We start from the raw sequence: 115,343 nt of genomic DNA, 5'->3' as shown, positions 1-115,343 counted from the left end.
AGGAGCTGCTGAAAGTTGATCGCTACAGCCACGTGATGCACCTGGTCTCCAAGGTGGTCGGCACCTTGCGCGCCGATCTTGACGCCCTGCACGCCTATCAGGCCTGCATGAACATGGGCACCCTCACCGGCGCACCCAAGATCCGCGCCAGCGAGCTGATTCGCATGGTGGAAGGCAAGCGCCGCGGCAGCTACGGCGGCGCGGTCGGCTACATCAACGGCGCCGGCGAGATGGATACCTGCATCGTGATCCGCTCCGCCTTTGTCAAAGAGGGCGTGGCCCATGTGCAGGCCGGTGCCGGGGTGGTCTATGACTCCAAGCCCCAGGCCGAAGCGGACGAAACCCGCGCCAAGGCGGCCGCCGTGCTGGCCGCCATCGCCGCCAGCCATGGCACCTCCCTGCAAGCCCTTAGCGCCCAGCAGGAGCAACATAAGGACGTGAGCCATGACTAATATCTTCCTGCTCGACAACTTCGACTCGTTTACCTACAACCTCGTCGACCAGTTCCGCTCCCTCGGCTATCCGGTGCGGATCTACCGCAACAGCCTGCCGGCCAGCCGCATCATAAGCGAGATCGCCGCCTGTGAAGGTGACGCCGTGCTGGTGCTCTCGCCGGGGCCGGGCGCCCCCCACGAGGCGGGTTGCCTGATTGATCTCATCAAGCTGGCCCGTGGTCAGGTGCCCATCCTCGGCATCTGCCTTGGTCATCAGGCTCTGTGCGAAGCCTACGGTGGCACCGTCGGCGCGGCAGGCGAGATCGTCCACGGCAAGCGCTCCCTGATTGAGCACAACGGCCACGGCGCCTTCGCGGGGCTGCAAAGCCCGCTGCCGGTGGCCCGCTACCACTCGCTGGTCGCCACCTATGTGCCGGAAGAGCTGACGGTGATTGCCCACTATCAGGGCATGCCCATGGCCATCGAGCAGCAAGATGAGCGGGTGCTGGGCTTCCAGTTCCACCCGGAATCCATCATGACCTCGGAAGGGGCCCGTCTGCTGACCCAAGCGCTCGCCCACATCACCCGTCCAGTTAGCAGTGTGCGGTAAGGAGACCAACATGCATCATCATCTCAACACCCTCTACCAGGGTCAGTCTCTGAGCCGTGAAAGTACCCGCGACGCCTTCGGCCAGGTGGTACGTGGCGAAGTGGATCCCATCGTGCTCGCCAGTCTCTTGACCGCCCTCAAGATCAAGGGGGAGACCCCGGAGGAGATCGCCGGCGCCGCCGAGGCCCTGCTGGCCGAGGCCCGCGACTTCCCGCGTCCGGACTATGAGTTTTGCGACATCGTCGGCACCGGTGGCGATGGCCTCAACACCATCAACGTCTCCACCACCTCGGCGCTGGTCGCCGCCGCCTGCGGCCTGAAAGTGGCCAAGCACGGCAACCGCTCGGTCTCGAGCAAATCGGGTTCGAGCGATCTGCTGGACAAGATGGGCATCAAGCTCGACATGAGTCCGGCGCAGGCGCGCCGCTGCCTGGACGAACTCGGCATCTGCTTCCTGTTCGCCCCCCAGTATCACGCCGGCGTGCGCCACGCCATGCCGGTGCGCCAAGCCCTCAAGACCCGCACCCTGTTCAACGTGCTGGGGCCGCTCATCAACCCGGCTCGCCCCACCTATCAGCTGATGGGGGTCTATGCCCCCGAGCTGGTGCGCCCCATCGCCGAAACCCTGCTGGCACTGGGGCTGAAAACCGGTATGGTGGTTCACGGCGCAGGCCTTGACGAGATTGCCATCCACGGCCCGACCCAGGTGGCCCAGATCCGTGACGGTGAGATCCGCGAGTTTCTGTTAACCCCGGCTGACTTTGGCCTCGAGACCTATCCGGTCAGCGCCATTCAAGGGGGGGAGCCTGAAGAGAACCGTGCTATCACCGCCGCCATTCTGGAAGGGCGTGGCACCCCGGCCCACAACGCCGCCATTGCCGCCAACGTGGCACCGCTGCTGCTGATGGCAGGCAAGGCGAAGGATCTCAAGAGCGCGGCGGCCGAGGTGCTGGCGGTGCTGGCGAGCGGCAAGACGGCAGAGCTCGCCGCTCGCCTCGCCACTTTAAGCCATCAGGAAGCGGGCCATCAGGAGGCATGATGTCAGCCACCATGTCGCACAGCAGTCATTCAGAACGCCCGCAGGGCAATAGCCAGCTTCGCAAGGATAACGAGATGTCAGACCTTATTGCCCCCCATGCTTTTCTGAACATGGCCTCCATCAGCCAGACCATTCTCGGCAAAATCGTGGCGGCCAAGCAGGAGTGGGTTGCCGCCCGCAAGCTGGCCCAGCCGCTGGCGAGCTTCCAGAGCGCGCTGACCCCAAGCGATCGGGATTTCGTTGGCGCGCTCAAGGCGGGCTCCACCCGCTTCATTCTGGAGTGCAAGAAGGCCTCCCCCTCCAAAGGCTTGATCCGCAATGATTTCAGCCCGGAGGCCATCGCCGGCATCTATGGCAAATACGCCACCGCCATCTCGGTGCTAACCGACGAGAAGTTCTTTCAGGGGGATTTCGCCTTTTTGCCGCGGGTGCGCAGCCGCGTCAGCCAGCCGGTGCTCTGCAAGGATTTCATGATTGACCCCTATCAGGTCTATCTGGCCCGCCACTATCAGGCGGACGCCATCCTCTTGATGCTCTCGGTGCTCACCGACGAGGGCTATCGCGCCCTGTTCGCGGTCGCCAAGGAGTTGGGTCTGGGCGTGCTCACCGAGGTGAGCAACGAAGAAGAGCTGACCCGCGCCATCGAGCTGGGCGCGCCGGTGATTGGCATCAACAACCGAGATCTGCGGGATTTGAGCGTGGATCTCGCCCGCACCAAACAGCTGGCCAAAAATATTCCGAGCGATCGGGTGGTGATCAGCGAGTCCGGCATCAACCATCGCGCTCAGGTGGCGGATCTGCGCCACCATGCCAAGGGCTTCCTGGTGGGCTCATCCCTGATGGCCGAGCCGGATCTGGAGGCGGCGGTACGCAAGCTGGTACTGGGCCAGAACAAGGTGTGCGGCCTGACCCGCGCCGACGATGCCGCCGCCGCCCATCAGGCGGGCGCGGTATTCGGGGGTCTTATCTTTGTGGCCAAAAGCCCGCGCTATGTGGACATTCCCGCCGCCCGCGCCGTGATGGCGGGTGCGCCGCTCGCCTATGTGGGAGTATTTCGCAATGCCCAACCCGCCACCATCGCCAAGACGGTGGAGACGCTGGGGCTCGCCGCGGTGCAACTACACGGGGATGAAGACGCCGCCTATATCGAGGGACTGCGCGCGCTGCTGCCGGCTGGCTGCCAGATCTGGAAAGCCGTAGGCGTCTCTCTCGGCAAAGAAAGCGGCGAGCCGCTGCCCGCCCTCGACTATCCTGCGGATCGCCTGCTGCTGGATACCAAAGTAGGCAGCCAGAGCGGCGGCACCGGTCAGGCGTTCGACTGGGCCCTGCTGGCCCATCTCGATAAAGCCAAGCTGATGCTGGCGGGGGGGCTCAACCCCGACAACGCCCTGCAGGCGGCCCAGGTCGGTTGCCTCGGCCTTGATTTCAACTCCGGGGTGGAGAGTGCCCCGGGTCAGAAGGATGCGCACAAGATAGCGGCCGCTTTTTCCGCCCTGCGCAACCTGTAACGCAACCATTTTCGATGTTTCGATTTAGCTAATACAAGGAAGAAGCCATGACCCTGCTCAACCCGTTTTTTGGTGAATTTGGCGGCATGTATGTGCCCCAGATCCTCATCCCCGCCCTGCTCCAGCTGGAGAAGGCCTTCGTCGATGCCAAGGATGATCCGGCCTTTATCGCCGAGTTTCAGACCCTGCTGACCGAGTATGCCGGTCGCCCGACCCCCCTCACCCTGACTCGCAATCTGACCAAGGGCACCAAGACCCGCCTCTATCTGAAGCGTGAAGATCTGCTGCACGGCGGCGCCCACAAGACCAACCAGGTGCTGGGTCAGGCGCTGCTGGCCAAGCGGATGGGCAAGAACGAGATCATCGCCGAGACAGGTGCCGGGCAGCACGGTGTGGCCACTGCGCTGGCCTGCGCCCTGCTTGGCCTCAAGTGCCGGGTCTATATGGGCGCCAAGGATTGCGAGCGCCAGAAGCCCAACGTCTTTCGCATGAAGTTGATGGGCGCCACCGTCATTCCGGTGCACTCCGGCTCCAGCACTCTTAAAGATGCTTGCAACGAGGCGCTGCGGGACTGGGCTGCCAACTACGAGTCGGCCCACTACCTGCTCGGCACCGCCGCCGGCCCGCACCCCTTCCCCACTATCGTGCGGGAATTCCAGAAGATGATCGGTGAAGAGGCCAAGGCCCAGTGCTTCGAGAAGGAAGAGCGGCTGCCCGATGCGGTGATCGCCTGCGTCGGCGGCGGTTCCAACGCCATCGGCATGTTTGCCGACTTTATCGATGAGCCGTCGGTGCGCCTCATCGGCGTCGAGCCGGGTGGTCACGGTATCGAGAGCGGCGAACACGGTGCGCCGCTCGGTCACGGCAGCAAGGGGGTCTTCTTTGGCATGCACTCCTACCTGATGCAGGACACTCAGGGCCAAATTCAGGAGTCCTACTCCGTCTCGGCGGGGCTGGACTTCCCCTCCGTCGGCCCACAGCACGCCCACCTGGCCGCCATCGGCCGCGCCGAGTACCCCTCGGTGACCGACAAGGAGGCGCTGGACGCCTTCCAGGAGCTGGCCAAATCCGAAGGCATCATACCGGCGCTGGAGTCCTCCCACGCGTTGGCCCACGCCCTCAAGATGGCCCGCAGTGAACCGGAAAAAGAGCAGGTGCTCATCGTCAACCTCTCCGGCCGTGGCGACAAAGATATCTTCACCGTTGCCGACATTTTCGAGAAAGAAGGAACCTTGTCATGAACCGTTACGCACAACTCTTCTCCCGTCTGGATGAAGCCAATCAGGGCGCCTTTGTGCCGTTCGTGATGCTGGGTGACCCCACCCCCGAATTGTCGCTGGCCATCGTCGATGCGCTGGTCGCAGGGGGCGCCGATGCCCTCGAGCTCGGCATTCCCTTCTCCGATCCGGTGGCGGACGGCCCCACCATTCAGGGTGCCGCCCTGCGGGCCTTTGCCAGCCACACCACCCCGGACGACTGCTTCGAGCTGCTCGGCCGCATCCGCGCCAAGTACCCGCAGTTGCCTATTGGCCTGCTGGTCTACGCCAATCTGGTTTATGTGCGCAAAATTGACGGCTTCTATGAGAAGTGCCAGCAGGCCGGCGTGGACTCGGTGCTGGTGGCCGACGTGCCGGTACAGATGTGCGCCCCCTACAAGGCGGCTGCCGACAAGTTCGGTATCGACAGCATCTTTATCGCCCCACCCAATGGAGATGCCGAAACCCTGAAACAGGTGGCGGTGCTCGGCAATGGCTACACCTATCTGGTGAGCCGCGCTGGCGTCACCGGTGCCGAGACCAAGGCCGGCATGCCGGTGGAGGGGCTGATCAATACCCTGCGCGAGTTCAACGCTCCCCCCGCCCTGCTCGGCTTTGGCATCAGCGAACCGGCTCAGGTGCGTGAGGCCATCACCGCTGGCGCCGCAGGTGCCATCTCCGGCTCCGCCGTGGTGAAGATCATCGAGACCCACCACCAGAACCCGGAACATATGCTCACTCGTCTGAAAGAGTTTGTGGAAGGGATGAAGGCCGCGACCAATCGATAAGGGGCGGCATTGGTCACATGCCATTGACCGTGTCTGAGGAAAGGGAGCCTGATAGGCTCCCTTTCTATTTCCTGCTTGTTGCCGCTCCCAGCGTCTTTGTCCCCTCTCCCCTTGGGAGAGGGTCAGGGTGAGGGAACCCATAATCCTCCGACGTTATCGAATCGTAGGTTCGAATGTAGGTTCGAATAGCGAAGCGTATTCGGACATTCGCGATCCGGGCGGAGTTAATCCGAACGCCCGAGCCAGCGGTGAGGCGTTTGATGCGGCTTCGCCCCATGGGACGCGAGGGCGCAGCCCTCGACAGGGTTTCGCCCGCCCTTCGGGCTGGGGCGAGTGACTTTTCTTTGCGTGGCCAAAGAAAAGTCACCAAAAGAAAGGCCACCCCCGCTTATTTGCCCGACTGATGTCGGGTTCCTTCGGCTCACCCTCTTGTCCAACGGCACGCGCCGATGGGCCGTCCATGGCCCAGCGCCGCTCGCTCGGCGTCCTGCCTCGCGGCCTGGACAAGAGGACTCGCCTCAGCGAATAAGAGGGGGATCAAAACCGTGCCCGCCTGAGGCTACCGTGCAACAGTGAACAAGCCCCCCTCTCCCCTTGGGAGAGGGCTGGGGTGAGGAGAATTGTGCATCCCCAGCCAAGCTGGTTGTTCATACAGCGCACGCCTTAATGACTAATTTATTGATCCAACACAGATTCCCACCAAAACACGCTTCTCAACTCTCTCCCCTCGCCATTAAGATAGCCAAACGACAATCTCTCTCGGGAGCACACCATGGCTGCGATTGTTGCTATCTCGCAGGTTAACAGCAGCAAACTGGGGGCTGTCACTCAGGGGCGGTAGCGTGCTTTTTGCAGGTTGGTGCAGAGCGAAGCAAAGCCCAACAGGCGAGAATCATTGCGCCAACCAGAGCGGGATAAATATGGATGTGGCAGATCCGTAAAACAGATTGATCGATATATTTCGCGGTAAACGTTGGGCTTCACTTCGTTCAGCACCAACCTACGATTTTTAGCCCAACATACGAGATGAGTGGAGCGTTAAGTGCAAATGAAGAATGGAGTAGGAATCAAAAAATGGAATTCATAGAATTAATAAAGGAACCAACTTTTTGGATTATCTCTTCTATTGGTTCAGTATTTCTATCTGTAGCTGCGAACTTAGTTACCCCATATATAGGGAAGATAGTTGGAAAAATATTTGCGACTAGAAAAACCAAAATTGAAAAGAAAAAGCAATCATTTATAAATGAAGTAAGGTACGTTTCTTCTGATCAAAACAAGATTCTTAACTATAAAGTAGATGCAGCGTATTGGCTTTTGAGAGCAGTACTATTGCTTGCTATGGGTACAATTGTGTTTTCTGTGGCAGCTTATTTCCCAATTTTTGAAATTATCCCCCTCATTGTCGCAGCTATATTTATTGCCAGATCTACTCAATGGCTTGATGTCGCTAAAAATAAATACAATATAGCCAAACTAGCTATGGATAGAGTTGAGGAAAAGAGAAGAATAGAATATGAGTGGAATAAAGAAGATTATGTAGACATTGTTAACGATCCAATGCAAGGAGAACTTTCTAAATGGGACTTAACCAATATTAACTAATCACCTAACAAGCCAACTAACTACACACCTACCGCTCCGGAAATGGCAAAGCTACGCCGGTCATGGAGACGCTAGGCTTCACCCGCATGAACGAGCAACATATACCCCAAAGTATCGCCTAACTTTATATAATGCAGATTCCACGGATGATCAAAAAAATCACCAGCATAGAACTTTTCTTCGAGAGCGACGATGGTAAGTACTAGCTAGATTAATCTAGCTCGTGACATTGACTTGCTTTATCCTGATTACCGAGCAATTAACTAAATAACTGCTGCATTAATAGTGCTAAAAAAGCACCACACTAATAATGGCTTATTCTTGCAAGCCTCGCCATGGGCACAAATAACGATTGAACTAAATTCATCCAGTATAATATATGCTATTAATATGTTCTACGAACATTAATAGGTATCAATACATGGAGCCTAACAAATTATTTAAATCACTCGCTACGCTCACAGTGGGACCGACTAAATCCCCCCCCCCCCCCTTAACCAAACGTTAAAATTATATGATCCATCCACTATTACCAATGCCAGAGCGAACTAAAGAATCTGATGCGGTTTATGCTGTACTGGGACGAGCTTTGGCATACGCGACTGAATTCGAAAATAACTGTCGAACTTTGGCTCATCTATTTGATATCGAAAAGTCGGATAGTGAGTTCTCTTATGAGATTTATAAATTAGTCAACTCAGGCACTTTGCATGCAAAAATAAAGCTCCTTGTTGACGAGCATGGATTACCCGATTGGGTGGAAGAAAAGATTCATGAAGCAAGAAAAGCTAGAAACTTTATTGCACATGAAGCGGCGGAAGATCATAAGAGAATGATGTCGACACAACAATTAATGAAAAATTTCGAAACGACTATCATGCTTATGACAGGGGAAATAGCTCATGGAAATCAGATTGTGCTTGATGTAACGAGAATGCTAAAGGAAGGAAAGCGTGGTCATGGGTCAGATGTCGTTGCATATTCATTTGCTGTGGCGTCGTGGATTAGCCGTAACAACTTTTAACAAAGCACTGCAGTTGGACAAAATTCCCGCTGCGCTCCAACTTTGCTGTAGCGCGCAGCGTGAGGTGGAAGGAGAAAAATTGGTTAGTTCAGCGGTACGAAAAAACAAGGACGCTTATCTTCCTGTGCAAACCGTTACATAGCCAGAGCCCAAGAGATGGGTTTCCAAACTTTGATTTACTGTAAAATTCATGCAAGTTTTCCAGCGCAAATTTTTGGTAGTTATAAGCGTGGTTATAAACTAGGTGGAGCTTTTAATTATGCAGCATCATAAATTTCTTATTGCAAAAGAGCATCTTCAGTGTGCGATTGATCTTTTTTTATCAGAAAGATATAGCTCCGCTTTAACACTTGCAGGAGCATCTGAAGAAATTTTCGCTGGATTTATTAGAACGCATACGCAGAAAGATCCCGCTTTGAAACAAGTTACTCGCTTGATTAGGCGTAAAATTTTTCCTGACGATAACGAAAAAGATGTCATTAACTTCCTCAATAAAACAAAAAACGCTGTTAAACATCCTGATGTTAAAGGCATATTTCAGCCAATAGTTAACTGTAATATTAAAGAAGAGGCTTCAGTGCTGATAATGAGGGCTTTATGTAATTACTGTTCATTTACGGAGTGTTATTCTGATGATTTCAGAAATATTAAGAAATATCTTCAGATTATTGATAGCGATCCTCATATGCATATGAAAGTAAATGCTTTATAAAAACGGTTCAAAAGGAACTGTCAACGCTTGGCATTTTTGGTTTAGTTTGGCCTTTGCGTTGTCAGCCACTTAACAGGGCGTTAACTGGCAAAAGTAAATGCCAAAAGCATTCGAGCAAACAAAAATTTTGGACACCCATCTTTCTGAGCAAGACGTTGCATAGCCAGAACACAAGAGATTGGTGCCCACGTTTTTATTTTTTTCTCAGCCACGATATATCCAACAACCCTTTCCAACCCAGCCACTACCGCCCCCTTCCCCACACCCGCCATCCCATCAACACCAGCATCAATACAATTCCTGGCAGCCAGACCCAGTAGAGCTCGGAGAGGATCACAGCTTCCCCTCGGGCGGTGAAATAGGCCTCCAGCTTGAAGGGGGCAACCCGGATCACCTGCCAGGGGGCGAAGAAACGCTCGTCACGCCACGGCCAGAGCCAGCCAACCCCCTTGCCGCCAGTGGTGAGGGAATCGAGCAGGCTGTGAGAGAGCAGAGAGACCAGCAGAAACGACCAGACGGTGGTGGCGCTGGCCCTTAACTGGCGGTGAAACAGCATAGCCAGCGTGGGCAGGGCAAAGGCGAACAGCAATGAGTGGGTAAAGCCACGGTGGCCAAAGACATGGCCGTAAGCGACCCCCAACTTGAAAGCGAGCACATCGGCATCGGGCAGCATGGTGATGGCCACCCCCGCCAGCAGCAGGCGTGGCGGGATAATCCTGCTGCCAAATCCAATTCCAAGGCAGAGAGGGACGGCGGCGTGAGTGACGATGGTGGGCATAGGGTGAAGCTCCAACTGAAGACGTGAGCCTACCCTACCCCCGCTCGGTGAAGTGAAGGTGAAGTGCAATGCTGCTCTGCACACAACATCCTCCCGGCCCCTCTATCATCCCCCAGACCCTCCCTAACCACCTTTTCTGTTCTAAAAGGTGAACACTTCTACACTTTTTTATCGAAAACAACGCTGAGACTATAAAAAGTGCACCATCGTACACTTTTTGTTGCTGTTTGCTCTTACCATGAGCTAAGGTGTAACAACCTACACTTTTTCCGTGATCATGATGACAGATACACCGTTGCCAACCGGCACGAAAGAACTGGATCCCGCCTCGCTGGGACTGGCGATACGGGAGAGACGCAAAGCAGCCAAGATGACCCAAGAGGTGACGGCCTCACTGTGCGGCATCTCCAAGAAAACCCTGATCAAGATTGAAAAAGGGGGGGATGTCTACCTCTCGACCCTGCTGCAGGTGATGAAGGCGCTGGGACTGAGGTTGCAACTGGTGCAAGAAGCGGGATCACAGGTAATGAGCAGCTACAGCCAACCAGAGGTCGGTAATGATGAATGGTTCTGAGCACCATCGGCTGGAACTTCGGCTGGGTAATCAGCTGATCGGCCATCTCGAATATGACTCCAACCGGGATTCGTTTCAGCTCGGCTATCTGCCAGAGTGGCAAGCGCGCGGATTCCCACTCTCACCGCCACTGGCGTTGGATGGCTCGGCCAGCAGCGCTCAGATCCGGGCGTATCTCGGCAACTTACTGCCAGAAAATCGCGGGCTGGATCATCTGATTGAGGTGCTCTCCGTTTCGCGCAGCAATCTCTTTGCCCTGATCCACGGTATCGGCCGCGATGTATCCGGGGCTGTCACCTTCACCCTACCCGCAGAGCCCGACATTCCCACCCGGTTTCGCCCCATCACACCAGAGGAGTTGATGCTGCGCCTCGATCAACCCGAGATTTGGCCGCTGGAAGTCTGGGATGGCCGCCCCCGACTCTCGGTTGCGGGTGTGCAGGCCAAACTCAACCTGCTGCGACTCGAGGGGAGGCTAGGATTTGGCGAAGGTGAACTCTGTTCAACCCACCTCCTCAAGTTCGAGCATCACCCTCATCTGGTGATCAATGAATTTGTAACCATGCAGCTGGCCGCACAGCTTAGCATGCCGGTGGCGCGGGTCGAACTGCATACTGTGGGTCAGGGTGAGAAGTCCCACAGAAGCTTGCTGGTGGAACGGTTCGACCGTCGTCTTGATGAGGATGGCATGAGGGTCCGCCGTCGCCACATGATCGATGCCTGTCAGGGGCTGGGGTTCCCCGTCGCCCGAAAATATGAACGCAACTTCGGTGATGGTCGGGACGTGGCCCATATTCGGGAAGGGGTGAGCCTGCCACGGCTGTTCAGCCTTAGCGCTCTCTGCGTCAATCCAGCGCAGGCCAGACTGGACATGCTGCAATGGCTGCTCTTCAACCTCTGCGTCAACAATCACGATGCCCACGGCAAGAACTACAGCTTCTTCGTATCAAAAGCAGGGCTGACGCCCACCCCTTGGTACGATCTGGTCAATGTGGGGCTTTACCCCGAGTTCAACCAGCATCTGGCCATGGCCATAGGCGACGAATTTGCTCCCGAGGCGATCAACGCATGGCAGTTGCTGGAAATGGCCGAGGCATGTGACCTGCCCGAACGCCTGCTGCAACAGACCTTGCAGAAGATAGCCAGCGACATCCTCCACCATTTGGATGCCGCTATAGCCATGGTCGAGACAGACCATCCCGCCGAGCTGGATTATCTGGCACGCTATAAAGATGACGTTGAGCGCCGTTGCCACCATTTTCAGGAGCAGGCGGGGCTGTTGCCCGAACTGCAGCTATAGCCAAACCTTGCCCACCCCCATGGGACGTAACCCAGCCTTGAGCCCATGGCGGGCATTGCCTACAATGACCCACTTTTTATCACACTCAGGTAAATAAAATGAGCGACAACAAACCGGCCCTGCCCGACCGCCTGGCGGCCAACCCGCGCAGCCCGCACCACGTGGCGGAGTGCTTCCAGCACGAGATCGGCATTCGCGTGAACGGCAAGGAGCGCACCAATGTCGAGGAGTACTGCATCAGCGAAGGCTGGGTGAAGATCCCCTCCCCCAAGGCCAAGGACCGCTATGGCAACCCCATGCTGATCACCGTCAAGGGCACCGTCGAGGCTTTCTACGCCTAAGCCGCCCTGACCGCGCGCCCCGTCGGGCCCGCCGCCATGCTGTTCAGAACACCGGCCTTGCGCCGGTGTTCTGCTTTGGGCCTTTCATCTTTACGTCGATGGCGGGCAAAGAGTGTCGCAGCGGGCACCGCCCCCTCTTGCATCGAGGTTGCGTCTCGGCAATTCTTGCCGCCCCTTGAACTGGCAAGATCTCATCCATGAACAAGCTGTTTGTCCTGCTGGCGCTGTTGACCCTGAGCACAGCGGTCCGCGCCGATATCCTTATCAATCCCAAGATCGTGGTGAACGGCCAGAGCCAGGGTGGCGGGCGTATCCACATCTGTACCCTGACCCCCTTCAACAGCGTCTATGCCGATGCGGGGCGCAGCGAGTGGCTGGCGCGCCAGAAGGTAAGCCGCCGCTGCCAGCAGGGCCAAGGCAACAACAGCCTGTTTTGCGAGGCGGCCAAGGCGAGCTGCATCACCACCACTCTCGATGAGAGCGACGACGCCAGCACCCTGCTGGTGTTTGACGGTGCCCACCAGAGCGGCGAGTCCCTGCGCATCGACCGGGATATTGCGGATCTCGGCCGCTACGGCTTTGCCAATCGCATCTCCTCCTTCACCGTTCCGGCTGGCTGGGTGGTACGTTTCTTCGAGGAGACCGATTTTCGCGGTGGCTACTACACCCGCAAGGGCGGCGAGCAGGAGGCGACCGACTTCAACAATCGCATCCGCTCGGTGCGGATCCTGAGCCGCTAGCGCCCTGCCCCATCACTCCTTCGCCATAAAAAAACCTCTGCCCAGGCAGAGGTTTTTGCTTTTTGATGCTTACTGCCAGTTGGGGTCGGCCTCCACCTGCTTCATCAGGGCGGCCTGCATCCCCTTGTCCGGCTGGCCGAGCCAGGTGTAGCGGGCGAATTTGGACGGGGTTTCGCGGGCGGCGTCGCTATCTGGCAGGTCGATCAGCACGCCCCATACCCGTTTGGCCTTGGCATCCACCAGCAGCTGCATGTAGTGGCTGGCGCAGTCATGAGGTTTGCAGACCGAGCCGCTCTGATACGGTGTACCGGCCACGGCTTCAAGCGGGGAGCTGGTGCCGTTGCCGCTGCGCACCCACTTGGGCAGGTTCTTGATGCCCTGGGTCGCCTTGGCCCAGGTGGCCTTGAAGTCCGCCGACAGCAGCAGATCAGAGGTATAGGTGGCGGCGGCAAACGCCGGCGCGGCGCCGACCAGCAGCAGGGAGAGCGCCAATGCGCGAGAGAGACGGGTCATGGTGTGATTCCTTGTTATATGAATGCCTGAACGGGCGCGGACTGGCCGCGCGTCATCACGCTACCGCCTGCGCCCGCCCCTGTCGAGCCCACGCCGTGCCGAGGCGTCAGTGGCTGGCGCCAGATGAACGACACCCCGCCGCGCCAGTGGCGAGACGAGGTGTGCATGGAGGCAAGGGTCGCTTAGCCGAGGGAAGCGAACAGCCCCGCCAGGGTGGCGCTCATCAGGTTGGCCAGGGTCGCGGCCAGCACCGCCTTGAAGCCGAGGTTCGCCACGTCGTGGCGGCGCTCCGGCGCCATGGTGCCGATGGAGCCGAGCTGCACCGCAATGGAGCCCAGGTTGGCAAAACCGCACAGCGCGAAGGTGATGATGATCTGGGTGTGGGCGCTCAGATCCTGCTTGATGTTGGCAAAGTCCAGGTAGGCGACGAACTCGTTCATGATCACCTTCTGGCCGATCAAGGAGCCTGCCGCCATCATCTCGCTGGCCGGCACGCCGATGAGCCAGGCCACCGGGGCAAACAGGTAACCCAGCAGCTGCTGCAGGGAGAGATCGGCCCAGCCGAACCACTCGCCCACCGTGGTGAGACCGGCGTTGATCATGGTGATGACGCTGACAAAGGCCAGCAGTATGGTGCCGATGGCCACCGCGATCTTCATGCCGCTCATGGCGCCGCCCGCCAGGGCGTCGATGGCGTTGCTGTAGTCGCTCTTGTCGAGGGTGATCTCGGCCTGATCGTTCACCTGCTGCTGCTCAGGCACCAGGAGCTTGGCCATCAAGAGGCCCCCCGGCGCCGCCATGAAAGAGGCCGCAATCAGGTATTTCAGATCCACACCCAGCCCGGCGTAACCGCCCAGCACGGAACCTGCCACCGAGGCCATGCCGCAGGTCATCACCGCAAACAGCTCGGAGCGGGTCATGCCGGCGAGGAAGGGGCGAATAAGCAGCGGCGATTCCCCCTGGGAGAGGAAGATGTTGCCGGTGGCCACCAGGGATTCGGCACGGCTGGTGCCGAGCAGGCGGTGGATGCCGCCCCCCAGCACCCGGATCACCCACTGCATGATGCCGAAGTGATAGAGCACCGCGATCAACGCGCTGATGAAGATCACCAGCGGCAGCACCCGCACGGCGAAGATGAAGCCGTTGCTGGCCAGATCGCCAAACACGAAGCGGATGCCGCTGTCGGCAAAGCCGAGCAGGGCGGAGACGCCGTTGCTCAAGGCACCTAGCATGATTTGACCGGGGGGGAAGTAGAGCACCAGGGCGGCAAAGCCGGTTTGCAGGGCGAGGGCCCCCAGCACCGTCCGCCAGCGGATGGCACGGCGGTTTTCACTGGCCAGCCAGGCGATAAACATCAGGGCCAGCATACCGACCAGACTCAATAACAGCGTCATCTTGCACCTATGAAGAGAGAAGTTTCATACGGCAAGTCTGCAGACAGGCATCGCAGGGAGCGGGCGGGAAAGGTGCCGACCCCGCGACACGCAGACCACAAACCTACAGGTTAGTGGCGGGTCCCATCCTGGGGTCATTCACGTTCCGGGTGACGGCGAGTATCGGGTGACGCCAACCAGAACGCAGGGAGCCGCGCGCCAGGTGGCAGGTCGGGCGGCGATGGTACAGTGATCGCCGTCACAGAAAAAGCGGTAAAACGATTGGCACCGTCAACTTTTTCACAGTCATGGCCCCTTTCGCCGAAAACGCGGCAGGATTGCGCCACAACTGAGCCACTTCACAGGAAAACCACACCTCGCTCCCCCCGAATAGGGCAAACACCACCCCCTTCCCCGGATAACCGAAGCGGTTCACGTTTTTTCACGCCACGACGCGGTACACTGACCAATCACCAAGTTTATGTTTTTATTGAAAAAGCCCCATGGTCCTGGAATGGCCTGGAGCCATCAACCTTCGGTGGAACGCCATCATGATGAAAAGAACCGCGATTGCCCTGACGCTGGCCGGCCTGCTGACATTGCCTGCCGTGCTCCCTTCCGAAGCCTGGGCTACCCCGGTACGCTCCCTGCAAAAGGAGCAGAATTACGACCAGTACATCAGCAAGCGCCAGGTGGTGGATCAGCTGCTGGCGGACGCCTGGCAGATCTTCAAATCACCCGCCCGCATCTCCACCGCCGGCTTCACCGCCAAGATGCCCAGCAACATGGAGCAGGTCACCGAGCTGCTGCTGCAGGCCTACCAGCTCGAGCCCTATCGCACCGACCTGCTCATCTCGGCGGCCAACGCCCAGATCTACAATGGCAACGTGGACAAGGCCATCGGCCTGTTCGAGCAGGCCCTCAGCACGGCGCCCGATGACATCGACCTGCTGAGCTACCTCGCCACCTGGCTGACCTTCAAGCACAACGAGACCGCCGCCAAGGGGTATCAGAGCAAGCTGGCGACCCTCAATCCCGGCCGGGCCGCCGATCTGCAGCGCATCTTCGACACGGTCGAGCGCGTTGTCGCCACCCCGCTCAAGGAGCAGGGTGAGCGCTCACCCAAGCCGGGCAACCGGGCCATCGTCACCCTGGGTTATGCCCTCAATCCCGACGGCTCCATGCACGACATCCTGCTGGGCCGGCTGGAAACCACCCGGGCGCTGGCCAAGGCCAACCCGGCGGCCCTCATCATCCTGACCGGCGGGGTGTCCCAGAACCGCCAGACCGAGGGCAAGCTGATGGCCGACTGGCTGGTGAAAAAGGGGATCGATCGCTCGCGCATCATCGAGGAGAACTACGCCACCAGCACGGTGGAGAACGCCCTCTACAGCGGCTATGCCCTCGCCCGCCATCAGATCGAGTACGCCACCCTGGTGAGCTCCGCCAGCCATGTGCGCCGGGGCCAGACATTGCTTGAGATCGCCTGCTGGCAGAGCGGGCCGGCCGGGATCCGGATAGACAGCGTCAGCTACCCCGACAAGCCACTCTCCGAGCTTGCCAAGGTGAGCGACAGCGAGCTGCTCGGCATCTACCGCGATGCCCTGCGCACCTACGGGCTCTGGAGCTACCGCTCCGCCCCCCTGCTGGAGCGTTGAGTCCGGGCGGGCCGTGCTCACCCGGCCCGTTGCCAGCGCGCGTCTTGCCTCAGCGGCATCCCCTGCCCCATACCAACCCGCCCAACCGGCGGGTTTTATTTTATCTGCCCAACAAGCCGGTTCGATATTCAATAAATGGGCAAGCATTGCCATATCCGTATAGGTTTGCCGATATTTAAAGCCGTTTTTTCGGCACCTATTGCCAACCTTCAAATATCGACTTGCCATATTGAGATATATGAATAAACGGATTGGGTTGCCGTTCTTTTTCTAAGAACCATATCTCATCAGCCATATATTTTCGGTCTTTCCTCAGCGCCCCGATAAATGGGAAAACTGCCGCTTCATTCCCCCGATGGAGCAATATCATGACAGGAAAAGGACATTCCCTCTGGCTGGCGGCGCTCGCCCTGCTCAGCCTGCAAGCCAGGGCCGTGGACGTCACTGTGGCCTACCAGACCTCGGCCGAACCGGCCAAGGTGGCCCAGGCCGACGACACCTTTGCCCGCACCAGCGGCGCCACGGTGAAGTGGCTCAAGTTCGACAGCGGCGCCAGCGTGGTGCGGGCGCTCGCCTCCGGCGACGTGCAGATCGGCAACATAGGCTCCAGCCCGCTGGCGGTGGCCGTCAACCAGCAGGTGCCCATCGAGGTGTTTCTGCTCGCCTCCAAGCTCGGCAACTCGGAAGCGCTGGTGGTCAAGCCCGGGCTCACCTCCCCCGCAGCCCTGGCCGGCAAGCGCATCGCCGTGCCCTTTACCTCCACCACCCACTACAGCCTGCTGGCCGCGCTGCGGCACTGGGGAGTGGATCCGGCCAGCCTGCAGATCGTCAACCTGCAGCCACCGGCCATCATCGCCGCCTGGCAGCGGGGTGACATCGATGGCGCCTATGTCTGGGCGCCGGCCCTCAACGAGCTGACCAAGGGCGGCAAGGTACTGACCGACTCGGCCCAGGTGGGCGAGTGGGGCGCCCCCACCCTGGATGTCTGGGTGGTGCGCAAGGCGTTCGCCAAGGCCCATCCCGAACTGGTGCAGGCCTTCGTCGACAGCACCCTGGCGGCCCAGCGCGACTACCTGGCCAACCCCGACGGCTGGCTCGCCAAGCCGGACAACCTCGCCAAGCTGGCCAGCCTGAGCGGCATACCCGAGGCGGACGTGCCCGCGCTGGTCAGGGGCAACAGCTACCTGAGCGCCAGCCAGCAGGGTGCCGAGCTGGGGGAGCTGGTGAACCAGACCCTGGTGGACACCAGCCGCTTTCTCAAGGAGCAAGGCAAGGTGCAGAGCGCCGGCAGCGATTATCGCGCCTACGTGACCGACCGCTTCGTCAAGGCTCACGCCCGCTGACCCCGCAAAACAAGGAGGCATGCATGCTGCAGCTCACCCACCTTTGCGCCGATTACGCCGGGCGCAGAGTCCTCGACAACATCAACCTGACCCTGGATGCGGGCGAGCTGATGGTGGTGCTCGGCCCCTCCGGCTGCGGCAAGACCACCTTGCTCAACCTCATCGCCGGTTTTCAGCCCGCCCAGCAGGGCACCATCAGCCTGCAGGGGCGGCCGGTGCGCGGCCCCGGCGCCGAGCGGGGGGTGGTCTTTCAGCACGAGGGGCTGCTGCCCTGGCGCAACGTGCTGGACAACGTCGCCTTCGGCCTGCAGCTGGCCGGCGTGCCGCGCCGCGAACGCGAAGCCAGCGCGCTGGCCATGCTGCGCAAGGTGGGGCTGGAGGAGGCCCAGGCCAAACCGGTCTGGCAGCTCTCCGGCGGCCAACGCCAGCGGGTCGGCATAGCCCGGGCGCTGGCCACCCAGCCGCAACTGCTGCTGCTCGACGAACCCTTCGGCGCCCTCGACGCCTTTACCCGCGAGCAGATGCAGACCCTGCTGCTGCGCCTGTGGCACGAGCAGCGCCGGCAGGTACTGCTCATCACCCACGATATCGAGGAGGCAGTGTTCATGGCCACCGAGCTGGTGCTGCTCTCCCCGGCGCCGGGGCGAGTCATGGAGCGGCTCACCCTGGACTTCGGCAGCCGCTTCGCCGCCGGCGAGCCCTGCCGCAGCATCAAGTCGGATCCCGCCTTCATCGCGCAGCGCGAGTACGTGCTGGAGCGGGTCTTTGCCGAGCGGGAGGTGTTTGCATGAGCCTCACCCTCTCCCGTCCGCTCGACCCTGCCCGCCGGATACGCCTGCGCTGGCCGCTGCCGCGCCGGCTTGGGATAAGTCTGCTGACTCTGGGTGCCCTGCTGGTGCTCTGGTGGCTGGTGGCCAGGCTCGAGCTGATAAGCCCGCTGTTTCTGCCGCCACCCGCCCAGGTACTGCAGCAACTGGTCACCCTCGCCGGGCCGCAGGGCTTCATGGACGCCACCCTCTGGCAGCACCTCGCCGCCAGTTTGCAGCGCATCCTCATCGCCCTCGCGGCCGCCACCCTGTGCGGTGTGACGGTGGGTCTCGCCATGGGGCTCAGCCCCACCCTGCGCGGCATGCTTGACCCGCTGATCGAGCTCTACCGGCCGGTGCCGCCCCTTGCCTACCTGCCGCTGATGGTGATCTGGTTTGGCATCGGCGAAACATCGAAAGTGCTGCTCATCTATCTGGCCATCTTCGCGCCGGTCGCCATGGCCACTCTGGCGGGGGTGCAGGGCGCCAGGCAGGTGCGGCTGCGGGCCGCCCGGGCGCTCGGCGCCAACCGCTGGCAGGTGCTCTGGTACGTCATCGTGCCCGGCGCCCTGCCGGACATGCTCACCGGGCTGCGCATAGGGCTCGGGGTCGGCTGGTCCACCCTGGTGGCGGCCGAGCTCATCGCCGCCACCCGCGGCGTGGGCTTCATGGTGCAAGCCGCCGGCGAGTTTCTTGCCACCGACGTGGTGCTGGCGGGCATTCTGGTGATCGCCCTGATCGCCTTCACTCTGGAACTTGGTTTACGTGCGCTGCAGCGTCGCCTGACGCCGTGGCATGGAGAAGGACTATGAGCAATTCCCTGCATATCACCCCCCTTGGCCCCCACATCGGCGCCGAGATCAGCGGCCTCAGCCTGGCCGGGCCGCTCGATGAGGGCCAGTTCGCGCAGTTGCAGCAGGCCCTGCTGACCCATCAGGTGCTGTTCTTTCGGGATCAGCCCATCAACCCCCGCCAGCAGCGGGCGCTGGCCAACCGCTTCGGCGATCTGCACATTCACCCTGTCTATCCCCACGCGCCGGAGGCCGAGGAGATCATCGTGCTCGACACCCACGACGACAACCCGCCGGACAACGACAACTGGCACACCGACGTCACCTTCATCGAGACGCCGCCGGCGCTGGCCATTCTGGCCGCCAAGCAGCTGCCGCCGGTGGGGGGCGATACCCTGTGGGCCAGCGGCATCGCCGCCTTCGAGGGGCTCTCCCCCCGCCTGCAGCAGTTGCTGGCAGGACTGGAGGCCGAACACGACTTCACCAAGTCGTTCCCGGCCCATCGACACAGCGCCAGCCCGGCCGAGTACCAGCGCTGGCAGGAGGCGGTGGCCCGTCACCCGCCGCTGCGCCACCCTGTGGTTCGCACCCACCCCTTGAGTGGCCGCCAGGCGCTGTTCGTCAATGAAGGCTTCACCACCCGCCTGCCCGAGTTGCCGGCGCAAGAGAGCGAGGCACTGCTCGCCTTCCTGTTTCGCCATGTCACCAAGCCCGAGTATCAGGTGCGCTGGCGCTGGCGGGAGCACGACATCGCCATCTGGGACAACCGGGTCACCCAGCATTACGCCAACGCCGACTATCTGCCGGCCCGGCGAGTGATGCACAGGGCCACCGTGCTGGGGGACAAGCCGTTCTGGCGCGCGCCCGCGTAACGCCAACATCTGCCCAGCACCGACCGGTTGCGTCGCCGTTATTGATCCCGCATAAAATAACAGTGCACATTACCGGTCATTATTTTCAAATAGATCAATGAGGCCGCCAAATATCACCAGAAATATGTAAATCGACACACCTTGCAATATTTCCATACAACTTCCGGCTGCCATCCGGTCGGCCCCTCCCCGTACTATTTCTGGGTTCAGGCTAGATGAATGGAAATAGACAATGAAATACACGCTGCTCATGACCCTGCTGGCACCGGCATTGCTGGCAGGCTGCAATCTGGAAAAGAAAGAGGAGCCCTTCCAGGCCCGCCATATTCGCGCCGGCTATGACGCCGGCCAGGTTTGCCAACAGCTGCGCCAGGGCTGGCAGGAGGACGGCATCGCCATTCCCGCCAGTCAGGTCAGTTGCCACTATCTGACGGTGCCGCTCGATTACGACAAGGAGTGGGTCCAGATCAAGGAGAGCAAGTGGGAGAAAAGCTCCACCTCGCGCTCCAGCAGTGGCTTTTTCTCCGGCGACAGCAGCCGTTTCTCCTCCTGGTCGAACCAGCCCAGCCGCACCCAGATCAAGCAGGAGACCCGCACGGTCAAGGGCGACACCCTGGATATCTTCTATCTGCACTATCGCGCCAGCGGCGACTATCGCGGCACCCTGTTCTACAACCCGGGCGGCCCCACTTCGGCCACCCCGGATCTCGGCCTTTTGCTCGACCTGCTGCGCAGCGCCAACCCCGCCATCCTTGAGCACTACGACATCGTCACCCTGGATCCCCGCGGGGCTGGTTACAGCGCCCTCGGCCACGAGCTGCGCAGCTGCCTGCTGACCGACAAGCAGGGGGTGCGGCCAGACATGACCCCGGCGCAGCTCGCCCAGCTCTTTGCCAGCCGGGACAAGGGCGCTCTGCCGGCACTCGAGAGCGGGGCGGATCAGGGCAAGGCCTTCGGCACCACCCTGCGCGAGCGCTGCGACGAGCCGTTGCGGCTGCATGCGCCGCACCTGGGCTCGCGGGCCGTGGTCGAGGACATGGAGCGCCTGCGCCAGCACCTGGGGCGCGAGCGGATCACCCCCATCACCTTCTCCTACGGCACTCGTCTGGCCGCCCTCTATGCCGCCCGCTATCCGAGCCACGTGGCCAATCTGGTGGTCGACTCGCCGATGTCTCCCGCCGAGAGCCGCTACCCGGCCATCTTTCGCCGCGATGCCGAGAATGCCAACCGCATCCTGGCCTGGCGCTTCGGGGATCAGGCGCTGCAGCGCAGCATGGCGGTGACCCGCCAGGTGCGCGACAACGGCCGCTATGTGGACAATCAGGGCAATGTGCTCGACCGCGCCAACTGGGTGGCGGTGCTGGGCGATGCCATCAGCGGCAGCCAGCGCGACGATCAGCTCGCTTTCTGGCTGCGGGACGACGCCGGCCCCCTGCTGGCCCGCCTCGCCGGGCAGGACGATGACAACCCCTATCAGGAACTGCAGGAGATGCCCTTCTTCAGCGCCATCCACTGCACCGACAACAGCGAACCCTATGGTTGGCAGGGGCTGGATCCGGAAGATGCCGCCTTCCAGGGGGCCGGCGCCCTGCTGCTGGCCAAAAGCTTCAACACTTGCGCCGACTGGCCTTATCCGCGCCAGCCCATCACCAGCTACGGCGCCGGCGAGATAAAGCTGCCGGATGATGCCAGGGCCCTGGTGCTCGGCGCCGAGTACGACCCCAATACCCCCTTCGCCGGTGCCCGCCAGATGCAGGCCGCCTTTGGCAGCGCCGCCCGCCTGGTGCAGGTAGAGCAGAGCAATCAGCATGGCCAGCTCAGCAGCTCCCGCTGCGCCCGGGCGGCTCTCAGCACCCTGCTGTTGGGGGATGCCGCGAGCCTGCCCGCCGAGCAGCGCTGCCTGGCCGACTGAGCCCAGCCCTACCAAGCACAGCTGGGCACAATCCAGCTGAATGGAGCCCAATAAAAAGCCCGCCGGATTGGCGGGCTTTTTCATGCTGGTCGGTGTCCTCAGGCGGCGACCAGCGACTCCAGATCGCGCCGGCTCAGGCGCTTGCTGTCCACCTTCACATAGACGGAGCGCTCGGAAGCGGCCAGCAGCACGTCGCTCACCCCCTCGCAGGCGCGGATCTTCTGCTCCAGCGCAGTGTCGGCCTCCACCCCTTCCGGCAGCACGATGCGCAGGCTGCTCACATAGGGGGGCTCGGCCATGGTGAGGCTGACCCCGAGCCAGACGAGGGCCAGCGCGGCGCAGCCGCCAAACACCAGGGCACCGCCGCCCAGGCTGTAGAGCAGGCCACCGAGGCTGCCGCCGATGGCCACCCCGATGAACTGGCTGGTGGAGTAGATCCCCATGGCGGTGCCCTTGTAGCCGGGGGGCGACTCCTTGCTGATGAGGGATGGCAACAGCGCTTCCATCACGTTGAAACCGATGAAGAAGATCTGCAGGCCGGCGAGCAGGCCCCACAGCTGCAGGCCGCTTTGCCAGAGCACCAGCTCGGCGACGAGCATCACCAGCACGCAGATCTGGAACACCCGCTTCATCTTTCTGCGCTTCTCGGCATAGATGATGAACGGCACCACGCTGACGAAGGCGATCAGCATGGTGACCAGATAAGCCTGCCACTGGCTGTCGCGGGGCAAACCGGCGCGCTCCAGCAGCGGCGGCAGCGCCACGAAGCTCGACATCAGCAGGGTGTGCACGCAGAGGATGCCGAAGTTGAGCTTGAGCAGGCGCGGGTTGGTCAACACGGTGCGCATCCCACCCTTCACCATGCCGGACTCGCGATTGAGCAGGTGACCGCTCGGGGTCGGCACCAGCCAGAGGGTGACGGCAATGCCCGCCAGCGCCAGCAGGGCGATCAACCAGAAGAGACCACTGAGCCCCAGCGCATGGGTGATGAGGGGGCCGGTCACCATGGCGATGGCGAAGGTGATGCCAAAGCTCACCCCGATGAAGGCCATCGCCTTGGTGCGGTTCTGCTCGCGGGTGAGATCCGACAAGAGCGCCATCACGGCAGCCGAGATGGCGCCGCTGCCCTGCAGGGCGCGGCCGAGGATCACGCCCCAGATGGAGTGGGTCAGCGCCGCGATCACGCTGCCGAGAGCAAACATCAGCAGACCGCCGACGATGAGGGGCTTGCGGCCCACCTTGTCGGAGAGCAAACCGAACGGGATCTGGAACAGCGCCTGGGTCATGCCGTAGATGCCGATGGCCAGGCCGATGAGCGCCTCGGAGGCGCCCGCGAGAGACATGCCGTAGGTGGTCAGCACCGGCAGCACCATAAACATGCCGAGCATGCGCAACGAGAAGACGGAGCCGAGCGCCCAGGTGGCACGGCGCTCGCCCCTCGTCATGGTGAAATCATTCATGATGGCCTCGATAGGTCAGGAAAAAGGAAGACTCAAGGGGTGGCCGACACTGGGCTTGCCACACCCGACACAAGGGAAAAGTGCCCGACGGGGCGGCCCCATAATAACAGAGCCGGGAAGGTTCCCGGCTCTGGATTTCATGCATTTTAGGGGGGCAAGTCACACTATCAGGGCAGCATGCTCACCAGTACCGCAGGCTCGGCCTCCGGCTGGAAGTCCACCGACATCATCACGCTCAGGCAGGTAATGGTGACGATGGAGAACATGAACAGCTTGCGCGCCCAGAGGGAGTCATCCACCGCCGCCTTGTAGCCAGACAGCGCCATCCCCAGCCACCAGACGCTGACCGCGGTGGCCACCACCAGATACTTGTAGCCGGCGTAACCACCGAGGAACAGCATCAGGGTCGGCACCATGAAGGCCAGGATGTAGAGGGTGATGTGGAGCTTGGCCACCGGGATCCCCTTCACCACCGGCAGTACCGGGATGTTGGCCGCCTGGTAATCCTTGAAGCGGAAGATGGCGATCGCATAGGAGTGCGGCATCTGCCACAGGCTGAAGATCGCCAGCAGGATCAAGGCGCCCGAGTCGAACTGACCGCTCACCGCGCAGTAGCCGATGACTGGCGGCGCGGCGCCGGAGAGGCTGCCGACCAGGGTGCCGTAGACCGAGTGACGCTTCATGTAGAGGCTGTAGACCCCCACATAGACAATGAAGCCCAGCACCGCCAGCAAGGCGGCCAACGGATTGGCCGCAAAGTAGAGCAGTGCAATGCCCGCAATGCCGAGGGCGCTCGCGTACCAGAGCGATACGCCGGGGGCGATCAGACCCTTCACCAGAGCACGGTTCTTGGTGCGCTCCATGATGCAGTCGATGTCCCGGTCGATGTAGTTGTTGAACACGCAACCGGAGGCGACCACCAGTGATACACCAGCCATGGTCAGGATGAAGAGGGGCACATCCAGGCTCCCCTTGGAGGCCAGCAGGAACCCTCCGATAACCGAGATGAGGTTACCGAAGATGATGCCCGGCTTGGTCACTTGCAGGTATTGCTTCATCATCATTGCCAACCTGCTCAGTGAACCATCATGTTGATGTTGAGGTTGTACATGATCCACAGGGAACCCACGACCACGATGGCGATGATGAGCACGGTAAAGATCAGTGCCACCAGATTCCAGCGCTCCTCGGACGAGGTGTTCATGTGCAGGAAGTAGACCAAGTGCACGAAGATCTGCACCACCGCCATGCCGACCACGGTGGCCAGCACGGTGGTGTGGGAGGCAGAACCGTCCATCACCATCCAGAACGGCACTGCGGTCAGGATCAGGGACAGCACGAAGCCAATCAGGTAGCTCTTGGCGCTGCCGTGGCTGGCGCCGTGATTGTCAACGGAATGACTCATTACATGACCCCCATCAGATAGACCACGGTGAAGACGCAGATCCACACCACGTCGAGGAAGTGCCAGAACAGGCTCAGGCACATCAGACGGGTACGGTTGCGATCGGTCAGCCCCTTCTTGGCTACCAGCACCATCATCACGATGATCCAGACAAGACCGCTGGTCACGTGGATACCGTGGGTACCCACCAGGGTGAAGAAGGCGGAGAGGAAGCCACTGCGATCCGGACCGTAGCCCTCGGCAATCAGGTGATGGAACTCGTAGATCTCCATCGCGATAAAGCCGGCACCGAACAGGAAGGTGATGAACAGCCAGGTATTGACCGCCGCCACCTTATTCTTGTTCATGGCCAGCATGCCAAAGCCAAAGGTGATGGAGCTCAGCAGCAGCAGCATGGTTTCGGCAAACACGAACGGCAGTTCGAAGATGTCCTTGCCGCTCGGGCCGCCGGCGGTGCCGTTGACCAGGACCGCATAGGTCGCGAACAGGGTCGCGAACAGGATGCAGTCACTCATCAGGTAGATCCAGAAGCCGAATACCTTGTTGGCGCCGGCATCATGGTGCCCATCCTCATGGGCACCGTGAGTGTGATGTAGAACGTCAGTCGCCATGGAATTAAGCCACCTTGTTGAGATTTTCAAAATGCTGACGCTCGATCCGCTCGATCTCGTCAACCTGCACGTAGTAGTCCACGTCGTCATTGAAGCTGTGGATGATCCAGGTGGCGATCATGCCGACGAAGCCGGCGATGGCCATCCACCAGATGTGCCAGATCATGGCAAAGCCGAACAGGGTGCTGAAGGCGGCGATGATGACGCCGGCTCCGGAGTTTTTCGGCATGTGGATCGGGTCATAGTGCTTGGGCTGCTGATAGGCAGAACCGTCCTGCTTGGCTTCCCAGAACGCATCCAGCCCTTTGATCTTCGGCTCGATGGCGAAGTTGTAGAAGGGGGGCGGCGAGGAAGTGGACCACTCCAGGGTACGGCCACCCCAGGGATCGCCGGTCAGGTCGCGGTTCTTCTCGCGGTCGCGGATGCTGACCACGATCTGGATCACCTGGCACAGTACACCCAGCGCAATCAGACCGGCGCCGCAGGCAGCCACCACCAGCCAGCCGTGGAACTCGGGATCGATGTTCTGGCTGACACGACGGGTCATGCCCATGAAGCCCAGCACGTAGAGCGGCATGAAGGCCACGAAGAAGCCGGTGATCCAGCACCAGAAGGCACGCTTGCCCCAGACGTCATCCAGCTTGAAGCCGAACGCTTTCGGGAACCAGTAGGTGATACCGGCGAAGCAGCCGAACACCACGCCGCCGATGATGACGTTGTGGAAGTGGGCGATCAGGAACAGGCTGTTGTGCAGCACGAAGTTGGCGGCCGGCACGGAGAGCAGTACCCCGGTCATGCCACCCACGGTAAAGGTGATGATGAAGCCGACGGTCCACAGCATGGGTGAGGTGAACTCGATGCGACCGCGGTACATGGTGAACAGCCAGTTGAAGATCTTCACCCCGGTCGGGATGGAGATGATCATGGTGGTGATGCCGAAGAAGGCATTCACGTTGGCGCCGGATCCCATGGTGAAGAAGTGGTGCAGCCAGACGATGAAGGAGAGCACGGTAATGGCGATGGTCGCCCACACCAGCGAGGTGTAACCGAACAGCTTCTTCTTGCAGAAGGTCGCCACCACTTCGGAGAAGATCCCGAACACCGGCAGTACCAGGATGTACACCTCGGGGTGACCCCAGGCCCAGATCAGGTTGATGTACATCATCATGTTGCCACCCATATCATTGGTAAAGAAATGGGTACCCAGGTAGCGGTCTGCGGTTAGCAGGGCGATGGTGACGGTCAGGATCGGGAAGGAGGCGATGATCAGCACGTTGGCGCACAGGGCGGTCCAGGTGAACACCGGCAGGCGCATCATGGTCATGCCAGGGGCGCGCATCTTGATGATGGTGGCGAAGAAGTTCACGCCGGTCAGCAGGGTCCCCAGACCCGAGATCTGCAGACTCCAGATCCAGTAGTCGACCCCGACCCCCGGACTGAACTCCAGCCCCGACAAGGGCGGATAGGCCAGCCAGCCGGTCTGGGCGAATTCACCGACCCCGAGGGAGACGTTGATCAGCACCACGGCCGCGGCAGTGAACCAGAAGCTCAGGTTGTTCAGGAAGGGGAAGGCGACGTCACGGGCACCGATCTGCATCGGCACCACGATGTTCATCAGACCGATCACCAGCGGCATGGCCACGAAGAAGATCATGATGACGCCGTGGGCGGTGAAGATCTGGTCGTAGTGGTGCGGTGGCAGTATGCCCTCGCCCCCGGCCGAGGCCATGACCTGCTGGGTACGCATCATCACAGCATCGGCAAAGCCGCGCAGCAGCATGACCATGCCGAGGATGAGATACATGATACCGAGGCGTTTGTGGTCGACCGAGGTCAGCCACTCTTTCCACAGATATTGCCACTTGCCGAAATAGGTGATGAGACCGGCGATACCCAGCCCACCCAGAATGATGCCGGCGATCGTGACCATGATGATGGGTTCATGGTACGGAATGGCATCGAGTGTTAATTTTCCAAACATCAGTTAGTACCCGCTTTCACAGTCTTGTCGGCCGGCATGTGACCGGCGTGGTCCATCTGCTCGCCCTGGGCCTCATGGTGCATGGCGTCGCCGTGCTCCATGCCTTCATGGCTCATGGAGGCGTCATGCTCCATGCCTTCGTGGCTCATGGAGGCATCATGCGGCATCGCAGCCGATGCTTCGCCGTGTTGCATGGCAGCGTGCTCGCCGTGCTTCATGTCGCCCATGAACTTGTTGATGATGTTGACGAACAGCTTGGGATCGGCGCTGGCGAAGTACTCCACCGGGTGGTTTTCGCTCTTCTTGGCCAGGGTATTGAACTCATCCATGGTGTTGAGCGCCTTGGAAGAGGCTTTCACCTTGGCGACCCAGGCGTCGAAACCGGCCTGATCCTGGGTGGCGATGGCGTTGAACTTCATGCCGGAGAAACCGGCGCCGCTGTAGCCACCCGAGATGCCCTTGTACTGGCCTGCCTCGTTGGCAATCAGGTGCAGCTTGGTCTGCATGCCCGCCATGGCGTAGATCTGGCCGCCCAGCTGGGGAATGAAGAAGGAGTTCATCACGGTGTCGGAGGTCACCCGGAAATTGACCGGGGTGTTGACCGGGAATGCCAGCTCGTTGACCGAGGCGATGCCCAGCTCCGGATAGACAAACAACCATTTCCAGTCAAGGGAGATGACATCGACCTGGATCGGTTTCACCTCGGATTCCAACGGTTTGTAGGGATCCAGAGAGTGGGACGTTTTCCAGGTAATCACCGCCAGGATGGCGATAATGATGACGGGTACGGTCCAGACGACCGCTTCAATCTTGTTGGAGTGGGCCCAGTCAGGCGCATAGGTGGCATTGGTGTTGGACGCTCGGTATTTGTAAGCGAACGCCACTGCCATCACGATCACGGGCACCACCACGATCAGCATCAAGCCGAGTGCGGTCAATATCAGTGACTTCTGCTCCAGACCAACTTGCCCCTTGGGGCTCATCAGCGCCATGTCGCAGCCGCTCAGCAAGCCGGCAGTCGCGAGCAACAGCAAAGCGCCCAAGCCCCTCTTTACATCAAAAGGTCTCATGCAATGTCCTCATCTTCGCAAGGCTAAAGTGGTAAGAAAAACGCAGCATTCTATTTCACCGGGGGGGGATGTGAACAACATGAAAAATTAATCTTTCACTTGTGTGCTGTTTGCGATTTCTGTATGTCGCATGTTAATGGCTTGACGCCGCTGAATTTATCCATGTCGGGCCGTTCTCAATTAATCAGCGGCTGGCTCAATTTCACCCAATCGGCGTTGATTAAATCACCACTTCGTCGTTTAACCTTTTATTTCACAAGGATAAAGGGTGTCATTTGGTGGCCTTGCGGTGAAAATTCAGGCGATAATCAGGCCCTGTTTGTCGACCATGGCCGAATAAAGGTGAGACTCGAAATTAACCATAATTAATCAAATTAAATTTCAATTAATTCCTTGGTGTTGATGTGGCTTTGCCTCACAAACATGCATATTTCATCCATCTCACCGCCATGGCCATCACATGATCCCCCATTTTGTTTAATAAGTTATTATCAAAGCCATGGACTCCATCGGGATATAGCGGTAGGTTGCGCCCCTTCGTTACTCGTCAGTCACGAATTCAACCCTATCCCACTTCTCATTCGACTCTTCATTTACAGGGATTGCCATGAGCATCACACGCAGAGACTTTCTCAACGGCGTCGCCATTGCCATTGCGGCAGGCGTCGCCCCCATCCAGCTGCTGCAGGCCGCCGAAGGCGGCAAGGCGCTGGCCGAGAAGACGCTGGTCTATCCGCCCGCTCTCACCGGCCTGCGCGGCAACCATCCGGGCTCCTTCGAGCCGGCTCACAGCATCGCCCGCGACGGCAAACAGTATGACTTCGCCCACCTCCCGTTGGAGGGCGAGTACGATCTGGTGATCGTCGGCGCCGGCATCAGCGGCCTCTCCGCCGCCTGCTTCTATCAGCAACTGCTCGGGAAGGACAAAAAGATCCTGCTGCTCGACAACCACGACGACTTCGGTGGCCACGCCAAGCGCAACGAGTTCACCACCCCGGATGGCCTGCGGTTGGGCTACGGCGGCAGCGAATCCCTGCAATCGCCGCGCTCCGTCTACAGCCCGGTGGCGCTGGGGCTGCTCAAGGCGCTCGAGGTCAACATCGACGAGCTGGCCAAAGGCTTCCAGCAGACCTTCTACCCGGATCTGGGCCTGAGCCGCGGCGTCTTCTTTGACGAGAAGCACTTCGGGGTCAACAAGATAGTGAGCGGCGACCCGGGCCACAGCGTGGCCGACGACATCCCGCGCGATCGCCTGAACGGCCGGCCGCTGGCCGAGTTCATCGGCGACTTCCCGTTCGACGACACCGACAAGGCCGCCCTGCTGGCGCTGCACGAAGAGAAGACCGACTACCTGCACGGCATGACCCGCGAGCAGAAAGACGCCTGGATGGAGAGCAACAGCTACACCACCTTCCTGCGCGACAAGGTGGGGCTGAGCGAGCGGGCCATCGCCTTCTTCCAGCAGCGCACCGACGACTTCCAGGCGGTCGGCATCGATGCCACCTCCTGCGCCGACGCGCGCCTGTGCGCCCTGCCGGGCTTTGCCGGCATGGATCTCACCCCGCTCGATGCAGAATCCCAGGCCGAGCTGGACGACCCTTACATCTTCCACTTCCCGGATGGCAACGCCGGCCTCACCCGCTTGATGGTGCGCAAGCTCATCCCGCAGGTGGCCCCGGGCCACACCATGCAGGACGTGGTACTGGCCAGGTTCGACTACAGCCAGCTCGACCGCCCCGAGCACAAGGTGCAGCTGCGCCTTGGCAGCACGGCGCTGCAGGCCAGAAACGTGCCGCTCAAGGACGGCAAACAGGGGGTGGACGTCACCTACATCAAGGAGGGCAAGCTGCACCGGGTGCAGGGCAGACAGTGCATCATGGCCGGCTACAACATGATGATCCCCTACCTGGTGCCCGAGATGCCGGCGCCCCAGAAGGAGGCGCTGCGCCAGAACGTCAAGGCGCCGCTGGTCTACACCAAGGTAGTGATCAGAAACTGGCAGCCGTTCGTCAAACTCGGCGTGCACGAGGTCTATGCCCCGGCCGCCCCCTACAGCCGGGTCAAGCTCGACTACCCGGTCGACCTCGGCGGCTACGAGCATCCCAAGAACCCGGATCAGCCCATGTGCCTGCACATGGTCTATGTGCCGACCCTGCCGGGCAGCGGCCTGTCGGCCCGCGAGCAGTCCCGCAAGGGGCGCGCCATGCTCCTCGGCATGCCGTTCGAGCAGCACGAGCAGATGATCCGCGAGCAGCTGCAGGCCATGCTGGGCGAGGCCGGCTTCAACCATGAGCAGGATATCCTCGCCATCACGGTCAACCGCTGGTCCCACGGCTACTCCTACATCGCCAACTCCCTGTTTGACGATGAAGAGCAGTCAGAACGCTTCATTGAGCAGGGCCGCCAGCCGGTGGGCAACATCACCATCGCCAACTCGGACGCGGGCTGGAGCCCCTATGCCCACGCAGCCATCGACGAGGCGTGGCGCGCCGTCAACGAGCTGGTCGCCCTGACCAAGGGAGGTGCCAAATGATCCGTTCCCTGACTGCCAGCGCCGTGCTGCTGGCCCTGCCCACCTTCGCCCTGCAAGCCGCCCCCGCCATGTCGGCGGGTGAATACGTGGCCAAGCTGGGGGACTGCGCCGCCTGCCACACCAGCGAGGCGAGCAAGCCACTCGCCGGCGGCAAGGGTTTCCCCACCCCTGTCGGCACCGTCTACGCCACCAACATCACCCCGGACAAGACCCACGGCATCGGCAACTACAGCCTGCCCGAGTTCATCAAGGTGATGCGCGAAGGGATCACCCGCAGCGGCGACCCACTCTACCCGGCCATGCCCTACACCGCCTACGCCAAGATGAGCGATGAGGATCTCACTGTCCTCTACCACTACCTGATGCAGGATGTGCAGCCGCAGGCCATTGCCAACAAGGCGAGCGACATCCCCTGGCCGCTCAACATGCGCTGGCCCCTCAGGGGCTGGAACTGGCTCTATCACGATGACGGCCGCTTCACCCCGGTCGCCGGCAAGAGTGAAGAGTGGAACCGCGGCGCCTATCTGGTGCAGGGGGCCGGCCACTGCGGCAGCTGCCACACCCCGCGCGGGATCGGCATGCAGGAAAAAGCCCTGACCGAGGCGGATCCCCTCTACCTGAGCGGCGCCACCCTGGATGGCTGGTATGCCCCCGACATTCGCGGCAGCCGCTACGACAAGCAAGCCCTCATCGATCTGCTGAAAACCGGCCGCAGCCAGCATCAGGCCGTCAGCGGCCCCATGGCGGAAGTGATCACTCACAGCAGCCAGTACTTCAGCGACGCGGATCTGGCCAGTATCGCCACCTACCTGACCGGGCTGGATGACGAGGCACCGGCCGCCAGGGGCAACCGGGCCTACGCCAGTGCCGGCGGCAAGGCGGATTACGCCATGTACTGCTCCACCTGCCACGGCAACGACGGGCGCGGCAACGACCACGTCATCCCCTCCCTGGTCGGCAACCAGACCGTGCTGGCCGAGGACCCGAGCAGCCTGCTCAATGTACTGCTGCACGGCGCCGAGACCCCGGTCACCCAGGGCAATATCGGCTACCACATGCCGGGCTACGGCTGGACCCTCAACGATCAGCAGATCGCCGAGCTGGTCAACACCTTGCGCGCCTCCTGGGGCAATGAAGGGGCGGCCATCAAGCCGGAGACGGTCAAGGCCCAGCGCGCCCTGCACCAATAACTCGCGCCGACCATAACGAAATGGGCCTCCAGTGGAGGCCCGTTTGCTATGTGAGTGACGACTCACCCCTTGCGCGGTTTGGAGCCGGAGAGCGGCGCTGCCCCCAGCCGGTAATCACCATAGGGGAAGATGTTGCTAAAACGCTGGGCCACCGGCTCCGGAATGGAGCGGGAGAAGACCAGCTTGACCCCATCGCCATCGCGCTGACCCAGGATGCGCCCGCGCACCGTCTCGTGACGCAGGATCTGTTTGGCATGCTCGATGAACGCGGGCGACACCTTGCCCCGCTTGACCTGCACCTTGCCGGGGGCAAGCCGGATCTCGAACAGGGCGCCACGCCCCAGCTTCATCAACCACCAGATCAGGGCAATCGCCACCAGCAACGACAACCAGGCCATCCTGTTTCTCCTTCTTCACACGGTTGCTGCCAGTATAAGCCGCAACTGGCCCCCGATTGTTTGGTGCGGATCACAGCCGTACCTCAAGTCCGACCGCAAGCCACCCTGCTCGCCGAGCCCTCTAGCGGTTGCGACCCCAGGCCACCAGCGTCTCCCGATAGAGTGCCAGCAGCGCCTGATCCCGTACCGCCACCCCGACCTGCTGGGCCGGATGGTCGGCCCACTCGTCGTGGGGGTGGGACTTGCCGTCAAATTTCTGCAGGGTGTGGCCAATAGCAGGGCCGTCGTTGATGACCCGCACCGGCCCCTCACGCAGGGTGAACAGGGTCGGATCGATCACGTAGGCGATGGCGGACGGGTCGTGCACGTGGCAACCATCGAGCCCGATCCGCTCGGAGTAGAAGCGCAGGTAGAAGCGGCTGACATCCCACAGGAAACGGCCCGGCTCGCCCGCGTCATCGCGCAGTGCGTCCAGATAGGCGCTGCTGAAGAAACTCTGCTGGGTCACGTCCAGCCCGATGATCACCACAGGCCAGCGGGCGGTGAACACCCGGTCGGCGGCATCCGGATCGTCGTGGATGTTGGCCTCGGCATAGGGGGTCACATTGCCGCGATGGCCGTTGACGCCGAAGGCGCCGCCCATCACCACCACCTGCTTCACCAGGCCGGCAATCTCGGGGGCCGCCTGCAGCGCCAGCGCCAGGTTGGTGAGCGGCCCTATGGTGACCAGGGTGATCTCGCCGGGAGCGGCCTTCACCGCCTCGACTATGTATTGCCAGGCCGGCCGAGGATCCGGAGTGAGCGTCACCTCCCCCGCCGTCACGTCGCCAAACCCGCTCGGGCCGTGCACCACAGTGGTCGGGCCCACCGGCTCGCGTCGCAGCGGGGCGGCCGCCCCCTGCGCCACATCCGCCTTCATGCCGTATTGCTGCTTGAGCCAGAGGGCGTTGTGAGTGCCGTTCTCGATGGTGGCATTGCCAAATACCGTGGTGATGGCGAGCAGCTCGATGGCGGGGTGGGCTTCGGCAAACAGAATTGCCATGGCGTCATCGATACCAGGATCGGTATCCAGAATGATCTTGTGAGTCATGGGGCCTCCTTGGGCAACAGAACCGCCAGTGTAGCGAGCCGCCGCCGCTTTAACAGCGACGGGATCACAGCCTGCCGTTTTGCCCTCTCGCCGCCCTGCACAAGTGGTTGCGTTTCATACAGCCGCGACGGGAAAGCAGCCAACGCAAGGGCGATGGCTGGCCTGACTGATGAAACTGATGAAATAGTGGGCGGGCAGTGCGGGACGGACAGACGCAGCCTTGTGGGTCGGCGGGCGGGATGGTATCACTGGGCCACCAGATTCACTCCGTTCACCACCTGCCGAGGCGCCATTGATCACCCTGATAAAAGAGTCCGACCAGCTGAAAATGCCCTGGAAGAACAAGCAGGGCACCACAGCCCAGATCCTCATCTCCCCTGCCGGCGCCAGCCTCGACAGGCTCGATTTTGCCTATCGGCTGAGCTCGGCGCCCATCAAGGGGGCCGGCTCCTTCTCGAAATTCCCCGGCTATCAGCGCATCCTGCTGCCCATCAGCGGGGCCGGCTTCGTACTCAACGGCCACCCCTACGCCACCTTCGAGGCGGCCCACTTCAGCGGGGATGACGACACCCACTGCGAGCTGCTGAAAAAAGAGGTGACGGATCTGGGGCTCATCTATGATCCGGCCCGCCTCAGCGCCAACGTGCGGGTACTCAACCTCCCCTTCCCGCTCAGCCTCACCCTGGAGGCGGACAAGACCTATCTCTGCTACCTGCTGAGCGGCCAGCTCACGGCGGCGGGACAGCCCATGGCGGTCAACGAGACCCTGCTGATCAGCGGCGAGCAGAGCATCCAGTTCGACTGCCAGAAGAAGAGCGCCATCGCCTTCTTTACCCTGCAGCCCATTATTTAAAGTGACAGCCTCACATCAATATCGCTCAAAAAACACCCCCTAATATTGAAAGCAATCAATATTAGGGGGTAGTATGGGTCTCATTGCTTTCCTGTAATGAGAGATCCTATGCAATACACTCTTGAAGGATTCGAGGCTCCACCAGAATTGACCTCGGAAGAAGAAAAAAGCAATCAACAGCTACAAACCAAGATAAAAGAAATTCTTATTGAGTTTCAATACGTTGAAGACAACAAAATCGCTATCCCAAAAACGTTCAAATGCCGGGTGCCTTATGAGGATTTGTACGGTCTCAAAGCCATTAGCGCTTTTGTAATTAACCATCCGATATATGGCCTCACTCGAATTGAGCCACACCAACAACAAGTATCTGGCTCCGTAGACCGCAAGTTTCCTTTCTTCCTGCAAAGTGCTTATAAAGCCCCCGAGCCCAATGTCATTATTTTGATTGAAGGACAAGGGCATAAAAAAGCAGCCTTTGAATGGTTAAAGACTGAATCAGCCAAATGCACAACTAAAAACATCAAATGTTTTGACTTGGCCGATTTCACACTTTGGATTTGATTTTTCTGTGCAGTAATCAGCGTTTCGGCGCCCGGCCGCCGCTGTCGAGGCAGGCCTGCATGGAGTCATAGGGGGTGTAGTGCTTGGTGCGGCTGTAGTAGGTGCCGCCCTTGGGATGACAGATGCCGTTGCGGCTCTTCTTCACCGGCGGCTCTGCCGCCAGCACGATGGCGCACACCAGCAGCAGGCAACAGCCGACCACCCAGTTGATGGCGTTTCTCACGACAAACGACTCCTCTCACGCGGACCATCAGGTCCGAAAGGGGCCTATCTTACCCGCTATGCTCCCCACTCACCCCGCGCCGGATCATAAAACGGCACACAACTCCCGGCGCAGAGCCAGGGTTCCCTAAGGCATGGCAAGCGGCCACAAAAAAGCCGGGCACTGCCCGGCTTCTGGGTCGGCACAACGTGCTTAGCCGACCTTGAAGGTGCCCTTCATCATGGCGAAGTGACCGGGGAAGGAGCAGAAGAAGGTGAGGTCTTTGCCGGCCAGGCCGTCGGTCTTGAAGGTGACGCTGGTGCTCTCGCCGCCGCCCACCAGCTTGGTGTGGGCCAGTACGCGGGGATCATCCTTGGGCAGGTAGTTGTTCTCGGCGCCGGCGCTCATGCCCGCGGTGGCAACGGCCTGATAGTCGGCGGTATTGGCCAGCGCCCAGTTGTGGCCCATGGCGGTCACCGGCATCTTGCCGGTATGGTTCAGGGTCACGGTCACCTCTTTGCAGGTGGCCGGTACGCTCATCTCCTTGAGGTTGTACTGCATGGCATCATTGCCTTCGATGACCAACGCGCACTCATCGGCCAGAGCCGGGGCAGCCAGGGTGCTCAGAAACAGCAGGGTAATCGCCTTTTTCATCATCCTCTCCTTTGATTGGCAATAGATGGCAACACAATTGCCTGCAGGCTCGCACCATGGCTGGCAAACATGCTGTCAAAATCGACCTTATTCTACTCAACTGTCGTCATTCGGCTATGTCTTTAGCGCAAAGCTGCGGGTCAGGTCACCAGATTGTTCCCATTATTTGACTGGACAAACCGGCCGCGCCGCCCATTAACCACTCTTTGTTTAATTATCTCCCGCGCTTTTCTCCAGCCGACGCTCGCCCGCCGCCGCGCCCTTGGCTAAGCTGGCGACCCCGGCTCGCAGCCCGCGCTCGAGCCATCCGTTTTTAGCCAGAGAGATCCCGCATGTCGCTCCTTGCTCGCCCGGCCCCCCGCGGCCTGTTGTTAACCCTGCTGCTGATGCTGACCGCCTGTCAGCCAGCCCCGACCCAGACCCGCATTCAGGGCAAGACCATGGGCACCTATTATGCGGTGACCCTGAGCGACCCTTTCCCGGGCGGGGAGCCTGCGCTGCAGCAGGAGGTCGACGCCCTGCTGGCGCGCATGAACCACGAGATCTCCACCTACGACCCGAACTCCCTCATCTCCCGCTTCAATCAGGGCAGCGGTCAGCCACCTATGGCCATTCCCGCCACCATGGCCAAAATCGTGCAGCAGGGCATCGATGCCGGCCATCTCACCAAAGGCAAGCTCGACGTCACCATAGGCCCGCTGGTCAACCTGTGGGGATTCGGGCCGGACAAACGTCCGGTCAAGCGCCCCAGCGCCGAGCAGATCGCCAGCGCCCGTCAGAGGGTGGGCATCGATCGGCTGACCTTGACCCCAGAGGGGGATCACTTCCTGCTCGGCAAGGACATTCCCGATCTCTACCTCGATCTCTCCACCCTGGGCGAGGGGGCGGCCTCTGACGAGATTGCCGGCCTGCTGGAGCAAAAGGGGGTGCACAACTACCTCATCGAGGTGGCCGGCGCCGTGCGCAGCAAGGGCAACAACGCCAAGGGCAAACCCTGGCGGGTGGCCATCGTCGAGCCGTCCGACCAGCCCGGCGCCTTCTCGGACGTGGTGATCCCCAACGGCATGGCCCTCAGCACCGCCGGCAGCTATCGCAACTACTACGAGCTCGACGGCCAGCGCTACTCCCACATCATCGACCCTGCCAGCGGCCAGCCCATCACCCACAAGCTGGTCTCCGCCAGCGTCATCACCCCGACTGCGCTCGAGGCCGACGCCCTCGACACCGCCCTCATGGTGATGGGGCCGGAGCAGGCGATGGCCTTTGCCAGGGCGCATGGGCTCGCGGTCTACCTCATCGTCAAGACCGAGCAGGGCTTCGCCGCCAGCCATACCCCCCAGTTCGCCCCCTATCTGGTTCCCAAGCAGCCATAACGCGGCAACCATGACCCAGCAATCATAACAACGAGGCCCCGCACTGCGGGGCCTCGTGCTTTCAAGCCGGCGTGATTCGATGGGAATGGGGTGGGGTATTGCCGCATCCCCTCGGCGACAGCAAACCAGTGAGCGCCGTCAACGCGCTTGCGTGTTAATCCTCGCAGCCGGCAGGCGAGGCCGACGGACGCGCCTCCCGGCGACCCATCCCGTAGAGGGCAAACACCAGCATGCAGATCGCGGTCATCACGGCGAACAGGGCCGGGCCACCCCACACTTGCAAGAACCAGCCTCCCACCATAGGCGAGAATGCCCAACCGAGCCCGGCCAGGGCGCTGGCGCCGAAGTAGCTCCCCTTGAGGTGAGCCGGCGCCATCTGGTCGATCAGCACGTTGAAGAGCGGAAACAGCACCGCCTCCCCCACGCTCAGCAAGAACATCGCCACCAGCCAGGGCCACAGCAGGGCCGGGCTCGACAGGGCGAACATCACCTGGGCCGATGCCATCAGCAGGATGGAGAACTGCAGCCGCAGGCTTACCCGCCAGCGCCGGGTCAGGTGCAGCAGCGGAAACTGCAGGGTGATGATGGTGAGCGCATTGGTGGCCACCAACAGGGCCACCAGCGTCTCCACCTCGGGGGCGCCGGCGCGGGTCAGGTACTGGATCAGCGGCGACTCCACCTGGGCGTAGACCAGATTCATCAGCAGGTTGGCGAGGATGAACAGCATGAAGGCGCGATCCCGCCCCACCACCCTGAGCATGGCCCCCAGGGAGAGACCGGCATCCGGCCGGCTGGCGCAGTCGCGGCGAAAGCCGAGCAGGAAGGCGATGCCGAGCAGACCATAGCTGGCGGCCGTCACCACGAAGGTCTCCTGGCGCGCACCCAGCCCCACCATGACGCCGATGAGGGGCCCCACCCCCGCCCCCACGTTGAGCAGGAAGTAGCGCAGGTGCAGAGCCAGCTCCCGCAGCGCCTTCTCGGGCAGCAGATCCCCCATCAGCGCCTTGCCCGGGGTGTCGATAAAGGCGTAGGAGAGGCCCGAGCCAAACACCCCGAGGGTGATGAGCCAGAGGGAGTGGCCGAATCCGAGCAACAGGTAGGCACCGCACGACAGGGCGCAGCCGAGCAGCAGTATGGTGCGCCGGCCGAGCCGGTCGGAGAGCCAGCCGACGTAGAAGCCGATGAGGCAGGAGAGCACGGCCGCGCCACCCAGCAGCATCCCGATACCGGAGGCTGACAGGCCATACTCCCGGTAGAGCAGGATGGAGAGGAAGGGCCAGACCATGAAGAAACTGGTGCGCACCATGAAGGTGCCCAGGATCACGATCCAGACCAGCGGGGGAAAGGGTGGCAGGCGCATGGGAACTCCTTGTCGCGCAATGGTGGCTGATCCGCAGGGGAAAGCATTCAGTGGTATCAAAAGAAACCCACTTGCACAATCCCCTTCTGAAAAAATCCACCCGGAGGGGCTGTGCCGGAGCCGAGCGGGGGCGGCCTTGTGATCAGGAACGAGTCGGGGTCGCCGCCAGCTATCCCTGCCCTCTCCCCGGCCTGCTCCCCAACCGCCATAAAAGAGCGAGGCCCCGCACTGCGGGGCCTCGTGGTGTGCAAGCCGGCGCTACTCGATGGGGATGCGGTGGGGCGCCGGGGTCACCGCCTGCTTGGGCAGTTGCAGGGTGAGGATACCGTTGTCGAAGCGGGCGACCACCTGCTCCGGCGTCACCTCCACCGGCAGTTCGACGGTGCGCGATACGCTGCCGAAATAGCGCTCGCTGCGCAGGGTGCGCTCATCCTTGCTCTGGCTGTCGTGCTGGCGGATCTCCGCCTTCAGGGTCACCAGCTTGCCGTGCACATCCACGTGGATGTCCTCCTTCGACACCCCGGGCAGTTCCGCCTGCAGCAGATAGCCGCCGTCGCTCTCCTTGAGGTCCAGCTTGATCTGGCTCGGCAGCGGATCCCCGTGCAGGGGCCGGATGTAGAAACCGGAGGCCATGTCGTGAAACAGGTCATCAAACAGACTGGTACGGCCTGGGAGCAAACTCATTTGATTCCTCCTTGTGGTCACTGGATGGTCGAAGGCAGGCCCGCGGCCCGCCTCTTTTCAGTCTAAAAACCGGCGTGGGCGCCGCCAGTGCAATCCAGCGCCCGCTTGACCGGGATCAAGGGCCGCGGCGGTTTTTTTCAGGCCCGGCGCCCCCTTGCCAGAGGAAAAACGGCGGCGGCATGGATGTTCAATTGCCTGTCTGCGCGCTTTGGTGGCACACTTCTGTTATCCGCCCGTAGCGCCCTGACCAGACAGATGCAGACACCGGAATCCGAGCCAGAGAAAAAAGCCCCACCCAAACCGAAGCGCATCCTGCTGGTCAACGAACAGCGCTCCTTTCAGGTGATGATGAAGGCGATGCTGATCAACATCGGCATCAGTCGCATCACCTATGTCAACTCGGCCGAAGAGGCCAGACGGCGCTGCCAGAAAGAGTCCTTCGACATCTACCTCATCGATTACGAGCTGGGGGTTGGCGAGAACGGTCGCCAGCTGCTGGAGAGCCTGCGCGACCAGAAGCTCATCCCGCCCCAGAGCGTGGTGATCATGGTGAGCGGCGACAGCTCCCGCGCCATGGTGCTGAGCGCGCTGGAGGCCGAGCCCGACGAATACCTGATGAAGCCCTTCTCCCAGGAGCAGTTCTCGTTTCGCCTCAAACGTGCCCTCGCCCGCCGTCAGGCGCTGGAGAGCGTGTTCAGCGCCCTTGCCGAGGAGAACCTGACCACCCTGCTCGCCGCCTGCGCCGAGCGAGCCGATGCGGTACCGCGCTTTGCCAACTTCTGCCGCTGTCTGCAGGCCGATACCCAGCTCAAGCTGGGCCAGGCCAAGGAGGCCCGCAGCCTGATGCGCCAGCTGCTGGCCGGCCAGGAGAACAGCTGGGCCCGCCTGACACTGGGCAAGGCGTGCCACACCCTGGGTCTGCACGAGGAGGCGGTGAGCCACCTGCAGGCGACCCTCAAGAACACCCCGCTGATGGTGGAGGCCCACCTCTGGCTGGCGGAATCCCTGCTGGCGCTCGGCAATGACGAGCAGGCCCAGCAGGAGCTCAAGCGGGCGGTGGACATCTCGCCCCAGTCGGTACAGCTTTCCCGCCGGCTGGCGGAGGTGTGCCTGCTGCGCCACGACTACGCCCAGGCCAAGGACGTGCTGCTCTCCCTCATCGATCTGTCGCGCAACTCGATCCACCGCACCCCCCACTATCTGGGGGCCTATATCCAGGCACTGACCCTCTACGCCCTCAACAGCAACGACATCTACCACATCGCCAACCTGCAAAAGCAGGTCAACTCGGCCCTGTCGCGCATTCGCGACTCGTTGATGATGGCGGAGTTCAACTACCCGGTGTTCGAGCAGATCTGCCAGGCCCGGGTGCAGATCGCCCTGGGGGAACTGCTCAAGGGCAAGAAGATGCTCTACCGCGCCAACCAGAACTGGCTCGATCAGCCGGCCACCATGCCCCCCAGCCTGCTGGGCGAGACCATACTCGCCCTCTATCAGCTCGGCGAGTTTGAATATGCCGAGAGCCTGCAGGCACTGCTGGCCGAAGACGAGGATCGACTGCTCACCACCTGCATCCAGGCCACCCGCGACGACAAGACGGTGCTGGAACGCCGCCAGCGCTACCAGCAGCTCAACGAGCTGGGCATCAAGGCCTATCAGTCCGGCGAGCTGGAACAGGCGCTCGGCCACTTTCGCGAGGCGCTGCGCCGGGCCCCGGCCAATACCGGTGCCGCCCTCAACAAGATCCAGGTGCTGCTGCAGCTGATGCAGAAAAACCGCAAGAGCCCGGAGTTTGGCGCCGAGTGCAAGGAGACCCTGGAGGTGCTGGACGGCATCCCCCTCAACCCGGCCCAGCAGGACCGTTTTCGCAAGCTGCGTCAGGAGTTTACCCAGCTCAGCTGACCCCGCTCGCCGGCCGCTCGCCTATGCTGATACTGACTCGGCAAGGGGAGGAGACGGGCGATGGCCATGTGTCGATATCTGGTGGCGGATGGCCGCCACTGCAGCGAAGAGGCGGGGGAGCATGATCTGTGCCGCTGGCACGATCCCCATGGCCAGCATCAGGATCCCCACACCGCCCGCGAGCTGGAGCACTACGTCCACCAGGGCGGCCTGTGCCACGGCCTGCAACTGGCCCGCGCCAACCTGGCCGGTCTCAATCTGGTGAAGAAGGGCTCGCCGCACGGCTTTCTGCTGGAGCAGTGCAACCTCTACCGGGCCAATCTGCAGGGGGCTCATCTCTACGGCCTGCGCATGAAGGGGGGCAGCCTGATGAAGGCCGATCTGAGCGATGCCAACCTGCACTGCGCCACCCTCGACGACGTCAACCTGCTCGGCATCCGCTGGCACAACACCCGCCTCGACAACCTGGATACCGGCAAACGGCTGATGCAGGACAGAAAGGGGCGCCGCGAGCGGGACCCGGCGCAGGCCCGGATCTGGTTCAAGGAGGCCGAGGAGACCTACCGTGATCTGCGCAAGGCCTCGGAAGCCCAGGGCATCTTCACCATGTCCGGCCGCTACATCCAGCAGGAGCTCACCATGCGCCGGCTGCAGCTGCCATTCTGGTCCGGCCGCCGCTTCACCTCCTGGATAGTCGATCTCTTCTGCGGCTACGGCGAGGCCCCCATGCGGGTGGTGCTCTTCTCCCTGCTGCTCATCTTCATCTGCAGCCTCTTCTACTTCTTCTTTGGCCTGAGCTTCAACGGCAACCACCTCGTCTACCGACCCGGCGCCCCTTTCGAGCAGAACGCCATCTTCCTGCTGGAGTGCCTCTACTACAGCGTGGTGACTTTCACCACGCTGGGGTACGGGGACTTCACCCCGGTGGGGCTGTCGCGGATCTTCGCCGCCTTCGAGGCCTTCACCGGCAGCTTTACCCTGGCGCTGTTTGTGGTGGTGTTTGTCAAGAAGATGACCCGTTGAGCCCAGGCGCAACAGGCGTGCCACCCCAGAGGTGGCAGCTCGCCTTCACTTGCATCCACCGCCGATTCCTAGTCCAATAGCCACTTATAAAAATGACATGAGCATCCCGGACATGAAGATCATCTCTTTCAATATCAATGGCCTGCGCGCCCGTCTGCACCAGCTGCAAGCCATCATCGACAAGCATCAGCCGGATGTGATCGGCCTGCAGGAGATCAAGGTACACGACGAAGCCTTCCCGCTGGCCGACGTGGAGGCCATGGGCTATCACGTCGAGTTCCACGGCCAGAAGGCCCACTACGGGGTCGCCATCATGAGCAAGCAGAAGCCGGTCAAGGTGGAGAAAGGCTTCCCCACCGACGATGAAGAGGCCCAGCGCCGCATGATCATGGCCACCTTCGAGCGCGAAGACGGCTCCCTCATCAAGGTGATGAACGGCTACTTCCCGCAGGGTGAAAGCCAGGATCACGAGACCAAGTTCCCGGCCAAGCAGAAGTTCTACGAGGATCTGCAGCACTACCTCGAGACCAATCACACCCCGGGCGATCAACTGGTGCTGATCGGGGATATGAATATCTCCCCCACCGATCTCGACATCGGCATCGGCGAGGCGAACCGCAAGCGCTGGCTGCGGGATGGCAAGTGCTCCTTCCTGCCCATCGAGCGCGAGTGGATGGAGCGTCTGAAAGGGTTCGGCCTGACCGACACCTTCCGCGCCGCCAACCCCACCGAGTGCGAGCGCTTCTCCTGGTTCGACTACCGCTCCAAGGGCTTTGACGAGAACCGCGGCCTGCGCATCGACCTCATCATGGCCTCCGACGCCCTCAAGGACAAGGTGACCGAGACCGGCATCGACTACGAGCTGCGCGGCATCGAGAAGCCCTCTGACCACGCCCCCATCTGGGCCTGCTTCGCCTGATAACGAAAACTGAGGGGGCATTTGACGCCCCCTCTGTGACCAAGCCCCCACTTCCCCCGTTTTTTCCTTCTTATAATTTCTCCCTGAGCCCTCGCATCCGGGCAACGCCACGCCGAAAGAGGCCTGCGGGCTGACACAGATTGTCGCTGGCTCCTCGCCCCCATGCCGCCAGATGCAGACAACTTTCACTGCCGAGCAGCTTGGGTTCAATATTCGTGCTTTATCATTAAAAAACTGTCAGTAATCCAATAAGTTAAATTTGTAACCATGCAGTTAACCATGTTCATGAAGAGAAAGGGTGGGCGCAGCAATCGTGCACCATCCCACAGGAGTGTGATGATGAAGGTGCAATCCGTCAGGGAAGAGATGTTCAAGCGCGGCTGTATCGCCCTGGCACTGGCCAGCGCACTGACCGCCTGTGGTGATGAACCCGCCGCCAGTGCCCAGGCACTGCCAGCGGTGCCCGTGGTGGTGGCCGAGGTCAAACTGACCGACGTCCCGCTGACCACCGAGATGGTGGGCGAGACCGCCGGCTTTCGCGAGATCGACGTGCGCTCCCGGGTGAGCGGCATCCTGCTCAAACGCACCTACATCGAAGGGCAGCCGGTCACCGCCGGTCAGGCGCTGTTCCTGATCGACCCCGAGCCCTACAAGGTGGCGCTGGAGCAGGCCAAGGGCACCCTGGCCCAGGAGCAGGCGCGCCTCAACAAGGCTCGCGCCGACCGCGATCGCATCATCCCGCTGTTCAAGCGCCAGGTGGTGAGCCGCAAGGACTATGACGACACCATCGCCAACTACGAAGCCGCCGTCGCCAGCCACCAGGCCGCCCAGGCCAAGGTGAAAGAGGCCGAGCTCAACCTCAGCTATACCCAGGTCACCGCCCCCATCAACGGCATGGCGAGCAAGAGCTCCCAGTCCGAGGGGAGCCTCATCTCCACCAGCGGCGAGAACGGCCTGCTCACCACCATCACCCAGTTCGACCCGCTCTACGTCAACTTCTCCTACTCGGAGCAAGATCGCCTCAACTTCGATAATGCGGTGAAGCAAGGGTTGATTGAAGCCAAGGACGCCACCAACTGGCGTACCCACATCCGGCTGGCCGATGGCTCCGTCTATCCCCAGGCGGGCAAGCTCAACTTCTCCGACAGCCGGGTCGACCCGGCCACCGGCACCATTCGCGCCCGCGCCATCTTCGACAACAAGAACGGGGTCCTGCTGCCCGGCCAGTTCGTGCGCATGACCATCGATCTGGGCACCCGCAAGAACGCCATCGTGGTGCCGCCCCGCGCCATCGTCCAGTCTCAGGCCGACCGCATGGTGATGGTGGTGGATGCCGACAACAAGGTGGTGCCCCGTCCGGTCAAGCTGGGGTCGGTGGTCGACAGCGGCGTATTGATCGACAAAGGCCTGCAGGCCGGCGATCGCTACATCGTCGAGGGACTGATGAAGGCTCGTCCCGGCGCCGTGGTCAAACCGGTTTCCGCCGAGGAGATGAAGGCGATCAACGCCAAGATCACCCAGGGTGCCGCTGGCAAATAAGGAGCCCCCATGTTTTCCAAGTTCTTTATCGAACGCCCCATTTTCGCCAGCGTGATCTCGATCATCATAGTGCTGGGCGGGATGGCGGCAATGCGCGCGCTCCCGGTGGAGCAGTATCCCCAGATCACCCCCGCCGTGGTCTCGGTGACCGCCTTCTACCCGGGTGCCACCCCGGAGGTGATCTCCCAGACCGTGGCCGCCCCCATTGAACAGCAGGTCAACGGGGTCGAGAACATGATCTACATGCAATCCGGCTCCGCCTCCAACGGCCAGATGAACCTCAACGTCTACTTCGACATCGGGGTCGATCCCGATCAGGCGACCATCGACGTCAACAACCGGGTCTCGGCCGCCATGGCCCAGCTGCCGGAAGAGGTGAAGAAGCAGGGGGTGACGGTGCGCAAGAAGTCCACCTCCATCCTGCAGGTGATCACCCTGCAGTCCCCCAGCGGCTCGTTTGATACCACCTATCTGTCAAACTACGCCCTGCTCAACATCATCGACGAGCTCAAGCGTATTCCCGGCGTGGGGGACACCTCCCTGTTCGGCGGTACCGACTACGCCATGCGGATCTGGCTGCGCCCGGACCGGCTGGCCCAGCTGCAGCTCACCCCGAGCGACGTGATCGGCGCCATCCGCGAACAGAACACCCAGTTCGCGGCGGGCAAGATCGGCTCCCAGCCCACCAGCACCCCCACCGACTTTACCTACACGGTGCAGACCAAGGGACGCCTGGATGACGTGAAGGAGTTCCAGAACATCATCATCCGCGCCATGCCGGACGGCTCCAAGATCCGGGTCAAAGACGTGGCCCGGGTCGAGCTCGGCGGCAAGGACTACGACGTGCTGGCCCGTGCCAACGGCAAGCCGGCCATCGGTATCGCCACCTACCTGCAACCGGGTGCCAACGCGGTGGCGGTGGCCGATCAGGTGCGCGAAACCATGGATCGCCTGCAGGGCCGTTTCCCGCAGGACGTGGAGTACCAGATCCCCTACGACACCACAGAGTTCGTGAAGATCTCCATCGAGGAGGTGGTCAAGACCCTGCTCGAGGCGATCGTGCTGGTGTTCGTGGTGGTCTACCTGTTCCTGCAGAACTTCCGCGCCACCCTGATCCCCTGTATCGCGGTGCCTGTGTCACTCATCGGTACCTTCGCCGGCATGCTGATGCTTGGCTTCTCCATCAACCTGCTGACCCTGTTCGGCATGGTGCTCGCCATCGGTATCGTGGTGGATGACGCCATCGTGGTGCTGGAGAACGTCGAGCGGATCATGAGCGAGAAGAAGTGCTCCGCCAAGGAGGCCGCCATCCTCGCCATGCAGGAGGTCTCCGGCCCCGTGGTCGCCATCGTGCTGGTACTCTGCGCCGTGTTCCTGCCGGTCGCCTTCATGGGCGGCATGACCGGGGTGATGTACAAGCAGTTCGCCATCACCATCGCCGTGTCGGTGGCCATCTCCGGCCTGGTGGCACTGACCCTGTCGCCGGCCCTGTGCGCCATCCTGCTCAAAGAGGGCCACCACCAGCCGGCCCGCTTCTTCGTCTGGTTCAACAATGCCTTTGATCAGCTGACCCGCCGCTATGTGCGCGGGGTGGCCTTCCTCAACCGCCGGGTCGGCGTGGCCTTTGGCATCATCGCCATCATCCTCGCCAGCAGCTATGTGCTGTTCCACAAGGTGCCGGGCGCCCTAGTGCCGGACGAGGATCAGGGTTATCTCATCGGCTCCGTGATGCTGCCCGATGCCGCCGCCCTGACCCGTACCCAGGCGGTCGCCAATGATTTTGACAAGATGGCCATGGCCAACCCCAGCGTGAAGGACGTGGTCACCTTCTCGGGCTTTGACATCCTGTCCGGCTCCATCATCAGCAACCGCGGCCTCACCTTCATCACCCTGAAAGACTGGAAAGAGCGTCAGGGCGAGGGTCAGGACTCCTTCTCCCTGGCCAAGACCTTCCAGGGGATGAGCCTGATGGGGCTGGCCGATGGCTTCACCGCCACCTTCAACCCGCCTCCCATCCAGGGCATGTCCACCACCGGCGGCCTCGAAGGCTATCTGCAGAACCGCGGCACCGGCGACGTGCACGCCTTCGCGGGCGAGGTGCAACGCCTGATCGATGCCGCCAAGCAGCGCCCTGAGTTCGCCAGCGTGAGCACCACCTTCCGCGCCAACGTGCCCCAGGTCTACCTGGATCTCGACCGCGAGAAGGCCAAGGCGCTGGGGCTGCCCATCAACGCCGTGTTCGACACCATGCAGGCCACCTTCGGCCAGGTCTACGTCAACGACTTCAACCAGTTCGGTCGTACCTACCGGGTCCAGTTACAGTCCGAGGCGGACTACCGTGCCAAGAAGGATGACATCCGCAACGTCTATGTCCGCTCCAACAGCGGCGAGATGATCCCGCTCACCAGCCTGGTGACGGTGCGCGATGCCACCGGCCCCGAACTGGTGGAGCGTTTCAACATCTTCCCGGCCGCCAAGATCATGGCCCAGCCGGCGCCTGGGGTGAGCTCGGGTCAGGCCATTGCCGCCCTGGAGGAGATCGCCGCCCAGACCCTTGGCAACGACGCCAAGCTGGAGTGGACAGGTGCCGCCTACCAGGAGAAAGCGGCTGCCGGCAGCGCCGCCACGGCGTTTGGTTTCGGCATCGTGATGATCTTCCTCATCCTGGCCGCCCAGTATGAGCGCTGGAGCCTGCCGTTTGCGGTGATCACCGCCGTGCCGTTCGCCCTGTTCGGCGCCCTGCTCGCCACCTGGGCCGTGGGGCTCACCAACAACGTCTACTTCCAGATAGGTCTGGTGACGCTGGTGGGGCTGGCGGCCAAGAACGCCATCCTGATCGTGGAGTTCGCGGTGATGAAGCACGAGGAGGGGATGAGCCTCATCGAGTCGGCCCTGGAGGCGGCGCGCCTACGTTTTCGCCCCATCGTGATGACCTCGCTGGCGTTTATCCTCGGCTGTGTGCCCCTGGTCACCTCCAGCGGCGCCGGTGCGGCGAGCCGCCACGCCCTCGGCTGGCCGGTCATCGGCGGCATGCTGGCGGCGACCTTCATCGCCATCTTCTTCATCCCGCTCTTCTTCCGCCTCATCATGCGGCGCTCGGAAAAACGAGCCTGATCATTCAACGCCCTCTCACCCGGCCCCTCCTTCATGGAGGGGCTTTTTTATCGTCACCGTTCGCCGGCAAGAGAACACATAGCCGGCTACCTCCCAACGCGACGAGTCAGGCCTCAGAACTGGTGCTGCACCCCTATGCTCAAGAAGTTCAGGTAGCTGTTGTTGTAGGTACCTGACAGCTGGGGGCGACCGACCCCCTGTTGATCCACCGCCATGTCGCCCAGCCAGGCCAGGGTATAGCTGGCTTCCAGCCTGGTGGCTGGTGTCAGCTGATAGCTGGCCCCCAGACCCCAGCGCCAGCTCTCGCCCAGCGGTAGGGTAACAGTGCGGTGCACGTCGTCCACGGCGCTGCTGTCATAGCCGATGCCGCTGCTCAGGCGCAGGGCCGGCGTCACATCAAACTGGGTGCCCAGGCTCAGGTGCCAGGTGTCCTGGTATTGCATATCAAGAGTTCGGCTCTGCTGTCCCGACGCGAGATCCACCTCGCCAAAGCGGGACCACTGCTGCCAATTGGCACTGGCCAGCAGGGCCCACTGCGGGTTGAGCTGGTGATAGCCACTCAGGGTCAGGGTCTGCGGGATCATCATCTCCACCCCCAGCCCGGCTCCATTCAGCCGGCTCAACGGCTGATCGTCCAGCTCCCACTTCAATTCGGAGAAGTAGCTCAACCCGATGCGGGAGTCGTGATCCAGCTCGTAGAGCACCCCGAAGGAGGTGCCATATGCCCAGTCGCTGTCGGAAAATGCCTGACTGGTTGAACCGTTCGGCGTCATGTCCAGTGAGGCCTCCAGCGCCCCATGCATGGCGATCAGGCTGGCCCCCACCGACCAGTGGTCATCGACGCGATACGCCAGGCTGGGAGCAAAGGCGATCCCGGTCAGCTTGGCGGACTGCACATAGCCACGCCCCTGCCACCCCTCGCCATAATCGATCCCCAGCCCGTGGCTGCCGAAGAGCCCGAGGCCGGCGACCCACTGATCATCGATGGCGTGGGTCAGATAGAGGCTACCGAGCGGGGCGCTCTGCAGGGCATTGCCGCCGTTGTTGCCCCCCTGCTCCAGATCCAGCTCGAGATCGCCATATACCACACCGCCATTGACCTGCAACTGGGTGCCTGCCAGCCTGGTCATGCCGGCCGGATTGCTGGCGATGGTCTCCGCCCCCTGGGCGCGGGCGGCTGCCCCTGCGTTGGCCAGGGCACTGTTGGCCGCGCTGGTTTCATACAAGGCAAGGCCGCCGGCCATGGCAGAGGGACTCAGCAAGGCTGCAAGCATCAGCGACAGCCGTCGTTGCTGCATATCGTTACTCCCGAACAATGAACTGGATGGAGACTCACCAGAGAGGCGGCTCAAACACCCGGTTTGACGCCCTGGCAACTTCTGACCGGTACGCATCCTAACGAGAGAAGAAGCCGGCTTCATTAGGGTTGGCTATACGCCATCGTTAAGTGACGCTTAACGATTCATCAGGCCCCTCTCTGACACGGCCGGGGCCATTGACCTTCTCCTCAAGGCAAGGTTTACAGTGCCCCCAGTCATTGTCAGGATTTTCCCCATGCTCTCATCGAGATTGCCCACAGAACGCATTGCCCGGCTGCTGCTGGGGCTGATACTCGTCTGCAATCTCACCCTCTGCATCGGCTGGCACGGGCTGGATGCCCTCAACGCCGCCATGGCGCAAGAGCATCAGGCCATGAGCAGCAGCGCCATGCAGGGACTCTCCTGCCACGGGGCATCCCAGGATGCCGGGGCACCAGATGCCGCCAGCCAGGAGTGCCAGATGCACGGCGGACTCACCTCGAGCAGCAGCCCTGGCTTGCCGCTGCTGGCCGCCCTGCTGACCCTGCTCGCCCTGCCGTTGTTGCTGCTGCCCCTCGGGACGGCTGGCAGCGTGCTGGACAACTGGCTGCGGGATCCCTTCCTGCGATCCCGCGGTACCCACCCTCCCTCCTGGCCGCGCCGACACCTGATGCTGTCGGTGCTGCGCCACTAGAAAGCACTTCTCTCGGGGCGGCCCTTGCCCGTTGCCGCCCACCTTGCCTGATCCTGTGTCGCCGGCTGACCCGGCCATGGCACAGGGAGCCGTGCGCACGCTGACCATTCAGCCGCGCCCAGTTTGCCGCCCGGACTCTGGTGATGCCTTGCCTGCACACCCCCTCCGGCGCTCTGACAGAAGAGAAGAAGTATCATGTCATTTGCCCCGATCCCCGGCCCCGTGGCCGAACACGGCCGCCCCGCGCCTCTTGCCCACGGCGCCGACCTGCCCCACCCGTCCCGGACAGGAGGTGTGCGATGAGCCGGACCCTGCTGCTATCCACCCTGCTGCTCGCCCTCGGCGCCGGTGGCGGCTACTGGGCCGCCAAACAGACGGACGGTGGCACCACCGCCAAGGAGAAGACACCGCTCTACTGGGTCAACCCCATGGATCCCCGCGACAAGCGCGACGGCCCCGCCAAGGACAACATGGGGATGGACTTCATCCCCGTCTATGAAGAGAAGCAGGGCGGCTCCCCCGGCACCGTCACCATCAGCCCCGAGATCCAGCAGAACCTGGGGGTGCGGCTGGCCAAGGTGGAGAAACTGCCCGTCCACCAGCAGATCGAGACGGTCGGCTACGTGGGCTATGACGAGGAGCGGCTGGAAGCCATCAACTCCCGGATGGCGGGCTGGATCCGCAACCTCGCCATCAAGAACGAGGGGCAGCAGGTCACCAGGGGCAGCTTTATCTACGATCTCTACGCCCCGGATCTGGTGAACGCCCAGCACGAATACCTGCTGGCGCTGGGCACCACCAATCCCCTGCTGCTGCGCGCCGCCGAGGGCAAGCTCAAGTCGCTGCAGGTACCGGCGGATCAGATAGCGGCGCTCAAGCGCACCCGCAAGGTGCAGGAGACGGTGCGCATCTATGCCCCCAGCAGCGGCTATGTCTCCGAGCTCAAGGTGCGGGAAGGCCAGTATGTGGAACCCGCCGCGCCCCTCTTCAACATCAGCACCCTCAAGCAGGTGTGGGTGAGCGCCGAGGTGTTCGAGCGCCAGGCCGCCCAGATAAAGGTCGGCGATCCGGTCACCATGACCCTGGACTATGCCCCGGGCCGCCGCTGGCAGGGACGGGTGGACTACCTCTACCCCACCCTGGATGCGAGCACCCGTACCCTGCGGGTCCGCCTGCGTTTCGACAACCCGGACGAGTTTTTGAAACCCAATATGTTCGCCAAGGTGAGCATCAGCACCGGCAAGGGGGAACCCCGCCTGGTGGTGCCGAGCGAAGCGGTGATCCGCACCGGCAGCCAGGATCGGCTGGTGTTGGCGCTGGGGGATGGCAACTTCAAGTCGGTGGCCGTCACCCTGGGCCCCCAGTTTGGTGACAAGGTCGCCATCGATGAGGGGGTCGAAGCCGGTGACAGCATCGTCAGCTCGGCCCAGTTCCTGCTCGACTCCGAATCTGCCATCGATTCGGACTTCCAGCGCATGACGGCGGTGCGTCCCATGCAGGTGTGGACCCAGGGCCAGGTGCAGAACATCGATCTCGCCGGGCGCACCCTCGGCATCTCCCACCAGCCCATCCCCGAGTGGCAGTGGCCCGCCATGGAGATGGACTTCACCGTGGCCGACGGCGTGGACCTCAGCCAGCTGAAACCGGACCAGACCCTGCATCTGCAGGTAGAGCAGGAGGGGGACGAGTACCGCATCATCCAGATCCATGTGGAAGACAAACCGGCAGCAGATGAACCGATGAAAGAGATGCCAGGCATGGATCACAGCCAGCACCAGATGGGGGATAAATCATGATCCCGGCCATCATTCGCTGGTCCGTCGGCAACCGCTTCCTGGTGTTGCTATTGACCCTCATGCTCACCGCCTGGGGGCTCTGGTCGGTCAAGCAGACCCCGGTGGACGCCCTGCCGGATCTCTCCGACGTGCAGGTGATCATCAAGACCTCCTACCCGGGCCAGGCGCCCCAGGTGGTGGAGGATCAGGTGACCTACCCCCTCACCACCGCCATGCTGGCGGTGCCGGGGGCCACCACGGTGCGCGGCTACTCCTTCTTCGGCGACTCCTTCGTCTATGTACTGTTTGACGACAGCACGGATCTCTACTGGGCCCGCGCCCGGGTGCTGGAGTACCTGAGCCAGGTGGCTCCCAATCTGCCCGCCGGGGCCCAGCCCCAGCTCGGGCCGGACGCCACCGGGGTGGGCTGGGTCTACCAGTACGCCCTGGTAGACAAAACCGGCAAGCACGATCTCAGCGAGCTCACCTCGCTGCAGAACTGGTTCCTCAAGTACGAGCTGCAGACGGTGAACGGCGTCTCCGAAGTGGCCACCGTCGGCGGCATGGTGCGCCAGTACCAGGTGCGAGTCGATCCGGACAAGCTGCGCGCCTACGGCATCCCGCTCTCCCTCATCGAGACCGCCATCAAGCAGGGCAACCAGGAGACCGGCGCCTCCGTCATCGAGATGGCGGAGGCGGAGTACATGGTGCGCTCCAACGGCTATTTGAAGAACGTGAAGGACTTAAAACAGATTCCGATTGGCACCAATGTGCGCGGCGCCCCCCTGCTGCTGGGTGACGTGGCGGACGTAGTCACCGGCCCCCAGATGCGGCGCGGCATCGCCGAGCTCAACGGCGAAGGGGAAGTGGTGGGCGGCATCATCGTCATGCGCTATGGCGAGAATGCCCAGCACACCATAGACGGGGTCAAGGCGCGGCTGGCCGAGCTCGAATCCAGCCTGCCGGAGGGGGTGGAGATCGTCACCGTCTACGATCGCTCCGACCTTATCCAGCGCGCCATCGACAACCTCTCCGGCAAGCTGGTGGAGGAGTTCGCCGTGGTGGTGCTGGTCTGTCTCGCCTTCCTGTTCCACCTGCGCTCGTCGCTGGTGGTGGTCATTACCCTGCCCATCGCGATTCTGGCCGCCTTTATCGTGATGCACCTGCAGGGGATCAACGCCAACATCATGTCGCTGGGGGGTATCGCCATCGCCATCGGCGCCATGGTGGATGGCGCCATCGTGATGATAGAGAACGTCCACAAGCACATGGAGCGGGAAGAGCTTACCGACAAGAACCGCTGGCGCATCATCACCGAGGCGAGCATCGAGGTGGGCCCGGCGATTTTCTTCTCCCTGCTCATCATCACCATGAGCTTCCTGCCGGTGTTTGCCCTGGAGGCGCAAGAAGGGCGCATGTTCCACCCGCTGGCCTTCACCAAGACCTACGCCATGGCCGCCGCCGCCGCGCTCGCCATCACGCTGGTGCCGGTCATCATGGGCTATTTCATCCGCGGCAAGGTACTGCCCGAGCAGGCCAACCCCCTCAACCGTGGCCTGAGCCAGGGTTATATCCCGCTGCTCAACGCCGTGCTGGCTCGCCCCAAAACCACCCTCGCCGCCGCCCTGGTGGTCACGATCGCGGGCTTCTGGCCACTCCAGCACCTAGGCTCCGAGTTCATACCGCCGCTCGATGAGGGGGACATCATGTACATGCCCACCACGGCGGCCAATATCTCGGTGGGCAAGGCGCGGGAGATCCTGCAGCAGACCGACAAGCTCATCCGCACCGTGCCCGAGGTACAGAACGTGTTCGGCAAGGCGGGGCGCGCCGACTCGGCCACCGACCCGGCGGATCTGGTGATGATGGAGACCAGCATCCAGCTCAAGCCCCGGGATCAGTGGCGCCCCGGCATGACCCCGGAGAAGCTGAAAGAAGAGCTCGACTCCCTCATCCGCTTCCCCGGCCTCACCAACGCCTGGGTGCCCCCCATCAAGACCCGCATCGACATGCTGGCCACCGGCATCAAGACCCCGGTGGGGATCAAGATCGCCGGGCCCGATCTCAAGGTCATTCAACAACTTGGCCAGCAGCTTGAGCAGATCGTTGGCAAGGTGGAGGGGGCCTCTTCCGTCTACGCCGAGCGGGTGGCCGGTGGCCGCTATGTGAAGGTGGACATCGACCGGCTCAAGGCGGCCCGCTACGGCCTCAATATCGCCGACGTACAGGCGGTGCTCGCCACCGCGGTGGGTGGCATGGAGGTGGGGCAGACCATTGAGGGGCGCGAACGCTACCCCATCAACCTGCGCTATCCCCAGAGCTATCGCGATTCGGTAGCCAGCCTCGAATTGCTGCCTCTGGTCACCCCCAAGGGGGAGCGGATCGCCCTGGCGGACGTGGCCCGGGTCTACATCAGCGACGAGGCACCCATGCTGCGCAGTGAAAACGCTCGCCTCAACGGCTGGGTCTACGTGGATATCCGTGGCCGCGACATCGGCTCATTCGTGAAGGAGGCCAAGGCCGAGGTTAGCAAGCAGCTGGTGCTGCCGGCGGGCTATGCCCTCAGCTGGTCAGGTCAGTACGAATACATGGAGCGGGCCATGGAACGCCTCACCTACGTGGTGCCGCTCACCGTCGCCATTATCGTGCTGCTGCTCTATCTGGCGTTTCGCCGCTTCCAGGAGGTGCTGCTCATTCTCACCACCCTGCCGCTCGCGGTCGTGGGCGGGATCTGGACCCTCTGGCTGCTCGACTTCAATCTCTCGGTGGCGGTGGGGGTGGGCTTTATCGCCCTGGCCGGGGTGGCGGTGGAGACCGGGGTGCTGATGCTGGTCTACCTCAACCACGCCTGGGACGATCTGGTGGCCAGCGGCAAACCGGACCAGGCCGGCCTGCACCGGGCCGTGGTCCACGGCGCCGCCCTGCGCCTGCGCCCCAAGATGATGACGGTGGTCACCATCATCGCCGGCCTTCTGCCCATCATGTGGAGCCAGGGCACCGGCTCCGAGGTGATGCAGCGCATCGCCGCACCCATGATAGGCGGCATGGTGACCGCCCTGGTACTGACCCTGCTGGTGTTGCCCGCCGCCTATTACCTCTGGCGCAGCCGCACCCTGAAGACCCTCGACCACACGACTGCGCAGACGGATACCCCGACTGCCCCCTGATCAACCGGACAACCCAAACAAGGAAACCATCATGAACTACAAGACGCTGACCCTGCTGCTGGGCCTTGCTACCCACACCGGCCTGCAGGCCGAGGAGATGATGAACCATCAAGGCCATGACATGAGCCAGATGGGTGACATGCAGCAGATGGAGGGAATGCAGGAGAGGGTGATGACCAAGGGAGTCATCAGCCGCATCGACGCGGCAAATGGCAAGGTGGGCATCAAGCACGAGGCCATCGCGAACCTCAAGATGCCCGCCATGACCATGGTGTTCCAGGTGGCCGACCCGGCCCTGCTCAAGGATCTGCAGGTGGGGGATGTGGTGCGCTTCCACGCCGAGAACCCGGCCGGCAAGCTGACGGTGACGGCTCTTCAGAAGCAGTAACCGGAGCCAATAAAAAACGGCGGGATCATCCCGCCGTTTTGCTGTCCGGTTCTCTTTAAATACCGTTCGCCACTCAGCCGCGGATATGGTCGATAAAGGCGTCGATCTGCTCGCGGCCGCAGGCCGGGTTCATAAAGACCGCCTTCTCACCGGCGATATAGGAGTACTTGCCGCGGGCATCGTAGTCGGAGTGGGCGATGGCCTCCACCCAGTTGGTGTAGAGCCCCACCTTGCCACGCCCGGTAAACAGGCTGCGGTGATAGTCGGTGTTGCGCTGCAGGCGCGCCTTGTAGGCGGGGTCCGTGCTGCGCGCCAGCTCGAAGGCGAACTCGGCCTCCGGATCGCTTACCCACTCGGGGTTGTAAATCTTGAAGCCCACACTCGGCCCCTGGTTCTCCTGGGCCACCAGCTTGACGTTGCCGAGCTGGCTTAACCGGAAGCGGAAATAGTTGGCATTTTGCAGGCAGTGGGCCAGCACGGTGCGATACCCCTCGACCCCCAGGTAGTTGAGGGCCGCATAGGCACCAAACAGGCCGCTCGCCCCGCGGGAGCACTCGATGGTGGACTGCAGGTGGGTCTGACCCTGAATGTCCCGCTCGAAGTAGGAGAAGTTCTCCGGGTCGTTCTCCATCGCCTTGAGGTCGTCCTGCTCTTTTATCATCACCAGGCTGGAGGTGTAGGGCACATAGCCCCACTTCTGGAAGTCGACGGTAAAGGAGTCGGCGAATCTGAGCTCGGCGAAGCGGCTCACGTTGCGCTCGATACCGGCGAGGGTGGCTGCGTTGATGGCGAGCGGGTTGGTGGCAAAGTCGTAATCCAGGAAGAAGATCATCGACCAGCCGATGGCGGCGTCCACATGGATGTGGGGCTTGACCGCCACCTCGAACCGCTCGCAGAGGCGATCCCGCAGCTCGACCACGGGTTTCACCTGATCCACCCCGAAGGTGTCGGTGGTGCCCATGGTGAGCATGATGGTGGGCACAACGTGTTTCAAGGCAAAGCAGGCGGTCAGGGTGCGCTCCAGGTGGTCGAGATCGATGTCGTTGTTCTCGCCCACCTGGATGCGGATGGTCTTGTTCTCGATGTCGACCCCGAGCAGGGAGAGGTTGGTGATGTTGGAGTAGTGGCCGCCCTGGGAGTTGATGATGCGGTAGTCCTGATAGTGACCGAGCCCCTTGTGCTTGGCCTCGGGCAGGCTCTTGCGAATGCCGAGCAGGTAGCCATAGAGGTTACAGAAGGTCCCCCCCTGGGTGAAGATGCCGGTGGCGCGGGCCGGATCGTAACCCGCCAGCAGCGCTATCTGGCGCACCACCTTCTTCTCCAGCTCCTCGGCCACCCCGGCATACTCGGAGTAGACCAGATTGGGGTTGGCCAAAATGCCCATCTGGGCGCCGTAGATGGCGGGATCCGCCGACATGGTGACCACGTTCTCGACGCTGGAGGGGTTCTCCCAGTCTTTGGAGAGGGCGCCGGCAAACAGCAGCTCCGCCATGGGCTCGCCCGGCGTGCGCATGGCTTGCGGCACCGGCATGGTCTCGCACAAGTCGGCGAGACGGGCGCGACCATCGGGCCAGGCGTTCAGCCGCGCCGACGGGGCCAGGCCGCGGGCGCGAAACTCGTTGAGGGTGGCGAAGCCGGGTTCACGAAAGACCGGCCAGAGATCGGGGTTGCGCGAGAAAAAGTTGGCTTTGACTGTGGCAAAACGACGTTTGAATTCGGGGTGGATGGCGTTGACGCCTTCATCTTTCAAATAGACCAAGTCACTCATTTTTATACCATTAGTACAGCAAATGTGCTGCCCTTATACCCCTGGGTCGCCGTTTGAAACAGCGACAATAACTAATGGCCTCCCCTACTTTTTGTCATGCATGAGGGCGGACAACGGCTGGCAAAAAGGCGCCTTTCGGGCGCCTCTTTTGATTTTGTGATCCACCCGCCCCAGCGGCGAGAAAAGCGTCAGCGCAGCGATGCCAGCAACCAGCGCGAGAATGCCTCCAGCTCGGTCTGCAGGGCCGGGAACTCGCCGCGCCATTGGCGCAACAACTCGTCGATGGCCTCCACCTGATAAGCCATCCCGGGCAAGCGCGCGGCCAGCGCATCCAGCGGGGCCGGCTCCAGGCTGTCGCTGAAGATCTGCGCCCGCCCTATCACCCCCTTCTCCACATCGAAGTGCAGTTCCACCCCACCCCAGCCGAAACGCTCGTCCAGCTGATGGCTGAAGGCGGGGGCGTGGCCGAAGTTCCACTCCCAGCTGCGTTGGCGGGCGAAGGTCTCGGCAAAGCCGGGCAAGTCTGGCAGCCGCTCTGGGGAGATGTGCTCGGGCTGTACCCGCTCGCCGTAGTGACTGAAGAAGGCCTCGCACAGGGCCTGACTCACCTGGCCATGGTCGATGCCCGGCAGCAGCTCGCCGAGGTTCGCCACCCGACTGCGCACCGAACTGATCCCCTTGGCCGCCAGCTTCTTGGGATCGGGGTTCAGGTAGTGGGCGAGCCGGCCAAGATCGGCATCCAGCAGCAGGGTGCCGTGGTGAAAGCCGCGATCATGGGTCTCCCGATAGGCCGAGCCCGACACCTTGCGCTCCCCGTCCGGGGTCGCCACCAGCAGATCGTTGCGACCGGAGGCGAAAGCCTCGACCCCGAGCCGCTTGAGCGCGTCCAGCACGATGGCGGTGGAAATGCTCTTGTCATACTCCGGCTTGCCCGCCATGAAGGTGAAGCAGCTGTTGCCAAGGTCGTGAAACACGGCGCCACCACCGCTGCTGCGGCGAGCCAGGGTCACCCCGTCCTCTTCCATACGGCGGGTATTGCACTCCTTCCAGGGGTTCTGGGCCCGGCCGATCACCACGGTATTGGCGTTGCGCCACAGAAACAGCACCCTCTGATGCGGGTCCATCTGGCGAAAAATGCACTCTTCCACCGCCAGATTGAACAAAGGATCGTGGGAGTCGGACAACAACAGACGCAATCGGGACATGAGAAGGCCTCATCGGGATGGGAGAACCGCTATCATACCACCCGGGCAGCAAGGATCCGCTTCCCCCCTCCCGCCAATAATTGACTCATAACGCAATAATCGCAGTTTCGACACATTTCGACAGCAAGTTGAAAGTATCCCGTGATACGGCGACACAGACTGACGCATTGCGCTAAAAAGAGCCCAAACACTCGCGCTTATTGAGGTAATCGACAATCAAATACGACTAAAATGCGACCATTTTTATAGGTCATATGGCTCCGTAATTCTTCGCTTAATTGCCAAAAATAACGAGCAGGAAGGCCAAATGTGATGAATGACACAGAAATCATTTTTTCTGTTACGCATCCCCTGTTATAGCGCCCTTTCGCCCCCTTGCGGGCAACAAGGAATTGTTTGACTCTAGGACGGACCATCGTCTCCCGAGAGGAATGAGTATGAGCGTCGTAAATTCCTCCCTTCATCGCCTGCTCTGGTACCTGCCAATGCTTGGTTCGGCGATGTTTTGCGCCTTTTTTTCACCGCCGTCGAAGGCGGTGATTGACAAGGTGACAGTGCAGTTGCCCTGGCAACACCAGTTCCAGTTTGCCGGCTATTACGCGGCCCAGGCCAAGGGTTTCTATCGAGCCGCCGGTCTGGATGTCACGCTGCGACCCGCCATGACCGGCACCGATGTGGTCAACGAGGTGATGTCGGGCAATGCCCAGTTCGGGATCAGCGGCAGCGATCTGCTGCTGGCCCGCGCCAGCGGCCAACCCATCGTGGTGCTGGCCTCCATGTTGCAGCACTCGCCACTGGTGCTGCTCACCCTGGAGCGACCCGACATTCGCCAGCCGGCGGATCTGGCGGGCAAGCGGCTGATGCTGGAGCCCGGCTCCCAGGAGCTGCAGATCTACCTCAATCGCCACACGCCGCCGGAGAGCTGGATAAAGCAGCCCTACCGGCAAGGCTTGAAGGCATTGCTGGCGGGCAAGACGGATGCCATCAGCGCCTACAGCACCACAGAGCCCTTCTATCTGGCCAAGATGGGCATCCCCTACCGGGTGTTCTCCCCCCGCAGCATCGACTTCGACTTCTATGGTGACAACCTGTTCACCTCGGAGCGCGAGCTGAACAGCCGGCCGGAGCGGGTCTATGCCTTCCAGCAGGCAACCCTCAAGGGGTGGCGCTACGCCATGGACAACCCGGCCGAGATGATCGACTGGATCGTGACCAACTACCCGAGCGGCGCCGGCCGTGATCTACTGCAGTTCGAGGCCGACACCACCCGGGAGCTGATGCAGCCCGATCTGGTCGAGCCCGGCTACATGCAGCCGGAGCGCTGGCAGCAGATCGCCAGGAACTACCTCGATGCCGGCCTGCTGTCGGCCCTGCCCGATCTGGAGCACTTCCTCTACAACCCGGATCGGGAGCGGATCCGCCAGCAGCGCCAGCTGCTCGACAAGAGCGTGGCGGTGGCCATGCTGATCACCCTCTCCCTGCTGACCCTGCTCGGCATCTTCTGCTACCTCTATCTGCGCCTGCGCCAGGAGGCGCGCGGCCGACAGCGACTGACCCGCGAGCTGGCCCAGAGCGAGCAGCACTACCGTTTCGTGGCGGAGAACAGTGCCGACGTCATCTGGACCATGGACACCACCACCCTGCGCTTTCGCTATGTCAGCCCTGCCATCCAGCCGCTCAGCGGTTACGACCCCACCGATGTGCTCACCCTCCCCCTCAGGCAGCTTATTCCGGAGACATCCAGAAAGCAGCTGCGCGCCGAGCTGAGCGGCTCCCTCGCCGCCTGGCAACGCGGCGATCACGAGCAGACCCGCTGTGTCATTCGTACCCAGCTGCGTCACAAGGAGGGACATCTGGTGGCCACCGAGACCATCACCACCCTGCACGGCAACGAGCAGGGCCAGCCCGATGCGATCCTCGGGGTCACCCGCGACATCACGGAGCGGGCCGCCAGGGAGGAGATGATGCGCCGGCTCGCCTTCTACGACCCGCTCACCAACCTGCCCAACCGCCGCCTGCTGCAGCAGCGGCTGAAGGAGGTCATGGAGGGCAAGGTGGCCCAGCTCGCCCTGTTGTTCATCGATCTCGACCACTTCAAGCCAATCAACGACACCTTCGGTCATGAGACAGGTGACGTGCTGCTCAACATGGTGGCCGAGCGGATGCGCCACTGCGTGCGGGAGCGGGATCTGGTGGCCCGCCTGGGCGGGGACGAGTTCGTGATCCTGCTGCCCGATACCGGTGACGAGGCGCTGACGGTGGCCGACCACCTGCACCAGCGCCTGCGCCACCCGTTTCGCATCGACGAGGAGCAGGAGCTGCGCATCTCCAGCAGCATAGGAGTGGCCCTCTACCCGGAGCATGGCACCGACCCCAAGACCCTGATGCACCACGCCGATCAGGCCATGTATCAGGCCAAGGGACGAGGGCGCGGCCGGGTCTGTCTCTATACCGCCGGGCTGGATCCGGAACAGGGCTCGCTGGTGTGGCAGAGCAGCCACGAGTGTGGCCACCCGCGCATCGATGCCGAGCATCGCCAGCTGTTCGTGCTGACCAACCGGCTGCTGGAGCACATGAAGGATCAGCAGGAGCACCCCGCCCTGTTTCTGGAGTGCATGGAGAATCTGTTCGACGTGGCACGCCACCACTTCACCTTCGAAGAGCAGGTGCTGGCCGAGCTGGGTTACCCCGAGTTCACCAGCCACCAGCAAGACCACCAGCTGCTGCTGCAAAAGGCTGACCAGCTGATGACCGCCGCCAGGGCGGGTACCCTTGGCAACGACGAGTTGCTCAACTTCATCATTCAGGAGCTGGTGGTCGGCCACATGAGCCAGGCCGACCGGCGCTACTTCCCGCTGATGAAGGGGCGCTGAGCCCCGCCAGCCGGCATATCTCCTCCCTGAACGTGTGAAACGAGAAGGGCCACCCGGGTGGCCCTTCTGTCATTGTGCGCCCGGCACATCTGCCGTGCCCCCCTCCGCCCGGCGCGACATCAGGCTGTAGTAGAGCAGCGGGATCACCACCAGGGTGAGCAGGGTGGAGACCAGAATGCCGAAGATCAGGCTGATAGCCAGCCCGTTGAAGATGGGATCATCGAGGATAAACAGGGCTCCGATCATGGCCGCCAGCGCCGTCAGCAGGATGGGCTTGGCCCGCACCTGAGCGGCGCCGATCACCGCCTGCTCGAACGCCATGCCGGCGCTGCGCTGCTGCTCGATGAAATCCACCAGCAGTATGCTGTTGCGCACTATGATCCCGGCCAGGGCTATCATGCCAATCATCGAGGTGGCGGTGAACTGGGCCCCCAGCAGGGCGTGGCCCGGCATCACCCCGATCAGGGTGAGCGGGATGGGGGCCATGATGATGAGCGGCACCAGATAGGAGCGGAACTGGGCCACCACCAGCAGGTAGATAAGGATCATCCCTACTCCGTAGGCAATGCCCATGTCGCGGAAGGTCTCGTAGGTGATCTTCCACTCCCCGTCCCACAACAGCGCCACCTCTCCCAGCTTGTCGGGCTGCTGCACGTAATACTGGGACAGAGTGATATCGGCTCCGGCGGCAAACATGCCGTAGAGCGGGCTGTCGGCATGGCCCCCCATGTCGGCCACCACCATCACCATGGGCCGCATGTTCTTGTGCATGATGTAGCTGGGCGCCACCTCGTCACGGCGGCTCACCAGCTCGGAGACCCGGATGAGCTGGCCGCTCTGACTGCGCACCTTGAGCGCCAGGATGCCAGCCAGATCCCGCTTGTCGCCGGGGGCGAGCTCGACACGGATCGGTATCGGGTACTTGGTGCCCTGACCATGAAACCAGCTGGCATCCTGATAGCCGACGCCGCCGTTGAGGGTGGCCACCAGATCGCCGAGATCGACCCCGAAGCGGGCCGCCTTGCTGCGATCCACCACCAGCCGCCACTTGGGCTGGGGGTCGGTCAGATAGATGTCCACATCCACCAGATCCGCCGTCGCCACGAAGCGGGCCTCTACGGCGCGCGCCGCCGCTTCACGCAGCTCCGGCGTGGGGCCATACACTTCGGCGACGATGGGTGACCAGACCGGCGGGCCTGGGGGCACTTCTACCACCTTGAGATTGCCTCCTGCCGCGCTGGCGATGGCCTGCAGCGGCGCCCGCACCGACTGGGCAATCTGGTGGCTGCTGCGATGGCGATCGTGTTTGTCTACCAGATTGACCTGAATATCCCCCAAGTTGGCGCCACTGCGGATGAAGTAGTGGCGCACCAGTCCGTTGAAGTTGATGGGGGCGGCGCTGCCGGCGTAAATCTGGTAATCCCGCACCTCGGGCACCCTGGCCAGCTCCCGACCCACCGCCAGCAGGGTGCGCTCGGTCTGCTCCAGGGTCGCTCCCTCCGGCATGTCGAGCACCAGCTGGAATTCCGACTTGTTGTCGAAGGGGAGCATCTTGAGCACCACCCACTGCACCACGGGCATGGCGGCCGCTCCCGCCACCAGCAGCAGAATGACCAGCCAAAGCTTATGTCTCGCTCTTTTGGCACCCGCCCCCATCAGGAAGGGGGTCATCAGCCGGTGAAAGAGGCCCGCCCTGGCCTCGCCGTGGGCGACATGCCCCTCGCGCTTGAGCAGGTGATTGGCCAGCCAGGGGGAGAAGATAAAGGCCACCAGCAGCGAGATAAGCATCCCCATGCTGGCATTGATGGGAATGGGGCTCATATAGGGGCCCATCAGGCCGCTGACAAACGCCATCGGCAGCAGGGCCGCGATCACGGTCAGGGTCGCCAGTATGGTCGGCCCCCCCACCTCGTCCACCGCGCCCGGAATAAGGTCCCTGAGGGAGCCCTTGCCAAGGCCGCGATGGCGGTGGATGTTCTCCACCACCACGATGGCGTCATCCACCAGGATGCCGATGGAGAAGATAAGGGCAAAGAGGGACACCCGGTTGAGGGTAAAGCCCCACGCCCAGCTGGCAAAGAGGGTCAGTGCCAGGGTGATGACGATGGCGATGCCCACCACCAGCGCCTCGCGCCAGCCCATGCTCACCAGCACCAGCAGCACCACCGCGGTGGTGGCGAAGATGAGCTTGCCGATGAGGGTGTTGGATTTGGTCTCGGCGGTGACGCCATAGTCCCGGGTCACCGTCACCTCGACGCCGGCCGGGATGAGCCGGTTCTTGAGACTCTCGACCCGGGCCTCCACCCGCTTGGCCACCTCCACCGCGTTCTGCCCCGGCTGCTTGCCGATGGCCAGGGTCACCGCCGGATAGCTCTGCTCACCCTGCCCCATCCAGCTGCGCTGCACCGGGGTCTCCTCCCCAAGCGCCACCTGGGCCACCTCGCCGAGGTAGACCGGCTTGCCATCGTGCAGGCCCACCACCAGCTCGCGGGCCTCCTGCTCGTTTTGCAGGAACTGCCCCACCTGCACCTTGATCTCCCGGTTGTCCTGCACCACGGCCTGCTCGTTGCCCGCCTGGTTGGCGGCGGCGAGCCGCTGGCTGAGCTCGCCCCAGCTGATGCCGTGGGCGCTGAGGGCGGCCGGATCCGACATCACCCGCAGCACGGCGCGCTGGCCGCCCAGGCTGTAGATATCGCGGGTGCCGGGCAATCGCTTGAGCTCGGTCTCCAGCTCGTGGGCGACCCGGGTCAGCTCGGCGGCCCCCAGCTGCTTGCCCCAGAGCGTCAGGCTGACGATGGGCACATCGTCGATCCCCCTGGGTTTGACCAGCGGCTGGCCGACGCCAAGCCCCTGGGGCAGCCAGTCCCGGTTCGAGTCGAGCTGGTTGTTGAGATCCACGATGGCCTGCTCACGGCTCACCCCCACCTTGAACACCACCACCAGCAGGGCGCCGTCCGGGCGAGAGAAGGAGTAGAGGGTATCAATACCCTTTATCTGGGAGACCACCTGCTCGGCCGGGGTGGTGACGAGGGATTCGACCTCGGCGGGGCTGGCGCCCGGGAAAGGGATATAGACGTCGGCGAAGGTGACATCGATCTGCGGCTCCTCCTCCTTGGGGGTTACCAGCACCGCAAAGAGGCCGAGCAAGAGCCCCACCAGCGCCAGCAACGGTGTGATGGCCGAGCCCTGAAACAGGGCCGCCAACCGGCCGGCTGGCCCCAGTTTGTTCTTGCTGTCGTGAGCGTCGTTACTCATGGGCCACCGCCTGCTGGCGCGCCCAGCCATCCGGAGCCACCCGATCGCCGCTCTGGACGCCCGCCAGGATCTCGCACTGCCCTGCCTGGCAATGGCCGACCCGCACCGGCGTCAGCACCCAGCGCTCTCCTTCCTTCAGGTAGAGACCGCTGAACTCACCCTGCCGCAGCAGGGCCTGCTCCGGCACCTGCAGCAGCTGACATTCGCCCTGTTTGAGCTGCACCTTGAGCCACATGCCGGGCAGCACCCCCGCCGTGCTCGGCGGCAGATCGAGGCGCAGCCGAAAGGCGTGGCTCTGGCTGTCGGCATAGTTGAAGCGGGTCAGTTTGAGGGGGGTAACGGCCCTGCCATCCGGCAGCAGCACCTGCGCATCCGACGGCTGGCCGGCGAGGGCCAGCGCGGACTGGGGCAGCTCCACCTCCACCCGCAGGGCATCAAGGGAAAAGCCGGAGAGCAGCGGGGTACCGGGGGCCACTGTCTCCCCCAGCTCCACCAGTCGCTTGGTGACGACCCCGGCGTAGGGGGCGAGGATACGGGTATAGCCGTAGGCCTCCCGGGCCTGGGTGAGGGCGGCCTCGGCGGCGTTCACCTCGGCGCGGGCAGATCTGTCGCTCGCCAGGGCGCTGTCGAGCTGGGCGCGGGTGATCACCCCCTTGGCAATCAGCGCCTGGAAGCGGGCGAGCTGGCGCTCGGCTTCCACCTGCTGGGCCTGGGCCCGGGCCAATCGCGCCTCGGCGCCGGTCACGGCGGCAAACTGCTCCTTGCCGCTGATCTCCAGCAGGGGCTGTCCGGCCACCACCTCATCGTTCACATCCACCAGCATGCGGGAGACCCGACCGCCGGTCTGGGCCGCCACCGTCCCCTGATGGATGGCACTGACGGTGCCATCCAGGGTGAGCCAGTCGGTCACCTGACGGGGAGCCAGAGTCAGGGTCGCCTCGCCATTCGCCTCGGCAGACCATGCCGTCGACAGCGTCATGGGAGAGACAAGCGCAGAGGTCACGGCCAGCAGGATGGCCCCCGGCAAGCGGATCGGTTCCATGATAGTCCTCCTTCCCCGGCAGCGGGGGCAATCCATTCAGGCGGAGCGAACGTGGCAGCGCTTCTCCCGCACCTTCACCAGGACCCGATCAACCAGCAAGATCCCGGCCACCATGGCGGCTACGAACAACAATATCATGGGCTGGCCACTGGAAATGAGACTCAAGGCAGGCCCCGGGCAGATCCCCACCAATCCCCAACCTATGCCGAACAGGGCAGATCCCCCGATGAGGCGGCGATCCAGCTTGGTGGCAGGCACCACAGCCATGGGCTCTCCCAGCAGGCTCAGGCGCCGTGGCTTCACCAGCAAGAAATATCCCGGCATGAAGACCAGCAGGGCACCCCCCATCACGAATCCCAGGCTGGGATCCCAGGCGCCGGCCAGATCGAGAAAACCGGTGACCCGGGCGGGGTCTATCATGCCTGAGATGGCCAGACCCAGACCAAACAGCAAACCGGCGAGCAGACTTGTCAACAAGGTCATCGCAATAGCCTCCTAGAAGAGATGATGAGTCAGAAACACGGTCAGCACACCGGTTGCCATGAAGGTGAGGGTCGCCACTATGGAGCGCACGGAGAGCCGCCCCATGCCGCAGATGCCGTGGCCACTGGTGCAGCCATTGCCAAAACGCGTGCCGATGCCCACCAGCAGACCGGCCAGCAGCACCAACGGCCAGGCGGGCAGTGCGGTGAATGCAGGCATGCTGGCCCAACCCAGCGTCAGTGCCAGCCAGGCCCCCGCTCCCAACCCCAGCAGGAAGAGCAGTCGCCACGGCGCCCTGTGTTGCAGCGCACCGGCCAGGATGCCGCTGATCCCGGCCACCCGGCCGTTGCACAGCATCAGGATCAGGGCCGCGAGCCCCACCAGCATGCCGCCCCCCAGGGAGAGCAGCCATTGGCTTTCCATCATCAAGATTCCTTATTTTCTGAGTGACAAAAATGGGTTTGCAGCGCCGCCAGCACATCGGCGGCCGCCTCGCTCACCAGCGAGTAGTAGATCTGCTGGGAGACCTTGCGCGAGCGGACAAGACCCTGGCGCTTCAATACCGACAGTTGCTGGGAGAAGGCCGACTGGCCTAGCTGGCTGCGGGCCAGCAGCTCCCCGACTCCCTTCTCCCCCTCCACCAACTGACAGAGCACCATCAGGCGTTCGGGATGAGCCAGCGCCTTGAGCAGGGAGGCGGCGGCCGTCGCGTGTCTGTTCATCTCGTCGAATTGGCTCATGGGAGTAAATTAGCAATTGCTGATATTTGGTTCTATTGTATAAAGTGACACTAAATTAGCAATATCTAAATTAACTAAGGAGAAGGTCATGACAGTAGAAAACGGAGTAAGAGTGGTCGCGGGCTGCATGCTGTTGCTGTCGCTGCTGCTCACCGCCTGGGTGCACCCGGGCTTTGTCTGGCTGAGCGTCTTTGTCGGGGTCAACCTGATCCAGAGCGCCTTCACCGGCTTCTGCCCGGCCGCGATGATCCTCAAACGGCTGGGGCTGAAATAGCGGCGCGCCAAGGTAGAGAAAAACCTGCCATCTGGGGCGAGATGGGGGGGCGGGGCATCTCGCCGCCCTCCTATGGCCACGGAGGTAGCCAGCCGGCCCCGACTATTGACGAACTTGTATCTAAATGTTGCTAAATGGGCGATGAGGCTTTACCCCACCGCTCTGGATGAGTACCATCAGGCCGTCCATCAACAGCGGAGACCATCAGTGGGCAACTCATCAAGTGACAGTTGTAGACCGACCCTCGTCGTCGGTACCCGGGTCGCGAGCTAGCCGCAGGTCATCCTCTGCCGCATGCTCGCAGCCCTGCGAGAAGCGGAAATCCACTCCCCTCTTCTCTTTTTACACTTGACGTCTGGTGACCATTGGCCAAAAGCCATGGCCGCCATGCCTGCATAGTTTCTGCTTCCCACAAGGAGGCTGCTATGCGTTTTATTTCAACCCTGTCCGTAACCAACCGGACTCACCCCCTGCTGAGCAGACTGGGTCGCGGCCTGTTGCCGCTCTGGCTGCGTGGCAAGGAGCGCCAGCACCACTACCGGCTGCAGATCCGTTGCGAGGATCGGGCCGACATGGAGCAGGTGCTGGATCTGGTGAACCACACCCTGCAACCGGCGGGCCTGCACCCCCTGCAGTCCCTGCGACCCGGTCGCAGCGGCGGGCGGGAGCTGGTGCTCAATCTGCACTGCACCCCGCCCCAGCGGCGCTATCTGGTGCAGTTCGTGCACCAGGTGGGGGTACATCACCCGGTTCGCTGGGAGCTGCATCCGCGCCGCGACCCTGAACCGGCGCTCAATTGAGCAAGCCATAACCGGGGCCAGCCACGCTGGCCCCTTTCAATCCGTTTCGCAGCCCAGCCCGCCATCCTGCATGGCCGGGTCGGGCTTTCCGTGCGTTTTTTCGATGAGGTGATGGCCTTCACGCACGGGGATCAGGCAAGGGAACCCTCGCCCGCCTTCAGGAAGGCCATCTGCAACAGAAGGAGTACGCCATGAGAATGTGGCAACAATTGGACATGATTTCCCTGCTCGACACCCTGGCCAGCCTGCTGCTCGCCTTCGTGCTCGGCAGTCTGGTGGGGCTGGAGCGTCAGTACCGCCAGCGTACCGCGGGCCTGCGCACCAATGTGCTGGTGGCGGTGGGCGCGGCCCTGTTCGTCAACCTGGCCCAGCGCATCTATGACCTGCACGGCGGCACCTACGGGGTGGTGCACGTGGTGGCCTACATCGTCTCCGGCATCGGTTTTCTCGGCGCCGGCGTCATCATGCGCGAATCCGGCAACATCCGCGGCATCAACACCGCCGCCACCCTGTGGGGAGTGGCCGCGGTCGGTGCCGCCAGCGGGGCCGGGCTGGCCATGGAGGCGATCCTCGGCGCCCTGTTCGTGCTGGCCGCCAACACCCTGCTGCGCCCGCTGGTGAACCAGATCAACCGCCGCCCGGTGGACAACACAGACACAGAGGTGACCTACCGCGTCACGGCCCTCACCCAGCGCGAATACCAGAAGGAGGTGCTGCACTGGCTGGAAGAGATGCTGGAGCAGGCCAACTATCCGCTGAGCGAGCTCGACATCGAGCCCTTCGGCGAGCGGGATCTGGAGATATCCGCGGTGCTGCTGGCCACCTCCATCGATGGCGACGAGCTGGACGCCCTGATGGTGAAGCTCGGCATCCACCCTCACATCAAGCAGGTGTTCTGGCGCGCCAGCACCACGGATTGAGGCGAGCCCTCGCCCCACAGCAAAAAGCCCCGCACTGGCGGGGCTTTTTCATCTTTCCGGGTTAGCGGCGGCTGCGCCAGCGCACCCTGGGGGGGATGACCTGGGCGGTCTGGGTGGGGGGATTGCCCGCGATAAGCTGTTGCATCAGCTCGAAGGCGGCGCGAGCCAGGGCCGGGCAGTCCTGGGCCACCGAGTCGATGCGCATGGGGATGCAGTCGAGCAGGTCATGATCGTCGAAGGTGCACAGCCGCATGCCCGTCTCCATCAGCCCCGCCTCGTTGAGGTAGCGCAGCACCCCTTCGAGCAGGGTGAAGGAGGCGGTGAAGAGCCCCTTGGGTGGCGCGCCGAGCTCGGCCACCAGCTCGGCCATCAGCTGATAACCCGAGCTTGGCTGGTAGTCGCGGTGACGGACCCGGTCTGATGTGGCCTCCAGTCCGGCGCGGTGCAGCCCCAGCTCGTAACCCGCCAGCCGGTGGCGGCTGGGGGAGAGATCCAGCAGGCCGCCGAAGTAGTAGATCTCCTCTCCACAGCCGGCCGCCATGTCCTGTACCAGCTCGGCGGTGGCCTTGCAGGCATCCGAGATCACCATGGGCAGGCGCGACTCGCCGATGTGGCGGTCGAGCTGCACCACCGGCAGACGGTCGTGAATGCGGGCATAGATGTCGTCGCTGTGGCCGCTCGAGGCGACGATAAGGCCGTCCACCTGACGGCTGATAAGGTTGTCCACCACCCGCTGCTCCAGGGTGGGGTCATCCTCCGAGCAGGCGATGAGCAGCTGGATCCCCGCCTCCCGGCAGTGGGCCTCCAGGGCCCGGGCGATGCTGGCGAAACCGAAGTTGGTGAGGTCGGGGATCACCAGTCCCCAGGTGTAACTGCGCGTCTCCCGCAGGGAGCGGGCATGGATGCTCGGCTGGTAGTGGCACTCGTCCGCCACCGCCTGGATCCGCTTGCGAGTGTCGTCGGCGATGCGGTACTCCGCACTCTTGCCGTTGAGCACCAGGCTGGCGGTGGCCTTGGAGACCCCCGCGAGCGTGGCTATCTGGGCAATCGTGATCCGTTTCTTCTTCTCCACCTGACCTCCCGGCAAACTGACACCGGGCTATTGTACAAGGCAGGCCGCCAGCGGCCAGTGATCGAGGCAAATTTTGCTGTCATCACCGTCACAACGTGCGGAAAGTATTGGGTTTTCACCGGGGAAATAGCGGGTAGACAGGGTCTGGCGACCGCCATCCACGAAGCACTCCAGACTGGAGCGATCGCACAAGACGGTGATGCTCCCCCCAAGCCAGGGGCAGGATCGCTCCTCCCACTCCCCGCTCTGCCAGTTCTGACGACGCAGGACAAGACGCCCCGGCTGCCACACCAGCTCGGCCACGGCGCCGAACCCGAGGCGCCCCTCCCCGCTCAAGGCCAGGTCCAGCCAGGCCGAGTCGATGGCCAGGGCTGGCAGCTCGCCCGGCGCCCCCTCGAAGCGAGTCGGCTCCCCCTTCAGCGTCTCTATCTCCGCCACCGGCCGCTGACAGAGCCAGTCGTCCTGCCAGAACAGCTCCCGCGGGCAGCTCATCTGGTGGATCCAGCCGTGCCCGAGGGTAGGCTGGCTCATCTCGTTCTCCTCCGGCAATCCCAGCCAGGCGAACAGCAGACGCCGCCCCTGGCTGTCCTGGGTGGTCTGGGGCGCATAGAACTCGAAGCCTCGGTCCAGCTCGTGGAAGGCCCCGTGCTCGAACTGTGTGCCATCGAAGTCGCCCGCCAGCCAGCCACACTGGTAGAGGTTGCGATAATCCTCCCCTTGGGGCGCTATGCCCTGGGGGCAGCTGATCAGCACATGGCGCTCACCAAGAGCAAACAGATCTGGGCACTCCCACATATAGCCGAACTCGCCAAGGCCCCCGCGCCCACTGCCGGCGATGGGGCCGACCAGGGTCCAGGCCGCCAGGGTGTCACCGCGATAGAGCAGCACTTCCCCCTTGTCATCCAGGGTGCGGGCCCCCAGCACCATCAGCCACTGCCGGCCGTCGTGCCACACCTTGGGGTCGCGCACATGGCCGCTGTAGCCTGCGGGCAATTCCAGCACGGGCCCCAGCTTGGCAAAGCCCCCCATGCCGTCGGCGCGGGCCAGGCACTGGTAGGCAGTGCGGCTACCGTCCGCGTACTTGACGTTGCCGGTGTAGATGAGGGTCAGGCGCCCCTGCTCGTCGCTCACCGCCGAGCCGGAGTAGCAGCCGCTCTGCTCGTAGGGCTCGATGGGCAGCAGGGCCGGCAGCTCGTGCTGCCAGTGCAGCAGGTCGGTGGAGGTGACGTGGCCCCAACCCTTGTTGGCGTGTACGCAACCCAGCGGGTTCCACTGGTAGAAGAGGTGGTAGCGCCCGTCGTGCTCGATAAAGCCGTTGGGATCGTTGAGCAGCCCCACCGGGGCTGCCAGGTGCCAGCGGGGCCGATGGGGATCGGCCGCTGCCTTGAGCTGGCCGGCCAGCAGGGACCGGACAACCTGCTTGAGGAGATGGCTTTCCTTCATCACTCCACCTTGTACTTGAGCAGGTAGGAGGCGGCGAAGGCGGCGCCAAAGGCGATCACCAGGCCGATGACGTAGTGGATGAGGCTCATGGGCTGGACGATGGCCATGCCCGGAATGCCGGTCAGACCCACCGCCGTCATCCCCACCTTGGCCGCCACCACGTAGGCGCCGCCGCAGGCCCCGCCGAACAGACCGGCCAGGAAGGGCTTGATGTAGCGCAGGTTGACCCCGAAGATGGCCGCCTCCGTGATGCCGAGCAGGCAGGACATGGCCGCCGGCACCGTGATGGCCTTGATCTTCACGTCGCGGGTCTTGAAGTAGACCGCGAGACAGGCGCCGCCCTGGGCCACGTTGGCCATGGCCCAGATGGGCAGCAGGAAGTTGACGCCGATGGCAGGGTTCGCCAGCAGGCCCGCCTCGATGGCGTGGAAGCTGTGGTGGATGCCGGTGATGACGATAAGCGAATAAGTCCCGCCAAACACCAGACCCGCCAGCCAGCCCGCCTGTTCATAGAGGGCGCTCAGGCCGAACGAGATGCCATCCCCCAGCACCCGCCCGGCGGGGCCGATGAAGAGCAGCGCCACGAAGCCGGTGATGATGACGGTCAGAAACGGCGTGAGGATGAGATCCAGGGCGTCGGGGACGCGCCTTCTCAGCTGTTTCTCCAGGTGGGACATGAACCAGACCGCCAACAGCACCGGGAAGACAGTGCCCTGATAGCCGATCATGGCCACGTCCAGCCCGAAGAAGTCCATGGTCTTGAAGCCCCCCGCCACGCCCCAGGCGTTGGTGAGGGCCGGGTGGGTGAGAATGCCACCCAGCGTCGCCCCCAGATAGGGGTTGCCGCCGAATTCGCGCGCCGCGGTGAACCCGATGAGGATGGGCAGGATGACGAAGGCCGCCGAGCTGAACATGTCCAGCATGATGAAGAGGGCGCTGTCGGCGTTGACCCAGCCATAGGTGCGCACCATGCCGAGCAGCCCCATCAGCAGGCCGGAGGCGACGATGGCCGGAATGATGGGCACGAAGATGTTGGAGAGGGTCCGCGCCAGGCGCTGGGCCACGTTGAGCTTGGCCGCCGCCAGGTCGGTCAGCTCCGCCTTGCTGGCGGTGCCGGCGCCGGTCAGCGCCACGAACTCCGCATGGACCTTGTTGACCAGGCCGGTGCCGAAGATCACCTGGATCTGGCCGGCGTTGCTGAAGCACCCCTTGACCCCCTCCAGCTTGTCGATGGCGGCCTTGTTCACCTTGCTGTCGTCCGCCAACACCAACCGCAGCCGGGTGGCGCAGTGGGCGGCGCTGACGATGTTCTCCTTGCCCCCGAGCAGGGGCACCAGATCCTTGGCTATCGCACTGATATTCATAATCTTCCTCTTATGGCCCGCCGTCGGCAGGCCCTTGTCACATGAGAGTAGGGTCTGTCGACCCGCGGCTCTAGCCGCGGATCAACAGCCGCTTGCACCCGATCGCAAAAATTCATCCAGCCGGGTGCGGGTGGGCAGTGCCGTCATCGCCCCCTTGGCGGTGGTAGCCAGCGCCCCGCAGCCGTGGGCCCGGGCCAGGATGGCGGGCAGCTCATCCAGAGCGGGCAGCGAGGTCCGTTCGGCCAGGGCCGCCAGCAATCCGGCGACGAAGGCATCCCCCGCCCCCGTGGTATCGAGTGGCGTCACTTTGGGCCCCACCCACTCCAGCAGCTCGCCACCCAGACGGGCCACCACCCCCCCCGCCCCCCGGGTCACCAGCACCAGGGCCGGGCCTGAAATGGTGGCGAGCCCCGCAGCCAGATCGTCCAGACCGCTCAGCAGCTGCAGCTCCTCCAGCGAGAGCTTGACCACGTCCGCGAGGGCGATGGCCTCGCGCACCACGGGCAGCATCTCGGCCGGGTTGCCCCACACCTCGGGCCTCAGGTTGGGGTCGAAGCAGACCCGCCCCCCGACAGCCTTGATGGCCGCCATGGCTTGCAGACAACTGCCGCGTACCGGCTCGTTGGCGAGCGCGATGGAGCAGGTCAGCAGCCACTGCCCGGCCTGGAAGACCGGCAGATCGGTGGGGGTCAGGAACTGATCCGCGCTGGGCCTCACCATAAAGGTGAAGCTGCGCTCCCCTGCCTCATCGAGCTCCACCAACACCGTGCTGGTACTATGGGCCGGATCCAGGATCAAGTGACGGGTGTCGACCCCTTCGCTGGCCAGGGTGTCGGCCATAAAGCGGCCGAAGGGATCGGCGCCGACCCGGCCGATAAAGGCCGACTCTCCGCCAAGCCGGGCCACCCCGACCGCCACGTTGGCTGGCGCGCCCCCCGGACACCTGAGGTAGTGCTGCCCCCCTTCCGGGATCAAGTCCACCACCGCATCCCCCATTACCCACACACGATTCGTCACCTTGCTACTCCACTGCTGCATCGGATCGACAGTCAAACCCGGACTCTGTTTTGTTGGTTGGTATTATCAGCTAAACCGTTTTAGCCAACCAACAGATCCCGCCGCCGGCTGCCATTTTTGTGATCGGGATAACGAACTAGAACCAGGTTTCCATCTGCACGCCAAAGTTCCACTCGCCCCCGGCGGTGAAGTTGCTCTGACCCATGGCATCGGTGCTGGCGTAGTGGTCGAGCTCGGAGGACCAGTCCATCCAGGTGGCGAATACCCGCAACTCGGGCCGCTCGAAGAAGCCGGCGGTCTGCGCCTTGAAGGTGGGGGCGAAGGTGAGCTTGGTGAAGTCGCCACTCACCGCCTGACGCCCCTTGTAGCCCTTGGGATCGAGATCCATGTACTGCCAGGTGGCCTCGTAGACCAGCTCGACGTTCTGGCTCAGCACCTGGGCCAGCCGGCCATTGAGGGTCACCCAGCGGTACTCGTCCCCCTTCACGTAACGATCCTTGCTCTGCTCGGCCAGCAGGGCCGGGGCGACACGCCAGCGGGGCGCGAGATCGGTGGCGCCAAACACGGCGACTCGCACCGCATCGGCGTCCGCCAGCAGCTCGCTGTCGGAACCCAGCCCCTTGAGCTCGGCACCCAGGCCGTGGCCATACAGCACGGCCGCCTTGGAGAAGCCGGGGTTGATGCCAAAGAAGCTGTCGGCGTGGTAGGCCAGCAGGGTGTGCGCCCCCTTGTTCGCCGCCTCGCTGCCGGCACCACCGTCGTTGATGCGCGCCTCGTTGTCCTTGGCCGACAGGCCGTTCACCATCCACTGCCAGTTGCCGACGCGGTTGTTCATGGTGAGGATGTAGCTCTCGATGTCGGAGAGACCGCTCGCGCTGATGTCGCCGTAGTCGCGCCCGTAGAGGGAGAAGTTCGCCTTCCAGCTGTCAGCCAGCTGCACGTCGTAGACGCCGCCGCCGGTGCCGGCCAGGAACACCACGTCCGAGTCAAGCCAGTGGATGTCGAAGTTGTCCCGATCGAAGCGCTTGCCCGCCCACAGCACAGCATGCTTGAAGGGACCGTCGAAGCTAGCCAGATCGCCGATCTCGGCAAACACCTGGCGGGTGTTGAGGCTGGAATCGCTGGCGGTCCAGTCGTTGCTGGTCTCCACCCCGTCCGCCAGCATCAACTTGTAGCGGGCCCAGCTGCCATCGGCGAAGGTCTGGGTCTTCAGCAGGTTGGCCTCCATGTAGGTGTCATCCTCGTTGCCAAGGCGACCCACGGCGCCGCCCACCGAGCCGGCCGGGGTGATGTAGGGGCCGCCGCGACCGCCGTTGCCATTGCCATTGACCAGCAGGCCCGAGCGGGCATAGCCGTGGAACTCGAAGCCCTGAGCCCCGGCGGTCTGCTTGTCCACCTTCTCGCTCTGGGCCTTGGCCACCACGGCCGTCTCGCGGGCTTCGTTTGCCTTGCTCTGGGCCTCATCGGCCCGCGCTTCGGCGGCGTTGGCGCGCGCCTCGGCCGCCTGCACCCGCGCCTCCAGCGCCGCCAGACGGGCCTCGATACCGCCATCCGCCGCCCACAGCGGGCTGCTCATCCCCAATCCCAGCGCTACCGCCAGCGCCAACTTGTGCTTGCACATCGTCATCGTCCTCACCTGTCATCTGTCGCCCGGTCGGGCCTGTTGTTATCGACGACGAGAGCATAGCTAAACCAATTTAGCTAACTCAATACATCAGCTAAACCGTTTCAGCTTAAGTGTGAGCGGGATAACATTCGTACAGCAGGAATTGGCGGAAGTTGTGAGGAAGATCCCTCATCGGGATCCACTCAATAAGCGGGGGATCTTGCTAAAGCTGGGGCAAAAAAAGAGCCGGCACAGGGCCGGCTCTTGATTTCTGGGTCGCGAACATCAGCTGGTCAGATCGTCGAAGAAGCGTTTCACCCCTTCGAAGAAGCCTTCCGATTTCGGCTTGTGAGTCTTGGCGGCGGCACCGCTGAAGGATTCATCCAGCTGGCGCAGCAGCTCTTTTTGCTGCTCGGTCAGCTTGACCGGGGTCTCCACCACCACCTTGCACATCAGATCCCCCACCTGGCCGGAGCGCACGGACTTGACGCCCTTGCCCCGCATGCGGAACATCTTGCCGGTCTGGGTCTCAGGGGTGACCTTGAGCTTGACCCGGCCATCCAGGGTCGGCACTTCGATCTCGCCGCCGAGGGCTGCCGCGGTAAAGCTGATGGGCACTTCGCAGTAGAGGTTGTTGCCGTCACGCACGAAGATCTCGTGCTCCTTGACGTGCACCTGTACGTACAGATCGCCCGCCGGTGCGCCGGCCTCCCCCGCTTCCCCTTCGCCGGAGAGGCGGATGCGATCGCCGGTGTCGACGCCAGCCGGGATCTTGACCGACAGGGTCTTGGTCTTCTGGTAGCGCCCTTCGCCATGGCACTTGCGGCACGGATCCTTGATGATCTTGCCGCGACCGTGACAGTGCGGGCAGGGCTGCTGCACTGCAAAGAAGCCCTGACGCATCTGTACCTGGCCGGAGCCGTGGCAGGTCGGGCAGGTCTGGGCAGAGCTGCCGGTGTGAGCACCGGAGCCGTTGCACACTTCGCAGTGGACCAGAGTCGGTACCTTGATCTCCTTGGAGACCCCGCGCACCGCCTCTTCCAGGGTCAGCTCCATGGTGTAGCGCAGGTCGGAGCCACGGGCCGGACCGCGACGGCCACCACCACGACTGCCACCGAAAATATCGCCAAACACGTCGCCGAAGATGTCGCCGAAATCGGCGCCACCGCCAAAGCCGCCGTGGCCACCGCCACCCTGGCTCTGATCCACGCCGGCGTGGCCGTACTGGTCATAGCGGGCACGCAGGTTGGCATCGGTCAGGATCTCGTAAGCTTCCTTGACCTCTTTGAACTTCTCTTCGGCACCGGCATCCCCCTGGTTGCGATCAGGGTGATACTTCATGGCCAGACGCTTGTACGCCTTCTTGATCTCGCGCTCGTCGGCATCTTTCGATACCCCCAGCACTTCGTAGAAATCGCGCTTCGACATACTTATCCTGTTGCTATATCAGCAGTTACGCAGACGGGCGTTGGTTACCCAACGCCCGTAAATTCATTGACGAATCTGCTCACACTCTTACTACGAAGCCGTGATCAAGGCTCATGTGCTGCTCGGAATCCTCATGTATTCACATACACTCCGGTTCCTGCGCTGCGCTTTACCTTGCTGACGGCCTCTCGTGACAGACCGTGAACAGATTCTGAGCCGATGGGCGAAGCGGACTTCGCCCATCTGGGTCGGGCTTATTTCTTGTCGTCTTTCACTTCTTCGAACTCGGCGTCGACCACGTCGTCGTCAGCCTTGGCGGAAGAGGAGGACTGACCGGCGTCAGCACCGGCGGCGCCTTGCGCCTGAGCCTGCTGCTGGGCAATCTCCATCAGCTTCTGGGACGCTTCCAGCAGTGCCTGCTGCTTGGCCTCGATAACGGCCTTGTCGTCGCCCTTGATGGCGGTTTCCAGCTCGCTCAGTGCAGCTTCGACCTTGGTCTTGTCGTCGGCAGGCAGGGCTTCACCGGCTTCGGTAACCTGCTTGCGCACGGAGTGGACCAGACCATCAGCCTGGTTGCGGGCCTGCACCAGCTCTTCGAACTTCTTGTCCTCGGCCGCGTTGGCTTCGGCTTCACGTACCATGCGCTCGATCTCGTCATCAGACAGACCAGAGGAGGCCTGGATGGTGATCTTCTGCTCCTTGTTGGTCTCCTTGTCTTTGGCGGAGACGTGCAGGATGCCGTTGGCGTCGATGTCGAAGGTCACTTCGATCTGCGGCAGACCACGCGGTGCCGGACGGATGCCTTCCAGGTTGAACTGGCCCAGAGACTTGTTGTCGCTGGCGCGCTTACGCTCACCCTGCAGCACGTGAATGGTCACGGCAGACTGGTTGTCTTCGGCAGTGGAGAACACCTGGGACTTCTTGGTCGGGATGGTGGTGTTCTTCTCGATAAGCGCAGTCATCACGCTGCCCATGGTTTCGATACCCAGGGAGAGCGGGGTAACGTCCAACAGCAGAACGTCGGTCTTGTCACCGGACAGCACGGCACCCTGGATGGCAGCACCCATGGCCACGGCTTCGTCCGGGTTGACGTCTTTGCGCGGCTCTTTGCCGAAGAACTCGGCAACGGTCTTCTGAACCAGCGGCATACGGGTCTGACCACCCACCAGGATGACGTCGTCGATCTCGCCAACCGCCAGACCGGAGTCTTTCAGGGCGACACGAACCGGCTCCAGAGAGTCCTTCACCATGTCTTCCACCAGGGATTCCAGCTTGGCGCGGGTCACCTTGATGTTCATGTGCTTCGGACCGGTGGCATCGGCAGTGATGTACGGCAGGTTGACGTCGGTCTGCTGGGCAGAAGAGAGCTCGATCTTGGCCTTCTCGGCGGCATCTTTCAGACGCTGCAGGGCCAGCTGGTCGTTGCGCAGGTCGATGCCCTGCTCGCGCTTGAACTCGTCAACCAGGTAGTTGATGACGCGGTTGTCAAAGTCTTCACCACCCAGGTGGGTGTTACCGTTGGTTGCCAGTACTTCGAAGGTGGTCTCGCCTTCCACTTCGTCGATCTCGATGATGGAGATGTCGAAGGTACCGCCACCCAGGTCATAAACGGCAACCTTGCGCTCACCCTTGACCTTGTTGACGCCGTAGGCGAAAGCCGCGGCAGTCGGTTCGTTGATGATACGTTTTACATCCAGACCGGCGATGCGACCGGCATCCTTGGTAGCTTGACGCTGGGCGTCGTTGAAGTAGGCCGGTACAGTGATGACCGCTTCGGTGACCGGCTCGCCCAGATAGTCTTCGGCGGTTTTCTTCATCTTTTTCAGCACTTCGGCAGAGATCTGCGGCGGTGCCATTTTCTTGCCTTTCACCTCGACCCAGGCGTCACCGTTGTCGGCCTTGGCGATGGCGTACGGCATGATTTTCAGGTCACGTTGTACTTCGTCATCTTCGAAACGACGGCCGATCAGACGCTTGATGGCGAACAGCGTGTTCTTCGGGTTGGTGATGGCCTGACGCTTGGCCGGCTGACCAACCAGGATTTCGCCGTCATCGGCATAGGCAATGATGGACGGAGTAGTACGGTCGCCTTCCGCGTTCTCGATCACGCGAGCATGGTCGCCATCCAGAATAGCGACGCAGGAGTTGGTAGTACCCAGGTCAATACCGATGATTTTACCCATTTGACGAATCTCCAAATACTTTGAATAAACTGGCGAGGGGCTCGCCTTAATGCGTTAACGGCTAGGTGGGGCCTGCCAATCTGGCTTTCAAGCTCCCGGCATCAAATTTTTTGTGCCGCCGTGGCCTTGCATCCTATATGGGGTCGCAAGTGGCCACTTCAAGCCCCGCCCTGCAAAAACCCCACCTTTTGTCATGGCCGGGCCATGACGCACCGCAGGGATACACAACAAAAAGCCCGCCAAGCGGCGGGCCTGGGCATCAAGCACCGACTCAGTCGACGGCCTTGGATACCATGACCATGGCCGGACGGATCACGCGACCGTTCAGCTCGTAGCCTTTCTGCATCACGGCGATGACGGTGTTCGGCGCCACGTCGGCACTCGGCACCATGCTCATCGCCTGATGGGCGTTGGGGTCAAACGGCTGGTTGGTCGGATCCAGCGCCGCCAGACCGAACTTGGCCACGCCGCTCTGCATGGATTTCAGGGTCAGCTCGACCCCTTCGATCATCGGCTTGAGGGCGTCGTTTTCCTTGTCGGCCAGCTCGATGGCGCGTTCCATGTTGTCCAGCACCGGCAAGAGCTCGGCGGCGAACTTCTCCAGCGCGAACTTGTGCGCCTTCTCCACGTCCTGCGCCGCGCGACGACGCAGGTTCTCCATCTCGGCGACGGCACGAATGGCGCGCTCGCGCTCTTCGGCAGAGGCTTGCTGGGCAGCTTCCAGCTGCGCCTCCAGCTCGGCAATGCGGGCCTGCTCGGCTGTCACTTCACTGTCTACATCGGTCGGCTCGACTGGCTGGGCTTCCACTTGCTCCATCGCTTCAACCTTTTGTTCTTCGTGGTTCATGACATCTCCAATTGCGGGTTACTTATGAGGGCCCGTTCTCCGGTTGCGCGACCGGACGGCAACGGGCCGACTATGTTGGCGCTATTATGGGGATGGATCCCCGGCTTTCAAGGGGAAAAGGGCGCCATTATCGCCAAGGAGGTGAAGCGACAGGCAATTTACGGCGTTTTCCCGCCCCATGGCGCAAGCGGACACGCCGGCAGCAGACAAATCCCCCCCAAAGCGCGGTATACTCCCCCCAATACTCATCCCAGACCCGACAGACCATGGATTCTCCGTTCAAAACCATCGCCCTGATTGGCAAGCCCCACCACGAAGGGGCCAACCAGACCCTGACCGGCCTGCATCAATACCTGACCACCCGCGGTTTTCGGGTGCTGGTAGAGAGCCGGGTGGCCCACGCCCTCGGCATCATGGACGAGAACGTGATGGACCTGGTGCAACTGGGCCAGCAGGCGGATCTCGCCATCGTGGTCGGTGGTGACGGCAACATGCTGGGGGCCGCGCGGGTACTGTCGCGCTTCGACGTGGCGGTGATCGGGGTAAACCGGGGCAACCTCGGCTTTCTCACCGATCTCTCGCCGCAGGATTACCTGCTGCCGCTGGAGCAGGTGCTGTGCGGCCACTACAAGAGCGAGCACCGCTTCCTGCTGGAGGCGGCGGTCTATCGCCACGGCGAGCGCAAGTCCAACAACCTGGCGGTCAACGAGGCGGTGCTGCACCCGGGCAAGATTGCCCACATGATCGAGTTCGAGGTCTACATCGACGGCAGCTTCATGTACAGCCAGCGCTCGGACGGCATCATAGTGGCCACCCCCACCGGCTCCACCGCCTACTCATTGTCGGCAGGGGGCGCCATCCTCACCCCCAAGCTCAACGCCATCACGCTGGTGCCCATGTTCCCGCACACCCTGAGCAGCCGCCCCATCGTGCTGGACGCCGACAGCGAGGTGCGGCTGCTGGTCTCACCGGACAATCAGGACGACGCCATGCAAGTGAGCTGCGACGGTCAGGTGACCCTGGCGGTCCACCCGGGGGACGAGATCCTCATCAAGAAGAGCAGCCACAAGCTGCATCTGGTGCATCCGCTCGATTACAGCTACTTCCACGTGCTGCGCAACAAGCTCGGCTGGGGCAGCAAGCTGTTCTGATCCCCAGCCCTGCACTCCATCTCCCTCACAAAACGGTCCCTGGCGCGGGCCGTTTTGCATTCCGTCCCGCGGCGACATCTTTACTGTATGGAAAACCAGTATATACTGGATGCATACACAGTAATGTTGGCCCATACAGGATGAGACCATGCTGACCCAGCTGACCGTCAACAACTTCGCCATCGTCAAGTTTCTCGAACTCGATCTGCAACCGGGCATGACCTGCATCACGGGTGAGACCGGGGCGGGCAAATCCATCGCCATCGATGCCCTGGGCCTGTGCCTGGGGGAGCGTGCCGAAGCGGGCATGGTGCGACCGGACAGTGACAAGAGCGAGGTCAGCGCCCGCTTCCTGCTGGACGGCAACCCGGCCGCTCGCGCCTGGCTGGCCACCAACGAGCTGGAAAACGAAGGGGAATGCATAGTGCGGCGGGTCATCTCTGCCGAGGGGCGCTCACGCAGCTACATCAACGGCGTGCCCGTGCCCCTCACCCAGCTCAAGAACCTGGGCCAGCTGCTGGTCAACGTCCATGGCCAGCATGCCCACCAGATGCTGCTCAAACCCGATTACCAGCTCGCCCTGCTCGATGGCTACGCCGGCCACCATCTGCTGCTCGATGAGGTGCGCCGCCACTACCAGCAGTGGCGCCAGCTGCAGAACGAGCTCAACCGGCTCAAGGCCGAGCAGCAGCAACGGGAGGCCCGCCGCCAGCTCATCGAATACCAGGTGCAGGAGCTGGACGAGTTCGCCCTGCAACCGGGGGAGTTTGAAGAGATTGAAGAGGAGCACCAGCGCCTGGCCAACGGCACCGAGCTGATGCAGGAGTGCGGCGCCTGTCTGGATCTGCTCTATGACAACGAGGAGACCACCATCGCCGGTCTGCTGCAGACTGTCGTCGATCGGGCCGAGGGGCTGGTCGCCATGGACAGCCGGCTGGGCGACGTGCTCGGCATGCTCAACGAGGCCCTGATAGGAGTGCAGGAAAGCCACAGCGAGCTGCGCAGCTACCTGGACCGGCTGGAGCTGGATCCAGAGCGCTTCAACGAGCTGGAGAGCCGCCTCTCCAAAGCCATCAACCTGGCCCGCAAGCACCATGTCAAACCGGCCGAGCTGGCCCTGCACCATCAGGAGCTGGCCGCCGATCTGGCGCGCCTCAACTCAGACGAAGAGCGGCTGGAGGGGATGGAAGACGAGCTGGCCGAGGCCCGCCAGGCCTTCGTGCAGGCCGCCGAGGCCCTGAGCCAGAGTCGCCAACGCTATGCCGAAGAGCTCGGCGCCAAGGTGAGTGCCAGCATGCACGAGCTGGCGATGCCGGACGGCCGCTTCGCCATTGAGGTGCGCCCCGATGCCCAGAGCAGCCTGTCACCGCTCGGCATCGACCGGGTGGAGTTCATGGTCACCACCAACCCGGGCCAGCCCATCCAGCCACTCGGCAAGGTGGCCTCCGGCGGCGAACTGTCGCGTATCAGCCTCGCCATCGTGGTGATCAGCGCCCGCAAGATCTCGACGCCGACCCTCATCTTCGATGAAGTGGACGTGGGGATCAGTGGCCCCACAGCCGCCGTGGTAGGACGCCTGCTGCGCCAGCTGGGTGAATCGACCCAGGTGATGGTGGTCACCCACCTGCCCCAGGTCGCAGGCAAGGGGCACCAGCACATGGTGGTGAGCAAGCACACCGACGGCAAGACCACCGAAACCCAGATGCAGGCGCTGGATCAAAGTGCCCGTCTCAACGAGCTGGCCCGTCTGCTGGGGGGCGATCAGATCACCGACAACACCCTGGCCAACGCCCGCGAACTGCTGGCCTGCTGAGGCAAAGGTCAGCCAGCTGCACGCGGGGCTTACTCATCAGGTTCCCCGCGTAATCCCGCCTGCTGGTGACGGCGGTTTGCGGCGCCGCGGCGGGTACATCATCACCATGCCGCCATTGCCGCATTCTGGAGAGCTCACTCCCGAGAGATCACTTTCTGGCGGTTTTAATGGTCACGGCCTGCCTGGCCGGATCGAAGCCTCATAGCCTCTCGCTCATACCGAGACACGGCCTAATCTCTTTGCTTGCCCATCCCCCTATCCACCTCTTGCAGCGTGAACCTTGCGGCCATGGGCGATCCCCCGGCGCTTGCCACACAGCTATCTCCTTCCGCTTGTCTCCCTGTCCGAGTTTGCCTCCCTGCCCTAATCTGCGACCCTGGTCTGCCTCCCTACCCAGCCCCAAGGCGATTCAGCAGCAGGAGTGAGCGCCCCTTTTACAACAGGGTCTCGCCCGCCGCAGAGCGGCCTGCGCCGGTTGCCATGAGCGGGGACGGCGCATAGAGTGAATCCAGAGCAGGGCAACCCCCTGTTTTCCCGTTTGCCCCGCATACCTGATCTTGCCTCAGGTACGTCATCAACCGCAGGAATGGCACCATGCTCCACGTGTTTGGTCACAAGAATCCCGATAGCGACAGCATCTGTACCGCCCTGGTGGCTGCCGACTGGCTCAATCGCCAGGGCCGCCCTGCCCAGGCCTATGCCCTTGGCGAACCCATCGCCGAAACCCGCTTCATTCTGGAAACCGCCGGCGTCGCCGCCCCGCCCCTGCTGCAGGGCAGCGTGGCCAACAAGCAGGTGTTCCTGGTGGATTTCAGCGAGCTGGAGCAGGGGCCGGATGGACTGGCAGAGGCCGACGTGCAGGGCCTCATCGACCACCACCGCATCGGCACCCTCATTACCCGTGGGCCGCTCGATGCCTGGATCCGGGCCGTGGGTTGCAGCGCCACCGTGCTGCTGGAGCTGATGGGTTACCATACCCTCTCCCGCGCCCAGGCTCGCCTGCTGCTGGGGGCCATCATCAGCGATACCTTCAGCCTCACCTCGCCCACCACCACGGCGCGCGATCGCGCCGCCGTTCATGCCCTGCTGCCGCTGGCGGATCTGGCGCTGGAGCCATTTGCCCAGACCCTGCTGGAGCGCCGCACCCAGCTCGGTGACGCCCCCATGGCCGAGCTGCTCGCCGCCGACGAGAAGGCGTACCGGATCGCCGGTTACCAGCTCTATGTCAGCCAGATCTGCGTGATGGATCCGGGTCAGCTGCACAGCCGGCAGGCGGAGCTGGAACAGGCGATGCAACTGCGGCTGGCAGAGGATGGGTTGGATGCCTATGTCCTGATGCTGACCGACCTGGCTCAGGGGGGCAGCCAGCTCCATTTCGCCAGCAACGGCATCCTGCCCGCTCACCCCATCCAGCTGATCGGCGCCGTCAGTCGCAAGAAAGAGGGGCTGCCCTGGCTGACGAGCTATCTGGCAGGCAAGCCACGCTGACCCGGCGAGTCCCGCTTCACGCCGGACTCGCCATCTGCTCACCCGCCCCACCCTCTCTCTTGTTACCTTGCCGTCTGCCTGCCAACACCCTCCGGCATGGCTCCAGAGAGGGGCCAACCCCTGCTTTGCTCACACTTTTGACGGCTCGCACGTCATTTGCCCACCCAGCCCCGCGTTTCCTTCATTTTCCATTCAACTCAGTCTGTTATGATGATGTAAACGAACATGCCCTGGCGCTGCATCAGCGACACCCGCTGACACCGGCAGCCACAGAGACTGGTTCGTGCTATGCGACACAGAGCGGGTACACAGTGATATGGGACAGGCCGTTTGTCCCGGGTGACCCGCACCATGCCAAGGGAGAACTGCTTATGACCTCAACCAATATCGTGCTGTTGCTGGAAGGCAAAGATTACGAGCAGGAGACGCTGGCCAAAGCGAGTCAATTGGCACAAGGAATGGGGGGCGAGCTCACCCTGCTGCACCTGACCCACAGCAGCAAGATGCGCCGCAACAGCCTCTCGCTGTCGGAAGAGGAGCGCAGCGCCCAGGGTACGCTGGACGCCAAGGCCATCATCAGCGAGCTCATCACCACCCTGCAACACCCGGTGGATTACCAGTGCCTGGTGGTCGATGACGTGGTGCCCGACCTGAAACGCTGGCTGGCCACTCACCCGATGGATCTGCTGCTGGTCGGCAGCCGTCACCACTGGATGGAGGGCTCCCTGGCCCGCCTGCTTATCTACAAGCTGCCGCTCGACATCCAGATCTGCCACGAGCCCTACACCGAACAACTCAAGGCCGTCGGCTGACGACCGGCCCCCGCCGACTCAGGCCGGGTGCCCGAATGACCTCCCGCAGCGGGCTTTTTCGCCCGCTGCCCCCCGCCCCGTCTGCTCGCCAGGAAGCCCGGCCAGGGCACGCTAGTGACAAGACTATCTACATGTTTTCTTACATATTCATCACTGTTTTTTGAGCCTCGTTTGCTGCAGGATGTTGCCCTTGCACGCCTTCGTTCGCTTCTTTCAGGTGAAAAATGAACATCACTCCCAAGCAGAGAAAAATTGCCCTGCTCGCCCTCGTGCCCGTGCTCGCCATCGGCTGGTTGGCCTGGCCGAGCAAGGCTCCCGAGCCGGTACTGACCGCCCAGGTGACCCGCCAGGACGTGGAGCAGACCGTACTGGCCAGCGGTGTGTTGCAGGCCATCGAGCAGGTAGACGTCGGTGCCCAGGTCTCGGGCCAGGTCACCTATCTGGCGGTAGAGGCAGGTCAGAAGGTCAAGCAGGGAGACCTGCTGGCCGAGATCGATCCGCTGATCGCCCAGAACAACCTCAAGACCGCCGAGGCGGATCTCGCCAGCCGCCGCGCCCAGCTCAAGATCAAGCAGGCCCAGCTCAAGCAGAACGAGCTGAGCTGGCGTCGCCAGCAGCAGATGTTCAGGCAGGAGGCGAGCTCGCGCGCCGATCTGGAGAGCGCCGAAGCCCAGCTGGCCGTGACCAGAGCCGAGCTGCAGGGGGCATTGGCTGAAGTCGACAATGCCCAGATCAAGGTGGAGCGAGCCAAGACGGAGCTCGGCTACAACCGCATTCAGGCGCCCATGGATGGTACCGTCGTCAGCATAGTGACCCGCCAGGGGCAGACCCTGGCCGCCAGCCAGACGGTGCCGACCCTGCTCAAGCTCGCCAATCTGGAGACCATGACGGTCAAGGCGCAGATCTCGGAAGCGGACGTCACTCGGGTCAAGGCCGGCATGCCGGTCTATTTCACCCTGATGGGGGATCCGGACACCCGCTACCACGGCACCCTGCGCACCGTCGAACTGGCCCCCACCAACATCAACGAGCAGGCCACCAGCACCACGGCCACCAACAACGCCGCCGTCTACTACTACGCCCTGTTCGACGTGCCCAACCCGGATCACACCCTGCGGGTCGCCATGACCACCCAGGTCACCATAGTGCTCGGCGAGCGCAAGCAGGTGCTGACCATTCCGCAGACCGCCCTTGGCAAGAAGCTCGGGGAGAACGAGTACGAGGTCACCCTGCTCAAGGAGGATGACCAGAAGGAGACTCGCCGCATCAAAACCGGCATGAAGGATGACATCAAGGTGGAGGTGGTCAGCGGCCTGAGCGAACAGGAGAAGGTCACCCTGAACCAGGGTTCGCCGGTCAGTGGCAATGACGTGGAGATCATGCTGTGAGCGAGCCTCTGATCCAGCTCAAGGGGATCGAGCGGCGCTACCAGAGCGGAGAGCAGGAAGTGACCGTGCTCCATCCCCTCGATCTCACCATCGAGGCGGGAGAGATGATCGCCATCGTCGGCGCCTCCGGCTCCGGCAAGTCGACCCTGATGAACCTGCTCGGCTGCCTCGATCGGCCGAGCAGCGGCCAGTACCTGTTCCGCGGCCAGGACACCGCCACCCTGGACGCCCTCTCCCTCGCCAGGCTGCGCTGTCACCACTTCGGCTTCATCTTTCAGCGCTACCACCTCTTGCCGCACCTCAATGCCGCCGCCAACGTGGAGATCCCGGCCGTCTACGCCGGCACGCCACGGGCCGAGCGCCAGGCCCGCTCCCAGGCACTGCTGGCGCGACTGGGGCTCAGCGATCGCAGCCATCACACCCCGAGCCAGCTCTCCGGCGGCCAGCAGCAGCGGGTCAGTATCGCCCGGGCGCTGGCCAACGGCGGCGAGGTGATCCTGGCGGACGAACCCACCGGGGCCCTCGACAGCCAGAGCGGCAAGGAGGTGATGGCCATCCTCAGGGAGCTGCACGCCCAGGGCCACACCATCATCCTGGTGACCCACGACATGGAGGTGGCCAGCCACGCCGACCGGATCATCACTCTCAAGGATGGCCGGGTGCTGGAGGACAGCGGCCGCAAAGCGGCGGCCGCCCCCGTGACCCCGACCGCAGCCCCCGCCAGCAAGGAAGGGGCGGGCCACGACTGGGATCGCTACCGAGAAGCGGCACGCATGGCGCTGCACGCCATGCTGGCCCACCGTATGCGCACCTTCCTCACCATGCTCGGCATCATCATCGGCATCGCCGCCGTGGTGAGCGTGGTGGCACTCGGCCAGGGGGCCCGTGCCAAGGTGATCGACCAGATCAATGCCATGGGCACCAATACCATCGACATCTTCCCCGGCAAGGATTGGGGGGACGAGAAGGCCGCCAGCATCCAGACCCTCAACAAGCGGGATCTCGACGCCCTGCTCGGCCAACCCTACCTGGAAGGGGCCAGCCCCCAGATCGCCGCCTCCGGCCAGCTGCGCTATCGCAACAAGACCAACAGCGGCAGCATAGTCGGGGTCGGCAGCGACTTCTTCCGGGTCAAGGGGATGAAACTCACCAACGGCCGGCTGTTTGACGAGCGCGACATCCAGAACCGGACCTCGGTGGCGGTGGTGGACGGCAAGACCATAGAGAGCCTGCTCGGCAAACAGGATCCCGTTGGCCAGGTGGTGCTGGTCGGCACCCTGCCGGTGCGCATCGTCGGCGTGGTGGAAGAGGAGACCGGGTTTGGCCGCAGCAGCCAGTCGGTGAACGTCTGGCTGCCCTACAGCGCCGTGATGAGCCGCCTCATCTCCCAGAACCACTTCAGCCAGCTCACCATCCGGGTCAAGGATGGGGTGCAACCGGCGCTGGCCGAGCAGGCCGCCATCGAGCTGCTGACCCAGCGCCACGGAGTGAAGGACTTCTTCACCTTCAGCAGCGACAGCATCATCAAGTCGGTGGAGAAGACCACCGCCACCATGACCCTGCTGGTCTCCGCCATCGCGGTGATCTCCCTCATCGTCGGCGGCGTCGGGGTGATGAACATCATGCTGGTGTCGGTGGTGGAGCGCACCCGCGAGATCGGCATCCGCATCGCGGTCGGTGCCCGCCAGTCGGACATACTGCAGCAGTTTCTGATCGAAGCGGTGATGGTTAGCCTGCTGGGGGGCATGCTCGGGGTGGGGGTCTCCCTCTTCATCGGCCTGCTCTTCTCCCTGTTCGTGGAGAGCATCCAGATGCACTTCTCGCTCTTTTCCATCCTGATGGCGTTTGGCTGTTCCTCGCTCATCGGGATCCTGTTTGGCTATCTGCCCGCCCGCAATGCCGCCCGGCTCGATCCGGTCGAGGCGCTGGCGAGGGAATGACGATGTACCACTTATCCAAACTGGGGCTCTGCCTCACCCTGGCGCTCGGCCTCGGCGCCTGCAGCCAGAAGAGCAGCTATCAGCGGCAGGAGCTGGCACTGGCCGACCATTGGCAGCAGCCGGGGGACGGTCTCACCCGCCAGTTGGCCGGCCCCTGGTGGCAAGGCTTCCACGATCCCGAGCTCAATCGGCTGATCGAGGCCGTGCTGGCGGCCAACCCGGACATGCAGGTCGCCGGCCTGCGCCTGCGCAGCGCCCTGCTCAGTGCCGATCTGGCCGACACCAACCTGACCCCCTCGGTCGATGCCAGCCTCGGCGGCAATGGCACCAAGAATCTGAAGAGCGGCAAGAGTGAAGGCAGCATGGGCCCCTCCCTGACCCTCGGCTACGAGGTGGATCTGTGGGGCAGGCTGGCCTCGGTGCGGGATCAAGCGAGCTGGGAGGCCGAGGCGTCCGCCCAGGATCTGGCCGCCACCCGCCTGATGCTGATCGGCAAGGCGCTCGAGCAATATTGGCAGCTGGCCTACCTCGGCTCGGCCATCACCCTGGGCCAGCAGCAGCTCGCCAACTATGAGCGCGCCGAGCAGCTGACCCAGGCCAAGTACCGGGCCGGCGCCGTGACCCGGCTCGATCTGGTGCAGGCCAGCCAGCAGAAGGCCGGCAAGCAGGCGGAGCTCAGCTCGCTCCTGATGCAGCAGGAGCAGGCCCGCAACGCCCTGCACCTGTTGCTCGGTCGCAGCAGCGGTCCGCTGGCGTTCGAGCCCAAGGCGCTGCCGACGGCCGCCATCCCCACCCTGGCGGTCGGCATTCCGGCCGACGTGCTGGCGCGGCGTCCCGACGTGCGCGCCGCCGAGCTGCGCCTGCGCAAGACCCTGGCGAAGGGGGACGAGATCCGCACCGGTCTCTACCCCACATTGAAGCTGACCGGCGGCGCCAACAGCAGCTCGGACACCCTGACCCAGGTGCTGCAAAACCCGGTGGGCACCCTGGGCGCCACGTTGGCGCTGCCCTTCCTCGAGTACAACAAGACCCGGCTCGCCATCGCCGGCGCCAAGCTCGATTACCAGATAGCCGAAGCGGAGTTTCGCAAGCAGCTCTACGGCGCACTGGTGGAGGTGGAGGATGGTTTGACCGCCCGCCACCACGGCGAGCAACGCCTGAGCTACCTGGCCGAGCAGCTGGACTTTGCCAAAGAGGCGGAGCGGCTGGCCAGAGCCCGCTACCAGGCCGGCGCCACCGGGGTACAACCCTGGCTGGATGAACAGAACCGGCTGTGGGACGCCGAGCTCGCCCTGCTCGGCCAGCAGAAGGAGCAGCTCAACACCATGGCCAGGATCTACAAGGCGCTGGGGGGCAGCGATCGCCTCTGAGCCCAGCCCCCTCGCCCCATGGCGAGGGGGCTATTTTCTGCACGCCACTGAACTTCCCTTCGCTTTCCCCTCTCTGACTCTGTCACACAAACCAATTGATAATAATTTTCATTTAATGAAGAATGGGCGCCATTATCAGTCAGGAGTATGCCCATGTCCCAGTCCGCCCCGGTCAACCGCCCCCGCCTGCTCACGGTCAAGCACATTCAGGATGTGAGCCCGCACCTGCGCCGGATCTGCCTGACCAGCCCGGAGCTCGCTGACTACCCCTTCACCTGTGGCGGCGCCCATATCAAGATCATGCTGCCCCAGCCGGGCCAGGCCCATGCCGTGCTGCCCACCCCCACCCCGCAGGGACCGCGCTGGGAAGACCCGAGCCAGCGTCCCATCATGCGCACCTTCACCATTCGTGCGTTTCGCCGCGAGGCGCTGGAGCTGGATATCGACTTCGCCCTGCACGATGATGGCGGCCCCGCCAGCCGTTTCGCCAGCCAGGCCAAGCCCGGCGATCTGCTGGCCATCTCGGGCCCGGGTGGCCCGGATCCCATGCTGCAACCGGCCAGTTACTACTACATGGTGGGGGATCTCACCGCCCTGCCCGCCATCAGCGCCATGATTGAGGTGATGCCCGCCGATGCCCGCGGCCACATCGCCCTGCTGGTGCCCTATCAGGAAGATGTGCAGGATCTGTCGCTGCCCGCCGGGGTAAGCCTGCGCTGGTTTGTCGGCACCCCCGAGCAGACGGCGCCGCTGGTAGAGTACTTCACCGCCCTGCCGCTGGAGGAGCAACAGAGCTACTTCTGGTTTGGCGGGGAAGAGGGCTTGGTGGTCCCCATGCGCCGCCACGTACGGCGCACGCTCGAGGTGGATCGCACCCGGGTCTACGCCGTGCCCTACTGGCGCCACGGCAAGGATGAAGAGGCCTATCACCATGCCCGTCACGACGTGATGGACAGCTAAACCAGCTGATTTTGCCCTGAAATATCAAGCCCATGGCCTGCCGGTCATGGGCTTGATTGCCATTGGAGCGGCCTTGCCCGCCGGCGCTCTCCCCCCATTCTGGTGTGCCACTCGGTTGTGCTTGCATTTGCGGCCGACAACAAGATAATGATAATCACTCTCAACAATAACAGGTGATGACGCCCCATTGCAGCTCCCGTCCGGGTTCCGGTGTGGAGTGCACGTCACTCACTCCTATGCACAGCAAGGTAATCCAGATGGCAGTTTTAAACTCGGTAATGCGCGCCTTCGCGGTGGAGGTACTCCCCACTCCTGCCGACCTGTTGGCACTTCATCCCTGTCCCGCCGAGCTGGCGACCCGGATCGACCAGCACCGCCAGCAGGCTCGCCGGATCCTGGCTGGAGAGGACGATCGCCTGCTGGTGGTGATTGGCCCCTGCTCCATCCACGATCCCCTCGCCGCCCTCGACTATGCCAGACGGCTGGCCTCGCTGGCCCACGCCTATCAGGATCGGCTACAGATAGTGATGCGCACCTATTTCGAGAAGCCCCGCACCACGGTGGGCTGGAAGGGGCTGGTGTTCGATCCCCATCTGGATGGCAGCAACGACATCAACCACGGCATGCGGCTCGCGCGCCAGCTGCTGCTCGACATCAACCAGCTGGGGCTGGCCACCGCCACCGAGTTTCTCGATACCACCAGCTTCCTCTACCTGGCCGATCTCATCAGCTGGGGGGCGATCGGTGCCCGCACCACGGAGTCGCAAGTTCACCGGCAGCTGGCCTCGGCCCTGCCCTGCCCCGTCGGCTTCAAGAACGGGACGGACGGCAACATCCGGGTGGCCATCGATGCCATTCAGGCGAGCGAAGCCTCTCATCTGTTTACCGCCCCCGGCAGCCAGGGCGGCATGGTGGTGATCAAGAGTGAAGGCAACCCGGCCGGCCACATCATTTTGCGCGGCGGCACCCGCCCCAATTACCACCAGAGCGATGTGGAAGAGGCAGCCGAGCGGCTGGCACGGCAGGGGCTTCCCCCCCGGCTGATGGTGGATTGCAGCCATGGCAACAGCCAGAAGCTGCACAAGAACCAGATCCGGGTGGCGGGGGAGCTCTGCCGTCAGCTGGCAGAAGGCAGCGACGCCATCGCCGCCGTCATGGTCGAGAGCTTCCTGCAGGGTGGCAGCCAGAAACCGGCCCCGCTGAGCGAACTGGTCTACGGCCAGTCGGTCACCGATGCCTGCCTGTGCTGGGACGATACCCAGACCCTGCTCGCCATGCTGGCGGATGCCGTCGAGCGGCGCCGCCAATATCCGGGACGGCCCCGGCCGGACCCTATTCGCTGGCCGGCCCAGCTGGCAAGTTGAATCCATAGGGTGAATAAGGCTCCCGTAACGGGAGCCTTATTATTTTCCCACTTTCCTTTTCCAATCCCTCCGCGATACCACCGATTAAATGGCCCGGGCATCTCTTTCCCATAAAAAGTGCGCAGGTATCCGGCGCCTGCCGCAATAAAACAACCGGGGTAATACGCTGTGGTTCGTCCAATCAGGTCGCTGACAGTGGGCAGACCGATTAATGCCATGGACAACAACCAAAGTGAGGGGCAAGGCGCCAGAAACAGGCGATCTCTTAATGCCGATGGTATCGCCCTGGAATGACCTACCTAATACTTGACGGGCTATATGAGTCCAGCAACAGGAGGAGAAGAAGGCTGCCAGTCACACCATAAAAACGATGTCGGTGATGAAAAACCAGCCAACTGGAAATTAATCGTTCAATCAGGCGGCAACAAATAGGGGTGACATCATGCGATTGTCATGCGACAAAAACCAGTCGGATAAAACAGCATGGGGAATTGACAGGGGCGGCTTTCAATGAGCACAAATAATAATGCCGCCTCATGGGCGGCATCATTCATGATCGACCCTCAGGGATCAGATCAGGAAATCATTCAGATCCTTGCCCAGCGCAACTTGCTCGGCAATGGCCTTGGGCATACGGCCCTGACCGGTCCAGGTCTTCTCCTGGCCATCTTCCTGATACTTGTACTTGGCAGGACGCGGAGCACGCTTGCTCTTGGTCGCGCCAGCAGCGGCAGCCGGGGCGGTAGCGCTGTTCAGCAGTTCACGGGGATCAATACCGGCCTGCTGCAGCATTTCGGTGAACTCGTTCAGCTTGCGCTGACGCTCTTCCTGCTCGGCACGCTCCTGTTCAACAGAATCGGCGCGCTCGTTATATACCAGATCGAACTTCTCTTTTGCTTCTTGCAGCTGTTCAAACGGCAATTCACGGATGGCCGCACGCAGGCTGCGAATGTTCAGCAGAACTTTCAGAAACTCGTTCATTACTTCCTCACAGAATTATTTTTGTTTGTCACAGGGATAACACAGCTTGAGAATAGCACGGCTGTTTGAGAACAACATAATGTTTTTATAACAGCTGTCACTTTCTTAACAAAAAAGTTCTGGCTGAATATAGCGGCCACTTTATTCAGCCATTACTCATTGGCCCGCCTGCAAGATCGTTTACCATGCAATTCCCCCATGTAACGCATGGCAAATAGATCCGGCACAGCTTGTCATATTTTTCGGCAGGTGATGCCAGCTATTTTTACAATTAGCCACGGCTGTTAATTTTTCCGCCACTCACACGAGACTCTAGGTAGACAATTGACACTATATATTGCCGGCGATGGCTGCCGGCAACCTCTCCAGAGCGAATAGGCAAACGGGGCATGACAAACCGGCTTATTCCAGGATCAGTCGCCGCCAGGGGCCGGTGATCTCGCAGTGGCCGGTTTCCGCCGTATTCTGCCAACCCAACCGGTGATAAAACGCCAGCGCCGCCGTGTTGTTGGTGGCCACCTTGAGGGATGCTGGCTTGTTGAAGGGAACCAGCCCGTGCTGCAACAGGGCCCGTCCCATGCCCTGGCCATGCCAGTCGGCCGAGACATAGAGGTGGTGTACAAAGCTCTCATCGCCCCAGATGGAGATGAAGCCGCAGGGTGTCCCCCCCTGCTCGGCCACCCAGATCTGCTCGCCCCGGGTCTGCTCGTCAAAATCTTCCAGCCGGAACTGGGCGGGGTCGACCCAGTGAAAGGTCTGCCGCCGCCCTTTCAAAAACAGTTGCGCCAACTGGGGAATATCCGTCTCTCGCATGGCTCTGATCATCAAACTGTCCCTGTCATATGAGTACCACCCCACTCTCCATGGAACACGGGGGCCCTGTCAAATCGCCGGCACAGAATAACGCCGCCACAATGGCAGGGGTGTGACACACCTCTGTCCATTTCATGAGCCATGGGACTATACTGCCTGAGTCCCGTGTATGGATGTTTTGAGGCTCGCTGATTTATGGATAACAAGCAGATAGAAGGCAATATCTTTGTTCCGGCCCATATCGACGACGTCTGGCGTGCCTGGACAACCGAAAGCGGCCTGCGCAGTTTTCTGGCGCCGGAATGCCTGATGGTGCCGGAACCGAATGGTCCCTTCGAAATCTATTTCAGACCCGATGCCCCGCTGGGCGAGCGTGGCAGCGAAGGTTGCCGGGTGATGGCCGTCATGCCCCACGACCTGCTCAGTTTCAGCTGGAATTTTCCCCCCTCCCTGCCCCATATCCGCCAACAGAAGACCCAGGTCTGCCTGCGCTTCGTGCCGGAAGGTCAGGGCACCCGACTCTACTTCCTGCAGACCGGCTGGGCCAACGACCCGGACTGGGATCAGGGCTACGCCTATTTTCGGGATGAGTGGCTGGAGACCAGCCTGCCCCGCCTGCAATATCGCTTCACCCATGGCCCCATCGACTGGAACAACCCGCCGGACAAGCAGCAGTTGAAGTCCCTGGCCCAATAAGCGCCCATATAAAGAAAAACACCGCCAACTGGCGGTGTTTCTTTTTCCTTGATAATGGGACCGGCTCATACCCCCAGCCGATCGCGCAGGGTGTACCAGGCGGCGCCGGCGGCGGTGAAGGGGATACGGAAGAGGCGGCCACCCGGGAAGGGGTAGTGCGGCAGCTTGGCGAACGCATCGAAGCGCTCCGCCTGACCGCTCAACACCTCGGAGAGCAGCTTGCCCGCCAGATGGGTACAGGTGACGCCATGACCGCTGTAGCCCTGCATGTAATAGATGTTGTGGCCGATGCGGCCAAACTGCGGCAGACGCGACAGGGTGAGCAGGAAGTTGCCGGTCCAGGTGTACTCCACCTTGACGTCCGCCAGCTGGGGGAAGGTCTTGAGCATCTTGGGGATGATCAGCCGCTCGATGTCCGCCGGATCCCGCGCCCCATAGACCACACCACCGCCATAGATCAGCCGGTGATCGCCAGAGGTGCGGTAGTAGTCGAGCAGGTAGTTGCAATCTTCCAGACAGTAGTTTTGCGGCAGCAGCGAACGGGCCCGCTCCTCTCCCAGCACCTCGGTGGCGATCACCTGAGTCCCGCACGGCATGCTCTTGCCGGCGAGCTCGGGCACCAGATTGCCGAGGTAGGCGTTGCCGGCCACCACCACGTAGCGCGCCTTGACCGCCCCCTTGGCGGTCTTGACCAGGGCAGGCTGACCCGGCGTGATGCTGGTGACGGCAGACTGTTCGAAGATCTTGCCCCCCTGCAAGCGGATCGCCTCCGCCTCCCCCAGGGCCAGGTTGAGGGGGTGAATGTGGCCGCCGCTCTTGTCGAGCAGGGCGCCGACGTAGCGATCGCTCGCTACCACCTCGCGCACACCGTCGGCATCGAGCAGCTCCAGCTTGTCGTTGCCCCATTTCTCCCAGCGCGCTTTCTGCGCCTTGAGCTCGTGCAACTGCTTCTCGGTCTCGGCGGCGAACACCCCGCCCTCCTGCAGATCGCACTGGATGTTGTAGCGCTTGATCCGCTCGCGGATGATCTGGCCCCCCTCAAACAGCATGGAACCGAGCAACCTGGCCTGTTCCGGCGGGCAATTCGCTTCTATGGTGTCGATGTCGCGGCTGTAGGAGTTGACGATCTGGCCGCCGTTGCGCCCGCTGGCGCCAAAACCCACCCGGGCCGCCTCCAGTACCACCACCGAATAGCCCTTTTCCACCAGATGCAGCGCGCTGGAGAGGCCGGTATAACCCGCCCCGATGACGCAGACGTCGCATTCCAGCTGTTCGGTCAGCGTCGGATAGGGCGCGTGTTGGTTGGCACTGGCTGCGTAGTAACTGTTTACATGTTCGGTCATGATCCCTGTTTCCTTACAAGTTCTTTTCCCAAACGAGACGATGTCTCGACACTAGAAGTTGGCCGGGGTGTGGGCACTGACGATGCGGCACACCTGTCCCGACGGATTGCTGAAACTGTGGGGCTCGCCCGTGTCGATCACGTAGCTGTCCCCGGCACTGAGCTGATAGGTCTGGCCCGCCACCGTCAGGATCACAGATCCCTCCAGCACGGTACCCACCTCCTCCCCCAGATGGGTGACCTGGCCGCCGGTGTCGGTGCCGGGGGCGTAGGTCTCCAGCATGAAGCCGAGCTGGCGACGGTTGTTGCCGTTGTGCACCAGCTTCATGGAGACCCCCTGGCTGCCCAGCTCGATCAGCTGCTCGGCCCTGATCACCACGCTCGGCGTGCTCGCCACCTCCTCTTCGGCAAAGAAGCGCGACAGCGGCAACTCGTAGACGCTGAGCAGCTTTTGCAAAGAGGCCACCGACGGGCTCACCTTGTCCTGCTCTATCATGCAGATGGCGCCATGGGTCAGTCCGCTCAGCTCGGCCACCCGCCGCTGGGAGAGCCCCAGCCGGCGGCGAGTGGCGGCCAACCGCTCCCCCATGCTCTGCGCCTGGGTATTCTGCGCCAGCGGGTTGTCGGTCATGGACTGCCAGCGCATCTCGCCCTGTGGTTGCTGCATTCGGCCACCTCCCTGTGTGCCTGGTAGGAGCCATTGGCGGCCCCGGTTAAAATAGCGAGTCAATCCGACCGACCTGTTTGTTATCCTGCACAGTGCACTCCGTTCATTATTTTGCACACCCTGCACCACAGAAACCGGTAAAATCGCTCCAATAGCTCCATTTCTAGCACGCGAGATACAGTTTACTCAAATATATTTAACACTTGAAAAACATTTCAGCTCAATTTATGGTCTTCCTGTGCTTATTATTCTATACGGTGGCGGCACAGGATGAGCCGGCCCCCTGACCCACAATCGAGGCTTGCTATCTATGTCAGCATCACAACCCGCACTCTCCCTGATCAAATCCCTTGCCTATATAGATGGTCGCTGGTGCGAAGCCAGCGGCGGACACCGGTTCGAGGTGCACAACCCGGCCACCGGCCAGGTCATCACCCAGGTACCCGACATGGACGAGGGCGACACCCGCCGCGCCATCGCCGCCGCCCACGCGGCCCAGCCGGGCTGGGCGGCGCTCACCGCCAAGGAGCGCAGCAACCGGCTCTACGCCTGGTTCGAACTCATCATGGCCAACCAGGAGGAGCTGGCCCGCATCATGACCTGCGAGCAGGGCAAGCCGCTGGCCGAGGCCAAGGGGGAAGTGGCCTACGGTGCCAGCTTCATCCAGTGGTTCGCGGAAGAGGGTAAACGCGCCTATGGCCGCACCATTCCGGGTTTCTCCAGCGACCGCCGGCTGGCCACCATCAAGCAGCCGGTGGGGGTGGTCGCCGCCATCACTCCCTGGAACTTCCCCATCGCCATGATCACCCGCAAGGCGGGCCCGGCGCTGGCCGCCGGTTGCACCATTGTCATCAAGCCGGCCGCCGAGACCCCGCTCTGCGCCCTGGCGCTGGCGGCACTGGCAGAGCAGGCAGGGATCCCGGCCGGGGTCATCAACATCGTCACCAGCCATCAGGCCGCGGTGGTGGGCAACGAGCTGTGCAACAACAAGACGGTGCGCAAGCTCTCCTTCACCGGCTCCACCCGCATCGGCAAGCTGTTGATGCGCCAATGCGCCGACACCATGAAGAAGCTGTCGCTGGAGCTCGGCGGCAACGCCCCCTTCATCGTGTTTGACGACGCCGATCTCGACGCCGCCATCGCCGGGGCGCTCGCCTCCAAATACCGCAACGCCGGCCAGACCTGTGTCTGCGCCAACCGCATCCTGGTGCAGGCCGGCATCTACGACGCCTTCGCCGAGAAGCTCACCGCCGCGGTCAAGGCCTTCAAGGTAGGCGACGGCATGAGCGAAGGCACCCAGATAGGCCCGCTCATCAACCCGGCCGCCGCCAGCAAGGTGGCCGAGCTGGTCAAACAGGCCACCGCCGCCGGCGCCGAGCTGCTGCTGGGGGGGGAAGCCCACCCCGCCGGCCCGCTCTTCTACCAGCCCACCATTCTGGGCAAGGTGGATAAAACCAACCCCATCCTGCAGGAGGAGATCTTCGGCCCGGTCGCGCCCTTGGTGCGCTTCGAGACCGAGGCCGAGGCCATCGCCCTGGCCAACGATACCCCCTATGGTCTGGCCGCCTACTTCTATGGCCGCGACATCGCCCGCGTCTGGCGGGTGGCCGAGCAGCTCGAATACGGCATGGTCGGCATCAACGAGGGGATCATCTCGACCGAGCTGGCCCCCTTTGGCGGCATCAAGGAGTCGGGCCTAGGTCGTGAAGGGGCGGCCGAGGGGCTGGAGGAGTACCTCGAGACCAAATACCTCTGCTTCGGCGGCATCCGCTAGGCAGCCACATCTTGCACCGGCGGCCGGGCCTGCAACAGGGGCCCGCACCCGCCGGCGCAACCATATCGCTTAACAAGGACGAAGTGAGTGCTCCCAAGGGGCCTCGCCACATTGAGACAGGGGCCCCCGGCCCCTCAGGGAGGAAAGATGAGTCAGTCAGCATCAAACAAGGCGTGGCAAGCGCGCCGCGAAGCCGCCGTGGTCAACGGCGTCGGCACCCTGCTGCCGGTGTTTATCGAGCGGGCGCAAAACGCCGAGCTGTGGGATGTGGAGGGCAACCGCTACATCGACTTTGCCTCCGGCATCGCCGTGCTCAACACCGGCCACAACCACCCGAAAGTGGTGGCAGCGGTGCGCGCGCAGCTGGAAAAATTCAGCCACACCTGCTTCCAGGTCACCCCCTACCCCGGCTATATCGAGCTGGCGGAGAAGTTGAATGCCCTGGTGCCCGGCCCCACCCCGAAACGCACCCTGTTTCTCTCCACCGGTGCCGAGGCGGTGGAGAACGCCATCAAGATCGCCCGCGCCCACACCGGCCGCAGCGGCACCATCGCCTTCAAGGGGGGCTTTCACGGTCGCACCATGATGGGAATGGCGCTCACCGGCAAGGTGGTGCCCTACAAGACCGGCTTCGGCCCCTTCCCTGGCGAGGTCTATCACCTGCCCTTCCCGAGCGACTATCTGGGAGTGAGCGAGGCCGATGCGCTGGCTGCGCTGGATCTCTGCTTCAGCTCGGATATCGAACCGACCCGGGTGGCCGCCATCATCATCGAGCCGGTGCAGGGTGAAGGGGGCTTCTACCCCGCCTCCGCCAGCTTCATGCAGCGCCTGCGCCAGCTGTGCAACCAGCACGGCATTCTGCTCATCTGCGACGAGATCCAGAGCGGTTTCTGTCGCACCGGCAAGACCTTCGCCACCGAATACAGCGGCATCGAGCCGGACATCATGACGCTCGCCAAGAGCCTGGCCGGCGGCTTCCCGCTCTCCGCCGTGGTGGGCAAGGCGGAGGTGATGAACGCCGCCAAGCCGGGTGGTCTGGGTGGCACCTACGCCGGCTCCCCCATCGCCTGCGCCGCCGCCCTGGCGGTGCTGGAGGTGATCGAAGAGGAGCGTCTCAACCAGCAGGCCCAGGCCCAGGGCGAGCAGATCAAGGCGCGCCTGCAGCAGCTGGCCGAGCGTTTTGACTGCATCGGCGACATCCGCGGCCCCGGCGCCATGGTGGCCATGGAGCTGGTCAAGCAGCGCGATGCAAACCAGCCGGATGCCGACCTCACCAAGCGACTGGTGGCCGAGGCGGGCAAGCGCGGGCTGGTGCTACTGGCCTGCGGCGTGCGTGCCAACGTCATCCGCTTCCTGGCGCCGCTGACGGCCTCGCCGGCCATCATCGAGGAGGGGCTGACCCTGCTTGAACAGGCCCTGCAGGCGGCTCACGCCTGATCTGAAACAGAGCATTCGCCCATTAGTGCAAAAAAATGCGTTTTTGCCCCCTTGATATGCTTGTCAAGGGGGCAACACGAATGCACAATGCGCCGCCGCGTAAAAGGACCGACCACTTGCTGAGTCAGGTTCTTTTTTTGCGGCAAACAAATCCACAACGAGGCCGGAACCGACCGGAAAAGATAGCGAGATGGGTTGCCATCTCACGACACCCGCTTCTCTAGTGAGGAACACCATGGGGTATTTCACTGCTTTCCTGCCGGCCCGCGCCGGTCTGCGCCGCCTTGCTGGCGCCCCCTATGCCCAGGTTGATGCCGTCAGCCTGATCCCTTCGGCCCGGATTGAGGGGAAAGCACAATGAATGCCCAACCCGTCGGCCTGAAAAAAAGCCTGAAGCTGTGGCACGTCGTCATCATGGGGCTGGCCTACCTGACCCCCATGGCGGTGTTTGATACCTTCGGCATCGTCACCGAAATCACCGAAGGCCATGTGCCCACCGCCTACCTGTTCGCCCTCATCGGCATGCTGTTCACCGCCATGAGTTACGGCCACTTGGTACGCAAGTTTCCCTCGGCAGGCTCCGCCTACACCTATGCCCAGAAGGTGTTCCACCCTTACGTGGGCTTCATGGTGGGCTGGGTCTCCCTGCTCGACTACATGTTCATGCCGATGATCAACATGCTGCTGGCCAAGATCTACATGGAGGCCCTGTTCCCGGGCGTGGAACCCTGGACCTACATCCTGGGGCTGGCCGCCGTCATGACCTTCCTGAACCTGCGCGGCATCAAGCTGGTGGCCAACTTCAACAGCCTGATCGTCATCATGCAGTTCAGCATCATCGCCGTCTTCATCGGCCTCATCGCCTGGGGTGTCTACCATGGCGAGGGGCTCGGCACGGTGGCGAGCAGCCGTCCCTTCTTCTCCGATCAGATGGCGGTGGCCCCCCTGCTCACCGGCGCCTCCATCCTCTGTCTGTCGTTCCTCGGCTTTGACGCCATCACCACCCTGTCGGAAGAGACGCCGAACGCGGATCGGGTGATCCCCCGCGCCATCGTGCTGACGGCGCTGATCGGCGGTGTGCTGTTCATCTCCGTCTCCTACTTCCTGCAGCTGTTCTTCCCGGACATCTCCCGCTTCCAGCAACCGGATGCGGTGCTGCCGGAGATCGCCCTCTATGTGGGCGGCAAGCTGTTCCAGGCGGTGGTGCTGGTCTGCACCACGGTAGCGGTGCTGGCCTCGGGGCTCGCCTCCCACGCCGGCGTGTCGCGCCTGCTCTACGTGATGGGACGGGATCGCGCCCTGCCGAGCCGCTTCTTCGCCTATATCCACCCGACCTGGCAGACCCCGGCCCTGAACGTGCTGCTGGTGGGGATCCTGGCCCTCTCGGCGGTGTCGTTCGATCTGGAGATGGCGCTGGCACTGATCAACTTCGGCGCCCTGGTGGCCTTCACCTTCGTCAATCTGGCGGTGATTGCCCACTTCTACGTCAAGCTCGGTCACAACAAGACGCTGCGGGATCACCTGATCTTCCTGCTGCTGCCCCTGTGCGGCGCCGCCTGCATCGGCGTGCTCTGGCTCAACCTGGAGCCGGCCTCCTTCGAGCTGGGGCTGATCTGGGCCGCCCTCGGCGCCCTCTATCTGCTGCTGCGCCTGACGGTATTCCGGGTCCAGCTGCGCCGGCCCGAAACCGACGCCTCCTGAGCCCCCTTCTCATGACTACTGCGCCCGCCTTTCGCGGGCGTTTTTTTACCCCTGTTCATCCGCCGTGACAGTGCCCTTCGCACCAGAGCGGCTCCGCTCGCGCCCCTGTCAGCACAGGCTGCCAGCCGGGGGCTCAATCCCGACCTGACCCAGGTCAACAAAATCCCCTGGCGGGGGCATTTTTGCTTGTGTCCTCCCCCCCCTGAGGGCACAATACGCCGCCCCTGAGAGCCGATGTTTTTTGCAACATCGGTTCTTCGTTTTTAAGGGGTAAACCACATTCACCAAGAGGCCGGACTTTGTACCGGAATTGATACCGAGATTGCCAGGCAATCTCCCGACGTTGTGAGGAAAAACATGGGGCATTTCATTGCTTTCCTGCCGGTCCCCGCCGGCGTGCGCCACTTGTCTGTGCCACAGACCGGCGCCCCCTGTGTCCAGCGACGCGCTGCGTCCCTGATCCCGTCCCCCTTCGCCGACCTGGCGATCACAGAGGAGAAAGCGTGATGGCCGGTGCCAAGCTGCTCAAGACGCTCACCCTCTTCCAGGTAGTGGTGATGGGTCTGGCTTACCTCACACCCATGGCGGTATTCGATACCTTCGCCATCGTCGGTGACATTACCGAAGGCCGCGTTGCCACCGCCTATCTGCTGGCGCTCGGCGGCATTCTGCTGACCGCCATCAGCTACGGCCACCTGGTGCGCAAGTTCCCCTCCGCGGGCTCTGCCTATACCTACGCCCAGAAGGTGTTCAACCCCTACATCGGCTTCATGGTCGGCTGGTCTTCCCTGCTCGACTACATGTTCATGCCGATGATCAACATCCTGCTGGCCAAGATCTACCTGACCGCCATGTTCCCCGGCGTCGAGCCCTGGATCTTCATCTTCGGTCTGGTGACCGTGATGACCTTCCTGAACCTGCGCGGCATCAACCTGGTGGCCAACTTCAACGGCGTCATCGTCTTCATCCAGCTGGCCATCATCACCGTCTTCCTCGGTCTGATGGGCTGGGGCATCTATCAGGGTGAAGGGGCTGCGACTCTGCTGAGCAGCCGTCCGTTCCACTTCGAGTCGGCCGGCATGGTGCCGCTGTTCACCGGCGCGACCATCCTCTGCTTCTCGTTTTTGGGCTTCGACGGTTTGAGCTCCCTCTCCGAAGAGACCCCGAACGCCGGCAAGGTGATCCCGCGCGCCATCGTGCTGACCGCGCTCATCGGCGGCATCATCTTCGTCACCGTCTCCTACTTCCTGCAGCTCTACTTCCCGGATCTGGCCCGCTTCAAGGAGCCGGACGCCGTGCTGCCGGAGATCGCCCTCTACGTCGGCGGCACCCTGTTCCAGAGCGTGGTACTGGTGTGCACCACGGTAGCCGTGCTGGCCTCCGGCATGGCCGCCCACGCCGGCGTGTCGCGCATCCTCTACGTGATGGGGCGCGATCGGATGATCCCGGAGCGGGTATTCGGCTACATCCACCCGAAATACCGCACCCCGGCCATCAACGTGCTGATGGTGGGTGCCCTGGCCCTCTCCGCGGTGTCGTTCGATCTGGACATGGCGCTGGCGCTGGTGAACTTCGGTGCCTTGGTGGCCTTCACCTTCGTCAACCTGTCGGTCATCGGCCAGTTCTGGGTGCGCGAGAAGCGCAACAAGAGCCTCAAGGAGCACCTGCTGTTCCTGCTGCTGCCGCTGCTGGGTGCCGCCACCATAGGCGCGCTCTGGATCAACCTGGAGCAGAGCTCGCTGGAGCTGGGCCTGATCTGGGCCGGCCTCGGCGTCACCTACCTGTTCCTGCGCCTCGCGGTGTTCCGCATCCCCTTCCGTCAGTACGAAGAGGCGGCCGACTCGCAGTAAGCGGCCAGCGCCAACCAAGCAGAAGGGGAGCCATGGCTCCCCTTCTTCGTGCACGTCATCTGATCACCGCCCTCGCGGCAGCCGGGCTCAACCCTGGTTGATCACCGCGGTGGCAGCCGCCTTGAGCGGATCCTTGGCCACCGCCTTCACATCCTGCTGGGTCTGCTTGAGCTGCTGGCCGGCCTGATTGACCTTCTGCTGGGTCCCCTGCAGCTGGCTCTTGCCCTCCTTGATGCCGGCGGTTTTCTGCTCCAGCACGTCCGTGGTGTGCTTCTTCACCTCGGCCCCGGCCTTCTCTTTCTGCTGGCGCACCAGCTTGTCGGTATCACAGCGGCCCTTGACCCCCAGAGTCGCATTGAGCGCCTCGTTCTTCATTGCCTTGTCGAGGTTGCACTCGGATTTCAACACGCTCGCCTGGGCACCGACAGACAACAGACCCAGGGACAGACACAACACCCATGCACGCATAACAACACCACGCTGGTTGAGATAAGGAAGGCCGCAGCATAACGCCCTGTCCCCCGGCTGCAAGCCGCCAGACACATTCGCAGCCAAACGGGGCGAGATCCCGGCCCAGTCCGACACCTTCTGTCCCATCTTCCCCACCCGGCCATGTCATCAAATCATCACAAAAGTGTCACTTTGTCATATTTCTGTCATGGAGCCCTGCTGTAATGCGCCCGTCCATTTTCAAGCAGACTGTCCCAAGAGGCTTCATGCACAGCACCCCATCTTTTGCACAACAGCAGACCCGTCGTACTGGCCCACTGTTCAACTGGCTCGCTGTGATCACCCTGATCTACCTGATCCTGGTTGCCGTCGGCGCCGTCTCCCACGGCTTCAAGGGCTTCTCCGGCGGCGCCGAGGGCGCGGCCCAGATCTTCGCCTTTGCCAACAACCCCTTCGTCGCCCTGCTGCTCGGCATCCTGGCCACCGCCCTGGTGCAATCCTCCAGCACGGTCACCTCGGTGATCGTCGGTCTGGTGGCTGGCGGCCTGCCCATCGGCATGGCCATTCCCATGGTGATGGGCGCCAACCTCGGCACCACCATCACCAACACCATCGTCTCCCTCGGCCATATCCGGGATCGGGGCGAGTTTCGCCGCGCCTTTGCCGCCGCCACCGTGCATGACTTCTTCAACCTGCTGGCGGTGTTCATCTTCCTGCCGCTGGAGCTGATGTTCGGTCTGCTGCAAAAGAGTGCCGAGGCGCTGGCCACCCTGCTGGTAGGCTCCGCCGACATGTCGATGAAGGGGATGGATTTCATGAAGCCCCTCATCTCCCCGGCCCTCAACTTCATCGATGACCTGGTGGCCTTCCTGCCGGGCAAAGGGCCGGCCATCGCCACCATCGTCATCGGCATCCTGTTGATCCTCGGCTGCGTCACCTGGCTCGGCAAGGTGCTGCAACGGGTGCTGGTCGGCCGTGCCAAAGAGGTGCTGCACAAGGCGCTGGGCCGCGGCCCGCTGACCGGCATCGCCTCCGGCACCCTGGTTACCGTCATGGTGCAGTCCTCTTCCACCACCACCAGCCTGATGATCCCGCTGGCCGGCGGCGGCGTGTTCAGCACCCGTCAGCTCTACCCCTTCACTCTGGGCGCCAATATCGGCACCACCATCACCGCCCTGCTGGCCGCCACTGCCATCAGTGGTGCCGGGGCCAAGCTGGCGCTGACCATCGCCCTGGTGCACGTGCTGTTCAACCTGTTCGCCGTGGTGCTCATCTACGGGGTGCCCTTCCTGCGCGAGCTGCCGGTCAAGGCGGCCGAGGGGCTGGCCCGGGTCGGCAGCGAGAACAAGCTGCTGGCGCTCGGCTACGTGGCGGGCCTCTTCTTCGCCCTGCCCGCCCTGATGATGGTGGCCGCCAAGTAACGACCACCCTGACGACGAGGGGGAGGCGCCAGTCGCCTCCCCCTGCTCATTTGCCCGTCCGGTCACATCCTGCCCTGCCCCGGCTCGCCCTGACGCCCCGGCTGGGATAAGATGCCGCACTCACTGCCCTCCCGGCATTTCACGACATAGGGATACCCGATGAAACTCGTTCTGATCGCGCTGCTGGTTGCCGGCGTCGCCTACTACTTCTACTCGAGCAGCAACAACAGGAAGCTGGCGGAAGAGAATGTGCGCAAGGGGGCCGAGTTCCTCGCCGCCAACAAGGAAAAACCCCTGGTGACCACCACCGCCTCCGGCCTGCAGTACGAAGTACTGACCCCGGGCAGCGGCACCGTTCACCCCACCGCCACCAGCAAGGTGAAGGTGCACTACGAGGGCAAGCTGCTGGACGGCACCGTCTTCGACAGCTCGGTCGCCCGCGGCGAGCCCATCGAGTTCGGCCTCAACCAGGTGATCAAGGGCTGGACCGAAGGGGTACAGCTGATGGTGGAAGGGGAGAAGACCCGCTTCTACATCCCCGCCAACCTCGCCTACGGCGATCGCGCCGCCGGCAAGATCCCGCCGGGATCTGTATTGATCTTCGACGTGGAGCTGCTGGGTATTCAGTAAACCGGCCAGATCCCGCCCAGCGCCCGTGCTGATTTTCGACGTGGAACTGCTCGGTATTCAGTAAACCGGCCAGATCCCACCCAGCGCCTGTGCTGATCTTCGATGTGGAGTTGCTGGGTATTCAGTAAATTGTTGATGGCAGGCCTGTCGCCTGTCTACTCCCCCAGGGCCGGCCACTGCGCCGGCCTTGTTATTGGTGATCTCTCCTCCTTCCCACCCATCACTATCAACCATTAGTGAACAGTACTTATCCATAAAGCAGGATTGTTAACTCATATTTCGAGACAGATAATGACCATATCGTCAGCGGCATGTCGCCCTGGCACACCGTTTTCGGTGCCCTGGCACCGGTACAACGCATATGGAGTCTGTCATGTCTATCGCCCCCGTCTGGTTCATCTCCCATGGCGCCCCGGATCTGGTTCTGCGCGACCAGCCGGCGACCCACTTCCTCAAAAGTCTGCGCCTTGGCGATCTCAAGGGGCTGGTGGTCATCTCGGCCCACTGGTTTACCCGCAGCGAGCTGCAGATCAACGTCGAGCCCAATCCGGCCTTGATGTACGACTTCTACGGTTTCCCCGAGCCGCTCTATCACATCCGCTGGCCGGCCAGCAGCCCGCTCTGGTTGCAGGAGGCGGTGAGTGACCAGCTGCTGCTGGCGGGCCTGCCCGCCGAGCCGGTGCGCCGCGAGCTGGATCACGGGGTCTGGTCGCCGCTCTCGCTGATGGATCCCGCCAGCAGCGTCCCGCTGGTGCAGCTCTCCATCCCGGCCAGCTTCACCCCGCGCCAGCTGTGGCAGCTGGGGGAGGCGCTGCAGCAGCTGCGTGCCCAGGGGATCGGCATCCTGGCCTCCGGCGCCATCACCCACAACCTGCGGGCACTGGGGCCGGAAAACTCGCCGGTGCCGGGCTGGGCCCGCAGTTTCGTCGACTGGCTGGAGTTGACCATGGCCGAGGGTGACAGAGCGGCGCTGGAAGATTACCGCGCCCGCGCGCCGGGGGCGGTGGAATCCCACCCTCACGACGATCACCTGCGCCCGCTGTTCGTGGCACTCGGCGCCGCCGGCCAGGACAAGCCGGTCAAACTGCACGACAGCTGGGATGGCGGCAGCCTCTACATGGGCTCCTACCGCTTTGCGTAGACGCGGCTGCCGTTCAGGCCAAGGCGTAGAGCAGGAGAATCGGATACAAGTGGCTGCGATCAGTGCTAAGTTATGTTGCAACCCATTTGATACCACTTTGAACCAACACAGAGCGCCGTCATTTGCGCTCTGTGTTTTGATTGCGGGATATCAGGGTTTACTTTCAATGCATTAACGCTACTCTGGCCAAAATGGCAGAATCGTCACATCGGGTGTGTTCTACGTCATCAGCGAGGCAAGGAGGCTTCAGCTTGCGCAATCACCACCCCTTTTTAGGGTTGAACCGCAGTGCAGGCCTGGTATTGCTCATCGGCCTGCTGCTCTCCCTGCTCGGCACCCTCCTCCTCCATTACAGCAATGACAAGCAGGTGCAAGCCAGCATCACGGCTGCCACGGAGCACGTCGCAGATACCGTCAAGGCGCGACTCGATCTGTATCAGTACGGTCTCAGAGGGGTACGTGGCGCCATCCTGACCGCCGGCGAACACGCCTTCAACAACGAGGACTTCGTTCGTTACAGCCTGACCAGGGATGTGGACAGTGAATTCCCCGGTGCCCGGGGTTTTGGCTTCATCAGGCGAGTGAAGGATGCCGAGCTCGACGACTTCATCCAGCGTGCCCGGCGAGATGGGAGGCCAGGTTTTACCCTTCAGCTGCTCTCGCCCTATCGGGGTGAACATTTCATCATCCAGTTTATCGAGCCGCTATCACGCAACAAGGCGGCCATCGGGCTGGACATCGCCTCGGAGCCCTCGCGCCGTGAGGCGGCCCTCGCCGCTATCCGCAGCGGTGAGGTACGGCTGACGCCCCCCATCACCCTGGTACAGGCCACGGGCAAGCCAAGGCAATCCTTTCTGATGCTGATGCCCATCTACCGCACCGTGACCACTCCAGCGACTCCCGAGGAGCGAGAGGCCGCCGGGTTTGGCTGGAGCTATACCCCCTTGCTGATGGAAGAGTTGCTGGACGCCCTGCATCTGGAGAGCCCGGCCTTTCACATCAGACTGATCGATGTGACCGACCCCCGGCATATCCAGCCCTTCTATACCAGTGCCATCGACCACGAGTCGCGCAATCCGCACCATATCACCATGTCCAGAGCCGCCGAGCGGGAAATTCATGGCCGCCGCTGGCAGATCAGGCTCGACGCCCACCCCCTGTTCGTGGCGCAGCTCAACCAGACCTCCCCCTATGTGGTGTTGTTCACCGGCGGCCTCTTCACTTTGCTGCTCACCCTGCTCGCGCGCATGCGGGCTCAGGGGCAACAGCAACGTCTGCAACTCATTGAGGAACAGGCCAGACTGGCCGCCATCGTGGCCGGTGCCAGTGACGGCATCATCGCCAAGACCCTGAACGGCGTCATCGTAAGCTGGAACAAGGGGGCCGAAGATCTGTTCGGTTACCCTGCCGGCGAGGCGCTGACCCGTACCGACAGTGCGCTGTTTCAGACGGATCACGACAGCGCCGGCGAGAAAGCGCTGCTCGCCGACCTCAGGCAGGGCGTCCGGATCCCGAGCTTCTCCGCCCGGCGTCGCCACAGGGACGGCCATCTGCTGGATCTCTCCATCTCCATCGCCCCCATCTATGACCATAGGGGCAAGCTGGTCGGCACCTCAGAGACCCTCCGGGACATCACTGCCCAGAAACAGGCAGAGGCCAAGATCCTGGAGCTCAACGCCAATCTGGAACATCAGGTGGCAGAGCGCACGGCTGAGCTGAGCAAGATCAACGTGTTATTGAGCAACGTCCTGCGCTCCGCCTCGGCAATCTCCATCATAGCGGCCGATCTGGAGGGCACCATCACCCTGTTCAACGAGGGGGCCGAGCAGTTGCTGGGATACAGCGCCGCCGACGTGGTCGGCAAGGAGACCCCCGGCATCTTCCACACCCGCGACGAGATGCAGGCCCGCAGCGTCGAGCTCAGCGCCCAGTACGGTGAGGAGATCAGCGGCTTCCAGGTGTTCGTCTACAAACCGGAACGGGAGGGGGCGGAGAGCCGGGAGTGGACCTATGTGCGCAAGGATGGCAGCCGCTTCCCCGTCACCCTGGTGATCACCGCCATCCGTGATGAACAGGGGCGCAGTCAGGGCTACCTTGGCATCGGCCTGGACATCACCGACAGCAAGGCGGCCGAAAAGAGGCTGGCCGAGAGTCTCGAGATCACCCGCGCCATCCTGGACACCGCCGTCAACCCCATCATGACCATGGATCCTGACGGCCGCATTCACTCCCTCAACCCGGCCGGTCAGACCGCCTTCGGCTATCAGGCCGGCGAGATCCAGGGCCGACAGGTGCAGACCCTGTTGCAAAGCAGCGATGGGCACGCGCTGGGTGAGGCTCCCCTCGGCGCCCTCAGCGACAGCCAGCTGGCCGCCCTGATGGAGAGGGAGTTTATCGGGCGGCGGCGCGATGGTAGCGAGTTCCCGCTGCAGATGTCGATCGGCCGGATGCAGGCGGCGGGCTCCAGCATGTTCGTCTGCATCATGACCGACATGACCCAGCAGTTGGCCCAGCGCAACGAGATCCTGTCAACCCGCGATCAGCTGCAGATGGCGGCCGACGTGGCCGAGCTGGGGATCTGGTCATGGGAGCTCGGCAGCAACGCCCTGAGCTGGAACAACCGCATGTTCGAGCTCTACGATCTGCCGCTGACGCTCAGGGACGAGGGGCTCAACTACCAGCACTGGGCAAACCGGGTGCACCCGGACGATCTGGCGGCCACCACCGCCAGCCTGAACCGCGCCGTGGCCGGCACCGGCATCTACGACCCCGTCTTTCGGGTGATGCAGGACAACGGCGATCACCGGGTGATCCAGGCCGGGGCCAAGGTGGAGCGGGACAGCAGCGGTCAGGCGCTGCGCGTCATCGGCTTCAACCGTGACATCACAGCCCAGACCGAGCTGGAGTCCCGCCTGCTCTATGCCAAGGAGCAGGCAGATGCCGCCAGCCAGACCAAGTCCTCCTTCCTCGCCAACATGAGCCACGAGATCCGCACCCCCCTCAACGCCGTGCTCGGCATGTTGCAGCTGATCCAGTACACAGAGCTCACCGCCCGCCAGCTCGACTACGTGGTCAAGGCGCACTCCGCGGCCAACTCCCTGCTGGGCTTGCTCAACGATATCCTCGACTACTCGAAGATCGAGGCCAGCAAGCTGCAGCTCGATCTGCACCCCTTCGACATCGAGTTGCTGATGCGGGACCTGGCCATCGTACTGGACGGCAACCAGCGCCAGAAAGAGATCGAGGTCATGTTCGATATCGACCCCCACCTGCCCAATCACCTGATCGGTGACAGCATGCGCCTGCAGCAGGTGCTCACCAACCTGGCGGGCAATGCCCTCAAGTTCACCATCAAGGGGCAGGTAGTGATCACCATGGCGCTGCTGGCCCGCCATGAGCAGACGGTCACCATCCGCGTGGCCGTCACCGACAGCGGCATCGGCATCAGCGCCCACCAGCTGGAGCGCATCTTCGAGAGTTTCACCCAGGCCGAGGCCTCCACCACCCGTCGCTTCGGCGGCTCCGGACTGGGGCTGGTGATCTGCAAACGCCTGCTCAAGCTGATGGGGGGAGAGCTGCGGGTCGAGAGTGAACCTGGCCGTGGCAGCCGCTTCTGGTTCGACATCACCCTGGCACAGGCCGCCCCCCAGTCTCTCAAGGAGGCCTGCCCGGACATGGCACCGCCACCCTACATTCTGGTGGTCGACGACAGCGAGCTGGCGGCAGAGCTGCTGCAACGCACCCTGCTGCAGCTCGGCTGGCAGGCCGAGCTGGTTCACTCGGGGGCCGAAGCCGTCCGCCGGGTCGGCGAAGCCCGTGCCCTGGGCCGTCCCTTCGACATAGTGCTGATGGACTGGAGCATGCCGGGCATGGATGGACTGAACGCCGCCGCCCAGATCCGGCAACAGGCCGGGCAAGACCCAGCCCCCGGAGTCATCATGGTCACCGCCTACGGCCACGAGGTGTTCACCGAGTCGCACCAGTCGGGCGCCACCCCCTTCGTCAGCCTGCTGACCAAACCCGTGACTCCCAAGCAGCTGGCAGAGGCCATCTATCAGGCCCTCCATGGCCAGGACGTCGCGCCCGCTCTCCCTTCCCAGCACACCCGCCGGCTGAGTGGTCTCACCCTGCTGGTGGTGGAGGACAATCTGCTCAACCGCCAGGTCGCCTGTGAGTTGCTGAGCTGCGAAGGGGCCAGGGTGCTGCTGGCCGAATGCGGGCGGGACGGGGTGGCCATGGTATTGCAGCAAGCCCCCTCGTTTGATGCGGTGCTGATCGACATGCAGATGCCGGATATTGACGGGCTGGAGGCCACCCGCCAGATCCGGGCCCACCCGCAGTTTGCCAACCTGCCCATCATCGCCATGACCGCCAATGCCTCGGAAGCGGATCGCCAGCTCTGCCTGGCTGCCGGCATGAATGAGCATGTGGGCAAGCCCATTGCCCTCGAACAGCTGGTCTCCACCCTGCTGGCCCAGCTTGGCAAGGCTGGCCAGCCAGCCCTTGCCCAGCCCCCGTCCCCCGCAGCCAGCGAAGCCCTGCTGGAGGCGGACTCCGTCATACGCCAGCGTTTTGACAACGATATCGAACTGCTGCAACGGATCCTGAGCCTGTTCGGCCCCGACATGGCAGAACAGCTGGAGGCCTTGCACCAGGCCATCGCCGCTGGCCAGGTCACGGAGGCCTGTCGCATATTGCACGCGATCAAGGGCAGTGCCAGCACCATGGGGGCCTGCCGACTGGCCACCCTGGCCAAGGCGCAGGAGCAGGCCCTGCTCCACGCCGACCAGTCGCAGGCCGCAGCGCTGCTGGCTGACGCCGGCTGGCTGCAGCTGTTGCAGGAGACGGTGCGGCTCAGCCTGGAGAGCCTCGACAAAACCTTCGCCCCGCCCCCCGATACCACCGCACCGCCGGCCGATGATGCCTTGTCCCTCGCCGAATGGCGGGAGGCCATGCAGCGCATCCTGACGCTGCTGGAAGATGGCAATCTGGCGGCGGTCGAGCTGACCGAGGCCCTGGCGCCCAAGACGCCGCCGCAGTTGCACGCCGCCTTTCACCAGTTTGCCGGCCTGATCGAGAATCTGGAGTTCGACGCCGCCCTCAAGTTGGGGAAATCCCTGTGCGTCAACCAATGATGGAGCCCAAGATGGTCCCCTGGAACCTGCCCACCAACCGTCGCCCCAAACTGCTGATCGTCGATGATCAGGCGATCAACATCAGGCTGCTGCACCAGCTCTTTCGCGAAGAGTGCGAGATCTTCATGGCCACCAGCGGGGAGCAGGCACTTGCCCTCTGCCGCAGCCTGCTGCCCGACCTTGTCTTGCTGGACGTCATCATGGACGGCATGAGTGGCCACGAAGTCTGCCAGCAACTCAAGGCGGATCCCGACACCCGGGATATTCCCGTCATCTTCGTCACGGCCCAGCAGGAGGAGACGGACGAAGAGTACGGCCTGGCCCTCGGCGCGGTGGATTTCATCAGCAAGCCCATCAGCCCCAACATCGTCAGGGCCAGGGTGAAGACCCACATCACCCTCAAGCTGCAGGGGGACTTGCTGCGCAACCTGGCCATGCTCGACGGCCTCACCGGCATACCGAACCGGCGCCAGTTCGATGATGAGCTGACGCGGCAGTGGCGCCAGGGTTGCCGGGACAACACCCCCCTCTCCCTCATCATGCTCGATGTCGATTATTTCAAGCGCTACAACGACCGCTATGGCCATCAGGCCGGCGATCACTGCCTGCAGGCCATCGCCGCCGTGCTGGCCGAGCGGCTGGGCAGGCCGCACGATCTGGTGGCCCGCTACGGCGGTGAGGAGTTTGCCTGCGTGCTGCCCAACCCCCCCCTGGCCAGCGCCGTCCATCTCGCCGACAGCATGTGCAGCGCCGTGCGCGAGCTGGCCATCGAGCACCTCGCCTCAGAGGTGGCCAGGGTGGTAACCATCTCCCTTGGCGTGGTCTGTGCCATCCCCAGCCAGACCGGCACGCCGCAACAGCTGCTGGAGGCGGCCGACCGCCAGCTCTACCGGGCCAAAGAGGCAGGACGGGCCAGAGTCGCCGCCGATGGCGAGGGGGGATGAGTCCTCTGCCGTGCCTGCCCCCTCTCCGAAACAGGAGTCAGGGCGGGCAGTTAGCAGGCCGCTGGCGAGTCCCGCCCCGCCAGCAGCCTTGCCGTTTGCACTGACAAACTGCTGATTAAAGGTTCATTGTGCGCCGCTCTTCGGTAGAATCGCCGCTTTCGATCACCATCCAACCGGCGGGAGGGGCACAATCTGGCAATGAACCTGATCCGACCCCTGCTGCTGCTCTGCCTGCTGCTGCCCCTCTGCGCCCAGGCGCTCACCCTGCACAGTCGCCCCTACCTGCAAAGCCCCCCGGCGCCCGCCAGCACGGCTGATCAGCCCTGGCTCGCCGAAATGACGGCGCTGCGAGTCGGGGTGCTGCGCCACGACTATCGCCCGTTCGCCATGATCGGGCCCGATGAGCACTTCGAGGGGATCGCCGCCGACTACCTCGACATCCTGGCCAGGGCGCTGCAAAAACCGGTGAAACTGCGGGCATTCAACGACACGCGCAGCGCGCTGGCGGCGCTGCGGGCCGGGGATCTCGACCTCGTCAACCTCGGCAACCTCAACCTCGGTGCGGCCGAACAGGCGGGCATCGCCCTCAGCCGGCGCTATTTCAGCAGTGCCCCCGTCTTCTCGGCCCTCGCTGCCGAACAGGGGCCGCTGCTGCTGCCGGGCCAGCGGGTCGCCACCGTGCGTGGCTACGTGAACGAGGCCGCCTTCAAGCGCTACTACCCGGATCTGGTACTGGTCAATTACCCCTCCAACGTGGCAGCCTTCGATGCGGTCTTCTTCGGCCACGAGCCGCTGCTGCTAAGCGACCCCCACTCTCTGCACTACCTCAACAGCGAGCGCTTCGACAAGATCCGCCAGCGCAGCCAGGCGCAGCCCGCCATTGCGGCGGACGGCTTTCGCTTCGCGGTGTCAGCCGCTCACCCCGGCTTGCTGGCCCTGCTCGACCAGACCCTGAAGGGGGTGAGCGACGTCACCCGCAGCCTCATCTTCAACCAGTGGAACGGCCCCATCCGCGACATCATCGAGCGCCCCGGCGATCTCTACAGCCGCGAGGAGCGCGCCTGGCTCGCCAGCGCCGGCCCGGTGAAGGTGTGGCTGATGGACGACCTCTACCCCTACGGGGTGCGCGACTACGACAACCAGCTCACCGGCATGTCGGTGGAGATGCTGGAGAAGATCAGCAAGCGCTCCGGCCTGCGCTTCGAGTTCGTCAATTACGGCTCGGAGCAGGCCCGCAAGGAGGCCCTGCTCAGGGGGGAGCTGGATCTCATCGGCGCCATCTCCCGCCCGGTGGCCGAGGGTTACCGGCTGCGCCCCTCCCTGCCCTACGCCACCGATGACATCTATGTGCTGGTGGCCCGCAAGGGGGATGCCTTAAGCGGCGATCTGGCACAGCTCGCCGGCAAACGGGTGGGCAGCACCATCTACAACCCCATCGCCAGAGAGCTTGGCGACAGCCAGGTGAGCTTTCTGGAGAGCGCCGACGAGGCGATGGAGGCGGTCAACGAGGGGCGCCTCGATGCCGCTATCGTGCCGCTCTATTTTGCCCAGCATGCGGTGGAGGGGGGCAGGCTTCAGCAGATCCGCATCGCCGGCCCCGCCGACGACCAGCCCATCCGGATGGGCTTTGCAGGCCTCTCCGCCAACCGGATGCTGATGGACATCATCGACAAGACCATCCTCTCCATCGCTCCCAATGAGCTGGCGATGATGAGCTACCAGTGGCGCAACCGCAAACTGCCGGCCCCCACCTTCATGGAGCGCAACGCCCCCTACTTCTACCTGCTGCTGGCGGGGCTGTGCGCCGTCGCCCTGCTGCTGTTTTACCGCAACCGCATGCTCAACCGGCTGGCCCGCTCGGAGCAGGCCTCCCGCCGCCAGCTGGAGGAGCACGTGCGCTTCATCGAGGCGCTCGGCGAGAGCCTGCCCCACCCCATAGTGGTGCGCGACAAGGGGGGCAAGGTGATCCTCTGCAACAGCAAGTACCTGGCCACCCTCAACGCCCCCATCGAGCGGGTGCTCGGCACCTCGTTTGCCGAGGGGCTCAAGGGGCTGCTCGGCGCCGAGGCCATCGCCGCTCTGGAGCAGGATTTTCAGCAGGTGCTGCGAAGCGGCAGCCCCATACTGTCGGATCGCATCTTCAGCCAGCGCGGCCCGCGCCAGTTCGTCTACCACTGGATGGTGCCCTATTTTGACTATCGCGGTGCCATCAGCGGGGTGATCAACGGCTGGATCGACATCACCGAGCGCAAGACCATGGAGGAGGCGCTGCGCCGCGCCAAGGAGCAGGCCGACCGCGCCAGCCGGGCCAAGAGCGACTTTCTGGCCACCATGAGCCACGAGATCCGCACCCCCATGAACGCCATCCTCGGCATGCTGGAGCTGGCGAGCCAGGATCCCGCCCTCGCCCGCCACACCGGCGAGCAGCTGCGCATCGCCTCCGAATCCGCCAACGGCCTGCTCGATCTCATCGGCGACGTACTGGATATCTCCAGCATCGAAGCGGGCCAGCTGACCCTCGCCCCCGAGCC

At 62.8% G+C, this 115,343-nt stretch carries 94 protein-coding genes (2 of these 94 cut by a window edge); 58 read left to right on the top strand and 36 right to left on the bottom strand.

Going from position 1 to position 115,343, the window contains the following annotated elements; translation table 11 throughout:
* From AB5Y98_RS03480 to AB5Y98_RS03440, 9 genes are all read left to right on the top strand, one after another.
* Nucleotides 1-452: the end of an anthranilate synthase component 1 gene (locus AB5Y98_RS03480; protein WP_368231343.1), read on the top strand. Its footprint begins 1,183 nt before the window's first position; the window shows 452 of its 1,635 coding nt (coding positions 1,184-1,635); the start codon falls outside the window, past its left edge; it ends in the stop codon at nt 450-452.
* Nucleotides 445-1,044 (top strand): aminodeoxychorismate/anthranilate synthase component II, encoded by a 600-nt coding sequence (locus AB5Y98_RS03475; RefSeq protein WP_368231342.1) that lies wholly within the window; start codon nt 445-447, stop codon nt 1,042-1,044. Before AB5Y98_RS03480 ends, AB5Y98_RS03475 begins: the two co-directional genes overlap by 8 nt.
* A 10-nt stretch (nt 1,045-1,054) precedes the next feature.
* The gene (gene trpD, locus AB5Y98_RS03470) at nt 1,055-2,083 is read left to right on the top strand and encodes an anthranilate phosphoribosyltransferase (RefSeq protein WP_010633416.1); all 1,029 of its coding nucleotides are present in this window, start codon (nt 1,055-1,057) and stop codon (nt 2,081-2,083) included.
* Complete coding sequence (gene trpCF / locus AB5Y98_RS03465; RefSeq protein WP_368231341.1) at nt 2,083-3,591, top strand: bifunctional indole-3-glycerol-phosphate synthase TrpC/phosphoribosylanthranilate isomerase TrpF; 1,509 nt, start codon at nt 2,083-2,085, stop codon at nt 3,589-3,591. The genes trpD and trpCF overlap by 1 nt, the downstream gene beginning before the upstream one ends.
* A gap of 47 nt (nt 3,592-3,638) precedes the next feature.
* A complete protein-coding gene (trpB, locus tag AB5Y98_RS03460) occupies nt 3,639-4,832 on the top strand; it encodes a tryptophan synthase subunit beta (RefSeq protein WP_024944099.1) in 1,194 nt (397 codons plus the stop codon).
* A complete protein-coding gene (gene trpA, locus AB5Y98_RS03455) occupies nt 4,829-5,635 on the top strand; it encodes a tryptophan synthase subunit alpha (protein WP_368231340.1) in 807 nt (268 codons plus the stop codon). The genes trpB and trpA overlap by 4 nt, the downstream gene beginning before the upstream one ends.
* Before the next feature lie 1,074 nt (nt 5,636-6,709).
* Nucleotides 6,710-7,240 (top strand): hypothetical protein, encoded by a 531-nt coding sequence (locus AB5Y98_RS03450; RefSeq protein WP_201988894.1) that lies wholly within the window; start codon nt 6,710-6,712, stop codon nt 7,238-7,240.
* A 514-nt stretch (nt 7,241-7,754) separates the two neighbouring features.
* Nucleotides 7,755-8,264 carry a hypothetical protein gene (locus tag AB5Y98_RS03445; protein WP_201988893.1) on the top strand — a complete coding sequence of 170 codons (510 nt, stop codon included), beginning with the start codon at nt 7,755-7,757 and terminating at the stop codon, nt 8,262-8,264.
* 259 nt (nt 8,265-8,523) lie between these two features.
* Nucleotides 8,524-8,976 carry a hypothetical protein gene (locus AB5Y98_RS03440; RefSeq protein WP_201988892.1) on the top strand — a complete coding sequence of 151 codons (453 nt, stop codon included), beginning with the start codon at nt 8,524-8,526 and terminating at the stop codon, nt 8,974-8,976.
* Nucleotides 8,977-9,220: 244 nt separating this feature from the next.
* On the opposite strand, the gene AB5Y98_RS03435 is transcribed toward AB5Y98_RS03440, so the two are convergent.
* Complete coding sequence (locus AB5Y98_RS03435; protein WP_368231339.1) at nt 9,221-9,754, bottom strand: metal-dependent hydrolase; 534 nt, start codon at nt 9,752-9,754, stop codon at nt 9,221-9,223.
* A gap of 277 nt (nt 9,755-10,031) precedes the next feature.
* Between AB5Y98_RS03435 and AB5Y98_RS03430 the strand changes: the two genes are divergently transcribed.
* The 4 genes from AB5Y98_RS03430 (at nt 10,032) to AB5Y98_RS03415 (ending at nt 12,709) form a co-directional block, all read left to right on the top strand.
* Nucleotides 10,032-10,328, top strand: coding sequence for a helix-turn-helix domain-containing protein (locus AB5Y98_RS03430; RefSeq protein WP_201882246.1), 297 nt, complete (start codon nt 10,032-10,034; stop codon nt 10,326-10,328).
* Nucleotides 10,312-11,628, top strand: coding sequence for a HipA domain-containing protein (locus AB5Y98_RS03425; protein ID WP_017765666.1), 1,317 nt, complete (start codon nt 10,312-10,314; stop codon nt 11,626-11,628). Before AB5Y98_RS03430 ends, AB5Y98_RS03425 begins: the two co-directional genes overlap by 17 nt.
* A 98-nt stretch (nt 11,629-11,726) precedes the next feature.
* Nucleotides 11,727-11,969 carry a DUF3297 family protein gene (locus AB5Y98_RS03420; protein ID WP_005302916.1) on the top strand — a complete coding sequence of 81 codons (243 nt, stop codon included), beginning with the start codon at nt 11,727-11,729 and terminating at the stop codon, nt 11,967-11,969.
* Between the two features lie 197 nt (nt 11,970-12,166).
* A complete protein-coding gene (locus tag AB5Y98_RS03415; protein WP_139432848.1) occupies nt 12,167-12,709 on the top strand; it encodes a beta/gamma crystallin-related protein in 543 nt (180 codons plus the stop codon).
* 69 nt (nt 12,710-12,778) lie between these two features.
* Here the strand turns inward: AB5Y98_RS03415 and AB5Y98_RS03410 are convergent, their stop codons facing one another.
* Together AB5Y98_RS03410 and AB5Y98_RS03405 are read right to left on the bottom strand one after the other, a co-directional pair.
* Complete coding sequence (locus AB5Y98_RS03410; protein ID WP_017765669.1) at nt 12,779-13,222, bottom strand: inhibitor of vertebrate lysozyme family protein; 444 nt, start codon at nt 13,220-13,222, stop codon at nt 12,779-12,781.
* Between the two features lie 182 nt (nt 13,223-13,404).
* Entirely contained in the window at nt 13,405-14,616 is a 1,212-nt protein-coding gene (locus AB5Y98_RS03405; RefSeq protein ID WP_368231338.1) for a NupC/NupG family nucleoside CNT transporter, read from the bottom strand.
* Nucleotides 14,617-15,098: 482 nt separating this feature from the next.
* On the opposite strand from AB5Y98_RS03405, the gene AB5Y98_RS03400 reads away from it, so the two are divergent.
* From AB5Y98_RS03400 to AB5Y98_RS03375, 6 genes are all read left to right on the top strand, one after another.
* The gene (locus AB5Y98_RS03400) at nt 15,099-16,253 is read left to right on the top strand and encodes an ElyC/SanA/YdcF family protein (RefSeq protein ID WP_368231337.1); all 1,155 of its coding nucleotides are present in this window, start codon (nt 15,099-15,101) and stop codon (nt 16,251-16,253) included.
* Between the two features lie 368 nt (nt 16,254-16,621).
* Nucleotides 16,622-17,596 (top strand): taurine ABC transporter substrate-binding protein, encoded by a 975-nt coding sequence (gene tauA, locus AB5Y98_RS03395; RefSeq protein WP_017780800.1) that lies wholly within the window; start codon nt 16,622-16,624, stop codon nt 17,594-17,596.
* 23 nt (nt 17,597-17,619) lie between these two features.
* Nucleotides 17,620-18,387 (top strand): taurine ABC transporter ATP-binding subunit, encoded by a 768-nt coding sequence (gene tauB, locus AB5Y98_RS03390; protein ID WP_017780801.1) that lies wholly within the window; start codon nt 17,620-17,622, stop codon nt 18,385-18,387.
* A complete protein-coding gene (gene tauC, locus AB5Y98_RS03385) occupies nt 18,384-19,214 on the top strand; it encodes a taurine ABC transporter permease TauC (protein WP_368231336.1) in 831 nt (276 codons plus the stop codon). The genes tauB and tauC overlap by 4 nt, the downstream gene beginning before the upstream one ends.
* Nucleotides 19,211-20,065: a taurine dioxygenase gene (gene tauD / locus AB5Y98_RS03380; RefSeq protein ID WP_017780803.1), complete on the top strand. Its 855-nt coding sequence runs from the start codon at nt 19,211-19,213 to the stop codon at nt 20,063-20,065. The genes tauC and tauD overlap by 4 nt, the downstream gene beginning before the upstream one ends.
* A 232-nt stretch (nt 20,066-20,297) precedes the next feature.
* On the top strand, nt 20,298-21,977 hold the full coding sequence (locus tag AB5Y98_RS03375; protein WP_368231335.1) for an alpha/beta hydrolase: 1,680 nt from the start codon (nt 20,298-20,300) through the stop codon (nt 21,975-21,977).
* Nucleotides 21,978-22,075: 98 nt separating this feature from the next.
* Here AB5Y98_RS03375 and AB5Y98_RS03370 read toward each other — a convergent pair whose 3' ends face one another.
* The 6 genes from AB5Y98_RS03370 to cyoA form a co-directional block, all read right to left on the bottom strand.
* Nucleotides 22,076-23,437: an MFS transporter gene (locus AB5Y98_RS03370; protein WP_017780805.1), complete on the bottom strand. Its 1,362-nt coding sequence runs from the start codon at nt 23,435-23,437 to the stop codon at nt 22,076-22,078.
* 167 nt (nt 23,438-23,604) lie between these two features.
* Complete coding sequence (cyoE, locus tag AB5Y98_RS03365) at nt 23,605-24,501, bottom strand: heme o synthase (protein ID WP_095592355.1); 897 nt, start codon at nt 24,499-24,501, stop codon at nt 23,605-23,607.
* Between the two features lie 11 nt (nt 24,502-24,512).
* Entirely contained in the window at nt 24,513-24,842 is a 330-nt protein-coding gene (locus AB5Y98_RS03360) for a cytochrome o ubiquinol oxidase subunit IV (RefSeq protein WP_005302933.1), read from the bottom strand.
* Complete coding sequence (locus AB5Y98_RS03355; protein ID WP_005302934.1) at nt 24,842-25,453, bottom strand: cytochrome o ubiquinol oxidase subunit III; 612 nt, start codon at nt 25,451-25,453, stop codon at nt 24,842-24,844. The genes AB5Y98_RS03360 and AB5Y98_RS03355 overlap by 1 nt, the downstream gene beginning before the upstream one ends.
* Nucleotides 25,454-25,457: 4 nt before the next feature.
* Nucleotides 25,458-27,434, bottom strand: a complete 1,977-nt coding sequence (gene cyoB / locus AB5Y98_RS03350; protein ID WP_368231334.1) for a cytochrome o ubiquinol oxidase subunit I — start codon at nt 27,432-27,434, stop codon at nt 25,458-25,460.
* On the bottom strand, nt 27,434-28,504 hold the full coding sequence (cyoA, locus tag AB5Y98_RS03345) for a cytochrome o ubiquinol oxidase subunit II (RefSeq protein WP_080630592.1): 1,071 nt from the start codon (nt 28,502-28,504) through the stop codon (nt 27,434-27,436). The genes cyoB and cyoA overlap by 1 nt, the downstream gene beginning before the upstream one ends.
* Before the next feature lie 607 nt (nt 28,505-29,111).
* Between cyoA and AB5Y98_RS03340 the strand changes: the two genes are divergently transcribed.
* Both AB5Y98_RS03340 and AB5Y98_RS03335 read left to right on the top strand, forming a co-directional pair.
* Nucleotides 29,112-31,037: an NAD(P)-binding protein gene (locus AB5Y98_RS03340; protein WP_368231333.1), complete on the top strand. Its 1,926-nt coding sequence runs from the start codon at nt 29,112-29,114 to the stop codon at nt 31,035-31,037.
* Nucleotides 31,034-32,227, top strand: a complete 1,194-nt coding sequence (locus AB5Y98_RS03335) for a cytochrome c (RefSeq protein WP_368231332.1) — start codon at nt 31,034-31,036, stop codon at nt 32,225-32,227. The genes AB5Y98_RS03340 and AB5Y98_RS03335 overlap by 4 nt, the downstream gene beginning before the upstream one ends.
* A 62-nt stretch (nt 32,228-32,289) precedes the next feature.
* On the opposite strand, the gene AB5Y98_RS03330 is transcribed toward AB5Y98_RS03335, so the two are convergent.
* Nucleotides 32,290-32,625 carry a DUF3634 family protein gene (locus AB5Y98_RS03330; RefSeq protein ID WP_368231331.1) on the bottom strand — a complete coding sequence of 112 codons (336 nt, stop codon included), beginning with the start codon at nt 32,623-32,625 and terminating at the stop codon, nt 32,290-32,292.
* A 121-nt stretch (nt 32,626-32,746) separates the two neighbouring features.
* Nucleotides 32,747-33,715, bottom strand: coding sequence for a nucleoside hydrolase (locus tag AB5Y98_RS03325; protein WP_368231330.1), 969 nt, complete (start codon nt 33,713-33,715; stop codon nt 32,747-32,749).
* A gap of 292 nt (nt 33,716-34,007) precedes the next feature.
* On the opposite strand from AB5Y98_RS03325, the gene AB5Y98_RS03320 reads away from it, so the two are divergent.
* Complete coding sequence (locus AB5Y98_RS03320; protein WP_368231329.1) at nt 34,008-34,568, top strand: HutD family protein; 561 nt, start codon at nt 34,008-34,010, stop codon at nt 34,566-34,568.
* A gap of 108 nt (nt 34,569-34,676) precedes the next feature.
* A complete protein-coding gene (locus tag AB5Y98_RS03315) occupies nt 34,677-35,132 on the top strand; it encodes a PD-(D/E)XK nuclease superfamily protein (protein WP_139398451.1) in 456 nt (151 codons plus the stop codon).
* A 16-nt stretch (nt 35,133-35,148) separates the two neighbouring features.
* Here AB5Y98_RS03315 and AB5Y98_RS03310 read toward each other — a convergent pair whose 3' ends face one another.
* Together AB5Y98_RS03310 and azu are read right to left on the bottom strand one after the other, a co-directional pair.
* Nucleotides 35,149-35,355: a hypothetical protein gene (locus AB5Y98_RS03310; protein ID WP_024943355.1), complete on the bottom strand. Its 207-nt coding sequence runs from the start codon at nt 35,353-35,355 to the stop codon at nt 35,149-35,151.
* Between the two features lie 192 nt (nt 35,356-35,547).
* The gene (gene azu, locus AB5Y98_RS03305; RefSeq protein WP_005302949.1) at nt 35,548-35,988 is read right to left on the bottom strand and encodes an azurin; all 441 of its coding nucleotides are present in this window, start codon (nt 35,986-35,988) and stop codon (nt 35,548-35,550) included.
* A 332-nt stretch (nt 35,989-36,320) separates the two neighbouring features.
* Between azu and AB5Y98_RS03300 the strand changes: the two genes are divergently transcribed.
* Entirely contained in the window at nt 36,321-37,361 is a 1,041-nt protein-coding gene (locus AB5Y98_RS03300) for an FAD:protein FMN transferase (protein ID WP_368231328.1), read from the top strand.
* A gap of 154 nt (nt 37,362-37,515) precedes the next feature.
* Here the strand turns inward: AB5Y98_RS03300 and AB5Y98_RS03295 are convergent, their stop codons facing one another.
* Nucleotides 37,516-38,721 (bottom strand): MFS transporter, encoded by a 1,206-nt coding sequence (locus AB5Y98_RS03295; protein ID WP_017765684.1) that lies wholly within the window; start codon nt 38,719-38,721, stop codon nt 37,516-37,518.
* Nucleotides 38,722-38,979: 258 nt separating this feature from the next.
* Nucleotides 38,980-39,405, bottom strand: coding sequence for an Hsp20/alpha crystallin family protein (locus AB5Y98_RS03290; RefSeq protein WP_279451266.1), 426 nt, complete (start codon nt 39,403-39,405; stop codon nt 38,980-38,982).
* 255 nt (nt 39,406-39,660) lie between these two features.
* Between AB5Y98_RS03290 and AB5Y98_RS03285 the strand changes: the two genes are divergently transcribed.
* The 5 genes from AB5Y98_RS03285 (at nt 39,661) to AB5Y98_RS03265 (ending at nt 47,902) form a co-directional block, all read left to right on the top strand.
* Nucleotides 39,661-41,307 (top strand): tetratricopeptide repeat-containing response regulator, encoded by a 1,647-nt coding sequence (locus AB5Y98_RS03285; protein WP_010633387.1) that lies wholly within the window; start codon nt 39,661-39,663, stop codon nt 41,305-41,307.
* Between the two features lie 60 nt (nt 41,308-41,367).
* On the top strand, nt 41,368-42,330 hold the full coding sequence (locus AB5Y98_RS03280) for an ion channel (protein WP_211028501.1): 963 nt from the start codon (nt 41,368-41,370) through the stop codon (nt 42,328-42,330).
* 112 nt (nt 42,331-42,442) lie between these two features.
* Nucleotides 42,443-43,249 carry an exodeoxyribonuclease III gene (gene xthA / locus AB5Y98_RS03275; protein ID WP_005302963.1) on the top strand — a complete coding sequence of 269 codons (807 nt, stop codon included), beginning with the start codon at nt 42,443-42,445 and terminating at the stop codon, nt 43,247-43,249.
* Nucleotides 43,250-43,588: 339 nt separating this feature from the next.
* Entirely contained in the window at nt 43,589-44,788 is a 1,200-nt protein-coding gene (locus AB5Y98_RS03270; RefSeq protein ID WP_024943359.1) for an efflux RND transporter periplasmic adaptor subunit, read from the top strand.
* 9 nt (nt 44,789-44,797) lie between these two features.
* Nucleotides 44,798-47,902: an efflux RND transporter permease subunit gene (locus AB5Y98_RS03265; protein ID WP_043172023.1), complete on the top strand. Its 3,105-nt coding sequence runs from the start codon at nt 44,798-44,800 to the stop codon at nt 47,900-47,902.
* Nucleotides 47,903-48,015: 113 nt separating this feature from the next.
* On the opposite strand, the gene AB5Y98_RS03260 is transcribed toward AB5Y98_RS03265, so the two are convergent.
* Entirely contained in the window at nt 48,016-49,200 is a 1,185-nt protein-coding gene (locus tag AB5Y98_RS03260; protein WP_368231327.1) for an OmpP1/FadL family transporter, read from the bottom strand.
* A 256-nt stretch (nt 49,201-49,456) separates the two neighbouring features.
* Between AB5Y98_RS03260 and AB5Y98_RS03255 the strand changes: the two genes are divergently transcribed.
* From AB5Y98_RS03255 to AB5Y98_RS03240, 4 genes are all read left to right on the top strand, one after another.
* Entirely contained in the window at nt 49,457-49,894 is a 438-nt protein-coding gene (locus AB5Y98_RS03255; RefSeq protein ID WP_368231326.1) for a hypothetical protein, read from the top strand.
* A 299-nt stretch (nt 49,895-50,193) separates the two neighbouring features.
* Nucleotides 50,194-51,690: an efflux RND transporter periplasmic adaptor subunit gene (locus AB5Y98_RS03250; RefSeq protein WP_368231325.1), complete on the top strand. Its 1,497-nt coding sequence runs from the start codon at nt 50,194-50,196 to the stop codon at nt 51,688-51,690.
* Nucleotides 51,687-54,836, top strand: coding sequence for an efflux RND transporter permease subunit (locus AB5Y98_RS03245; RefSeq protein ID WP_368231324.1), 3,150 nt, complete (start codon nt 51,687-51,689; stop codon nt 54,834-54,836). The genes AB5Y98_RS03250 and AB5Y98_RS03245 overlap by 4 nt, the downstream gene beginning before the upstream one ends.
* 31 nt (nt 54,837-54,867) lie before the next feature.
* Complete coding sequence (locus AB5Y98_RS03240) at nt 54,868-55,224, top strand: copper-binding protein (RefSeq protein WP_368231323.1); 357 nt, start codon at nt 54,868-54,870, stop codon at nt 55,222-55,224.
* A 73-nt stretch (nt 55,225-55,297) separates the two neighbouring features.
* Here the strand turns inward: AB5Y98_RS03240 and AB5Y98_RS03235 are convergent, their stop codons facing one another.
* Both AB5Y98_RS03235 and AB5Y98_RS03230 read right to left on the bottom strand, forming a co-directional pair.
* Entirely contained in the window at nt 55,298-56,992 is a 1,695-nt protein-coding gene (locus tag AB5Y98_RS03235; protein ID WP_368231322.1) for an aspartate aminotransferase family protein, read from the bottom strand.
* A 188-nt stretch (nt 56,993-57,180) separates the two neighbouring features.
* Nucleotides 57,181-58,197: a lipoate--protein ligase A gene (locus AB5Y98_RS03230; RefSeq protein WP_368231321.1), complete on the bottom strand. Its 1,017-nt coding sequence runs from the start codon at nt 58,195-58,197 to the stop codon at nt 57,181-57,183.
* Nucleotides 58,198-58,634: 437 nt separating this feature from the next.
* On the opposite strand from AB5Y98_RS03230, the gene AB5Y98_RS03225 reads away from it, so the two are divergent.
* Nucleotides 58,635-61,070: a diguanylate cyclase gene (locus tag AB5Y98_RS03225; protein ID WP_368231320.1), complete on the top strand. Its 2,436-nt coding sequence runs from the start codon at nt 58,635-58,637 to the stop codon at nt 61,068-61,070.
* Nucleotides 61,071-61,139: 69 nt separating this feature from the next.
* Here AB5Y98_RS03225 and AB5Y98_RS03220 read toward each other — a convergent pair whose 3' ends face one another.
* Genes AB5Y98_RS03220 through AB5Y98_RS03200 form a run of 5 tightly spaced genes read right to left on the bottom strand, consistent with a single transcriptional unit; the run spans nt 61,140 to nt 66,590 of the window.
* The gene (locus AB5Y98_RS03220) at nt 61,140-64,325 is read right to left on the bottom strand and encodes an efflux RND transporter permease subunit (protein ID WP_368231319.1); all 3,186 of its coding nucleotides are present in this window, start codon (nt 64,323-64,325) and stop codon (nt 61,140-61,142) included.
* On the bottom strand, nt 64,318-65,367 hold the full coding sequence (locus tag AB5Y98_RS03215; RefSeq protein WP_368231318.1) for an efflux RND transporter periplasmic adaptor subunit: 1,050 nt from the start codon (nt 65,365-65,367) through the stop codon (nt 64,318-64,320). Before AB5Y98_RS03215 ends, AB5Y98_RS03220 begins: the two co-directional genes overlap by 8 nt.
* Nucleotides 65,368-65,403: 36 nt before the next feature.
* Nucleotides 65,404-65,850: a DUF6691 family protein gene (locus AB5Y98_RS03210; protein ID WP_368231317.1), complete on the bottom strand. Its 447-nt coding sequence runs from the start codon at nt 65,848-65,850 to the stop codon at nt 65,404-65,406.
* Nucleotides 65,851-65,862: 12 nt separating this feature from the next.
* Nucleotides 65,863-66,276, bottom strand: a complete 414-nt coding sequence (locus AB5Y98_RS03205) for a YeeE/YedE family protein (protein ID WP_010633373.1) — start codon at nt 66,274-66,276, stop codon at nt 65,863-65,865.
* A complete protein-coding gene (locus tag AB5Y98_RS03200; RefSeq protein WP_010633372.1) occupies nt 66,276-66,590 on the bottom strand; it encodes a helix-turn-helix transcriptional regulator in 315 nt (104 codons plus the stop codon). The genes AB5Y98_RS03205 and AB5Y98_RS03200 overlap by 1 nt, the downstream gene beginning before the upstream one ends.
* An 88-nt stretch (nt 66,591-66,678) precedes the next feature.
* Between AB5Y98_RS03200 and AB5Y98_RS03195 the strand changes: the two genes are divergently transcribed.
* The 3 genes from AB5Y98_RS03195 (at nt 66,679) to AB5Y98_RS03185 (ending at nt 68,584) form a co-directional block, all read left to right on the top strand.
* On the top strand, nt 66,679-66,864 hold the full coding sequence (locus AB5Y98_RS03195; RefSeq protein WP_005302992.1) for a DUF2892 domain-containing protein: 186 nt from the start codon (nt 66,679-66,681) through the stop codon (nt 66,862-66,864).
* A gap of 425 nt (nt 66,865-67,289) precedes the next feature.
* Nucleotides 67,290-67,664 carry a hypothetical protein gene (locus AB5Y98_RS03190; RefSeq protein ID WP_005302994.1) on the top strand — a complete coding sequence of 125 codons (375 nt, stop codon included), beginning with the start codon at nt 67,290-67,292 and terminating at the stop codon, nt 67,662-67,664.
* A 191-nt stretch (nt 67,665-67,855) separates the two neighbouring features.
* A complete protein-coding gene (locus AB5Y98_RS03185; protein ID WP_005302996.1) occupies nt 67,856-68,584 on the top strand; it encodes an MgtC/SapB family protein in 729 nt (242 codons plus the stop codon).
* Between the two features lie 61 nt (nt 68,585-68,645).
* Here AB5Y98_RS03185 and AB5Y98_RS03180 read toward each other — a convergent pair whose 3' ends face one another.
* The 8 genes from AB5Y98_RS03180 to grpE all read right to left on the bottom strand — a co-directional run bounded on the left by AB5Y98_RS03180 (nt 68,646) and on the right by grpE (nt 79,544).
* Nucleotides 68,646-69,656: a substrate-binding domain-containing protein gene (locus AB5Y98_RS03180; RefSeq protein WP_017765699.1), complete on the bottom strand. Its 1,011-nt coding sequence runs from the start codon at nt 69,654-69,656 to the stop codon at nt 68,646-68,648.
* Between the two features lie 27 nt (nt 69,657-69,683).
* Nucleotides 69,684-71,099 carry a glycoside hydrolase family 32 protein gene (locus AB5Y98_RS03175; RefSeq protein ID WP_368231316.1) on the bottom strand — a complete coding sequence of 472 codons (1,416 nt, stop codon included), beginning with the start codon at nt 71,097-71,099 and terminating at the stop codon, nt 69,684-69,686.
* Entirely contained in the window at nt 71,099-72,463 is a 1,365-nt protein-coding gene (locus AB5Y98_RS03170) for a sucrose-specific PTS transporter subunit IIBC (RefSeq protein ID WP_005303002.1), read from the bottom strand. Before AB5Y98_RS03170 ends, AB5Y98_RS03175 begins: the two co-directional genes overlap by 1 nt.
* Before the next feature lie 81 nt (nt 72,464-72,544).
* Nucleotides 72,545-73,501 carry an aminoimidazole riboside kinase gene (locus AB5Y98_RS03165; protein WP_319906555.1) on the bottom strand — a complete coding sequence of 319 codons (957 nt, stop codon included), beginning with the start codon at nt 73,499-73,501 and terminating at the stop codon, nt 72,545-72,547.
* A 115-nt stretch (nt 73,502-73,616) separates the two neighbouring features.
* Nucleotides 73,617-75,107, bottom strand: a complete 1,491-nt coding sequence (locus AB5Y98_RS03160) for a carbohydrate porin (protein WP_368231315.1) — start codon at nt 75,105-75,107, stop codon at nt 73,617-73,619.
* A gap of 264 nt (nt 75,108-75,371) precedes the next feature.
* Complete coding sequence (gene dnaJ, locus AB5Y98_RS03155; protein ID WP_005303007.1) at nt 75,372-76,514, bottom strand: molecular chaperone DnaJ; 1,143 nt, start codon at nt 76,512-76,514, stop codon at nt 75,372-75,374.
* 254 nt (nt 76,515-76,768) lie between these two features.
* Nucleotides 76,769-78,697 (bottom strand): molecular chaperone DnaK, encoded by a 1,929-nt coding sequence (gene dnaK, locus AB5Y98_RS03150; protein WP_005303009.1) that lies wholly within the window; start codon nt 78,695-78,697, stop codon nt 76,769-76,771.
* 271 nt (nt 78,698-78,968) lie between these two features.
* The gene (gene grpE / locus AB5Y98_RS03145) at nt 78,969-79,544 is read right to left on the bottom strand and encodes a nucleotide exchange factor GrpE (protein WP_005303011.1); all 576 of its coding nucleotides are present in this window, start codon (nt 79,542-79,544) and stop codon (nt 78,969-78,971) included.
* 266 nt (nt 79,545-79,810) lie between these two features.
* Here grpE and nadK point away from each other — a divergent pair, with 266 nt between their 5' ends.
* The 9 genes from nadK (at nt 79,811) to AB5Y98_RS03100 (ending at nt 91,830) form a co-directional block, all read left to right on the top strand.
* Nucleotides 79,811-80,695, top strand: coding sequence for an NAD(+) kinase (gene nadK, locus AB5Y98_RS03140; protein WP_005303013.1), 885 nt, complete (start codon nt 79,811-79,813; stop codon nt 80,693-80,695).
* Nucleotides 80,696-80,843: 148 nt separating this feature from the next.
* Nucleotides 80,844-82,508, top strand: a complete 1,665-nt coding sequence (gene recN / locus AB5Y98_RS03135; protein WP_005303015.1) for a DNA repair protein RecN — start codon at nt 80,844-80,846, stop codon at nt 82,506-82,508.
* Nucleotides 82,509-83,102: 594 nt separating this feature from the next.
* Entirely contained in the window at nt 83,103-83,996 is an 894-nt protein-coding gene (locus AB5Y98_RS03130; RefSeq protein ID WP_368231314.1) for a DHHA2 domain-containing protein, read from the top strand.
* Between the two features lie 371 nt (nt 83,997-84,367).
* Nucleotides 84,368-84,808 (top strand): universal stress protein, encoded by a 441-nt coding sequence (locus AB5Y98_RS03125; RefSeq protein ID WP_368231313.1) that lies wholly within the window; start codon nt 84,368-84,370, stop codon nt 84,806-84,808.
* Nucleotides 84,809-85,032: 224 nt separating this feature from the next.
* The gene (macA, locus tag AB5Y98_RS03120) at nt 85,033-86,196 is read left to right on the top strand and encodes a macrolide transporter subunit MacA (protein WP_368231312.1); all 1,164 of its coding nucleotides are present in this window, start codon (nt 85,033-85,035) and stop codon (nt 86,194-86,196) included.
* A complete protein-coding gene (locus AB5Y98_RS03115; protein WP_368231311.1) occupies nt 86,193-88,136 on the top strand; it encodes a MacB family efflux pump subunit in 1,944 nt (647 codons plus the stop codon). The genes macA and AB5Y98_RS03115 overlap by 4 nt, the downstream gene beginning before the upstream one ends.
* A complete protein-coding gene (locus tag AB5Y98_RS03110) occupies nt 88,133-89,506 on the top strand; it encodes an efflux transporter outer membrane subunit (protein WP_368231310.1) in 1,374 nt (457 codons plus the stop codon). Before AB5Y98_RS03115 ends, AB5Y98_RS03110 begins: the two co-directional genes overlap by 4 nt.
* Before the next feature lie 153 nt (nt 89,507-89,659).
* Nucleotides 89,660-90,466 carry a siderophore-interacting protein gene (locus AB5Y98_RS03105; RefSeq protein WP_017780719.1) on the top strand — a complete coding sequence of 269 codons (807 nt, stop codon included), beginning with the start codon at nt 89,660-89,662 and terminating at the stop codon, nt 90,464-90,466.
* A gap of 257 nt (nt 90,467-90,723) precedes the next feature.
* On the top strand, nt 90,724-91,830 hold the full coding sequence (locus AB5Y98_RS03100) for a 3-deoxy-7-phosphoheptulonate synthase (RefSeq protein ID WP_368231309.1): 1,107 nt from the start codon (nt 90,724-90,726) through the stop codon (nt 91,828-91,830).
* A 570-nt stretch (nt 91,831-92,400) separates the two neighbouring features.
* On the opposite strand, the gene AB5Y98_RS03095 is transcribed toward AB5Y98_RS03100, so the two are convergent.
* Complete coding sequence (locus AB5Y98_RS03095) at nt 92,401-92,811, bottom strand: H-NS family nucleoid-associated regulatory protein (RefSeq protein WP_368231308.1); 411 nt, start codon at nt 92,809-92,811, stop codon at nt 92,401-92,403.
* 402 nt (nt 92,812-93,213) lie between these two features.
* On the bottom strand, nt 93,214-93,636 hold the full coding sequence (locus AB5Y98_RS03090) for an N-acetyltransferase family protein (RefSeq protein WP_368231307.1): 423 nt from the start codon (nt 93,634-93,636) through the stop codon (nt 93,214-93,216).
* A 183-nt stretch (nt 93,637-93,819) separates the two neighbouring features.
* Here AB5Y98_RS03090 and AB5Y98_RS03085 point away from each other — a divergent pair, with 183 nt between their 5' ends.
* A complete protein-coding gene (locus AB5Y98_RS03085) occupies nt 93,820-94,320 on the top strand; it encodes an SRPBCC domain-containing protein (RefSeq protein WP_005303036.1) in 501 nt (166 codons plus the stop codon).
* A gap of 65 nt (nt 94,321-94,385) precedes the next feature.
* Here AB5Y98_RS03085 and AB5Y98_RS03080 read toward each other — a convergent pair whose 3' ends face one another.
* Both AB5Y98_RS03080 and puuR read right to left on the bottom strand, forming a co-directional pair.
* Nucleotides 94,386-95,663 (bottom strand): FAD-binding oxidoreductase, encoded by a 1,278-nt coding sequence (locus AB5Y98_RS03080; protein ID WP_019840188.1) that lies wholly within the window; start codon nt 95,661-95,663, stop codon nt 94,386-94,388.
* Between the two features lie 51 nt (nt 95,664-95,714).
* On the bottom strand, nt 95,715-96,329 hold the full coding sequence (gene puuR, locus AB5Y98_RS03075; RefSeq protein WP_010633355.1) for an HTH-type transcriptional regulator PuuR: 615 nt from the start codon (nt 96,327-96,329) through the stop codon (nt 95,715-95,717).
* Nucleotides 96,330-96,639: 310 nt separating this feature from the next.
* On the opposite strand from puuR, the gene AB5Y98_RS03070 reads away from it, so the two are divergent.
* The 5 genes from AB5Y98_RS03070 to AB5Y98_RS03050 all read left to right on the top strand — a co-directional run bounded on the left by AB5Y98_RS03070 (nt 96,640) and on the right by AB5Y98_RS03050 (nt 103,091).
* A complete protein-coding gene (locus AB5Y98_RS03070; protein ID WP_368231306.1) occupies nt 96,640-98,103 on the top strand; it encodes an NAD-dependent succinate-semialdehyde dehydrogenase in 1,464 nt (487 codons plus the stop codon).
* Between the two features lie 147 nt (nt 98,104-98,250).
* Complete coding sequence (gene gabT, locus AB5Y98_RS03065) at nt 98,251-99,540, top strand: 4-aminobutyrate--2-oxoglutarate transaminase (protein ID WP_368231305.1); 1,290 nt, start codon at nt 98,251-98,253, stop codon at nt 99,538-99,540.
* Between the two features lie 235 nt (nt 99,541-99,775).
* Entirely contained in the window at nt 99,776-99,901 is a 126-nt protein-coding gene (locus AB5Y98_RS03060; RefSeq protein WP_005303046.1) for a hypothetical protein, read from the top strand.
* On the top strand, nt 99,898-101,241 hold the full coding sequence (locus AB5Y98_RS03055) for an APC family permease (protein WP_368231304.1): 1,344 nt from the start codon (nt 99,898-99,900) through the stop codon (nt 101,239-101,241). The genes AB5Y98_RS03060 and AB5Y98_RS03055 overlap by 4 nt, the downstream gene beginning before the upstream one ends.
* A 506-nt stretch (nt 101,242-101,747) precedes the next feature.
* Nucleotides 101,748-103,091, top strand: a complete 1,344-nt coding sequence (locus tag AB5Y98_RS03050) for an APC family permease (RefSeq protein WP_005303054.1) — start codon at nt 101,748-101,750, stop codon at nt 103,089-103,091.
* A gap of 87 nt (nt 103,092-103,178) precedes the next feature.
* Here AB5Y98_RS03050 and AB5Y98_RS03045 read toward each other — a convergent pair whose 3' ends face one another.
* Nucleotides 103,179-103,559 (bottom strand): hypothetical protein, encoded by a 381-nt coding sequence (locus tag AB5Y98_RS03045; protein WP_368231303.1) that lies wholly within the window; start codon nt 103,557-103,559, stop codon nt 103,179-103,181.
* A 248-nt stretch (nt 103,560-103,807) separates the two neighbouring features.
* On the opposite strand from AB5Y98_RS03045, the gene AB5Y98_RS03040 reads away from it, so the two are divergent.
* From AB5Y98_RS03040 to AB5Y98_RS03015, 6 genes are all read left to right on the top strand, one after another.
* Nucleotides 103,808-104,962 carry a sodium dependent phosphate pump gene (locus AB5Y98_RS03040; protein WP_010633351.1) on the top strand — a complete coding sequence of 385 codons (1,155 nt, stop codon included), beginning with the start codon at nt 103,808-103,810 and terminating at the stop codon, nt 104,960-104,962.
* Between the two features lie 159 nt (nt 104,963-105,121).
* Nucleotides 105,122-105,592 carry an FKBP-type peptidyl-prolyl cis-trans isomerase gene (locus AB5Y98_RS03035; protein ID WP_010633350.1) on the top strand — a complete coding sequence of 157 codons (471 nt, stop codon included), beginning with the start codon at nt 105,122-105,124 and terminating at the stop codon, nt 105,590-105,592.
* Between the two features lie 373 nt (nt 105,593-105,965).
* A complete protein-coding gene (locus AB5Y98_RS03030; protein WP_042051193.1) occupies nt 105,966-106,733 on the top strand; it encodes a class III extradiol ring-cleavage dioxygenase in 768 nt (255 codons plus the stop codon).
* Between the two features lie 251 nt (nt 106,734-106,984).
* On the top strand, nt 106,985-111,868 hold the full coding sequence (locus AB5Y98_RS03025) for a PAS domain S-box protein (RefSeq protein ID WP_368231302.1): 4,884 nt from the start codon (nt 106,985-106,987) through the stop codon (nt 111,866-111,868).
* Nucleotides 111,869-111,879: 11 nt separating this feature from the next.
* A complete protein-coding gene (locus AB5Y98_RS03020) occupies nt 111,880-112,812 on the top strand; it encodes a diguanylate cyclase (protein WP_368231301.1) in 933 nt (310 codons plus the stop codon).
* Between the two features lie 198 nt (nt 112,813-113,010).
* On the top strand, nt 113,011-115,343 hold the 5' portion of the coding sequence (locus tag AB5Y98_RS03015; protein ID WP_368231300.1) for a transporter substrate-binding domain-containing protein. 922 nt of this gene lie beyond the right edge of the window; the window shows 2,333 of its 3,255 coding nt (coding positions 1-2,333); it begins with the start codon at nt 113,011-113,013; the stop codon falls past the right edge of the window.

Origin of the sequence: Aeromonas sp. s3, assembly GCF_040907805.1 — a bacterium.
Lineage (GTDB): Bacteria > Pseudomonadota > Gammaproteobacteria > Enterobacterales > Aeromonadaceae > Aeromonas > Aeromonas dhakensis.
This window is presented reverse-complemented; position numbering and strand designations above follow the sequence as displayed.

Coding starts and splice junctions, on each gene's coding strand:
- AB5Y98_RS03475 (WP_368231342.1), top strand. CDS start 445: ATGACTAATATCTTCCTGCTCGACAACTTCGACTCGTTTACCTACAAC.
- trpD (WP_010633416.1), top strand. CDS start 1,055: ATGCATCATCATCTCAACACCCTCTACCAGGGTCAGTCTCTGAGCCGT.
- trpCF (WP_368231341.1), top strand. CDS start 2,083: ATGTCAGCCACCATGTCGCACAGCAGTCATTCAGAACGCCCGCAGGGC.
- trpB (WP_024944099.1), top strand. CDS start 3,639: ATGACCCTGCTCAACCCGTTTTTTGGTGAATTTGGCGGCATGTATGTG.
- trpA (WP_368231340.1), top strand. CDS start 4,829: ATGAACCGTTACGCACAACTCTTCTCCCGTCTGGATGAAGCCAATCAG.
- AB5Y98_RS03450 (WP_201988894.1), top strand. CDS start 6,710: ATGGAATTCATAGAATTAATAAAGGAACCAACTTTTTGGATTATCTCT.
- AB5Y98_RS03445 (WP_201988893.1), top strand. CDS start 7,755: ATGATCCATCCACTATTACCAATGCCAGAGCGAACTAAAGAATCTGAT.
- AB5Y98_RS03440 (WP_201988892.1), top strand. CDS start 8,524: ATGCAGCATCATAAATTTCTTATTGCAAAAGAGCATCTTCAGTGTGCG.
- AB5Y98_RS03435 (WP_368231339.1), bottom strand. CDS start 9,754: ATGCCCACCATCGTCACTCACGCCGCCGTCCCTCTCTGCCTTGGAATT.
- AB5Y98_RS03430 (WP_201882246.1), top strand. CDS start 10,032: ATGATGACAGATACACCGTTGCCAACCGGCACGAAAGAACTGGATCCC.
- AB5Y98_RS03425 (WP_017765666.1), top strand. CDS start 10,312: ATGATGAATGGTTCTGAGCACCATCGGCTGGAACTTCGGCTGGGTAAT.
- AB5Y98_RS03420 (WP_005302916.1), top strand. CDS start 11,727: ATGAGCGACAACAAACCGGCCCTGCCCGACCGCCTGGCGGCCAACCCG.
- AB5Y98_RS03415 (WP_139432848.1), top strand. CDS start 12,167: ATGAACAAGCTGTTTGTCCTGCTGGCGCTGTTGACCCTGAGCACAGCG.
- AB5Y98_RS03410 (WP_017765669.1), bottom strand. CDS start 13,222: ATGACCCGTCTCTCTCGCGCATTGGCGCTCTCCCTGCTGCTGGTCGGC.
- AB5Y98_RS03405 (WP_368231338.1), bottom strand. CDS start 14,616: ATGACGCTGTTATTGAGTCTGGTCGGTATGCTGGCCCTGATGTTTATC.
- AB5Y98_RS03400 (WP_368231337.1), top strand. CDS start 15,099: ATGGTCCTGGAATGGCCTGGAGCCATCAACCTTCGGTGGAACGCCATC.
- tauA (WP_017780800.1), top strand. CDS start 16,622: ATGACAGGAAAAGGACATTCCCTCTGGCTGGCGGCGCTCGCCCTGCTC.
- tauB (WP_017780801.1), top strand. CDS start 17,620: ATGCTGCAGCTCACCCACCTTTGCGCCGATTACGCCGGGCGCAGAGTC.
- tauC (WP_368231336.1), top strand. CDS start 18,384: ATGAGCCTCACCCTCTCCCGTCCGCTCGACCCTGCCCGCCGGATACGC.
- tauD (WP_017780803.1), top strand. CDS start 19,211: ATGAGCAATTCCCTGCATATCACCCCCCTTGGCCCCCACATCGGCGCC.
- AB5Y98_RS03375 (WP_368231335.1), top strand. CDS start 20,298: ATGAAATACACGCTGCTCATGACCCTGCTGGCACCGGCATTGCTGGCA.
- AB5Y98_RS03370 (WP_017780805.1), bottom strand. CDS start 23,437: ATGAATGATTTCACCATGACGAGGGGCGAGCGCCGTGCCACCTGGGCG.
- cyoE (WP_095592355.1), bottom strand. CDS start 24,501: ATGATGATGAAGCAATACCTGCAAGTGACCAAGCCGGGCATCATCTTC.
- AB5Y98_RS03360 (WP_005302933.1), bottom strand. CDS start 24,842: ATGAGTCATTCCGTTGACAATCACGGCGCCAGCCACGGCAGCGCCAAG.
- AB5Y98_RS03355 (WP_005302934.1), bottom strand. CDS start 25,453: ATGGCGACTGACGTTCTACATCACACTCACGGTGCCCATGAGGATGGG.
- cyoB (WP_368231334.1), bottom strand. CDS start 27,434: ATGTTTGGAAAATTAACACTCGATGCCATTCCGTACCATGAACCCATC.
- cyoA (WP_080630592.1), bottom strand. CDS start 28,504: ATGAGACCTTTTGATGTAAAGAGGGGCTTGGGCGCTTTGCTGTTGCTC.
- AB5Y98_RS03340 (WP_368231333.1), top strand. CDS start 29,112: ATGAGCATCACACGCAGAGACTTTCTCAACGGCGTCGCCATTGCCATT.
- AB5Y98_RS03335 (WP_368231332.1), top strand. CDS start 31,034: ATGATCCGTTCCCTGACTGCCAGCGCCGTGCTGCTGGCCCTGCCCACC.
- AB5Y98_RS03330 (WP_368231331.1), bottom strand. CDS start 32,625: ATGGCCTGGTTGTCGTTGCTGGTGGCGATTGCCCTGATCTGGTGGTTG.
- AB5Y98_RS03325 (WP_368231330.1), bottom strand. CDS start 33,715: ATGACTCACAAGATCATTCTGGATACCGATCCTGGTATCGATGACGCC.
- AB5Y98_RS03315 (WP_139398451.1), top strand. CDS start 34,677: ATGCAATACACTCTTGAAGGATTCGAGGCTCCACCAGAATTGACCTCG.
- azu (WP_005302949.1), bottom strand. CDS start 35,988: ATGAAAAAGGCGATTACCCTGCTGTTTCTGAGCACCCTGGCTGCCCCG.
- AB5Y98_RS03300 (WP_368231328.1), top strand. CDS start 36,321: ATGTCGCTCCTTGCTCGCCCGGCCCCCCGCGGCCTGTTGTTAACCCTG.
- AB5Y98_RS03295 (WP_017765684.1), bottom strand. CDS start 38,721: ATGCGCCTGCCACCCTTTCCCCCGCTGGTCTGGATCGTGATCCTGGGC.
- AB5Y98_RS03290 (WP_279451266.1), bottom strand. CDS start 39,405: ATGAGTTTGCTCCCAGGCCGTACCAGTCTGTTTGATGACCTGTTTCAC.
- AB5Y98_RS03285 (WP_010633387.1), top strand. CDS start 39,661: ATGCAGACACCGGAATCCGAGCCAGAGAAAAAAGCCCCACCCAAACCG.
- AB5Y98_RS03280 (WP_211028501.1), top strand. CDS start 41,368: ATGGCCATGTGTCGATATCTGGTGGCGGATGGCCGCCACTGCAGCGAA.
- xthA (WP_005302963.1), top strand. CDS start 42,443: ATGAAGATCATCTCTTTCAATATCAATGGCCTGCGCGCCCGTCTGCAC.
- AB5Y98_RS03270 (WP_024943359.1), top strand. CDS start 43,589: ATGAAGGTGCAATCCGTCAGGGAAGAGATGTTCAAGCGCGGCTGTATC.
- AB5Y98_RS03265 (WP_043172023.1), top strand. CDS start 44,798: ATGTTTTCCAAGTTCTTTATCGAACGCCCCATTTTCGCCAGCGTGATC.
- AB5Y98_RS03260 (WP_368231327.1), bottom strand. CDS start 49,200: ATGCAGCAACGACGGCTGTCGCTGATGCTTGCAGCCTTGCTGAGTCCC.
- AB5Y98_RS03255 (WP_368231326.1), top strand. CDS start 49,457: ATGCTCTCATCGAGATTGCCCACAGAACGCATTGCCCGGCTGCTGCTG.
- AB5Y98_RS03250 (WP_368231325.1), top strand. CDS start 50,194: ATGAGCCGGACCCTGCTGCTATCCACCCTGCTGCTCGCCCTCGGCGCC.
- AB5Y98_RS03245 (WP_368231324.1), top strand. CDS start 51,687: ATGATCCCGGCCATCATTCGCTGGTCCGTCGGCAACCGCTTCCTGGTG.
- AB5Y98_RS03240 (WP_368231323.1), top strand. CDS start 54,868: ATGAACTACAAGACGCTGACCCTGCTGCTGGGCCTTGCTACCCACACC.
- AB5Y98_RS03235 (WP_368231322.1), bottom strand. CDS start 56,992: ATGAGTGACTTGGTCTATTTGAAAGATGAAGGCGTCAACGCCATCCAC.
- AB5Y98_RS03230 (WP_368231321.1), bottom strand. CDS start 58,197: ATGTCCCGATTGCGTCTGTTGTTGTCCGACTCCCACGATCCTTTGTTC.
- AB5Y98_RS03225 (WP_368231320.1), top strand. CDS start 58,635: ATGAGCGTCGTAAATTCCTCCCTTCATCGCCTGCTCTGGTACCTGCCA.
- AB5Y98_RS03220 (WP_368231319.1), bottom strand. CDS start 64,325: ATGAGTAACGACGCTCACGACAGCAAGAACAAACTGGGGCCAGCCGGC.
- AB5Y98_RS03215 (WP_368231318.1), bottom strand. CDS start 65,367: ATGGAACCGATCCGCTTGCCGGGGGCCATCCTGCTGGCCGTGACCTCT.
- AB5Y98_RS03210 (WP_368231317.1), bottom strand. CDS start 65,850: ATGACCTTGTTGACAAGTCTGCTCGCCGGTTTGCTGTTTGGTCTGGGT.
- AB5Y98_RS03205 (WP_010633373.1), bottom strand. CDS start 66,276: ATGATGGAAAGCCAATGGCTGCTCTCCCTGGGGGGCGGCATGCTGGTG.
- AB5Y98_RS03200 (WP_010633372.1), bottom strand. CDS start 66,590: ATGAGCCAATTCGACGAGATGAACAGACACGCGACGGCCGCCGCCTCC.
- AB5Y98_RS03195 (WP_005302992.1), top strand. CDS start 66,679: ATGACAGTAGAAAACGGAGTAAGAGTGGTCGCGGGCTGCATGCTGTTG.
- AB5Y98_RS03190 (WP_005302994.1), top strand. CDS start 67,290: ATGCGTTTTATTTCAACCCTGTCCGTAACCAACCGGACTCACCCCCTG.
- AB5Y98_RS03185 (WP_005302996.1), top strand. CDS start 67,856: ATGAGAATGTGGCAACAATTGGACATGATTTCCCTGCTCGACACCCTG.
- AB5Y98_RS03175 (WP_368231316.1), bottom strand. CDS start 71,099: ATGAAGGAAAGCCATCTCCTCAAGCAGGTTGTCCGGTCCCTGCTGGCC.
- AB5Y98_RS03170 (WP_005303002.1), bottom strand. CDS start 72,463: ATGAATATCAGTGCGATAGCCAAGGATCTGGTGCCCCTGCTCGGGGGC.
- AB5Y98_RS03165 (WP_319906555.1), bottom strand. CDS start 73,501: ATGCAGCAGTGGAGTAGCAAGGTGACGAATCGTGTGTGGGTAATGGGG.
- AB5Y98_RS03160 (WP_368231315.1), bottom strand. CDS start 75,107: ATGACGATGTGCAAGCACAAGTTGGCGCTGGCGGTAGCGCTGGGATTG.
- dnaJ (WP_005303007.1), bottom strand. CDS start 76,514: ATGTCGAAGCGCGATTTCTACGAAGTGCTGGGGGTATCGAAAGATGCC.
- dnaK (WP_005303009.1), bottom strand. CDS start 78,697: ATGGGTAAAATCATCGGTATTGACCTGGGTACTACCAACTCCTGCGTC.
- grpE (WP_005303011.1), bottom strand. CDS start 79,544: ATGAACCACGAAGAACAAAAGGTTGAAGCGATGGAGCAAGTGGAAGCC.
- nadK (WP_005303013.1), top strand. CDS start 79,811: ATGGATTCTCCGTTCAAAACCATCGCCCTGATTGGCAAGCCCCACCAC.
- recN (WP_005303015.1), top strand. CDS start 80,844: ATGCTGACCCAGCTGACCGTCAACAACTTCGCCATCGTCAAGTTTCTC.
- AB5Y98_RS03130 (WP_368231314.1), top strand. CDS start 83,103: ATGCTCCACGTGTTTGGTCACAAGAATCCCGATAGCGACAGCATCTGT.
- AB5Y98_RS03125 (WP_368231313.1), top strand. CDS start 84,368: ATGACCTCAACCAATATCGTGCTGTTGCTGGAAGGCAAAGATTACGAG.
- macA (WP_368231312.1), top strand. CDS start 85,033: ATGAACATCACTCCCAAGCAGAGAAAAATTGCCCTGCTCGCCCTCGTG.
- AB5Y98_RS03110 (WP_368231310.1), top strand. CDS start 88,133: ATGACGATGTACCACTTATCCAAACTGGGGCTCTGCCTCACCCTGGCG.
- AB5Y98_RS03105 (WP_017780719.1), top strand. CDS start 89,660: ATGTCCCAGTCCGCCCCGGTCAACCGCCCCCGCCTGCTCACGGTCAAG.
- AB5Y98_RS03100 (WP_368231309.1), top strand. CDS start 90,724: ATGGCAGTTTTAAACTCGGTAATGCGCGCCTTCGCGGTGGAGGTACTC.
- AB5Y98_RS03095 (WP_368231308.1), bottom strand. CDS start 92,811: ATGAACGAGTTTCTGAAAGTTCTGCTGAACATTCGCAGCCTGCGTGCG.
- AB5Y98_RS03090 (WP_368231307.1), bottom strand. CDS start 93,636: ATGATCAGAGCCATGCGAGAGACGGATATTCCCCAGTTGGCGCAACTG.
- AB5Y98_RS03085 (WP_005303036.1), top strand. CDS start 93,820: ATGGATAACAAGCAGATAGAAGGCAATATCTTTGTTCCGGCCCATATC.
- AB5Y98_RS03080 (WP_019840188.1), bottom strand. CDS start 95,663: ATGACCGAACATGTAAACAGTTACTACGCAGCCAGTGCCAACCAACAC.
- puuR (WP_010633355.1), bottom strand. CDS start 96,329: ATGCAGCAACCACAGGGCGAGATGCGCTGGCAGTCCATGACCGACAAC.
- AB5Y98_RS03070 (WP_368231306.1), top strand. CDS start 96,640: ATGTCAGCATCACAACCCGCACTCTCCCTGATCAAATCCCTTGCCTAT.
- gabT (WP_368231305.1), top strand. CDS start 98,251: ATGAGTCAGTCAGCATCAAACAAGGCGTGGCAAGCGCGCCGCGAAGCC.
- AB5Y98_RS03060 (WP_005303046.1), top strand. CDS start 99,776: ATGGGGTATTTCACTGCTTTCCTGCCGGCCCGCGCCGGTCTGCGCCGC.
- AB5Y98_RS03055 (WP_368231304.1), top strand. CDS start 99,898: ATGAATGCCCAACCCGTCGGCCTGAAAAAAAGCCTGAAGCTGTGGCAC.
- AB5Y98_RS03050 (WP_005303054.1), top strand. CDS start 101,748: ATGGCCGGTGCCAAGCTGCTCAAGACGCTCACCCTCTTCCAGGTAGTG.
- AB5Y98_RS03045 (WP_368231303.1), bottom strand. CDS start 103,559: ATGCGTGCATGGGTGTTGTGTCTGTCCCTGGGTCTGTTGTCTGTCGGT.
- AB5Y98_RS03040 (WP_010633351.1), top strand. CDS start 103,808: ATGCACAGCACCCCATCTTTTGCACAACAGCAGACCCGTCGTACTGGC.
- AB5Y98_RS03035 (WP_010633350.1), top strand. CDS start 105,122: ATGAAACTCGTTCTGATCGCGCTGCTGGTTGCCGGCGTCGCCTACTAC.
- AB5Y98_RS03030 (WP_042051193.1), top strand. CDS start 105,966: ATGTCTATCGCCCCCGTCTGGTTCATCTCCCATGGCGCCCCGGATCTG.
- AB5Y98_RS03020 (WP_368231301.1), top strand. CDS start 111,880: ATGGTCCCCTGGAACCTGCCCACCAACCGTCGCCCCAAACTGCTGATC.